The sequence below is a fragment of the Ramlibacter rhizophilus genome, from assembly GCF_004681965.1.
GTDB lineage: Bacteria > Pseudomonadota > Gammaproteobacteria > Burkholderiales > Burkholderiaceae_C > Ramlibacter > Ramlibacter rhizophilus.
This window is the reverse complement of the sequence record NZ_SMLL01000004.1, coordinates 390,163-499,504: the sequence shown is the minus strand read 5'-3', so window position 1 is coordinate 499,504 and position 109,342 is coordinate 390,163. Positions and strand designations below refer to the sequence as shown.

The 109,342-nt window shown below is 70.5% G+C and carries 109 protein-coding genes (2 of these 109 running past the window's edge); 52 read left to right on the top strand and 57 right to left on the bottom strand.

The features are described from left to right. Positions 1–425 carry the beginning of an indolepyruvate oxidoreductase subunit beta family protein gene (locus EZ242_RS12295; RefSeq protein WP_135285450.1) on the bottom strand. The gene continues 1,048 nt to the left of window position 1, outside the view, so only the first 425 of its 1,473 coding nucleotides appear in the window; its start codon is at positions 423–425; the stop codon falls past the left edge of the window. Positions 426–433: 8 nt separating this feature from the next. Further along, positions 434–2,605: a thiamine pyrophosphate-dependent enzyme gene (locus EZ242_RS12290; protein ID WP_135285449.1), complete on the bottom strand. Its 2,172-nt coding sequence runs from the start codon at positions 2,603–2,605 to the stop codon at positions 434–436. Positions 2,606–2,736: 131 nt separating this feature from the next. Here EZ242_RS12290 and EZ242_RS12285 point away from each other — a divergent pair, with 131 nt between their 5' ends. From EZ242_RS12285 to EZ242_RS12270, 4 genes are all read left to right on the top strand, one after another. After that, positions 2,737–3,642, top strand: coding sequence for a LysR family transcriptional regulator (locus tag EZ242_RS12285; RefSeq protein WP_135285448.1), 906 nt, complete (start codon positions 2,737–2,739; stop codon positions 3,640–3,642). A gap of 219 nt (positions 3,643–3,861) precedes the next feature. After that, positions 3,862–4,908, top strand: a complete 1,047-nt coding sequence (locus EZ242_RS12280; RefSeq protein ID WP_135285447.1) for a hypothetical protein — start codon at positions 3,862–3,864, stop codon at positions 4,906–4,908. Between the two features lie 121 nt (positions 4,909–5,029). Further along, entirely contained in the window at positions 5,030–6,391 is a 1,362-nt protein-coding gene (locus EZ242_RS12275) for a glutamine synthetase family protein (RefSeq protein WP_135285446.1), read from the top strand. A gap of 13 nt (positions 6,392–6,404) precedes the next feature. Beyond that, entirely contained in the window at positions 6,405–7,538 is a 1,134-nt protein-coding gene (locus tag EZ242_RS12270; protein WP_135285445.1) for an iron-containing alcohol dehydrogenase, read from the top strand. A gap of 55 nt (positions 7,539–7,593) precedes the next feature. Here EZ242_RS12270 and EZ242_RS12265 read toward each other — a convergent pair whose 3' ends face one another. Next, positions 7,594–8,571 carry an ABC transporter substrate-binding protein gene (locus tag EZ242_RS12265; protein WP_167784739.1) on the bottom strand — a complete coding sequence of 326 codons (978 nt, stop codon included), beginning with the start codon at positions 8,569–8,571 and terminating at the stop codon, positions 7,594–7,596. Between the two features lie 229 nt (positions 8,572–8,800). Between EZ242_RS12265 and EZ242_RS12260 the strand changes: the two genes are divergently transcribed. Further along, positions 8,801–9,010 (top strand): hypothetical protein, encoded by a 210-nt coding sequence (locus EZ242_RS12260; protein ID WP_135285443.1) that lies wholly within the window; start codon positions 8,801–8,803, stop codon positions 9,008–9,010. 141 nt (positions 9,011–9,151) lie between these two features. Then, complete coding sequence (locus tag EZ242_RS12255) at positions 9,152–9,787, top strand: hypothetical protein (protein ID WP_135285442.1); 636 nt, start codon at positions 9,152–9,154, stop codon at positions 9,785–9,787. Positions 9,788–9,798: 11 nt separating this feature from the next. On the opposite strand, the gene EZ242_RS12250 is transcribed toward EZ242_RS12255, so the two are convergent. After that, positions 9,799–10,530: an RNA pseudouridine synthase gene (locus EZ242_RS12250; protein ID WP_135285441.1), complete on the bottom strand. Its 732-nt coding sequence runs from the start codon at positions 10,528–10,530 to the stop codon at positions 9,799–9,801. Between the two features lie 96 nt (positions 10,531–10,626). Here EZ242_RS12250 and EZ242_RS12245 point away from each other — a divergent pair, with 96 nt between their 5' ends. Beyond that, complete coding sequence (locus EZ242_RS12245; protein WP_135285440.1) at positions 10,627–11,094, top strand: cupin domain-containing protein; 468 nt, start codon at positions 10,627–10,629, stop codon at positions 11,092–11,094. Positions 11,095–11,142: 48 nt separating this feature from the next. Here EZ242_RS12245 and EZ242_RS12240 read toward each other — a convergent pair whose 3' ends face one another. The 3 genes from EZ242_RS12240 to EZ242_RS12230 all read right to left on the bottom strand — a co-directional run bounded on the left by EZ242_RS12240 (position 11,143) and on the right by EZ242_RS12230 (position 14,315). Then, positions 11,143–12,525: a serine/threonine protein kinase gene (locus EZ242_RS12240; RefSeq protein WP_167784738.1), complete on the bottom strand. Its 1,383-nt coding sequence runs from the start codon at positions 12,523–12,525 to the stop codon at positions 11,143–11,145. A gap of 368 nt (positions 12,526–12,893) precedes the next feature. Beyond that, complete coding sequence (locus EZ242_RS12235) at positions 12,894–13,244, bottom strand: H-NS histone family protein (RefSeq protein ID WP_135285438.1); 351 nt, start codon at positions 13,242–13,244, stop codon at positions 12,894–12,896. A gap of 117 nt (positions 13,245–13,361) precedes the next feature. Continuing rightward, on the bottom strand, positions 13,362–14,315 hold the full coding sequence (locus EZ242_RS12230) for a glycosyltransferase family 2 protein (RefSeq protein WP_205960635.1): 954 nt from the start codon (positions 14,313–14,315) through the stop codon (positions 13,362–13,364). Positions 14,316–14,623: 308 nt separating this feature from the next. Between EZ242_RS12230 and EZ242_RS12225 the strand changes: the two genes are divergently transcribed. After that, positions 14,624–14,947, top strand: a complete 324-nt coding sequence (locus tag EZ242_RS12225) for a hypothetical protein (protein ID WP_135285436.1) — start codon at positions 14,624–14,626, stop codon at positions 14,945–14,947. Positions 14,948–15,079: 132 nt separating this feature from the next. Further along, positions 15,080–16,117 (top strand): Bug family tripartite tricarboxylate transporter substrate binding protein, encoded by a 1,038-nt coding sequence (locus tag EZ242_RS12220; RefSeq protein WP_167784737.1) that lies wholly within the window; start codon positions 15,080–15,082, stop codon positions 16,115–16,117. A gap of 168 nt (positions 16,118–16,285) precedes the next feature. On the opposite strand, the gene EZ242_RS12215 is transcribed toward EZ242_RS12220, so the two are convergent. Both EZ242_RS12215 and EZ242_RS12210 read right to left on the bottom strand, forming a co-directional pair. After that, positions 16,286–17,158, bottom strand: a complete 873-nt coding sequence (locus tag EZ242_RS12215; protein ID WP_135285434.1) for an IclR family transcriptional regulator — start codon at positions 17,156–17,158, stop codon at positions 16,286–16,288. A 15-nt stretch (positions 17,159–17,173) separates the two neighbouring features. Beyond that, complete coding sequence (locus EZ242_RS12210) at positions 17,174–17,797, bottom strand: flavin reductase family protein (RefSeq protein WP_135285433.1); 624 nt, start codon at positions 17,795–17,797, stop codon at positions 17,174–17,176. Positions 17,798–17,991: 194 nt separating this feature from the next. Between EZ242_RS12210 and EZ242_RS12205 the strand changes: the two genes are divergently transcribed. The 5 genes from EZ242_RS12205 to EZ242_RS12185 are packed head-to-tail and all read left to right on the top strand — an operon-like array spanning position 17,992 to position 21,722. Next, positions 17,992–18,969 carry a Bug family tripartite tricarboxylate transporter substrate binding protein gene (locus EZ242_RS12205; protein ID WP_135285432.1) on the top strand — a complete coding sequence of 326 codons (978 nt, stop codon included), beginning with the start codon at positions 17,992–17,994 and terminating at the stop codon, positions 18,967–18,969. Positions 18,970–18,979: 10 nt separating this feature from the next. Further along, positions 18,980–19,369 carry a RidA family protein gene (locus EZ242_RS12200; protein ID WP_135285431.1) on the top strand — a complete coding sequence of 130 codons (390 nt, stop codon included), beginning with the start codon at positions 18,980–18,982 and terminating at the stop codon, positions 19,367–19,369. Positions 19,370–19,384: 15 nt separating this feature from the next. After that, complete coding sequence (locus EZ242_RS12195) at positions 19,385–20,269, top strand: amidohydrolase family protein (protein WP_135285430.1); 885 nt, start codon at positions 19,385–19,387, stop codon at positions 20,267–20,269. Further along, positions 20,266–20,907, top strand: a complete 642-nt coding sequence (locus EZ242_RS12190) for a fumarylacetoacetate hydrolase family protein (protein WP_135285429.1) — start codon at positions 20,266–20,268, stop codon at positions 20,905–20,907. Before EZ242_RS12195 ends, EZ242_RS12190 begins: the two co-directional genes overlap by 4 nt. Further along, positions 20,904–21,722 carry a fumarylacetoacetate hydrolase family protein gene (locus tag EZ242_RS12185; RefSeq protein ID WP_135285428.1) on the top strand — a complete coding sequence of 273 codons (819 nt, stop codon included), beginning with the start codon at positions 20,904–20,906 and terminating at the stop codon, positions 21,720–21,722. Before EZ242_RS12190 ends, EZ242_RS12185 begins: the two co-directional genes overlap by 4 nt. Before the next feature lie 31 nt (positions 21,723–21,753). Here the strand turns inward: EZ242_RS12185 and dctP (EZ242_RS12180) are convergent, their stop codons facing one another. After that, positions 21,754–22,749, bottom strand: a complete 996-nt coding sequence (dctP, locus tag EZ242_RS12180) for a TRAP transporter substrate-binding protein DctP (protein ID WP_135285419.1) — start codon at positions 22,747–22,749, stop codon at positions 21,754–21,756. 41 nt (positions 22,750–22,790) lie between these two features. Further along, positions 22,791–23,231, bottom strand: coding sequence for a type II 3-dehydroquinate dehydratase (locus EZ242_RS12175; RefSeq protein ID WP_135285427.1), 441 nt, complete (start codon positions 23,229–23,231; stop codon positions 22,791–22,793). A 135-nt stretch (positions 23,232–23,366) separates the two neighbouring features. On the opposite strand from EZ242_RS12175, the gene EZ242_RS12170 reads away from it, so the two are divergent. Both EZ242_RS12170 and EZ242_RS12165 read left to right on the top strand, forming a co-directional pair. Next, positions 23,367–24,161, top strand: a complete 795-nt coding sequence (locus EZ242_RS12170) for an IclR family transcriptional regulator (RefSeq protein ID WP_135285426.1) — start codon at positions 23,367–23,369, stop codon at positions 24,159–24,161. A gap of 44 nt (positions 24,162–24,205) precedes the next feature. Continuing rightward, positions 24,206–24,871, top strand: a complete 666-nt coding sequence (locus tag EZ242_RS12165; protein ID WP_135285425.1) for a TetR/AcrR family transcriptional regulator — start codon at positions 24,206–24,208, stop codon at positions 24,869–24,871. Between the two features lie 121 nt (positions 24,872–24,992). On the opposite strand, the gene EZ242_RS12160 is transcribed toward EZ242_RS12165, so the two are convergent. The 13 genes from EZ242_RS12160 to EZ242_RS12100 form a co-directional block, all read right to left on the bottom strand. Further along, entirely contained in the window at positions 24,993–25,880 is an 888-nt protein-coding gene (locus EZ242_RS12160; protein WP_135285424.1) for a sugar phosphate isomerase/epimerase family protein, read from the bottom strand. Between the two features lie 7 nt (positions 25,881–25,887). Further along, complete coding sequence (locus tag EZ242_RS12155; RefSeq protein ID WP_135285423.1) at positions 25,888–26,757, bottom strand: VOC family protein; 870 nt, start codon at positions 26,755–26,757, stop codon at positions 25,888–25,890. A gap of 12 nt (positions 26,758–26,769) precedes the next feature. After that, positions 26,770–27,651: a shikimate dehydrogenase gene (locus tag EZ242_RS12150; RefSeq protein ID WP_135285422.1), complete on the bottom strand. Its 882-nt coding sequence runs from the start codon at positions 27,649–27,651 to the stop codon at positions 26,770–26,772. Next, positions 27,648–28,946 carry a TRAP transporter large permease gene (locus EZ242_RS12145; RefSeq protein ID WP_135285421.1) on the bottom strand — a complete coding sequence of 433 codons (1,299 nt, stop codon included), beginning with the start codon at positions 28,944–28,946 and terminating at the stop codon, positions 27,648–27,650. The genes EZ242_RS12150 and EZ242_RS12145 overlap by 4 nt, the downstream gene beginning before the upstream one ends. Beyond that, positions 28,943–29,440, bottom strand: a complete 498-nt coding sequence (locus EZ242_RS12140; protein WP_135285420.1) for a TRAP transporter small permease — start codon at positions 29,438–29,440, stop codon at positions 28,943–28,945. Before EZ242_RS12140 ends, EZ242_RS12145 begins: the two co-directional genes overlap by 4 nt. Positions 29,441–29,453: 13 nt before the next feature. After that, positions 29,454–30,449 (bottom strand): TRAP transporter substrate-binding protein DctP, encoded by a 996-nt coding sequence (dctP, locus tag EZ242_RS12135; protein ID WP_135285419.1) that lies wholly within the window; start codon positions 30,447–30,449, stop codon positions 29,454–29,456. A 129-nt stretch (positions 30,450–30,578) separates the two neighbouring features. Further along, complete coding sequence (locus EZ242_RS12130; protein WP_135285418.1) at positions 30,579–32,018, bottom strand: aldehyde dehydrogenase family protein; 1,440 nt, start codon at positions 32,016–32,018, stop codon at positions 30,579–30,581. Between the two features lie 11 nt (positions 32,019–32,029). Further along, the gene (gudD, locus tag EZ242_RS12125) at positions 32,030–33,355 is read right to left on the bottom strand and encodes a glucarate dehydratase (protein WP_135285417.1); all 1,326 of its coding nucleotides are present in this window, start codon (positions 33,353–33,355) and stop codon (positions 32,030–32,032) included. 23 nt (positions 33,356–33,378) lie between these two features. After that, positions 33,379–34,935: a galactarate dehydratase gene (garD, locus tag EZ242_RS12120; RefSeq protein WP_135285416.1), complete on the bottom strand. Its 1,557-nt coding sequence runs from the start codon at positions 34,933–34,935 to the stop codon at positions 33,379–33,381. 22 nt (positions 34,936–34,957) lie between these two features. Further along, positions 34,958–35,917, bottom strand: coding sequence for a Bug family tripartite tricarboxylate transporter substrate binding protein (locus tag EZ242_RS12115; RefSeq protein WP_135285415.1), 960 nt, complete (start codon positions 35,915–35,917; stop codon positions 34,958–34,960). 28 nt (positions 35,918–35,945) lie between these two features. Then, positions 35,946–36,857: a 5-dehydro-4-deoxyglucarate dehydratase gene (gene kdgD, locus EZ242_RS12110; protein ID WP_135285414.1), complete on the bottom strand. Its 912-nt coding sequence runs from the start codon at positions 36,855–36,857 to the stop codon at positions 35,946–35,948. 333 nt (positions 36,858–37,190) lie between these two features. Next, positions 37,191–37,931 (bottom strand): FadR/GntR family transcriptional regulator, encoded by a 741-nt coding sequence (locus EZ242_RS12105; protein ID WP_240787064.1) that lies wholly within the window; start codon positions 37,929–37,931, stop codon positions 37,191–37,193. 46 nt (positions 37,932–37,977) lie between these two features. Then, positions 37,978–38,754 carry an oxygen-binding di-iron domain-containing protein gene (locus tag EZ242_RS12100; protein WP_135285413.1) on the bottom strand — a complete coding sequence of 259 codons (777 nt, stop codon included), beginning with the start codon at positions 38,752–38,754 and terminating at the stop codon, positions 37,978–37,980. A gap of 103 nt (positions 38,755–38,857) precedes the next feature. Here EZ242_RS12100 and EZ242_RS12095 point away from each other — a divergent pair, with 103 nt between their 5' ends. The 5 genes from EZ242_RS12095 to EZ242_RS12075 all read left to right on the top strand — a co-directional run bounded on the left by EZ242_RS12095 (position 38,858) and on the right by EZ242_RS12075 (position 41,655). Beyond that, the gene (locus EZ242_RS12095; protein WP_167784736.1) at positions 38,858–39,439 is read left to right on the top strand and encodes an RNA polymerase sigma factor; all 582 of its coding nucleotides are present in this window, start codon (positions 38,858–38,860) and stop codon (positions 39,437–39,439) included. After that, entirely contained in the window at positions 39,436–40,005 is a 570-nt protein-coding gene (locus tag EZ242_RS12090; protein ID WP_135285411.1) for an anti-sigma factor, read from the top strand. Before EZ242_RS12095 ends, EZ242_RS12090 begins: the two co-directional genes overlap by 4 nt. Before the next feature lie 158 nt (positions 40,006–40,163). Further along, positions 40,164–40,556 (top strand): ChaB family protein, encoded by a 393-nt coding sequence (locus EZ242_RS12085; RefSeq protein ID WP_135285410.1) that lies wholly within the window; start codon positions 40,164–40,166, stop codon positions 40,554–40,556. Between the two features lie 18 nt (positions 40,557–40,574). After that, positions 40,575–41,141: a hemerythrin domain-containing protein gene (locus tag EZ242_RS12080; RefSeq protein ID WP_135285409.1), complete on the top strand. Its 567-nt coding sequence runs from the start codon at positions 40,575–40,577 to the stop codon at positions 41,139–41,141. Positions 41,142–41,184: 43 nt separating this feature from the next. Continuing rightward, complete coding sequence (locus tag EZ242_RS12075) at positions 41,185–41,655, top strand: DUF6152 family protein (protein ID WP_135285408.1); 471 nt, start codon at positions 41,185–41,187, stop codon at positions 41,653–41,655. A 7-nt stretch (positions 41,656–41,662) separates the two neighbouring features. On the opposite strand, the gene mdlC is transcribed toward EZ242_RS12075, so the two are convergent. The 3 genes from mdlC to EZ242_RS12060 all read right to left on the bottom strand — a co-directional run bounded on the left by mdlC (position 41,663) and on the right by EZ242_RS12060 (position 45,184). Further along, positions 41,663–43,255: a benzoylformate decarboxylase gene (gene mdlC / locus EZ242_RS12070; protein ID WP_135285407.1), complete on the bottom strand. Its 1,593-nt coding sequence runs from the start codon at positions 43,253–43,255 to the stop codon at positions 41,663–41,665. A gap of 17 nt (positions 43,256–43,272) precedes the next feature. Beyond that, the gene (locus tag EZ242_RS12065) at positions 43,273–44,280 is read right to left on the bottom strand and encodes a Bug family tripartite tricarboxylate transporter substrate binding protein (protein WP_135285406.1); all 1,008 of its coding nucleotides are present in this window, start codon (positions 44,278–44,280) and stop codon (positions 43,273–43,275) included. 136 nt (positions 44,281–44,416) lie between these two features. After that, on the bottom strand, positions 44,417–45,184 hold the full coding sequence (locus tag EZ242_RS12060; RefSeq protein WP_240787063.1) for an IclR family transcriptional regulator: 768 nt from the start codon (positions 45,182–45,184) through the stop codon (positions 44,417–44,419). 134 nt (positions 45,185–45,318) lie between these two features. Between EZ242_RS12060 and EZ242_RS12055 the strand changes: the two genes are divergently transcribed. Genes EZ242_RS12055 through EZ242_RS12030 form a run of 6 tightly spaced genes read left to right on the top strand, consistent with a single transcriptional unit; the run spans position 45,319 to position 50,017 of the window. Then, positions 45,319–46,305 (top strand): 2Fe-2S iron-sulfur cluster binding domain-containing protein, encoded by a 987-nt coding sequence (locus tag EZ242_RS12055; RefSeq protein ID WP_240787062.1) that lies wholly within the window; start codon positions 45,319–45,321, stop codon positions 46,303–46,305. A 26-nt stretch (positions 46,306–46,331) separates the two neighbouring features. After that, on the top strand, positions 46,332–47,699 hold the full coding sequence (locus EZ242_RS12050) for an aromatic ring-hydroxylating oxygenase subunit alpha (protein WP_135285403.1): 1,368 nt from the start codon (positions 46,332–46,334) through the stop codon (positions 47,697–47,699). A gap of 4 nt (positions 47,700–47,703) precedes the next feature. Further along, positions 47,704–48,492 (top strand): SDR family NAD(P)-dependent oxidoreductase, encoded by a 789-nt coding sequence (locus tag EZ242_RS12045; protein ID WP_135285402.1) that lies wholly within the window; start codon positions 47,704–47,706, stop codon positions 48,490–48,492. Between the two features lie 27 nt (positions 48,493–48,519). Continuing rightward, the gene (locus EZ242_RS12040) at positions 48,520–49,101 is read left to right on the top strand and encodes a 3-phenylpropionate/cinnamic acid dioxygenase subunit beta (RefSeq protein WP_135285401.1); all 582 of its coding nucleotides are present in this window, start codon (positions 48,520–48,522) and stop codon (positions 49,099–49,101) included. 12 nt (positions 49,102–49,113) lie between these two features. After that, positions 49,114–49,293, top strand: a complete 180-nt coding sequence (locus tag EZ242_RS12035; RefSeq protein ID WP_135285400.1) for a hypothetical protein — start codon at positions 49,114–49,116, stop codon at positions 49,291–49,293. A gap of 1 nt (position 49,294) precedes the next feature. After that, on the top strand, positions 49,295–50,017 hold the full coding sequence (locus EZ242_RS12030; protein WP_135285399.1) for a class II aldolase/adducin family protein: 723 nt from the start codon (positions 49,295–49,297) through the stop codon (positions 50,015–50,017). Between the two features lie 19 nt (positions 50,018–50,036). Here the strand turns inward: EZ242_RS12030 and EZ242_RS12025 are convergent, their stop codons facing one another. After that, positions 50,037–50,909: a LysR family transcriptional regulator gene (locus EZ242_RS12025; protein WP_240787061.1), complete on the bottom strand. Its 873-nt coding sequence runs from the start codon at positions 50,907–50,909 to the stop codon at positions 50,037–50,039. Between the two features lie 114 nt (positions 50,910–51,023). On the opposite strand from EZ242_RS12025, the gene EZ242_RS12020 reads away from it, so the two are divergent. Together EZ242_RS12020 and EZ242_RS12015 are read left to right on the top strand one after the other, a co-directional pair. Further along, the gene (locus EZ242_RS12020; RefSeq protein WP_135285397.1) at positions 51,024–52,673 is read left to right on the top strand and encodes an FAD-dependent oxidoreductase; all 1,650 of its coding nucleotides are present in this window, start codon (positions 51,024–51,026) and stop codon (positions 52,671–52,673) included. Between the two features lie 136 nt (positions 52,674–52,809). After that, a complete protein-coding gene (locus EZ242_RS12015; protein ID WP_135285396.1) occupies positions 52,810–54,051 on the top strand; it encodes an ABC transporter substrate-binding protein in 1,242 nt (413 codons plus the stop codon). Positions 54,052–54,073: 22 nt separating this feature from the next. Here EZ242_RS12015 and EZ242_RS12010 read toward each other — a convergent pair whose 3' ends face one another. Continuing rightward, entirely contained in the window at positions 54,074–54,943 is an 870-nt protein-coding gene (locus EZ242_RS12010; RefSeq protein ID WP_135285395.1) for a helix-turn-helix transcriptional regulator, read from the bottom strand. A 31-nt stretch (positions 54,944–54,974) separates the two neighbouring features. On the opposite strand from EZ242_RS12010, the gene EZ242_RS12005 reads away from it, so the two are divergent. The 6 genes from EZ242_RS12005 (at position 54,975) to EZ242_RS11980 (ending at position 60,308) form a co-directional block, all read left to right on the top strand. After that, positions 54,975–55,805 (top strand): phosphoenolpyruvate hydrolase family protein, encoded by an 831-nt coding sequence (locus EZ242_RS12005; RefSeq protein ID WP_135285394.1) that lies wholly within the window; start codon positions 54,975–54,977, stop codon positions 55,803–55,805. Between the two features lie 25 nt (positions 55,806–55,830). Then, a complete protein-coding gene (locus tag EZ242_RS12000) occupies positions 55,831–56,274 on the top strand; it encodes an SRPBCC family protein (RefSeq protein WP_135285393.1) in 444 nt (147 codons plus the stop codon). Further along, entirely contained in the window at positions 56,274–57,497 is a 1,224-nt protein-coding gene (locus tag EZ242_RS11995) for a Tm-1-like ATP-binding domain-containing protein (protein ID WP_135285392.1), read from the top strand. Before EZ242_RS12000 ends, EZ242_RS11995 begins: the two co-directional genes overlap by 1 nt. Before the next feature lie 126 nt (positions 57,498–57,623). Continuing rightward, positions 57,624–58,523, top strand: coding sequence for an amidohydrolase family protein (locus tag EZ242_RS11990; protein ID WP_135285391.1), 900 nt, complete (start codon positions 57,624–57,626; stop codon positions 58,521–58,523). A gap of 25 nt (positions 58,524–58,548) precedes the next feature. Further along, positions 58,549–59,538 (top strand): Bug family tripartite tricarboxylate transporter substrate binding protein, encoded by a 990-nt coding sequence (locus EZ242_RS11985; RefSeq protein WP_135285390.1) that lies wholly within the window; start codon positions 58,549–58,551, stop codon positions 59,536–59,538. Between the two features lie 5 nt (positions 59,539–59,543). Continuing rightward, positions 59,544–60,308, top strand: a complete 765-nt coding sequence (locus EZ242_RS11980; protein ID WP_135285389.1) for a transporter substrate-binding domain-containing protein — start codon at positions 59,544–59,546, stop codon at positions 60,306–60,308. A gap of 22 nt (positions 60,309–60,330) precedes the next feature. On the opposite strand, the gene EZ242_RS11975 is transcribed toward EZ242_RS11980, so the two are convergent. From EZ242_RS11975 to EZ242_RS11960, 4 genes are read right to left on the bottom strand one after another with little or no spacing between them, the layout of a single operon-like run. Continuing rightward, complete coding sequence (locus tag EZ242_RS11975) at positions 60,331–60,783, bottom strand: MarR family winged helix-turn-helix transcriptional regulator (protein WP_135285388.1); 453 nt, start codon at positions 60,781–60,783, stop codon at positions 60,331–60,333. Between the two features lie 16 nt (positions 60,784–60,799). After that, positions 60,800–61,828: a TRAP transporter substrate-binding protein DctP gene (dctP, locus tag EZ242_RS11970; protein ID WP_205960646.1), complete on the bottom strand. Its 1,029-nt coding sequence runs from the start codon at positions 61,826–61,828 to the stop codon at positions 60,800–60,802. A 31-nt stretch (positions 61,829–61,859) separates the two neighbouring features. After that, complete coding sequence (locus EZ242_RS11965) at positions 61,860–63,155, bottom strand: TRAP transporter large permease (RefSeq protein ID WP_135285386.1); 1,296 nt, start codon at positions 63,153–63,155, stop codon at positions 61,860–61,862. Next, positions 63,152–63,625 carry a TRAP transporter small permease gene (locus tag EZ242_RS11960; RefSeq protein ID WP_135285385.1) on the bottom strand — a complete coding sequence of 158 codons (474 nt, stop codon included), beginning with the start codon at positions 63,623–63,625 and terminating at the stop codon, positions 63,152–63,154. Before EZ242_RS11960 ends, EZ242_RS11965 begins: the two co-directional genes overlap by 4 nt. A gap of 255 nt (positions 63,626–63,880) precedes the next feature. Here EZ242_RS11960 and EZ242_RS11955 point away from each other — a divergent pair, with 255 nt between their 5' ends. Then, the gene (locus EZ242_RS11955; RefSeq protein WP_167784735.1) at positions 63,881–64,624 is read left to right on the top strand and encodes a cupin domain-containing protein; all 744 of its coding nucleotides are present in this window, start codon (positions 63,881–63,883) and stop codon (positions 64,622–64,624) included. A 25-nt stretch (positions 64,625–64,649) separates the two neighbouring features. Here EZ242_RS11955 and EZ242_RS11950 read toward each other — a convergent pair whose 3' ends face one another. Together EZ242_RS11950 and EZ242_RS11945 are read right to left on the bottom strand one after the other, a co-directional pair. Further along, positions 64,650–65,171, bottom strand: a complete 522-nt coding sequence (locus EZ242_RS11950) for a GlcG/HbpS family heme-binding protein (protein ID WP_135285383.1) — start codon at positions 65,169–65,171, stop codon at positions 64,650–64,652. Between the two features lie 7 nt (positions 65,172–65,178). Continuing rightward, the gene (locus EZ242_RS11945; RefSeq protein ID WP_135285382.1) at positions 65,179–66,156 is read right to left on the bottom strand and encodes a Bug family tripartite tricarboxylate transporter substrate binding protein; all 978 of its coding nucleotides are present in this window, start codon (positions 66,154–66,156) and stop codon (positions 65,179–65,181) included. Positions 66,157–66,272: 116 nt separating this feature from the next. On the opposite strand from EZ242_RS11945, the gene EZ242_RS11940 reads away from it, so the two are divergent. Then, complete coding sequence (locus EZ242_RS11940) at positions 66,273–67,238, top strand: LysR family transcriptional regulator (protein WP_135285381.1); 966 nt, start codon at positions 66,273–66,275, stop codon at positions 67,236–67,238. On the opposite strand, the gene EZ242_RS11935 is transcribed toward EZ242_RS11940, so the two are convergent. Then, a complete protein-coding gene (locus EZ242_RS11935; RefSeq protein ID WP_420821247.1) occupies positions 67,204–68,418 on the bottom strand; it encodes an NnrS family protein in 1,215 nt (404 codons plus the stop codon). The two genes, EZ242_RS11940 and EZ242_RS11935, sit on opposite strands and share 35 nt — an antisense overlap. A gap of 22 nt (positions 68,419–68,440) precedes the next feature. Then, positions 68,441–69,619 (bottom strand): NO-inducible flavohemoprotein, encoded by a 1,179-nt coding sequence (hmpA, locus tag EZ242_RS11930; RefSeq protein ID WP_135285380.1) that lies wholly within the window; start codon positions 69,617–69,619, stop codon positions 68,441–68,443. Between the two features lie 160 nt (positions 69,620–69,779). Between hmpA and norR the strand changes: the two genes are divergently transcribed. Then, the gene (gene norR, locus EZ242_RS11925; RefSeq protein ID WP_135285379.1) at positions 69,780–71,333 is read left to right on the top strand and encodes a nitric oxide reductase transcriptional regulator NorR; all 1,554 of its coding nucleotides are present in this window, start codon (positions 69,780–69,782) and stop codon (positions 71,331–71,333) included. Between the two features lie 464 nt (positions 71,334–71,797). Further along, positions 71,798–73,552, top strand: a complete 1,755-nt coding sequence (locus EZ242_RS11920) for a multicopper oxidase family protein (RefSeq protein ID WP_135285378.1) — start codon at positions 71,798–71,800, stop codon at positions 73,550–73,552. Positions 73,553–73,569: 17 nt separating this feature from the next. Here EZ242_RS11920 and EZ242_RS11915 read toward each other — a convergent pair whose 3' ends face one another. Beyond that, a complete protein-coding gene (locus tag EZ242_RS11915) occupies positions 73,570–74,571 on the bottom strand; it encodes a LysR family transcriptional regulator (RefSeq protein WP_135285377.1) in 1,002 nt (333 codons plus the stop codon). Between the two features lie 95 nt (positions 74,572–74,666). On the opposite strand from EZ242_RS11915, the gene EZ242_RS11910 reads away from it, so the two are divergent. From EZ242_RS11910 to EZ242_RS11895, 4 genes are all read left to right on the top strand, one after another. Beyond that, positions 74,667–76,496 carry a gamma-glutamyltransferase family protein gene (locus tag EZ242_RS11910; protein WP_135285376.1) on the top strand — a complete coding sequence of 610 codons (1,830 nt, stop codon included), beginning with the start codon at positions 74,667–74,669 and terminating at the stop codon, positions 76,494–76,496. 33 nt (positions 76,497–76,529) lie between these two features. Then, the gene (locus EZ242_RS11905; RefSeq protein WP_135285375.1) at positions 76,530–77,513 is read left to right on the top strand and encodes a Bug family tripartite tricarboxylate transporter substrate binding protein; all 984 of its coding nucleotides are present in this window, start codon (positions 76,530–76,532) and stop codon (positions 77,511–77,513) included. 5 nt (positions 77,514–77,518) lie between these two features. Further along, complete coding sequence (locus EZ242_RS11900) at positions 77,519–78,064, top strand: GAF domain-containing protein (RefSeq protein ID WP_167784734.1); 546 nt, start codon at positions 77,519–77,521, stop codon at positions 78,062–78,064. Positions 78,065–78,182: 118 nt separating this feature from the next. Beyond that, entirely contained in the window at positions 78,183–79,616 is a 1,434-nt protein-coding gene (locus EZ242_RS11895; protein ID WP_135285373.1) for a DHA2 family efflux MFS transporter permease subunit, read from the top strand. 46 nt (positions 79,617–79,662) lie between these two features. Here EZ242_RS11895 and EZ242_RS11890 read toward each other — a convergent pair whose 3' ends face one another. Beyond that, a complete protein-coding gene (locus EZ242_RS11890; RefSeq protein ID WP_135285372.1) occupies positions 79,663–80,952 on the bottom strand; it encodes a DUF3422 family protein in 1,290 nt (429 codons plus the stop codon). A 155-nt stretch (positions 80,953–81,107) separates the two neighbouring features. Here EZ242_RS11890 and EZ242_RS11885 point away from each other — a divergent pair, with 155 nt between their 5' ends. Beyond that, a complete protein-coding gene (locus tag EZ242_RS11885; protein WP_135285371.1) occupies positions 81,108–81,578 on the top strand; it encodes a hypothetical protein in 471 nt (156 codons plus the stop codon). 45 nt (positions 81,579–81,623) lie between these two features. Here EZ242_RS11885 and EZ242_RS11880 read toward each other — a convergent pair whose 3' ends face one another. From EZ242_RS11880 to EZ242_RS11850, 7 genes are all read right to left on the bottom strand, one after another. Continuing rightward, complete coding sequence (locus EZ242_RS11880) at positions 81,624–82,598, bottom strand: Bug family tripartite tricarboxylate transporter substrate binding protein (protein ID WP_135285370.1); 975 nt, start codon at positions 82,596–82,598, stop codon at positions 81,624–81,626. A gap of 32 nt (positions 82,599–82,630) precedes the next feature. Next, positions 82,631–84,367 (bottom strand): thiamine pyrophosphate-requiring protein, encoded by a 1,737-nt coding sequence (locus tag EZ242_RS11875; RefSeq protein WP_135285369.1) that lies wholly within the window; start codon positions 84,365–84,367, stop codon positions 82,631–82,633. Next, positions 84,364–85,845 (bottom strand): aldehyde dehydrogenase family protein, encoded by a 1,482-nt coding sequence (locus tag EZ242_RS11870; RefSeq protein WP_135285368.1) that lies wholly within the window; start codon positions 85,843–85,845, stop codon positions 84,364–84,366. The genes EZ242_RS11875 and EZ242_RS11870 overlap by 4 nt, the downstream gene beginning before the upstream one ends. Positions 85,846–86,019: 174 nt before the next feature. Next, positions 86,020–87,690, bottom strand: coding sequence for a long-chain-fatty-acid--CoA ligase (locus tag EZ242_RS11865; protein ID WP_135285367.1), 1,671 nt, complete (start codon positions 87,688–87,690; stop codon positions 86,020–86,022). A 160-nt stretch (positions 87,691–87,850) separates the two neighbouring features. After that, positions 87,851–88,843 carry a Bug family tripartite tricarboxylate transporter substrate binding protein gene (locus tag EZ242_RS11860; protein WP_135285366.1) on the bottom strand — a complete coding sequence of 331 codons (993 nt, stop codon included), beginning with the start codon at positions 88,841–88,843 and terminating at the stop codon, positions 87,851–87,853. 66 nt (positions 88,844–88,909) lie between these two features. After that, entirely contained in the window at positions 88,910–89,338 is a 429-nt protein-coding gene (locus EZ242_RS11855) for a Zn-ribbon domain-containing OB-fold protein (protein ID WP_135285365.1), read from the bottom strand. Beyond that, entirely contained in the window at positions 89,335–90,504 is a 1,170-nt protein-coding gene (locus EZ242_RS11850; protein ID WP_135285364.1) for a thiolase family protein, read from the bottom strand. Before EZ242_RS11850 ends, EZ242_RS11855 begins: the two co-directional genes overlap by 4 nt. Before the next feature lie 161 nt (positions 90,505–90,665). On the opposite strand from EZ242_RS11850, the gene EZ242_RS11845 reads away from it, so the two are divergent. Continuing rightward, positions 90,666–91,562: a LysR family transcriptional regulator gene (locus EZ242_RS11845; RefSeq protein WP_167784733.1), complete on the top strand. Its 897-nt coding sequence runs from the start codon at positions 90,666–90,668 to the stop codon at positions 91,560–91,562. A 138-nt stretch (positions 91,563–91,700) separates the two neighbouring features. Here EZ242_RS11845 and EZ242_RS11840 read toward each other — a convergent pair whose 3' ends face one another. The 4 genes from EZ242_RS11840 to EZ242_RS11825 form a co-directional block, all read right to left on the bottom strand. Beyond that, complete coding sequence (locus EZ242_RS11840; RefSeq protein WP_135285362.1) at positions 91,701–92,498, bottom strand: enoyl-CoA hydratase/isomerase family protein; 798 nt, start codon at positions 92,496–92,498, stop codon at positions 91,701–91,703. A gap of 267 nt (positions 92,499–92,765) precedes the next feature. Then, a complete protein-coding gene (locus tag EZ242_RS11835; protein WP_135285361.1) occupies positions 92,766–94,418 on the bottom strand; it encodes a thiamine pyrophosphate-dependent enzyme in 1,653 nt (550 codons plus the stop codon). Beyond that, a complete protein-coding gene (locus EZ242_RS11830; protein ID WP_135285360.1) occupies positions 94,415–94,876 on the bottom strand; it encodes an aromatic-ring-hydroxylating dioxygenase subunit beta in 462 nt (153 codons plus the stop codon). The genes EZ242_RS11835 and EZ242_RS11830 overlap by 4 nt, the downstream gene beginning before the upstream one ends. Before the next feature lie 15 nt (positions 94,877–94,891). After that, on the bottom strand, positions 94,892–96,124 hold the full coding sequence (locus tag EZ242_RS11825) for an aromatic ring-hydroxylating oxygenase subunit alpha (RefSeq protein WP_135285359.1): 1,233 nt from the start codon (positions 96,122–96,124) through the stop codon (positions 94,892–94,894). A gap of 125 nt (positions 96,125–96,249) precedes the next feature. On the opposite strand from EZ242_RS11825, the gene EZ242_RS11820 reads away from it, so the two are divergent. Both EZ242_RS11820 and EZ242_RS11815 read left to right on the top strand, forming a co-directional pair. Beyond that, positions 96,250–97,101, top strand: a complete 852-nt coding sequence (locus EZ242_RS11820; protein ID WP_135285358.1) for an IclR family transcriptional regulator — start codon at positions 96,250–96,252, stop codon at positions 97,099–97,101. A 228-nt stretch (positions 97,102–97,329) separates the two neighbouring features. Continuing rightward, positions 97,330–98,991, top strand: coding sequence for a PAS domain-containing hybrid sensor histidine kinase/response regulator (locus tag EZ242_RS11815; RefSeq protein ID WP_135285357.1), 1,662 nt, complete (start codon positions 97,330–97,332; stop codon positions 98,989–98,991). A gap of 78 nt (positions 98,992–99,069) precedes the next feature. Here EZ242_RS11815 and EZ242_RS11810 read toward each other — a convergent pair whose 3' ends face one another. Together EZ242_RS11810 and EZ242_RS11805 are read right to left on the bottom strand one after the other, a co-directional pair. Further along, positions 99,070–100,485, bottom strand: a complete 1,416-nt coding sequence (locus EZ242_RS11810) for an aspartate aminotransferase family protein (protein ID WP_135285356.1) — start codon at positions 100,483–100,485, stop codon at positions 99,070–99,072. 22 nt (positions 100,486–100,507) lie between these two features. Continuing rightward, a complete protein-coding gene (locus EZ242_RS11805; protein ID WP_135285355.1) occupies positions 100,508–101,875 on the bottom strand; it encodes a glutamine synthetase family protein in 1,368 nt (455 codons plus the stop codon). Between the two features lie 200 nt (positions 101,876–102,075). On the opposite strand from EZ242_RS11805, the gene EZ242_RS11800 reads away from it, so the two are divergent. Continuing rightward, positions 102,076–103,323, top strand: coding sequence for an MFS transporter (locus EZ242_RS11800; protein WP_240787060.1), 1,248 nt, complete (start codon positions 102,076–102,078; stop codon positions 103,321–103,323). Positions 103,324–103,337: 14 nt separating this feature from the next. On the opposite strand, the gene EZ242_RS11795 is transcribed toward EZ242_RS11800, so the two are convergent. From EZ242_RS11795 to EZ242_RS11775, 5 genes are all read right to left on the bottom strand, one after another. Then, positions 103,338–103,637 carry a hypothetical protein gene (locus EZ242_RS11795; protein ID WP_135285354.1) on the bottom strand — a complete coding sequence of 100 codons (300 nt, stop codon included), beginning with the start codon at positions 103,635–103,637 and terminating at the stop codon, positions 103,338–103,340. Positions 103,638–103,732: 95 nt separating this feature from the next. Next, positions 103,733–104,098 (bottom strand): translation initiation factor Sui1, encoded by a 366-nt coding sequence (locus EZ242_RS11790; RefSeq protein ID WP_135285353.1) that lies wholly within the window; start codon positions 104,096–104,098, stop codon positions 103,733–103,735. 31 nt (positions 104,099–104,129) lie between these two features. Further along, positions 104,130–104,456 carry a hypothetical protein gene (locus EZ242_RS11785; protein WP_135285352.1) on the bottom strand — a complete coding sequence of 109 codons (327 nt, stop codon included), beginning with the start codon at positions 104,454–104,456 and terminating at the stop codon, positions 104,130–104,132. A gap of 174 nt (positions 104,457–104,630) precedes the next feature. After that, positions 104,631–104,849, bottom strand: coding sequence for a cold-shock protein (locus tag EZ242_RS11780; protein ID WP_135285351.1), 219 nt, complete (start codon positions 104,847–104,849; stop codon positions 104,631–104,633). Positions 104,850–105,051: 202 nt separating this feature from the next. Continuing rightward, entirely contained in the window at positions 105,052–105,954 is a 903-nt protein-coding gene (locus EZ242_RS11775; protein WP_135285350.1) for a LysR family transcriptional regulator, read from the bottom strand. 86 nt (positions 105,955–106,040) lie between these two features. On the opposite strand from EZ242_RS11775, the gene EZ242_RS11770 reads away from it, so the two are divergent. The 4 genes in view from EZ242_RS11770 to EZ242_RS11755 are tightly spaced (at most 30 nt apart) and all read left to right on the top strand, a layout consistent with a single transcriptional unit that may run on beyond the window. Further along, positions 106,041–106,982, top strand: coding sequence for a hydroxymethylglutaryl-CoA lyase (locus tag EZ242_RS11770; protein WP_135285349.1), 942 nt, complete (start codon positions 106,041–106,043; stop codon positions 106,980–106,982). A gap of 18 nt (positions 106,983–107,000) precedes the next feature. After that, complete coding sequence (locus EZ242_RS11765) at positions 107,001–108,155, top strand: CaiB/BaiF CoA transferase family protein (protein WP_135285348.1); 1,155 nt, start codon at positions 107,001–107,003, stop codon at positions 108,153–108,155. Between the two features lie 30 nt (positions 108,156–108,185). Further along, positions 108,186–109,160, top strand: a complete 975-nt coding sequence (locus EZ242_RS11760) for a Bug family tripartite tricarboxylate transporter substrate binding protein (RefSeq protein WP_135285347.1) — start codon at positions 108,186–108,188, stop codon at positions 109,158–109,160. 1 nt (position 109,161) lies between these two features. Continuing rightward, positions 109,162–109,342 carry the start of a gamma carbonic anhydrase family protein gene (locus tag EZ242_RS11755; RefSeq protein WP_135285346.1) on the top strand. The gene runs 344 nt beyond the window's last position, so 181 of the gene's 525 nt are visible here — the first part of the coding sequence; its start codon is at positions 109,162–109,164; its stop codon lies off the right edge, out of view.

Here is a 109,342-nt window from a genome sequence, read left to right as displayed (position 1 = left end):
CGCGCGCCGTCCAGGAGCTTGTCCGCATCGACCCGGCCGTCGGCCATGGCGGTGCGCTCGGTCATGGAATAGACGCGGTGCGTGGACGCGATGAAGGTCGTGCGCTCGGGCGTGACCAGTCCGCGCTGCAGCGCGCGGCCGGCTTCCATCAGCTCGGAGGCGACGACCACGTCCAGTTCGCCCGGCACGGGCGCGAGGGCCAGCACGGGCGCCTGGCCGGCAGGCACCGCGTCGCGCGGGAACAGCTCCAGGTAGTACACCGTCGCGCCGGTTCGCTGCGCCACGCCGGGAACCGAGGTGGTCTGCGCGAAATAGCCGTTGTGCTCGCCCAGGTCCACGATCCAGTCGGCCAGCACGCCGCCGCCCTCGCCGCCCATGGCCAGCAGGGCGATGGTGATCGCGCGGGGTTGCAGGGTGGCGTTCATCACACCGCTCATGCCGCCAGCCCCGCGAGCCGCCGCTCGATGCGCGCCTGCAGGAAACCGATCACGCGCTCGCGCACGCGCTGCTTGAAGCGGTCCCAGCGGCTGGGGTTGTTGATGATCTCGGCGCGGTAGAACGAGGGGCACAGCACGGCCGCATGCGCCGCCTCGCCGCACAGGCCGCAGCCCACGCAGCTGTCCACCACCGCGGCCACCGGGTCGCGCCGCAGCGGGTCGGGGTTGTCGCGGATGGTGAGCGAGGGGCAGCCCGAGAGGCGGATGCAGGAGTGGTCGCCGGTGCAGGTGTCCGGGTCGACCCCGAAGCGCTCGCGCACCACGCGGCGGCCCTCGCCGATGGCCTTGCGCGTGAGCGGCTTGATGCGCCGCTGCTTGTTCAGCATGCACTCGCTGGAGGCCACGATCACCTTCGGGCCCTTGGTCTTGGTGGTGAGCGCCTCGCGCAGCGCATCGCGCATTCGCTCCAGGCTGTAGGTGTGGTCCACGGTGCGCACCCAGTCCACGCCAACGCCGCGCACGGCCTTTTCGATCGGATGTTTGGTCGAGCGAATGAGGTTGTCGGCCTTGGACGAGAGCACGTCCTGGCCGCCGGTGGCGGCCGAATAACCGTTGTCGATGACCACCAGCACGTTATCGCTCTGGTTGAACACCGCGTTGCCCACGCCGCTGGTCAGGCCGTTGTGCCAGAAGCCGCCGTCGCCCATGATGGCCAGCGTGCGCTTGTCGGTCTCGGGCGTGTTGAAGGCCGCGGCGCCGGCCCAGCCCAGGCCGTAGCCCATGGTGGTCGCGCCGAGGTTGAAGGGCGGCAGGATCGAGAACAGGTGGCAGCCGATGTCGCAGCTGATGTGGTGCGGACCGAGCTCACGCTCGATCAGCTTGATGGCGGTGAAGATGGGCCGCTCGGGGCAGCCGGTGCAGAAGGAAGGCGGGCGGCCGTGGACCTGGCTCGCGGCGTCCTGGATGGCGATGGTCTTGGGCGTGGGCGCGGGCAACTGCGGGCGGGCCGCGGCCGGCAGCTCGCGGCCTTCCAGCAGCGCCGGCGCGTGCTGCTCCACGAAGCGCGCGATGCCCTTGAGCAGCACCCCGCCCGTGTACTCGCCCGCCATGGGCAGCACGTCCTTGCCCTGCACGCGGGTCTGCACGTCGGCCTTGCGCAGCAGGGCGTTGACCGCCTGCTCGATGAAGTCGGGCTGGCCCTCCTCCACGATGAGGATGGCGCGCTTGCCCGCGCAGAAGCGCGTGAACTCCGCGTCCACCAGCGGGTAGGTCACGTTCAGCACGTAGAGCGGCACGCGCGAGTTGCCGAAGGCATCGGCCAGGCCCAGCAGTTCGAGCGCGCGCAGCACGCCGTTGTAGAGGCCGCCCTGCAGCACGATGCCGAAGTCCTGCGCGTCCTCGGCGAAGAACTCGTTGAGCCCGCGCTCCTGGATGAAGCGCAGCGCCTGCGGCCAGCGCTGCGTGACCTTCTCCTGCTCATGCAGGTAGGTGGCCGGCGGCAGCGCGATGCGCTCGGTGTCTCGGCGCGGCTGCTCGATGGCGTCCTTGAGCGTGAAGTCGGCGCGGCGGTTGTCCTTGGCGATGAAGCTGCCGTGCACGTGGCAGGCGCGGATGCGCAGCTCCAGCATCACCGGCGTGCGGCTGGCCTCGGACAGCTCGAAGCCCTTTTCCACGGCGTCCACGATGCTGGGCAGGTTGGGCCGGGGGTCGAGCAGCCACACCTGCGACTTCATGGCGAAGGCGTGCGAGCGCTCCTGCATGATGCTGGAGCCCTCGCCGTAGTCCTCGCCCACGATGATCAGCGCCCCGCCCGTGACCCCGCCCGAGGCGAGGTTGGCGATGGCGTCGGAGGCCACGTTGGTGCCCACCGTGCTCTTGAAGGTGACGGCGCCGCGCAGCGGGTAGTTCACCGAGGCCGCCAGCGTGGCCGCGGCCGTGGCCTCCGAGGCGCTGTGCTCGAAGCGCACGCCCAGCTCGCGCAGGATGTCGTTGGCGTCGGTGAGCACGTCCATCAGGTGCGAGATGGGCGCGCCCTGGTAGCCGGCCACGTACGACACGCCGGACTGCAGCAAGGCCTTGGTCACCGCGAGGATGCCCTCGCCGTGGAATTCGTCGCCGGCGCCCAGGCGCAGCTTCTGCACCTCGGCGGCAAAGGATCGTTCTGCCATGGGTTGTGGTGTCTCCGGCCGCGAATCTACCCGCGCGGGGGTCATTTGGCGAATGGGTTTTATGGATGACGTACATTGATCATGTGAATACCATCCGTTCGGGCTGAGCCTGTCGAAGCCCCTCGCCTGCCATGAACTTCCGCCATCTCGACCTCAACCTCCTGCGCGTGCTGGCCGCCATCCATCGCACCGGCTCGGTCACCGCCGCGGGCCGCGCCCTGAACCTGTCGCAGTCGGCCACCAGCAACGCCCTGGCACGGCTGCGCCAGTTCTTCGGCGACGAGCTCTTCGTGCGTTCCCCGGCCGGCCTGCAGCGCACGCGCCTGTGCGAGCAGGTGGCGCCGGCCGTGCTCGCGCACCTCGTCTCGCTGGAAGCGGTGGTCACCGGCTTCGAGGAGTTCGACCCGGCGCGCAGCGACACCACCTGGCGCCTGTCGCTGTCGGACCTCGGCGAGCGCCTGTTCCTGCCGCCGCTCACCGCCGCCCTGCGGGCGCGCGCGCCCCACACCCGCGTGGCCAACATCGCCGTGGCGGCGCCCGAAGTGGCGAGCGCGCTGGAAACACGCGAGATCGACTGCGCCGTCGGCATCCTCTCGCCCCAGCACCGGGGCGTGCACGCCGACCTGCTGTTCCGCGAGCAGTACGTCGCCATCACCGCGCCCGAGTGGCGGCCGGGCTCGGGCCGCGCCGGCCGCTCGCTCACGCGCGAGCAGCTGGCGCAGGCCTGGCTGGCGCTGGCCGCGCCCACCGCCACCTTCCACAGCAGCGTGGAGGCCATGCTGCTGGAGTTGAAGCTGGCCGAGCGCATCGTGCTGCGCGCCCGCCACTTCAGCGCCCTGCCGGAACTGGTGGCCCGCACCGACCTGCTGGCGATCGTGCCGGCCATGTACGCCGCGCAGCTCTCGGGCCTGCGCGTGTGGACGCTCGGCTTCGCCCCGCATTACGACGTGCGCCTGGTCTGGCACGCGAGCACGGCCCGGGAAGGCGGGCAGCAGTGGCTGCGCGCCTTGCTGCACGAGCTGTTCACGCGGGCGTGAAGACTCCCCCCCCCTCTGGGGGAGGGCTGGGGTGGGGGCTCGCGCGCCGACAACGCCGCTTCCCGCGCGGCCCCCATCCCGGCCTTCCCCCAGAAGGGGAAGGTGCAGCACCCCCTCTCCCTTTGGGGGGAGCGTTGGGGTGCAGGGCTCGCGCCACGCAACGCTTTGAAAAGCCCCACCTCATCGATATGATTTCCAGTCCAATCACGAGGAGAAGCAATGAGTGAATCCTGGAAGGCCGGCGATCGCCGAGCCACGGTCCTGAGCGTGGCAGCCTGCGCCCTGCTGCTGGCAGCCTGCGGCGGGGGCGGCGGCAGCGGCGGCGCCGGCAGTGGCGGGATCGGCGGTTCGTCGGCCGCGCCCCTGAAGATCACCGAGGCCAATGCCAAGCCGGTGGCGGCCAGCGCGCTGGAGAACGTCGCCAGCGAGGGCACCGGCAGCACCGCGGACCTGGTCTCGGGCCTGAAGGGACTCGGCATCGGCGGCGCCGCCTCCCCCACCCTGCAGGTGGTTCGCAGCGCCAGCACGCTGGCCGGCCTGGCGGCGAAGCGGGCGGGCCTGTCCACCACCAAGGCGGCCGTGGACGAGTCGGTCGCCTGTCCGCAAGGCGGCACCCTGCGCGTGAGCGGCAACGTTGCCGACGGCGAGACGCTCGTGGCCGGCGACCAGGTGAACCTCATCGCCACCGGCTGCCGCATGCTGGTGGACGGCGAGCTCCAAACCTTGGACGGCGGCCTGTCCCTCACCGTGCGCAGCGGCAGCTTTGCCAGCTCCTATCCCGCGCAGGCCGAGCTGGCCCTGGTCGCCACCAGCCTGCGGACCAGCACCCCCCAGTACGTCGTGGAGGCCGACGGCGACCTGCTGGCGACCTGGTCCGCCAGTGCGGCCACGCGCGAGAGCTTCGTGTTCTCCGGCACCCGCTTCACCAGCAGCCTGACCATGAGCGGGCAGACGCGTTCGATCACCTGGCGCGACTGGCGGCAGTCCGTTGCGGTCGATGGCGCGCAGACCACCCTGGCCCTCGCGGCCGCCATCGAGGCGACCGACGGGCGCCTGGGCTCCGCCCCGGTGAGCTACACCCTCACCACGCCGGTGGCGCTGGTTCAGGTCGGCAGCGGCCTGAGCGGCGAGCTGAAGGTGACGGGCGGCGGCTCCGCCCTGCTGCTGCGGCTGGTGGCCCCGGACAGCGCCACCCTGCTCGTGGACGCGAACGGCGACGGCGCGTACGAGCGCACCCTGGCCGGCACGCAGACCGAGCTGAGGTAGGCCCGCCGCCGTCCTGTAGGACGGCGCCGTGTCTGCGTCCGCGCGGCCCACGCCGGCCGCGCGGGCCGGCTACGCTGCCCGAACCCAGCCGGCCTTGTCCCCGGCGGAAGGAGGAACCGGCGTGCCCCCTGCGCAGCTTCACCCCCGGATCGCGGCACTGCGCGAGGCCGGCGAGACCCGCGTCAAGGTCGCGGCCAGCGACATCGACGGCGTGCTGCGCGGCAAATTGCTGCACATCGACAAGTTCGAGTCGGCATCCACCGGCGGCTTCGGCTTCTGCGACGTGGTGTTCGGCTGGGACAGCCAGGACGTGACCTACGACAACACGCAGGTGACCGGTTGGCAGCACGGCTTTCCGGACACCCTCGCCCGCATCGACCCCGACACCGCACGCCGAGTGCCCTGGGACGGCGACGTGCCCTTCTTCCTGGCCGAGTTCATATCACCCGACGGCAGCCCCTTCCCGCTGTGTCCGCGCCAGACGCTGCGGCGTGTCCTGGCCCGCGCCGAGAAGCTGGGCTTTGCCGTCATGACGGGCTTCGAGTTCGAGTGGTTCAACTTCCGCGAAACGCCGCACAGCTGGGCGGCCAAGCGCGGCGTGGATCCCGAGCCGATCACGCCGGGCATGTTCGGCTATTCGCTGCTGCGCATGGCGGACCACCCCGATTTCTTCCGCGCGCTGATGGACGAGATGGCGGCTTTCGGCGTGCCCATCGAGGGCCTGCACACGGAGACCGGACCCGGGGTGCTGGAGGCCGCGCTGCTGTTCTCGCCCGCGCTGGAGCAGGCCGACCGCGCCATCCTGTTCAAGACCGGCGCGCGCGAGATCGGCAAGCGCTTCGGCATCATGCCCAGCTTCATGGCCAAGTGGAGCGCGAAGTACCCCGGCTGCAGCGGCCACATCCACCAGAGCCTGTCCGACGGCCAGGACAACGTCTTCTTCGCGGCCGACCACCCGCGCCGCATGAGCCCGCTCTTCGAGAGCTACCTGGCCGGCCAGGTGCAGTGCCTCATGGAGTTCGCGCCGCTCTTCTGGCCCACCGTCAACAGCTACAAGCGCCTGGTGGACGGCTTCTGGGCGCCGGTCAAGCCGACCTGGGGCATGGACAACCGCACGGCCAGCTTCCGCGTGCTGGCCGGCTCGCCCAAGGCCACCCGGCTGGAGACGCGCTGCCCGGGCGCGGACGTGAACCCCTACCTCGCCATGGCGGCCGTGATCGCCGCCGGCCTGCACGGCGTGGAGCAGGGCCTGAAGCTCACGGCCCCGCCCATCACCGGCACCAACCAGGGCGCCGAGGGCATCGCGCGCGCACCGCGCACCCTGATCGAGACCACCCGCGTCTTCGAGCGCAGCGCCATTGCGCGCGACTGGCTGGGCGACACCTTCGTCGAGCACTTCGCGGCCACGCGCGACTGGGAGTGGCGCCAGTGGCTCGACGCGGTGACGGACTGGGAACGCCAGCGCTACTTCGAAATCATCTGAACGCCTGCGAGAGATGAGCCTGCACAGCTTCGCCTTCCCCACTGCCATCCGCTTCGGCCCCGGCGCGCGCAAGGAGGTGGCGAGCCACCTGGCGGCGCAAGGCCTGTCGCGCCCGCTCCTCGTGACCGACCGCGCGCTCGCGGCGCTGCCGGTGCTGGCCGAATTCCGCAGCCACCTGCAGGCCCTGGACGTGGCGGTGTACGACGGCGTGGCCGGCAACCCCAGCGCTTCGCAGGTCATGGCGGGCGCCGAGGCCTTCCGCACGCACGGGGCCGACTGCGTGATCGGCTTCGGGGGCGGTGCGGCGCTGGATGTCGCCAAGGTGGTGGGGCTCATGGCCACGCACGAAGGCCACATTCTGGAATACGCCTGGGACCATCCGCGCGTGCGCGCCATCGACCGCCCGCTGCCCTGGATCGTGGCGCTGCCCACGACGGCGGGCACGGGCTCCGAAGTCGGCCGCTCGGCCGTGGTGAGCGAGGACGACACGCACCTCAAGCGCATCGTCTTCAGCCCCCGCCTGCTCGCGCGTCAGGTCTTCGCCGACCCCGAACTCACCCTGGGCCTGCCGCCCGCCGTGACGGCCGCCACCGGCATGGACGCGCTCACGCACAACATCGAGAGCTATCTGTCGCCCAGCTGGCATCCGCTGTGCGACGGCATCGCGCTGGAAGGCACGCGCCTGGCGGCGCGCAGCATCGAACGCGCGGTGCACCAGGGCGCGGACCTGGGCGCCCGCGGCGAGATGATGATGGCCTCCATGATGGGCGCCATCGCCTTCCAGAAGGACCTGGGCGCGGTGCATGCCTGCGCCCATGCGCTGGGGGCCGTGGGCGGGCTGCACCATGGGCTGGCCAACGCGCTCATGATCGACACGGTGCTCGCCTGGAACCACGAGGCGGCGCCCGCGAAGTTCGACGAGCTCGCCCACGCCTGCGGGCTGGGGGACGACGGCGCTGCGCTGGTCCCCTGGCTGCGCGGCCTCAAGCGCCGCATCGGGCTGGACGGCAGCTTGTCCTCGCACGGCGTGCGCCGCGATCAGCTGCCCAGGCTGGTGGAGGTGGCGGTGGCGGACATCTGCCACCAGACGAACCCCAGGCCCTGCACGGCGGCGGACTTCGAGCGGCTGTTCCTCGAGGCGCTCTAGGAGCAGGGACTTCACCGGGGCCATCGCCACGGTGAACAAGCGCTCATGACCGCCTTCAGCGCGGCGCCTGCGTGGCCGTCTTGTACAGCAGGGGCTTGGCGTCGAAGGCGCCTTCGATCATGCCGTTCTTGCGCATCAGCTCCACCACGCGGTCCAGTGCCGCCGGATCCACGGTCTTCTCGAAAGGCGGCAGCACGAGGCCCTTGATGCGCTCGGGCGGCAGCTTGGTGTAGCCGGAGATGATGCGCAGCCACTCGTCGCTGCCCTTGTTGGCGTTGGTCCAGTCCACGCCCTTGTTGTAGGCGCGCACGAACTTCTCGATCACCTGCGGGTTCTGCTGGATGTAGCTGCGCGTGGCCACGTACTGGGCGATGGGCACGCGCTTTTGCACGTCGCTCCAGGGCCAGCCGATCACCTGCACGTCGCCCTGCTCCACGGCGGCGGACATGAAGGGGTCCATGACGAAGGCGGCGTCTGCACGGTTGCCGCGCACCGCATCGGGCATCTGCGGGAACGGCACCTCCACGTAGGTCACCTTGTCGGGGTCGCCGCCGGTGCTGCGCACCCATTCGCGCGCGTACATCCAGCCGATGTTGTTGCGCGTGTTGACGGCCAGGCGCTTGCCTTCCAGGTCCTTGCCGGTCTTGATGCCGCCGGCCTTGGTGGCAATGAGGCCGCCGAAGTCGGGCGCCTTGTCGGCCGTGCCGCTGCCGGCCGCGACGATCTCGAACCCCAGCCCCTGCTTGGCGCCCAGCAGCGTGGAGATGATGTTGCTGAAGGCGATCTGCACCTGGCCCGCGGCCAGCGCAGGCAGGCCCGCGGCGCCGCCGGCCATGGGCGTGGTGTCGATCTCCAGCCCCTCGTCCTTGAAGAAGCCCTTGGCCATCGCGACCTGCAGCGGCGCCGTGTCGATGATGGGGATGGTGCTCACGCGCAGCTTGGTGGCCTGCGCCAGGGCCGGGCCGGCGGCCACGAAGACCGCGGCGGCGACGGCGAGTCCGAGGGCACGGCGGCGAAGGGTGGTCTTCAACATGGCTGGCTCTCCTGGGTTGATGTGGACAGGGTCGGCGAGGCGGTAATCGATTTTGTTTCGCCCCATCGATAAAGATGGTCAATGTAGGCAGGAGCGGGCACGGTGTCAACGCCTGGGCCATGCAGGCGGTGGCGGCTGAGTCAAGCCCTTCGTCGTGGCGACGCCACTGTCCCATGGAGCGCGATGGAGGCAGGGCAGAATGGCTTCTGCTCAACAGCACAGCCGTCCCTTGCTCAAATTTCTTGTCGTCCTCGTCCCGCTCTCCGTGGCCGCGCTGCTGTGGCTCGCCGCGCCGGCCTGGCTCTCGCGCGAGCTGCAGGGCTGGGAGTTGCTCCTGGCCACGGCCGTCGCCTGGCTGCTGGCCGCCGCCTGGCGCCGCCGGATGCTGCGGCGCCAGCGCGAGCAGATCGAAAGCCTGCGCGACTCCGCACTGTGGTGAGCGGCCGCGGTGCCGTCGCGCACGTGACGGACGTGTCCGCCTGTGACCACGCAGAACCGCGCCAGCGCGATCTGAACCAACGTGCATGACACCGGCGCCGCTTCGCGCACGCCGGCCTCCACAACTTTGCAAGGAGCACTCATGCGCAAACACCTGATCACGTCCGCCTGCACGGCGGCGCTCATGGCCACCTCGGCCGCTGCCCTGGCCCAGGGCTCGTCCAGCACGCCGGCCGCCTCGGCCGCCAGCCCGGCCGCCACGGCGGGCGACACCAGCGGACAGGCCATGGAGAAGCTGCGCGCGGCGGCCCAGCACCTGCGCGAGTCGGTGCAGGCCATGGCCCAGAAGCAACCCGGCCCGGACCGCGACCGCGCCATCGACCAGGCCCACGACGCCCTGCTGGAAACGCAGCGCGCGATGGTCGCGCTGCCGCCCGACATGCGTGGCTCGGGCCGCATGCCCGACATCGAGGCCAGCCCGCCTTCGCAGCGGCGCGGCACCGCCAGCGTGTCCGATGCGGACTACCAGCGTTCCGTGACCCAGCTCATGCGGGCCGCGGACAGCCTGCGCCAGTCGGTGCAGCAGATGGCCCAGCAACCGGCGGGCGAGCGGCGCAATCGCGCGATGGAACAGGCGCGGCAGGCCTTGTGGGACACCCAGCAGGCCATGGTCGCGGCCTACGATCCAGGCTCGGCTTCACGCGCCATGGGGGCGCAGGGCGCCAACGCGTCCGCAGCCGCCGCGGGCGGCCAGCGCATGCGGCCGGACCGCAACTGACACGCTGGAAGCTAGAAGCGCTCGCCCGCGAGCAGGTGGCGCCACTGCCCCGGTGGCAGGGACGCCATCGGCACGCGGCCGATGCGGATGCGCTTGAGCGCCTCGAGCCGCAGGCCCACCAGCGTGCACACCGCGTCGATGCGATCGAGCACCATCCCTTTGCCGGCGATCCGCAGCCGGGTTTCGCTCTGCCAGCTCACGCGGGCCGGCGGCAATGATCGCCCCGCCGCCACCAGGCCCTGGCCCAGGCGCGCGAGGCCGCCCTCGTCGGTGTGGCCCGCCACCTGAGCGACAAGCTCCTGTTCGAGCAGTTCGGCGTCCTGGGTGAGCTTGCGCACGATGCCCGCATGCTGGCTGAACACCGCCAGCCCGCTGGCCTCTCGCGGCAGCGGCAGCAGGGGGGCGAGCCTGGCCAGATGGGCCCGCACCGGACGCACGTCCGAGGCATCGCCGCTCCAGCGACCGCCGGGCGCGAGCATCGCCAGCGCGTCCGCCTCGCTCGCGCCCGCGGGCTTGTGCAGCAGGAAGGTGACCGCCACGTCGTCCTGCAGCCGCGCCTTCGGATCGACCTCCACGCGCTGACCCAGCACGCGGAACTGCGGCTCCTCGACCACCACGCCATCCACGCGGACCCAGCCTTGCGCGATGTACTGCTCGGCTTCACGCCGCGAGCAGGGCAGCTGCGCCGCGACGACCTTGGACAGGCGCTGCGGGTCGGTTGCAGCCGTGGGCTCGTGATTCATGCGCGGATTGTCGTCGCGTCCGACGCTTTGCCGCCGGCCGAGCCCGTATGCTGCCGCGTTCATACGCCATCCAATGCAAGCAAAGGAGTCCCCCGCATGCCCATTGAAGACATCGGCCCGAAGCCGCAATCGTTCGATCTGGAAAACGAGACGCTGGCCAACACCAATTACCGCAGCGTCGCCTGGAGCGGGCGTTACCTGCAGCTGACCCTCATGTCCATTCCGCCCGGCGAGGACGTGGGCCTGGAGATGCACGCGGAGACCGACCAGTTCCTGCGCCTGGACGGCGGCCGCGGACGGGTGCAGATGGGTCCGGCCAAGGACAAGCTCACCTTCGAGAAGGAGGTCGAGGACGGCTGGTGCATCATGGTGCCGGCCGGCACCTGGCACAACGTGACCAACATCGGCGAAGAACCCATGCAGCTGTACGCCATCTACGCGCCGGCGCACCACAAGCCGGGCAAGGTGCACAAGACGCAGGCGGAAGACGAGTCCGACCAGGACGACGATCCGGCGGAGTGGTCCGTGCAGCCGGTGGCGCCGAAGCCGGACCAGCACGCCTGAACGGCGGCAGGCGACGGGGCCCCGCAGGGCCCTGTCCTTGCACCCGGCTCAGGGGCCTCCCACGGTGATGGCCGCGCGGTCGCGCGCGCGCTGCTGCTGGGTATGCATGGTCACGCAGACGCGGTGGTGACGGTACTCGCGCGTCGCGCAGAGAAAGACCGTGCAGAGCTCGTGGCCGAACCCGGTGTCCGGCCCGCAGGCGGCCTGCGGTGACGGACCGGGCACCGGGCGCTTGCCGCGCTGCGATGTCGGCTCCGGGCGTGACCGGCTGGCCGAAGCGCGCCTGGCCACATGCTCGACCCGCACCGTCTCCGGCTCGCGCGCCTTCACCGGACGCGGCTTGGGCGGCTCCGCGTCGAGCGGGCGGGCGGCCGGCAGGGGCTGCGCCTGTGGTTGCGGTTGCAGTTGCAGTTGCAGTTGCGGTTCCGGTGGCGGTTGCGACACGGGATTCTGCGCTGGCGGCGGGGATGCAATCGGCGGTTCGGCTGCGAAGGCCGGGGTCGGCTGCGATGCCGCGGGCAGCCGCAGGACCGGCGCCTCCAGCACGCCCTCCCAGCGCCGCCCGGGCGAGCTGTCCACGCGGACCGACCCGCGCTCGACCAGCTGACGCGCCGGCTCGATCGGCGCCACGCCGGTGAAGGCGCTCGCTATCCAGCCGAGCGTGATCAGGCAGGCAGCGGCCAGGCAAAACTCCACGCGCTGCACGCGCGCACCCAGGGCGTCGATGCGGGCGTTCGCCAGCCCCGCGGGTGGCCGAAGCGGTTCGGGCCGCGGCGCCACGGGCGGCGGCGGCGTCGGCCCGGGGCCCAGTCCCAGGGACGGGGCCAGGACGGCCTGCAGTGCTGTCGAGAACGCACCGGCGTCCTGGAAGCGCGCGTGCGGCTCCTTGGCCAGAGCGCGGGCGAAGACGGCGTCCAGGCTGGCCGGCAGCTCGCTGCGCAGCGCGTGCAGGCCGCCGGCGCCCACGCCACCGGCCGGCGGCATCGCGCCAGCCAGCAGCAGGTGCGCCAGAACGGCTGCCGAGTAGACATCGGAGCGGGCGTCGCCCGGCTGGCCGCGCTGCTGCTCCGGCGCGCGGTACGGACCCCTTGCCGTGACCGGCGTCCCGTCCTCCAGGCCACCCACCTTGAGCTGCCCGGTGCGCCCGAGTCGCAGGCAGTCAGGCCCGAGTTCTCCATGCGCGTGGCCCTGCGCATGCAGCGCCGCGAGGCCGGACAGAAGCTGCAGGACCAGCGCCAGTGCCTGGCGCACAGGCAGCCGGGGGACGCGTGCGAGGTACTGCGCCAGGGTTTCGCCGTCGGCCGGCTCGGGAACGAGGCGCACGCGCTCGCCATCGCCGCGACCCGGGAGCACCGCCGCGAGGTTGGGATGGCTCTGCCCGTGAAGGAGATCGCCGGGGCTGCGCTCGCCAGGGGCCGCTTGCTTGTGCATGGGCACCCATGGTCGAGATTCGGGTTGATGCCCGCTGTAGGACGGAGCAGCATCCGCGCGTGCGGTTTGCGGGTGCTGCGCTGCCCTGTGCCGGGTACCGCTGCTTGCGGGGCGCGCGAGTCTCAGCCGGCGTCGGTCAGGGGGCTCGCCCGCAGCGCGCCGCATTGCGGGGTGTCCCGCCTCGGGACGGACCACCTGAGAAGGAATTCGCCGACGGGCGGACGGCGCAATCCCGGTGATTCGATCGCCTTTTCAGGCACATCGACAAAGACCCGGAACCTGTCCGCCGGCCGCCTTCGATGGAGAGAACCGGAAGCCGGTGAATGAAGCATTCCCCGGCCTTGAATCGGCATGGTCGCCGATGCGAATCAGGCCAGGAAATCCTCCAGCGTCTTTCCCGAGGCGAGCGCATCGCGAAGCCATTGGGGCCGCGGTCCGCGTCCGCCCCATACATTGCCCTGCGCGTCCCGGTATTTGGCCGCCGCGCCCTTGCGGCCGCCGCGCTTGCCGGCACGCGGGGCGGCGGCAGCGCGCCGCCCACGCGGGGCGACACCATTGGAGGCAGGAAAGTTCAGGTCGCTCGCGCGCAACCCGTACACCTCGATGGCCTTGTTGATCTTCTCGATGACTTCGGCCAGTTCGGCCTCGCGCGCTTCTTCGGCTTCGCGTTGCAGGCGGACGATTTCATCTTGAATTTCAGCGTAGGTCTTGCGGGGCATTTCATGGACTCCGGTGAATTGGAAACGCGAGTGTATCCAATTGCGGATTGCAGCCGACGCCAATTAATAACCGTTCTACAAATCAGATCCTGATTGCAGATGGAACTCGCCGCCGATTCACTGCGCGGCGCCGGAGGCCACGCCACCCGCGGCATCCACTCGCATCGCCCGACGCAACCAGGCCAGCCTGGGCGGACGGGGAGCAATCAGCATGGACAGCGTTCGCCACCAGCGCAGCCCCGTGGCGCCATGCCGCGCCCGGGCCAGCCATCGCCACGCCAGGGCACGCTGTCCTTGCGCGAGGGCCATCCGGGCCAGGTCGACGTCGATGTGCGCGGCGAACGCGAGCGCCGACCGGCGCTGCGCAGGGGTGAGCACGCCCGATTCGGCCCGCTCGCGCAGGCGGACGACAAAAGGCGGCTCGAAGCCCAGGTGAAGGCGCGTGAGGCTGCCCTCGACGTCCATCCGATGCCCCACCAGCGGCGCATGCAGGAGCGCCACCGGCTCGCGCTCGGCCAGCCGGAGCCACAGGTCCAGGTCCTCGCCGCAGGACTCGCCCGGCGCGAAGCAGGGCTGCATGTCCTTGAGCAGGCCGGCACGGATCGCGATCGAGCCGGTGAAGAACGCCGGGCCTTGCCGCCATCGCCTGGGCAGGTCGGCGATGACTTCCAGGGGCGCGGACTCGCTCGGCTCCAGCGTGGGCCGCGCCGCCGTGAAGTCGGCGTAGCGCGTTGCCACCACCGAGGCGCCCGGCAGGCGGGCCTGGGCGGCCGCCAGCCGGGCGAGGAACTCCGGGTGCTGCCAGTCGTCGGCATCCAGGAAGACGATCCACTCGCCACGCGCGAGCGCAATGCCGCGATTGCGTGCGACGGAGACGCCTGCGTTGGCCTGCCGCACCACGACCAGCCGCGGGTCCCCGATGTCGGCCAGCCGCTCCACACCGCCATCGGTGGAGCCGTCGTCCACGACCACCACCTCCAGGTCTCCCAGCCGCTGGGCCAGCACCGACTCGACGGCCGCGCGCACATACGGGGCTTTGTTGTAGAGCGCAATCACCACGGAGAACCGCACCTTGGCGTCCGGTACTGCTGGGAACGTATCGGAGCGGGTGGCGTGGCCGCTCTTCGGAAGGGCCAGAGGTGCGAAATGATTCATACGGAACGTCGGCTCACGGTCAGCAGTCGTGAATGTGAGTAACGATTCCAAAAAATCTCAAGCTCGGCTATAGCTCTTTCGGGGGGTGGCTGCGGCGCGGCCTGCGTGCCGTGGGGCCGCAGGACGATGCGCCCAGCCCTGGAGGACGTTCCTCCCCTGTGCAGATCCGCGGCAGCGGCGCCCAATGGGTCGGCTTGCAAGATCGCCCTCCGCAGGAGCCTTCCATGCCTGCCGCTCACTGCCCGCCCCTCCTCGCGGCTGCCGCGCTGGCGCTGGGTGCGTCGGCCCAGTCCGTGCGGCCCACGCTCGAAGCCACTCCTGTCGCGCAACTTCGAGTCATCTACCTGGAATGTGCGCGGCAGAGCGAGGTCGAGCGCCTGCCGATCGAGGTGCTGGCGTACTGCTCGGAGGCCGCCGATGTGCTGCGCGAACGCGAGTTCGGCGGCAGCCTGGATGCCCAGGTGGCCTGGTGGCGCAGCGAGAAAGCGCGCCACCAGCCCACACCTGCGGCCCTTCCGCGTCGCCCGTCCGAGATCCTGCGCCGCTGACCGGCCGGCGCACGGGTTGTCCGCAGCGCGCTGCAGCGCTCGGTGAAAACCTGGATGGCGGCCCGCAGGGTCCTGCCCACAATCGCCGCTGCCGGCCGCACGGCGCATCCGGCCCACGTTTCAGGAGACTCCATGCCCCCCATCCATCCCCTGCGCCGTCGGCTCGGCCGCGGGCTCATCGCAGGCCTGCTCGCGAGCGCGGCCATGCTGCTGGGCGCGGCACCCGCATGGGCCACCGACGCGGCGGCCTTCCCGAGCAAGCCCATCACCCTCGTGGTGCCCTTCCCGGCCGGGGGCAGCCTGGACGTGACGGCGCGGATCATTGCCGAGCACCTGAAGGAAACGCTGGGCCAGCCGGTGGTCATCGCCAACCGGCCGGGCGCCGGCACGGCCGTGGGCGCCCGCTCGGTCGCCAGCGCGCCGCCCGATGGGCACACCCTGCTCATCACCTCGGGATCGGCCTACGGCTACCTGCACCTGCTGGTGCCCAATTTCGAGTTCAAGCTCGCCGACTTCGAGCCCATCGCCGCCGTGGCCGTCAATTCGTCCGTGATTGCCGCCAGCGGCAACTTCGCGCCGAAGTCGCTGACCGAGCTGGTGGAGTACGCCCGCAGCAAGCCCGGCGCGGTCAGCTTCTGCACCACCGGCGTGGGCGGCCTCAACCACCTGCAGCTGGAGATGCTCAAGGGCTTCGTGAAGGCCAAGACGGGTTCGGACTTCAACGTCACGCACGTGCCCTACAACGGACTGGCCCCGGCGCTGGTCGGTCTGCGCGGCAACAACGTGGAGGTCTGCACCCTGCCCTACGCTTCCCTGGTGAAGAACCTGCACGGCAAGGAGCTGCGCATCCTGGCCGTGCAGCGGCCCAAGCGCCTGCCCTCGATCCCGGACGTGGGCACGACCGGCGAGCAGGGCTACCCGCAGATGGATGCGAACGACGCCTTCGTCAACATCGCCGCGCCCAAAGGCACGCCCCAGCCGGTGCTGGCCAAGCTCGAAGCCGCGGTGCTCAAGGCCATGCGCGATCCGGCGGTGCGCAAGAAGATCGAGGACCTGGACATCGAGGTCCTCGACATGAACAGCCGCGACACCCGGGCCTGGCTGGAGCAGGACGTCAAGCGCCTGAGCGAGGTGATTCACAACGCCGGCCTCGCGCAGAAGCCGCGTTGACTAATTCACGCTTTCCCGATGTGCGTGAGCGCCACGCCTTGAATTGAGGTCCTTCGGCTGCGTAGACATGACAGGTTGGTGATGACGTGGGGGCCTGGCGCCACCCATACTCGCCCACAGAGCTGCACGCACGGCAGGTGACCAAGGTCCTGTTGCCGCTCTATTTTTTCAGGCCCGCTTCGGCGGGCCTGCTTTTTTCAGGGCCTCTTCGCCGATCCTGCCTTTTTTCGCCGGGTGCGCCCCGGCCCGCGATCGGTCGATATCCATCAGGCGTGCCGTGATGCGGTCCACATGCGACTGCATGGCCGCCACCACCGTGCGGAGCCGATCGCGCCCGAGCCGCTCGGCCAGGGTCGCGATGCTGATCGCGCCCACCACCCTGCCCCCCGCGTCCCGGATGGGAACCGCCACCGCGCTGGTGCCCGGCATCACGCCGACCGGCGCGTAGGCATGGCCCAGGCGCTGCGCGGCGGCCACCGCCGACAGGACCTGCCGCACGCTGCGGCCGAGCACCTGCAGGCGCACGGCATTGCCCTGCGTCACGGCCGCAGCCTCGGCCGCCTCGACGCCGGTCAGCAGCGCCACGCCGGACACGCTGGCGCCGAGCGGCCTGCGCGCGCCGACGTCGATGGACAGCACCTGGATGGTGTGCGAGCCGAGGAAGCGCCCGATGCAGACCGAGTCGGACCCGTGCCGCACACTCAGGAACACCGTGTCGCCGACCTCGGCCGCGAGCGCCGTGAGCGCGGGCTCGGCCACCGTGCGAAGCGCCAGGCCGGCCGGCCTGGCCAGCCCGAGCAGCGTGATCTCGTGGCCGATGCGATAGCGGCGCGTGGACGCATCCTGCTCGACGGCGGTCTCCTCCATGAGCACCTTCAGGAGGCGGTGCACCGTCGGCAAGGGCAGCCCGCACATCCGCGCCACGTCGGTGAGCCGCACGCCCCGGTCCTGGCCGGTGGCCACCAGGCGCAGGACCGCCAGGGCGCGGCGCACGCTTTGCGCGCCGTCGGCGCTGTCCGGCGGTAATCCAGGGCGGGCCATGCCGGGCACGTCGGATCAACCGTCGATAACGGTCTTCACCGTCTGCCCGACCGCGCGCAGGGTCACGATGCGGCCCAGCGTGGCGTAGTTCGGGCCGCCCAGGCGGCAGATCGGGTTGAGCGCCAGCGTGTCGATCTTGTAGTTGCTGGCCAGGCCGTCGCGGATGTGGAAGGCCAGCACCTCGCCCACGATGAATTCCGAGCCAGTCACGCCGAAGGCGATCGACTGGTGCAGGCGGCACTCCATGGCCACGGGCGGCGCGACCAGCCGCGGCACCGAGATGAAATCGCTGGCGGTGCACTGCAGCCCGAGCACCTCCACCTCGCTCACCTCCGGCGGATGCTCCTCGGCGCTCTCGTGCACCGCGTTCAGCAGCGACTCGTCGGCGATGTGCACCACGTACTCGCCGCGCTCGCGGATGTTGTTGCCGGTGTCCTTCATCACGCCGGCCTTGCGCCCCACGTTCACGCCCACCATCGGCGGCTTGTTGGACACGAAGGTGAACGCACTGAAGGGCGCCACGTTGAGCACGCCCTCGGGCGACTGGGTCGCGACCCAGGCGATGGGGCGCGGGACGATGATGCCGGTCAGCAGCTTGTAGGTCTGCTGCGGATCCAGGTCGGCGGCATTGATGCGCATGGCGTCTGTCCAAGCAATGGAAGTTCGGGTGCTCGACCCACCAGGCAGACGATCGTAATCGCCGCCACCGCCGGTGCCGAGACCATTTCCCCGCAACTTCCATCCCGTGGAAGCAATCGCCGAATCGGCGTTGATGGCCGTGGCGGGCCTGCCTAGAGTGGTGCGGCGACACGAACCACGACAGGAGACACCCCATGCGCAAGTTGATCGCCCCTTTGTCGGCCGCCCTCGCGGCCTTTGCGGTGGCCGCCGCTCCCTCCGTCCAGGCACAGGAATGGCCCAGCAAGCCGGTCCGCCTGGTCGTCCCCTATCCCCCGGGAGGCAACGTCGACGGGGCGGCCCGCATCATCTCCGGCGAGCTGCAGAAGCTGCTGGGCCAGCCCATCGTGGTCGAGAACAAGGCCGGCGCCGGCGGCATGCTGGCCGGGGAGCACGTCGCCCGTGCCGACCCGGACGGCTACACGCTCTTCATGGCGGCCAACGGGCCCCTGCTGTACTCGCCCACCATCTACGGCCGTCCGCTCTACCACTGGCAGAAGGACTTCGCGCCCATCTCGACCGTCTCGCTCACGCCGCTGCTGGTGCAGGTGCATCCCTCGGTGCCGGCGAAGACGGTGCCCGAGCTGGTCGCGCTCGCCAAGGCCAAGCCCGACAGCGTGACCATGGCCTCGCCCGGTGCCGGCACCACCAACCACCTCCTGAGCGAGATGCTGCAGAAGCAGACCGGCGCGAAGTGGGTCACGGCGCACTACAAGGGCAACGCGCCGGCCACCAACGACCTGCTGGGTGGACAGGTGCAGTTCAACATCGACCAGGTGTCGGTGGCGCAGCCTTTCATCAAGGACGGGCGCACCCGCCCGCTGGCGGTCATCGCGCCCAAGCGCGTGCCCTGGCTGCCGGACGTGCCCACCCTGCAGGAACAAGGCATCACGGGCGTGGAGGGCCAGACCTTCACCGGCGTGCTCGCCCCGGCCGGCACGCCCCCGGCCGTCATCGACAAGCTCAGCACCGCGCTGCGCACCGTGCTGGCCAACCCGGACGTGAAGGCGCGCTTCTACCAGGCCGGTGCCGACACCCAGTTCATGACGCCGAAGGAGTTCAGCGCCTACCTGGCGAAGGAGGAGTCCACGTGGCTTCCGATCATCCGTGCGGCCAACATCAAGGCCAACTGAGCGGGGGCCCATGGAGAGCCGACGCCAGACCCTCCACGTGGAGGGCTTCAGCCACGCCAACCCCATACCGGCCGCGGCGAAGGTCGGGCCGCTTCTCATGAGCGGCCTGATCAACGGCACCGATCCCGCGACCGGCCAGCTCGCCGGCACGCTGGAGGCGCAGTGCGCCCACATGTTCCAGCACGTGCGCAATGTCCTGGCCGCCGCGGGCGGCGGTCCGCAGCACCTGGTGAGGCTCACCGTCTGGCTGAAGGACCGCAGCCAGCGCGGACCGCTGAACGAAGAGTGGCTGGCCATGTTTCCGGACCCGCAGGACCGCCCCGCCCGGCTGTCGCTGCAGGCCACCGACCTGAGCGGCGGCATCCTGGTGCAGTGCGAGCTGACCGCCTACATCGACTGAACTCGAACGCCACGCATGTCCGACTACTTCCCCTTCCACCCCGAGCCGCGCGCACCCAGCCGGCCCGCGCTTGCGGGCGCCATCGACAGCCAGTTCCACATCTTGGGCCCGCGCGAGAAGTACCCGGTGCGGCCGGGCGCCGCCTACGAAATGCCCACGGCCACGCCGGAGGCACTCCAGCGCGTGCACCAGGCCCTGGGCATCCGGCGCGGCATCATCGTGCAGACCACCACCTACGGCGAAGACCATCGCGTCGTGCTGGATGCGCTGGCCGCACTCGGCCCCGGCTACAAGGCCTGCGCCAATGCGCTGGTCTTCGAGTCCGCGAGCGACGCCGAGCTGCAGCGCCTGCACGATGCCGGCGTGCGCGGTGCGCGCTTCTCCTTCCGCCAGGCCCTGGGCGCCGTGCTCACCCGCCCCGCCTTCGATCGCGCGGTGGGCAAGCTGCGCGAGCTGGGCTGGTACATGAAGGTGCAGCCGGAGCAGACCGGCATCGTCGAAAGCGTGTCCTGGTTCGAGGACCTGGACCTTCCCGTCCTCATCGACCACATGGGGCGCCCGGACGCCACGCTGGGCCCCGATCGCGACCCGAACATCGCCAAGCTGCGCCAGCTGCTGGCTCGGGGCAACTTCTGGGTCATGCTCTCGCTGGGCGAGAAGATCTCGCGCACGGGCGCGCCGTATGACGACGTGGTTCCGCTCGCGCGGGTGCTCATCGATGCCGCACCCGCGCGCTGCGTCTGGGGCTCCGACTGGCCACATCCGGTCTCGAAGAAGCCGCCGCCCAATGACGCCGACCTGCTGGAGCTGCTGTACCGCTATGTGCGCAGCGAGGACGAACTCCGGCGCATCCTGGTGGACAACCCTGCCGAGCTGTTCGGCTACGAGGCGCTCGCATGAAAACCGTCGTCGGTTGCCTCCTGAACTTCCGCAGCGCCTGGGAGGCCGCGGAGCCCGCCATGCACCTCGCGCCTCACTTCAAGCCGCCGAGGAATCCGGTGCTGTACCTCAAGCCGGCCAACACCTGGCGTTCCAGCGGCGAGGACATCGTGCTGCCCGCAGGCGTGGACGAGGTGGAGGTCGGCGCCACGCTCGGCGTGGTGCTGGGCCGCTCCTGCGCCCGCGTGCGCGAGGCCGACGCCCTGGCGTTCATCGCCGGCTTTCGGACCGTCAACGACGTGACCGTGCCGCACGCCACGATCCTGCGCCCGCCCATCAAGCAGAAATGCCGCGACTCCTTCTGCCCCATGGGACCGGTGGTGCCGACTTCGCAGGTGGGATCGCCGGACCGGCTCGCGCTGCGTGCCTACTTGAACGGCGAGCTGAGGCTGAGCGAGGACACGGGCAACCTGATCCGGCCGGTGGCCCGGCTGCTGGCCGAGGTCACCGACTTCATGACGCTGGAAGCCGGCGACGTGCTCCTGGTCGGCGTGCCCGCCGGGCTGCCCCGCGCGCGGGCCGGCGACCGCGTGGCGGTGGAGATCGACGGCGTGGGCCGCGTCGAGAACACGATTCGCAGTGAAGGAGGCACGCCATGAGACAGGGACGCGTGGTGCATGGAGGCGCGGTGCACGGCTGCACGCCGTGGCCGGCGCAGGACGGCGCGTCCGAGGAGCGCGTGCGGCTGGCCGATGGCCGCGTGCTCGGCGCGCACGAGGTTCAGTGGCTCGCCCCCTTCGAGCCGCGCACGATCTTCACGCTGGCGCTGAACTACGCCGACCATGCCAGCGAGCTGGCGGCCAAGTCCTCGGCGGACCAGGCGAGTTTCCTCACCGCCCAGAAGGCCGAGCCCATCGTGTTCCTGAAGGCCGCCAACGCCATCGTCGGCCACCGGGGCTTCACGCGCAGGCCGCAGGACGCGGACTTCATGCACTACGAGTGCGAACTGGCGGTGGTGATCGGCCGCGAAGGACGCCGTATCCCTCGCGAGCAGGCCCTGGACCACGTCCTGGGCTACACGGTGGCCAACGACTACGCCATCCGCAACTTCCTCGAACCGTACTACCGGCCCAACCTGCGGGTGAAGAACCGCGACGCGGCCACCGCGCTGGGTCCCTGGCTGGTGCCGAAGGCGCTGGTGCCAGACCCCATGGCGCTGCGCCTGACGACGCACGTGGACGGACAGCTGGTGCAGGAGGGAACGACCGCCGACATGATCCACGACATCCCGTCGCTGATCGCCTACCTCAGCGACATCATGACCCTCTCGCCCGGTGACGTGATCCTCACCGGCACCCCGAAGGGCTCCGTGGACGTGAGGCCCGGCCAGGAGGTGGTCTGCGAAGTGGAATCGGTCGGCCGGCTGGTCAACACGCTGGTGGAGGACTGGGAGCCCGCGGACCTGCGCGGCTGAAGCCGCGCGCCGGTCCGCGGGGCGGACTCCCTCAGGACTTCATCGCGTTGATCTTCTCCAGCATGCCGGCGGGCCAGGCCTTGGCGTCGTCGGAGGCGAGGTAGACCTTCTGCGCGTGGGCGCGGAAGGCGTCGATGTTGGGCGTGTACACCTCCAGGCCGCCGGCCTTGAACTGCTCGGCCAGCTCGGCCTCGCGCTTCTGGTGCTCCGCGGTGCTCCAGGCCACCGCCTTGTCCACGGCCTGCTGGAAGGCGCGCTGGCGGCCCGCGTCCATCTTCTGCCACACCTTCTGGTTCAGCGTCAGCACGTCGAAGCCCACCAGGTGCGAGGTCAGCACGATCTGCGACATCACCTCGTTGAACTTCATGTTCTGCACGTTCGGCAGCGGGTTGTCCTGCCCGTCGATCGCCCCGGTCTGCAGGCCCGTGTAGGTCTCCGCATAGGCCATGGGCGTGGGGTTGGCCCCCAGCGAACGCCCCAGCAGCTGCCAGGCATCGCCCGGGGGCATGCGCAGCTTGATGCCCGCCAGGTCCGCCGGCACGCTGATCTTCTTCTTGGGCTTCAGGCCCACGTGGCGCGTGCCGAAGAACACCGGCGCGAGGATCTTCACCTTCAGCTGGTCCTCGGCCATCTTCTTCATCTGCGCGCCCAGGTCGCTGGCGAAGAACTGGTTCAGGTGCCCCGCATCACGGAACAGGTAGGCCGAGGTCAACAGCGTCCAGGCCGGCACCTGCTTGGAGATGTCCTGCGGCGAGATGTTGCCCATCTCCAGGTTGTCCCGCTGCAGCGCCACCAGCTCGGTGCCCTGGCGGAACAGCGTCGAGTTCAGGTGCGGCTCGATCTTGAAGTCGCCCTCGATGTCCTTGGCCAGCCGCCGGATCATCTCGGCGCGGATGTCCTTGTCCGAGAACACCGCCGCAAAGCGCAGCGTCTGCGGCGCCCCCTGCGCCCACGCCCCGGCGCCCGAAGCCGCCGCCAGCGCCGCCATCGCGCGCAGCACCGCGCGCCGGTCGAGTTGATGTCTCATCGCATGTCTCCTCAGTGGGTTGGAAAAACGGAAAGCGCGGGTCACTTCGCCAGGCGCCGGGCCACGGCGCGCAGCGCCATCTCGTAGCCGAAGGGACCGAAGCCGCAGATGACGCCGGTGGCCGCCAGGGACACCAGCGAGGTCTGGTAGAGCGCATCGCGGCGGTGGATGTTGGTCAGGTGGACCTCGGCGATGGGCTGGTCCAGCGTCTTGAGCGCGTCCAGCAGCGGAATGGAGCGGAAGGACAGGCCGGCCGGGTTGATCACCAGGGCGGCGGCCTTCTCGCGCGCCTCCTGCACCCAGTCCACCATCACGCCCTCGTGGTTGGTCTGCCGGAACTCGCAGGCAAAGCCCAGGGACTGCGCGACCTCCAGGCACTGCGCCTCGATCTCGCGCAGCGTGGTGCTGCCGTACAGATGCGGCTCCCGCACCCCGAGGAGGTTGAGGTTGGGTCCGTTCAGGACGTAGAAGGTGTCGCTCATGCGAAGGCTCACTGCGGTTGGGTCGTCGTGCGGCCCGCAGGGCGCGTGACGCGCTCCGCGGCTTGCGAGCGCCATGTTCTGGCCGGCGCGTGAATCACTTTCTAAAATGGAAACTCTTTTCGCTTTACGAAAACCATGAGCGTCGCACTCGACCGGGGCCTGTCCATCATCGAGCACCTGGCCCGGTACCCGGAGGGGCTGCCGATCTCGCTGATCGCGTCGGAGCTGTCCATCCCGCTCGGGGCCTGCCACCGCCTGCTGGCCGAGCTGCAGCGGCGCGACTACGTGCGCCAGGCGCGCCGGCAAGGCGACTACGTGCTGACCACCAAGGTGGTGTCGCTCGGCCTGGGTTTCCTCAGCAGCGCCGGTATCGTGGATATCGCAGCGCCGGTGCTGGACCGGCTGGCCGAGCAGACCAGCGAACTGGTCCGCCTGTCCATCGTGGACGAGGACCGCCTCACCTGGGTCGCCAAGTCCCAGGGCATGCGGCAGGCGGGCCTGCGCTACGACCCGGACATGGGCATGGACGCGCGCCTGTCCTGCACCGCCTCGGGCCACGCCTGGCTCATGACCCTGAGCGATGAACGCGCGCTGGCGCTGGTCTCGCGCCAGGGCTTCGGCCGGCCGGCGGACTACGGCCCGAAGGCACCGACCACGATCAAGGCGCTGCTGGGGCACCTGCATGCCGCACGGGTGCGCGGCTACGCGCTGATCGACGAAGTCTTCGCGCCCGGCATGAGCGCGATCGCCGCACCGGTGACGCGGCGCGGCAAGACCCTGGGCGTCATCAGCGTGGCCGGGCCGCGCGTGCGCCTGACGCCCGAGCGCCTGCATGCGCTCGCGCCGGCACTGCTGGCCGCCGCGGCCGAACTCGGCCCCATGAGCAGCACCTCCAGCCTGTTCGGCCGGCCGCCGCTCGGAAAGGGCTGATGCGGCGGCGGTGGCACCGGCGGGCCTTCTCCTAAACTCACCCCATGAACCAATCCGTACCGTCCGACGCGCCGCTTGCGGCCGGCGCGCCGAGCCGCAGCAACGACCCGGAGCGGACCAAGGCGGACATCATCGAAGTGGCCATGCGCGAGTTCTCCGAGAAGGGACTCGCGGGCGCGCGCATCGACCTCATCGCCGAGTCCATGCGCACCAGCAAGCGCATGATCTACTACTACTTCGGCAGCAAGGAAGGCCTGTACATCGCGGTGCTGGAGGAGGCCTACCGCCGCATGCGCGCCATCGAGGCGCAGCTTCACCTGGAGGACCTGCCCCCGGTGGAGGCCCTGCGCAAGCTGGTGGGCTTCACCGTGGACTACCAGCTCGCGCACCCCGAGTTCATCCGGCTGGTGATGACCGAGAACATCCACCGGGGCGAGTACCTGGCGCAAAGCCCCAGCATCCAGCAGTTGAACGTGCCGGCCATCGTGGGGCTGCGCGAGGTGCTCGAACGCGGCCAGCGCGAGGGCGTGTTCCGCCAGGGCATCGACGCCATCGACCTGCACATGTCCATCAGCGCGCTGAGCGTCTTCAACGTGGCCAACCGCCACACCTTCGCGCTGATCTTCAAGCGCGACATGGACTCGCCCGAGGCGGTCGCGCGCCGCCGCGAGAGCATCGTGGAGATGGTGGTGCGCTTCGCGAGCGTGTAGGCGGGGAGGGAGCCGACTCCTTCCCCCTCTGGGGGAAGGCAGGGATGGGGGCTCGCGTGGGCGCAATGCCGTCGGCGCTCGTGGCCCCCACCCCAACCCTCCCCCAGAGGGGGAGGGGGGCTCAGGGCCTCGCGGCCCGCACCCACCCAGGCAGCGGCCGCGGCACCCGCAGCACCGTCTCGGCCAGCCAGAGCGCACTGCGGTGGGCTCGCCCGGCGACCATGTCCAGCGGCAGCTGCTGGTAGTCGTCGTTGAAGACCTCGAAGCTGTAGTCGCCGGCGTAGCCCAGCGCATCCAGGCGCAGCACGAGGTCGGCGAGCGCCTCGCTGTGCACGCCTTCGCCCGGGAACACGCGGAAGGTGCGGGCGGTGGTGATGCGTTCCTCGAAGGTGGGCGTCTCGTTCCACATGAAGTCCGAGAGCTGCACGAGGAACACGCGCGCAGGGTCCAGCAGCTCGATGCCGTCCAGGGGCGTTCCGGCCGCGAAGATGTGGAAGGAGTCCAGCGCCAGCCCGAGGCTGGGATGGTCGGCCGCGCTCACCACGTCCCAGGCGGTGGTGTATTCGTTGATGGTGCGGCCCCAGGAGAGCCCCTCGTAGGCGACGCGCACGCCCAGGGGCACCGCCAGCGTGGCGAGCTTGCGCAGGTCGCGCGCGATGTCCTGCGGGTCCTGCGAGGCATGGCGCGAGGTGGACGAGCACGCCAGCAGCACGCGCGAGCCCAGCTCGGCGCACATGCGCAGCATGCCCTTGGCGATATCGACCTTGTAGCCGTGCAGGTGCCCCGACAGGCCCTCGAAGTCGCGCAGCACCTGGAAGCCGGTCGCGCGCAGGCCACTCGCGCGCACGGCCTCGACGGCCGCCTTGACACCCCCGGGATGCCCCACGACGTCGCGCGCGCTGAGCATGACCTGCTCGAACCCGGCCTCGCGCATGGCGGCGAGCTTGGCCTCCAGCGGCCCGGCCAGGGTGATGGTGTCCATGCCGAAACCGGCGATGCGGCGGTCCATGGCGGGCCTAGGTCGTGATGTGCACCAGCTCGAAGGCCACCGAGCCGAGCTGCGTGACGGTGAGCGCCCCGCGGTCGTCCGGATGCAGCTGGGTGGAGTCCACGAACTGCACGCCGCGCCCGCGCAGCTGTGCCACGGCGGCGGGCACGTCGGCCGCGCCGATGCCCACGCGCTGCAGGCTCTCGCGTCCGTCGTCCGCGTCGGGACTGGCCGGCTCGATCAGCTGCCACATGAAGCTGCCGCAGGGGCTTCGCATCAGCTTGCCGGCGGGCATGACGCCGAAGCGCTGGTCGTCGGGGATGTCGCCGAAGCCGAACAGCTGCTCGTAGAACGCCATCCACTCGGCGCTGCGGCCGCTGGCGATGTACTGGACCACGCCGAACCAGCGCTCGCCCGCGATGGCCGGCGGGTGCGGGTCCACCGTGGGAATGGGCGTGAAGTCGATGTCGTAGATGGAGAAGTCGCGCCAGCGGTCCACGAAGAAGAAGTGCGAGGCCCCCGGCCCCTGGATGCCGGGGATGTTCAGCTCCATGGCCTGCGCGTGCCCGGGCGTGTCCCAGGCCCCCAGGTCCAGGCAGCGCGCATGCGCCAGCCGCGCGTCGCGCACGCGAAAGGCCACGGCCGAAAGGACCGGATGGCCGCCCTCCGTGGCACTGGCCCGCGCGTCGTCGGGATGCGCGTTGACCACCAGGTTCAGGCCGCCCTGGCGGTAGAGCGTCACCTCGCGCGATCGGTGCCGGGCGACGGGTCGAAAGCCCATCATCTCCAGCACCTGGCCGAGCGCTTGCGGGCGCAGGGTGGCGTATTCGATGAACTCGATGCCCTCCAGGCCCAGGGGGTTGGGCAGCTCGGGGACGGCTTCGCGGTTGCTCGTCATCGCAGCACCTCTCTACTCGCCGAGGCCGGCGCCGACCAGGCGCCGGAAGTGGCGCTCCATGCGCTCGGGATCCGGCACCCGGCCGGTGAAATGTTCGAAGGCGCCGACGGCCTGGCCCACGGCCATGGCGCCGCCGTCCACCGTGCGGCAGCCCAGGTCGCGGGCCGCGCGCAGCAGCGGCGTCTCCAGCGGAAAGTAGACGATCTCCGAGACCCACAGGGAAGACCGCAGCAGGCCGGCATCCAAGGGCATGCCGGGAAGCTTGGCCATGCCCGTCGGCGTCGCGTGGACCAGGCCCGTGGCACCGTCAAGCGCCGACGCGGCATCGGCGCTGGCCTGCACGCGCGCCGCCCCGGCCCGTGCGTAGCGGGCGTTCAGGGCGTCCGCCAGGGCCGCGGCACGCGCGCCCTCGCTGTCCACGATGCGCAGCTGCTCGGTGCCCCACCGCAGCAGCGCATGCGCGATGGCCGAACCCGCCCCACCGGCCCCGAGCAGCACCACGCAGCCCAGGTCCGCGTCCGGCAGCGCCCGCCGCAGGCCCCAGGCCCAGCCCGAACCGTCGGTGTTGTGGCCGACGAGCCGGCCACCGCGGTTGACCACCGTGTTCACGGCGCCCATGGCGGAAGCCTCTTCGCTCAGTTCGTCCAGCAGGGGAATGACGGTCTGCTTGCAGGGATAGGTGATGTTCAGCCCGGCGAAGCCCATGATCCGTGCCGCCGCGATCAGCACGGGCAGCGGCTCGGGCACGGAGGCGGCGCGGTCCAGGTCGATCAGCTGGTAGTGCAGGCGCAGGCCGTGGTGGCGCGCCTCCTCCTCCTGCATGGCTGGCGTGAGCGAGCGCTGGATGCCGGCGCCGATCAGGCCGACCAGCAGCTTGGGCTGCACGTCGCTCATCCCGTGTACCCGATGAGGCGCGGCAGGAACAGCACGAGGTCCGGCCACAGGGTCACCAGCGCCAGCGCCGCGAGCATGACGCCGAGGAAGGGAAAGACATCGCGCAGGAGTTCGGCCATCGAGATGTCGGCGATCCTGGTCATCATGAACAGCAGCAGCCCGTAGGGCGGCGTCACCAGGCCGATCATGATGTTCAGCACCGCCACCACGCCGAAGTGCACGGGGTCGATCCCCAGCGACACGGCCGTGGGCAGCAGCACCGGCAGGATGATGAGGATGATGGTGGAGCCTTCCAGGAAGGCTCCCAGCACCAGCAGGATCAGGTTCACCAGCAGCAGGAAGGCCAGCGGCGACAGCTGGGTGCCCTGCAGCATGGCGCTGAGGGTGGCCGGGATGTTCTCGGAGGTGATGACGTAGTTGAAGACCAGCGCCCCGGCGATCAGCATGCCGATGGAGATGCTGGTGCGCGCGCTGGAGATCAGCGCCTCGTACACCTCGCCCCAGCGCATGCCGTACAGCGCCGCGGAGATCAGCAGCGCGTAGGCGGCCGCGAGGCCCGCGGCCTCGGTCGGGGTGGTGATGCCGCTGTACAGGCACCCGAGCAGGACGACGGGAAGCATCAGCGCGGGAAAGGCCTCGCGCGTGATGCGCGGCATCTCGCGCAGGGGCACCGGCGCCTCGACCGGGAAGTTGCGCCGCCGCGCCAGCACGTAGATGAGGGCCATCTGCACGGCCCCGAGGAGCAGTCCGGGAATGACGCCCGCCACGAAGAGATAGCCGATGGAGGTGCCCGAGACCAGCGCGTACAGCACCAGTGGAATGGACGGCGGCAGCACCGGCCCGATCACCGACGAGACCGCCGACAGCGCCGCCGCGAAGCCGCGCGTGTACTTGCCATCGCGCGTCATCATGGCCTGCATCATCTTGCCCGAGCCCGCCGCGTCGGCCAGGGCCGATCCCGACATGCTCGCGAAGACGATGCTTTGCAGCACGTTGACCTGCGCCAGGCCGCCGGGAAAGCGCCCCACGATCGCATTGCAGAAGCGCGTGAGCCGGTCCAGGATGCTGCCCGAGCTCATGATCGAGGCGGCCAGGATGAACAGGGGAATGGCCAGCAGCAGGAAGCTGCTGTAGGTGCCGTTCAGGAGCTGCTCGGCCGCCGCGCCCATGTCCATGCCCTTGAGGTACAGGTACAGGACCGAGCCGCCGATCATGGCGTGGCCGATGGGCACGCCCAGCAGGCTGAGCGCGAGGATGGCCCCGAGGGCCAGTGAGAAGGGGCTGGTGAAGTTCACGGGGCAGGTGGGGCGATCGACGCCTCGGGCTTGGCGGGCGCGTCGCCGCGCAGGAGGTGCGCGAGCGTGCGCAGGTTGCGGGCGATGACGGCGACCACGAAGAGCAGGTAGATCGAATACAGGACGTCCATGCGGATGTTCATGTACGAGCTCTTCTCCACCTTCATGAAGGTGACGTAGGACCAGCTCGCCGGCAGCGACATCGCGAACAGCACGATCACGCTCAGGGCCGCGACGATGCCGATGGCGCGCCGCGGGCCGCGGCCCACCGCGCGCGTGAGCATGTCGAGGCGGATCTCCTCATCGTCGCGCAGCACGAAGGCGGCGCCCCAGAGCACCAGCCACAGCCAGGCGATGAGCGACAGCTCGGTGGTCCAGCCGACCGGCCAGTTGAAGACGTAGCGCATCACGATCTGCGCGATGAAGGCCACGAAGATCACGGCCAGCAGCAGGGCTGCCAGCCACTCGGCGATTCGGTGCAGCCGGGCGAGCATGCTCAGAAGCTTCTCAGGACTTCATCGCGTTGATCTTCTCCAGCATGCCGGCGGGCCAGGCCTTGGCGTCGTCGGAGGCGAGGTAGACCTTCTGCGCGTGGGCGCGGAAGGCGTCGATGTTGGGCGTGTACACCTCCAGGCCGCCGGCCTTGAACTGCTCGGCCAGCTCGGCCTCGCGCTTCTGGTGCTCCGCGGTGCTCCAGGCCACCGCCTTGTCCACGGCCTGCTGGAAGGCGCGCTGGCGGCCCGCGTCCATCTTCTGCCACACCTTCTGGTTCAGCGTCAGCACGTCGAAGCCCACCAGGTGCGAGGTCAGCACGATCTGCGACATCACCTCGTTGAACTTCATGTTCTGCACGTTCGGCAGCGGGTTGTCCTGCCCGTCGATCGCCCCGGTCTGCAGGCCCGTGTAGGTCTCCGCATAGGCCATGGGCGTGGGGTTGGCCCCCAGCGAACGCCCCAGCAGCTGCCAGGCATCGCCCGGGGGCATGCGCAGCTTGATGCCCGCCAGGTCCGCCGGCACGCTGATCTTCTTCTTGGGCTTCAGGCCCACGTGGCGCGTGCCGAAGAACACCGGCGCGAGGATCTTCACCTTCAGCTGGTCCTCGGCCATCTTCTTCATCTGCGCGCCCAGGTCGCTGGCGAAGAACTGGTTCAGGTGCCCCGCATCACGGAACAGGTAGGCCGAGGTCAACAGCGTCCAGGCCGGCACCTGCTTGGAGATGTCCTGCGGCGAGATGTTGCCCATCTCCAGGTTGTCCCGCTGCAGCGCCACCAGCTCGGTGCCCTGGCGGAACAGCGTCGAGTTCAGGTGCGGCTCGATCTTGAAGTCGCCCTCGATGTCCTTGGCCAGCCGCCGGATCATCTCGGCGCGGATGTCCTTGTCCGAGAACACCGCCGCAAAGCGCAGCGTCTGCGGCGCCCCCTGCGCCCACGCCCCGGCGCCCGAAGCCGCCGCCAGCGCCGCCATCGCGCGCAGCACCGCGCGCCGGTCGAGTTGATGTCTCATCGCATGTCTCCTGGTTGCCGGCGGGTGGTCACCCGGCCCGTGGACAGGAATGTACGAAACCGTTAGTTCTTAAAAAATCAGGGATTACCCTGCGCCGATGACCTGGGCTCGCCGAACGCGCCGGCGCCCTCAGGCCTGGGTGTAGGCCGTCTTCACCGTGGTGTAGAACTGCGCCGCGTGCCGCCCCTGCTCGCGCGGGCCGTAGCTGGACGCCTTGCGACCGCCGAAGGGCACGTGGTAGTCCACGCCGGCCGTGGGCAGGTTCACCATGACCATGCCGGCCTGCGCATGGCGCTTGAAATGCGTGGCGTGCTTGAGCGACGTGGTGGCGATGCCGGCGGCCAGGCCGAAGGGCGTGTCGTTGGCCAGGGCGAGTGCTTCCTCGTAGTCCTTCGCGCGCAGCACGCTCACCACCGGGCCGAAGATCTCCTCGCGGTTGATGCGCATGGACGCCGTGGTGTCGGCGAACAGCGCCGGGCGCAGGTAGTGGCCGGGGGCGCCGTCGGCGTTGCGCTCCAGGGCCTCGCCGCCGGCCACCAGGCGCGCGCCCTCGGACTGTCCGAGCGCGATGTATTCCAGGTCCTGGGCGAGCTGGCGCTCGTCCACCACGGGCCCGATGTCGGTGCCGGGCTTGCGCGCGTCATCGACCTTCAGCGTGGCCATGCGGCGGGCCATGGCCTCGACGAAGCGGTCGTGGATGCCCTCGGTGACGATCAGCCGCGACGAGGCCGTGCAGCGCTGCCCCGTGGAGAAGAAGCCGCTGTTGACGGCGGCCGACACGGCCACCTCCAGGTCGGCGTCGTCCAGCACCACCATGGGGTTCTTGCCGCCCATCTCCAGCTGGAACTTCGCCATGCGCGCCACGCAGGCCGCAGCGATGCGCTGGCCGGTGGGCACCGAGCCGGTGAAGCTGATGGCGTCCACGCGCGCATCGTCCAGGAGGACCTGGCCCACCTCGGACCCGCGCCCCATGACCAGGTTGAACACGCCGCCCGGCAGGCCCGCGCGCTGCAGGATGTCCGCCAGCGCCCAGGCGCTGCCCGGCACCAGCTCCGCGGGCTTGAGGACCACCGCATTGCCGAAGGCCAGGGCCGGCGCGATCTTCCACGCGGGGATGGCGATGGGGAAGTTCCAGGGCGTGATCAGGCCCACCACGCCCACCGGCTCGCGCGTGACCTCGACGCCCACGCCGGGGCGCACCGAGGGCACCAGCTCGCCGTCGCCACGCAGCGCCTCGCCGGCGAAGAACTTGAAGATGTTGCCGGCGCGGACCACCTCGCCCACGGCCTCGGGCAGGGTCTTGCCCTCCTCCCGCGCGAGCAGGTCGCCCAGCTCGGCGCGCCGCGCCAGGATCTCGGCGCCGGCGGCGTCCAGCACGTCGAAGCGCTGCTGCGGCGTGGACTGGCCCCAGGCCCGCTGCGCCTGCGCAGCCGCCGCGACGGCGTCGCGCGCCTGCGCGGCATCGGCCTGCGCGTACTCGCCGATGACATCGCGGGTGTCGGAGGGATTGATGTTGCGCGTGCTGCGAGGGCCATCGACCCACTCGCCGCCGATGAGGTTCTTGAACATGGACACCTCGCCTACCGGACCAGCGCCGGCTTCTTGGGGTCGAAGGTCCAGCCCGGGACCAGGAACTGCATGGCGATGGCATCGTCGCGGGCGCCCAGGCCGTGCTCCAGGTACAGGCGGTGGGCCTTCTCCAGTTCCGCCTCGTCGATCACGATGCCCAGGCCCGGCTTCTTCGGCACCTGCACGTAGCCGCCTTCGATCTTCAGCGGCTCGCGCGTGAGGCGCTGGCCGTCCTGCCAGATCCAGTGCGTGTCGATGGCCGTGACCTTGCCCGGTGCGGCCGCGCCCACGTGGGTGAACATGGCCAGCGAGATGTCGAAATGGTTGTTGGAGTGCGAGCCCCAGGTCAGGCCCCAGTCGCGGCAGGTCTGCGCCACGCGCACGGACCCCGCCATGGTCCAGAAGTGCGGGTCGGCCAGCGGGATGTCCACCGATTGCAGCGCGAGCGAGTGCGCCATCTGCCGCCAGTCGGTGGCCACCATGTTGGTGGCCGTGGGCAGGCCGGTGGCGCGGCGGAACTCCGCCATCACCTCGCGGCCGGAGAAGCCCTCCTCGGCACCGCAAGGGTCTTCGGCATAGGCGACGACGCCCTGCATCCGGCGGCCCAGGCGGATGGCGTCCTTGAGCAGCCAGCCGCCGTTGGGGTCCAGCGTCACGCGGGCTTCGGGGAAGCGCTCGTGCAGCGCCGTGACGGCATCGACTTCCTCGTCGCCGCGCAGCACGCCGCCCTTGAGCTTGAAGTCCTGGAAACCATAGCGCTGGTGCGCAGCCTCGGCCAGGCGCACCACGGCCTCGGGCGTGAGCGCTTCCTCGTGGCGCAGGCGGAGCCACTCGTCCTGCGCCTCGGGCTCCGAGGCATAGGGCAGGTTCGTCTTGCGGCGGTCGCCGACGAAGAACAGGTAGCCGAGCATCTGCACCGCATCGCGCTGCTGCCCCTCGCCCAGCAGCGCCGCCACCGGCACGCCCAGGTGCTGGCCCATGAGGTCCAGCAGGGCCGATTCCACGGCGGTGACCGCATGGATGGTGGTGCGCAGGTCGAAGGTCTGCAGCCCACGGCCGCCGGCGTCGCGGTCGGCGAAGGTCGTGCGCATGGCGTTCAGGATCGCCTGGAGATTGCCGATGGCCTGGCCCTCCACCAGCGGGCGCGCGTCCTCCAGGGTCTGGCGGATCTTCTCGCCGCCGGGCACCTCGCCCAGGCCGGTGTGGCCGGCATCGTCGGTGACGATGACGATGTTGCGCGTGAAGAAGGGCGCGTGCGCCCCCGAGAGATTGAGCAGCATGCCGTCGCGGCCCGCGACGGGGACGACGCGCATGCGCCGGACGATGGGAGAGGTCATGGACAGAGGTGAAGGCAGGGAGGTCAGGTGACCGGCGCCGGGTTGAACAGCACCAGGGCGTTGTGCAGCTTCCAGTGCTCGGCGTGCGTGCGCCGGCGTCCGCTGGCCACGTCGAGCATCAGGCGGAACAGCTCCCAGCCGAGGTCCTGGACGCTGGCCTCGCCGTCGGCGACGCGGCCGGCATTGAGGTCGATGAGGTCGTGCCAGCGCGCGGCCAGCTCGGTGCGCGTGCCCACCTTGATGACCGGCACTTCGGCCAGGCCATACGGCGTGCCGCGGCCGGTGGTGAACACATGCAGGTTCATGCCCGCCGCGAGCTGCAGCGTGCCGCAGATGAAGTCGCTCGCGGGCGTGGCGGCATAGAACAGGCCGCGCTGGCCGGCCGGCAGCTTCTCGCCGGGCGAGAGCACGCCCGAAATCGGCACGCTGCCCGACTTGATGATGGAGCCCATCGCCTTCTCGACGATGTTGGACAGACCCCCCAGCTTGTTGCCGGGCGTGGTGTTGGCGCTGCGGTCGGCGCTGCCGCGCTGCAGGTAGGCGTCGTACCAGGCCATCTCGCGCTTGATCGCCTCGGCCACCTCGGGCGTGGCCGCGCGGGCGGTGAGCTGGTCCACCGCGTCGCGCACTTCGGTGGTCTCGGAGAACATGACCGTGGCGCCGGCGCGCACCAGCAGGTCGGTGCAGAAGCCCACGGCGGGGTTCGCCGTGACGCCGGAGAAGGCGTCACTGCCGCCGCACTGCACGCCCACCACCAGCTCGCTGGCGGGGACCGTGACGCGCTGGCGGGCGTTCAGGCGCTCCAGGTGCGGGATGGCCTGGCGCACCACCGACTCCACCATGGATTGGAAGCCGACGTGGCGCTCGTCCTGCAGCCGCACGATGTCCAGGTCGGAGGGCGGCTCGTCGGCCACGATGGGAATGATGCCGGGCGGCATCAGCCGCTCGGGTTGCAGCTTCTCGCAGCCCAGGCTGACCAGCAGCACCTCGCCGCCGAAGTTGGGGTTGAGGCTGATGTTGCGCAGCGTGCGGATGGGAATCACCGCATCGGGCGCGTCGATGGCGACGCCGCAGCCGTAGGCGTGCTCCAGGGCCACGACACCGTCCACGTTGGGAAAGCGCGGCAGCAGCTCGGCGCGGATGCGGTCGGCCGCGATGCGCGAGACGCCGGCCACGCACTGCACGGTCTGCGTGATCGCCAGCAGGTTGCGCGTGCCGACCGAGCCGTCGGCATTGCGGTAGCCCTCGAAGGTGAAGTTCTCGAGCGGTTCCACGGCGGCCGGCGCGCGCGGTGCCGGCAGCTCGGAAAGATCGGCGGCAGCGGGCATGGCGAGCAATCGCTCGTGCACCCAGCTGCCCCGGGGAATGTCCTTGAGCGCGCGCCCGATCACCACGTCGTAGCGCCGCACCTCGGCGCCGGCCGGCAGGTCCACCAGGGCCACCTTGTGGCCCTGGGGCACCCGCTCGCGCAGCGTGAGGCCGTCCGCGAAGACGGTGCCCGCCTCCAGTCCGCCGTCATTGGCCACGATGGCCACGTTGTCGGCCTCGTGCATGCGGATGGTGCGGGGCGTGGCGTTCATGCGCGCGGTCTTCCAGGAAGGGTCAGTCGGCGCTGATCTTGCGCGTTTCGATCAGCTGCTTCCACTTGCCGAACTCGGCCTGCTGGAAGGCGCCGAACTGCTCGGGCGTGTTGAGCACCATCTCGAAGCCCTGGGCCTGCAGCTTCTCCTTCACCGCCGGCTCGTTCATGGCGGACACGATGGCGGCGTGCAGCTTGGACTTGACCTCCGCGGGCGTGCCCTTGGGCGCGGCGACGGCCTGCCAGGACTGCACTTCCGCACCCTTGATGCCCTGCTCCGCCAGGGTCGGCACTTCGGGCAGCAGCGGGTTGCGCTTTTCCGAGGAGATGCCCAGCGGGCGCACCTTGCCGGCCTTGATGTGCTGGATGATGCTGTTGATGTTCACGAAGGCCGCGTCCACCTGGTTGCCCAGCAGGTCGTTGATGGCGGGGCCGCCGCCCTTGTAAGGCACGTGCACGCCCTGCGTGCCGGTCTGCTGCCAGAACAGTTCGGCCGAGAGGTGGTCGGAGGAGCCGTTACCCGAGGACGCGAAGCTGACCTTGTTCGGCGTCTTCTTGAGGCCGGCCAGCAGCTCGTTCACGTTCTTGTAGGGCGAAGCAGTCGGCACGACCAGCACGTTGGGCGCCTGCACCAGCACGGTGATGGGGTCGAAGTCCTTCAGCGCGTCGTACTGCACGGCCTTGATCAGGTGCGGCGCGATGACGAAGGGGCCGAGCGAGGACACGAACAGCGTGTAGCCGTCCGGGTTGGCGCGCTTGACGTGCGCCGCGCCGATGGTGCCCGTGGCGCCCGGCTTGTTGTCGATGACCCAGGTGCCGCCCAGCTTCTCGGGCAGCTTCTGCGCCAGCACGCGTGCGATGGCGTCGGTCGAGCCGCCCGGCGGGAAGGGCACGACCAGCGTGACGGGCTTGTTGTCGGGGTAGGCGTGCGCGCTGACGGTGGCGGCCAGGGCCAGCGTGAGGCCCAGCAGGGTCTTCTTCATGGGAGCGTCTCCTTGTGGTGAAACCGGGTTATTGGGGACCGAGCTTGCGGATCAGCGCGGCCAGTTCTTCGACTTCCGAAGGCTTGAGGTCCGACAGCGGCGGACGCACCGGTCCGGCCGTCTTGCCGACGACGGTGGCTCCGGCCTTGACGATGGACACGGCATAGCCCTCGCCCTTGTTGCGGATGGCGAGGTAGGGCAGGAAGAAGTCGTCGATCAGGCGGTTCACCGTCGCCTGGTCGCCGCTGGCGTAGGCGTTGTAGAACTCGATGGCCGTGCGCGGGATGAAGTTGAACACCGCCGACGAGTAGGTGGGCACGCCCAGCGCCTTGTACGCGTTGGCATAGACCTCGTGCGTGGGCATGCCGCCGATGTAGACGAAGCGCTCGCCCAGCTGCCGGCGGATGGAGACGATCCGCTCCACATCGCCCAGGCCGTCCTTGAAGCCGATGAGGTTGGGGCAGCGCTCGGCCAGGACCTTGAGCGACTGCGCGGTGAGCTTCGTGGCGCCGCGGTTGTAGACGATCACGCCGATCTTTACGCTGCGGCACACCGCCTCCACGTGCTGCACCAGGCCTTCCTGCGTGGCCTCGGTCAGGTAGTGCGGCAGCAGCAGCACACCCTGGGCGCCGTTGCGCTCGGCTTCCTGCGCGTACTTGATGGCCAGCGTGGTGCCGCCGCCGGCGCCGCCGACGATGGGCACCTGGCCGTGGCACACCTCGGCCGCGGTCTTGATGACGGCGGCGTACTCCTGCGGCTCCAGCGAGAAGAACTCGCCGGTGCCGCCGGCGGCGAACAGCACCGTGGCGCCATAGGGCATGAGCCACTCCAGGCGGTTGGCGTACCCCTTGGGATCGAAGCGAAGCTCGCTGTCGAAGTCGGTGAGGGGGAAGGAGAGCAGGCCGTGCGAAAGGGCCTGTTTGAGGTCGGCGGGCGTCATGCGGCGGATTCTAGGTTGTTGTTAGACATCGTACAACCTCGAGTGCAAAAAACTTTCTGCTCCGCCGCCCAAGCCCTGTTCGGGCTCAGCGTTTATTCACTGCGCCGGGGCCGCGTTGAACGGCATTGCCAATCAAACACATCCGTTCGCCTGAGCCTGTCGAAGGGCTCGCGGGGTGAGTCTCGCGCGATGGGCTTCGCCAGGCTCAGCCCGAGCGGTTGGCCCGACGAGGTCCGTCGGTTCGACGCTTGTTGAGAGCCTGTCCTGAACCTGACGAAGGGCTCAGGGCGAACGGATGTGTTTGATCGGGTGCCCAGGACGAACACCGGGCGACTACCGCTTGGCCGCGAGCTGGCGCCGCCGCTCGCGGCTGTTGATCAGGTGGGTGCGCATGGCCGCGCGGGCGGCCTCCGCATCCTGGCGGGCGATGGCCTCGACGATGGTCTCGTGCTCCCCGTGCACCCGGCGCAGGTAGGCCGCGCGCTCGGGCGTGAGCGGGCTGGCGGGCTCCAGCCGCGCCCGCGGAATCATCATTCCGCCCAGCGTACCCATGAGGTCCACGAAATGCTGGTTCTGCGTGGCGCGTGCGATCTCCAGGTGCAGCTGGAAGTCCGGCCCGACCGCGTCGCGGCCCTGCTCCACCGCCTCGGTGAAGGCCTGCATGGCCTGGCGCAGCGCCTTGAGGTTGGCCTCCGTGCGGCGCTGGGCGGCGAGCACCGCGCTCTCGGTTTCCACCGCGATGCGCAGCTCCAGCACCGCGATCACGTCCTGCAGCGTTCCGAGCTGCTCGGGCGAGATGCGAAAGGCCGTCCCGTCGCCCAGGCCGATGACGAAGGTGCCCACGCCGTGGCGCGTCTCCACCAGGCCGGTGGTCTGCAGCCGCGAGATGGCTTCGCGCACCACCGTCCGGCTCACGCCGAACTCCTCCATGATCTCGGCCTCGGTCGGCAGCTTCTCGCCGGCCGCGAGCGCGCCCTCCCGGATGCGACCGCTCAAGGCATCGACCACCCCCAGGGCGAGGCTGCGGGGGCGGCGGCGGGTGAGTTCGGTCATGGGCGGGGAAACAGCAGTCATCGGACAAGTTATACCTTGTCCGCGCAGCCCCGCGACGCCAAGACCGCTACGCCGCCAGTTCGGGCACCCGCTGCATGGCAGCGGCCTGGACCGCGCCCGCACCGTCCAGCGCCGCAGCCAGCTCCCTCAGCAAGCGCCCGCCATCGCCCCGCCAGGCGCTGCCGTGCATGCAGGCCAGCGTCCGCGGCGCCAGGCGGGCCAGGCGCTCCAGCGTGGCCCGGGTCTGGGGGGCATGGGCGAAGGAGTCCATGGGCTGGCGGAAGGCTTCGCTCGGGCCCAGGATGTCGCCGTCGGTCAGGGGCTCGTCCCCGTGCCCCGGCTGGGTGAACAGGTCGCCGCAGAAGAAGGTGCCGGTGGTGTGGTCCATCAGCAGCCCGCAGTCCCAGCCGTGCGGCACCTGGGGCGTGTCCAGCCACTGCAGCGTGTGCCGGCCCACCGACAGGCGCTCGCCGTCGGCCATCGCGCGTGGTGCGCGGTCGGCCGTGTCGGCCACCGACACCATGGCCGCCACCTGGCTGCACAGGGGCACCGCCGCCGGCGCCAGGGCCAGCCACGAGTTCATGGAGCCGCACTCGTCGGCCTCGAAGTGCGACAGGCCGATGTACCGCAGGGACTGGACCGGCATCACCGCGGCGACGGCTTCGCGCACGCGCTCGAAGAGCTGGCGCGGGCCGGTGTGGAACAGCAGCGGCTGGTCGTCCACGAGCAGGTACTGGTTGAAGCTGAAGCCATTGCCGTCGGGGAAGTCGATGGGCGTGTTGATGCGGTAGATGCCCTCGGCGATCTCGTGCACGTTGGTGCCGCTGTGCAGGTTCGTGATCATGGCTGCTCCTCGTCGATGAAGGTGGGTGGGAACAGGTTGTGGTGCGAGGCGCGCCTGCGTTACAGGTTTTTTTTCGGTGGCGATCTGCGTATGCTCTTTCGCCGTGGACGCCTCCCTCACCTCCCCTGTCGACACCCCCGAAGCGCGACTGGCCTGCCTCATCGCGCAGTCGGCGCCCGGCGAAGCCGGCGAGGCCGAGGCGCAGCTCTACCGCCTGCTCGCACCCCGCGTGCGGCGCTACGGCCTTCGCCACCTGCGCGATGGGCATGCGGCCTCGGACCTCATGCAGCAGGTGATGACCTTCACCCTGGAGCAGCTGCGCGGCCGCAAGCTGCGCGAGCCCGAGCGCGTGCTGTCCTTCGTGCTGGGCACCTGCCGCATGACGGTGATGGACCAGCGGCGCACCCAGGCGCGCCGGGACGAGCTGCTCCAGCGCCATGCCGACTCGCTGGTGGACGCCGAGGCCCACCTCGCGCCGCGCCTGGACCACGAGCGCGTGGCCGACTGCCTGGAGCGACTGTCCGAGCGGGAGCGCTCGGTCGTCGTGCTCAGCTTCTACGACGAGCAGCCCTCGGACGCGGTCGGCGCGCAGCTGGGACTGTCGGCCGCGAACGTGCGCGTGGTGCGCCACCGCAGCATCGACAAGCTGCGCCGCTGCGTGCATGCGCACCGGGGGCTGCGATGAGCGCCGCCACGGAGCACCTGTCGCTTTCGCTGCTGCTCCAGGACTGGCTGGGCGAGACCGACTCCGCCACCCGCGAAGCGATCGACGCGCACCTCATGGCCTGCGACGACTGCGGCGCGCTGTTCGACGACATGCTGGTGCTGCAGCAGGGTGTGCGCACGGCGCTGCGCGATGGGCGCCTGCACATGGCGGCCAGCGCGCGCCTGGTGGACCGCCTCGTCGAGCAGGGCCTGCGCGTTCGCGAGTACCACGTGCCGGCTGGCGGCAGCGTCAACTGCACGCTGGCGCCGCAGGACGAGGTGCTGGTGAGCCGGCTGCAGGCGCCACTTGCGGGTGTCGAGGGCCTGGACCTGGTCGAGGAAAGTTCGCTCGCCCCCGGCGAGCGGCTGCTGGCACAGGACCTGCCCTTCGACCCGCGGGCCGGCGAGCTGGTGTACCTCGTCCAGGCCAGCCTTCTGCGCCCGCAGCCCGCGCACACGGTCCAGCTGACGCTGCTCGCCCGCGAGGAAGGCGGCAGCCGCGAGATCGGCCGCTACGTCTTCCACCACAGCCCCTGGCCTGGCTGAGTGCGCGGGCTTGCGAGCCCGCCAGGTGGCCTGCAATCGTCGCCGCTGTCCGACGCGATCCCCGCCCGGGGCTGACACGCCCGCGCCAGCGGCCGCGCCACAGTGAGAGCTTGAACGGGTGGGCGCACGCCCGCCCTGGACGAGGAAAGGAGCAGCCCATGAGCAAGAAGCAGGGGGTGGACATGCCCGGCACCCTGGAGCGCTCGCCCGCCAAGGCGCAGCGCACCTACGCCAAGACCCTCAGGAGCGCCGAGTCGGAATACGGCAAGGGCGAGCGGGCCAGCCGCACCGCCTACGCGTCCCTCAAGCACGGCTTCGAGAAGGTGGGCGACCACTGGGAGGCCAAGGATCACCCGGGTCCCTCCGACTCGCGCTCGACGAAATCGACCAAGGAAAAGCGCGAAGGCAAGGGCGAGACCTACGGCGGCGTGGACGTCAAGGGCCACACGCACAAGGAGCTCTACGAGCGGGCGAAGAAGCTGGACATCGAGGGCCGCTCGAAGATGGACAAGCAGGACCTCGCCCGGGCCATTTCGAAGAAGCAGGGTTGAAGCCAGGAAGGACCACGCATGATCGAACGACTCCCCACCCGCAGGCAGTGGCTGATCGCCTCCGCCGCCTCCGGCGCCATGCTGAACCTCAGCCATGTCGCTGCGCAGACCGCTGCCGCAGGTGGCGACTGGCTGGCCATGATCGAGCAGCACCACCGCCTCATCCAGCGCAGCTTCGAGGAGCTGCTGTCCCGGACCGATGCGCCCTGGGACCAGTTGGACCTGCAGTTGCTGAACCTGCACCACGTCCTCAAGGCGCACCAGATCGGCGAGGAGCACGTGATCTATCCGGCAGCGGTGCGCGCCGGACTGCAGACCGCGGCCGAGCGCCTGTACCAGCAGGAGGCGGAAGCCAAGGTGATCTCGGCGCAGCTGCGCCTGATCGTGCTCGTGCGTGACCGCAACGCCGGCTGGACGGAAAGCGCGCAGCGCCTGCAGAAGCTCGTGCTGCAGCACGCGCTGGAGGAAGAGGAGCAGCAGGTCTATCCGAAGCTGCGCCAGCAGCTTTCGCCGGCGCAGAACCAGCTGCTCTCGCAGCTTTACCCGCTCGAGTTCAGTTCGGTGGTGCCGACCCGGCGGCGCTGAGGACGAGCGAACACACACACACAGCACCGGGAGCACCATTCGCATGCATCGCCGATCCCTTCTTGCCCTGGCCGGGGCCGCCTGCGCCGCGCCCCGCGCGTTCGCCAACCACGGCTGGTCCATTTACGACACGGCCCGGCCCCTCTACATCGAAGGCCCCGTGACCACGATCCTGTGGGCGGATCCGCATCCGCACCTGGAGTTGTTGCATCGACCTGGCTACGCACTGCCTGCCGACCTGGCCCACCGCCGCATGCCTGCGCAGCGCGAGGCGGCGGACCTCGAAGGAATGCTCCGGGCCGCGACCGTGCCGCTCACGCCGGAAGGGCACTGGCGCGTGGAGCTGCCGGAGCTGAACCGGCTCGTGGCGTGGGACGTGAAGCGTCCGCGCATCGACACGCGCCTGGGCGTGCTGGGCTACCCCGGTCCGCCGGTCACGGGCACGCCCACGCTGCGCGCCGAGGTGCTCTTCATCGGCGACCGGGCGTACCCGCTGCGGTCGTCGCCGCCGTGATGCCCGGCTAGCCGACCTCGACTTCCACCAGGCTCGGCCCGGTGCTGCGCAGTGCCGCCTCCAGCCTGGCGGCAAGCGCCTCGGCTTCGGTGACCCGGAACGCGGCGCAGCCCTGCGCGGTCGCGAGCTGGTCGAAGCGGATGCCTGGCACGTCGATGCCCACGATCTTCTCGCCCGCTTCGAACCCGAGCAGCCCCGCGTGCCGCTTCATCGCCGCATAGCCCCCGTTGTTGAGGACGATGAAGGTGATGGGCAGCCCGTGCTGCGCGGCGGTCCACAGGCTCTGGATGCTGTACATGCTGGAGCCGTCGCCGATCACCGCGATCACGCGGCGGTCGCGGTGCGCATAGGCGATGCCCACGGCCGCCGGCATGCCGAAGCCCAGGCCGCCGCTGGCCATGGTGTAGAAGCTCGCCGGCTGCGTCATGGGCAGGACCTGCTGCATCCAGGGCCGGGCGCTCGGCGCTTCCTCCACCACGATGTCCGTGGGGCCGCGCAAGGCGGCCAGGGTCTGCAGCACGTAGGCCGTTGACAGCGGCGTGCCGGGCGACGCGGGTGCAGGCCGGCCCCGAGGCGGTGGCGGCGTGCGATGCCGCGCGGGCAGGTCCTTCAGCAGTTCGTCGAGGCCGAGCCGGATGCCGCCCAGCACGCTCAAGCCCTCCGGCACCATGGCCGCGACCTCCGGGTCGTCGGTGAGCACCGCGAGCCGGGCGCCCTGCGGCAGGTGCGAGGCCGCCTCGCCCCGCGGCACGTGGTAGGTGAAAGCCGGCGCCCCGACCACCAGCACCAGGTCGCTGCCGGCGAGGCGCTCGTGGATCTGCGCGCCCGCGCCGGGCAGGAAGCCCTGGAACAGCGGATGGTCCTCGGGGAAACCGGCGCGCGCCGACAGCGGCGCCGCGAAGACGCGCGCCTGGCAGGCCTGCGCGAGTTGCACGACCTGGTCCCAGGCGCCGTCGCGATCGACGGCCGCGCCCACGACCAGCGCGATCCGTTCGCTCTGGCCGATGGCGCGCCGCAGCGCCTCGATGCCGGCCGGATCGGGCCGCAGGGCCTGGAACGCGGCCTGCGGTGGCAGCGGTGCGCAGGGCCGCTCCCAGTCGTCGGCGGGCACCGACACCATGGCCGGGCCGCGGGGATGCTGCATGGCGGTCTGCCAGGCCCGGGCGATGGCCAGCGGCACGTCCTCGGCCCGCGCGGGTTCGATGCAGGACTTGACGTAGGGCCGCGGCAGGTCCGTGACCTGGCGCGAGAACAGATAGGGGTCGAAGGGCTGCAGCGCGCGGTACTGCTGCCCCGCCACAATGACCATCGGCGTCTGGTTCTTGAACGCGGTGTAGATCGCGCCCATGGCGTTGCCCACGCCGGCGGCCGAATGCAGGTTCACGAAGGCGGCGCGGCCCGTGGCCTGCGCGTAGCCGTCGGCCATGCCGACCACGCAGGCCTCCTGCAGGCCCAGCACGTAGTCCATGTCCGCGGGGAAGCCGCGGAACATCGGCAGCTCGGTGGAGCCGGGGTTGCCGAAGATCACGCGGCTGCCGCGCTCACGCATGAGCGCGTAGAAGGCCTCGCGCACCGTCGCGCAGCGCGAGGGGGCGCGCATCGCCGTGGGTCCCGGCGTCACTGCGGCTGGATGTTGGCCTGCTTGGCCACGCGCTTCCAGCGGGCGATGTCGTCGGAGATGCGCTTGGCCAGTGCGGCCGAGTCGGTGTCGCCCGGCTCCAGGCCCAGCTTGTGCATCTTCGCGACCGTGTCCTTGTCGTCCAGGATGTCGCGCACGGCGGTGCGCAGCTTGGTCAGCACCGGCTCGGGCGTGCCCTTGGGCGCCATGAGCGCCGTCCAGATCGGGATGTCGTAGCCCGCATAGCCGGCCTCGGCCACGGTCGGCACATCGGGCAGCGCGGACGAACGCTTGGCGGTGGTCACCGCCAGCGCCTTGAGCTTGCCGGCCTGGATCTGCGGGATGACGGCGGGGCTGTCCAGCACGGCCACCTGCGTCTCCCCGCCCAGCAGGCCCATCACCGTGGGACCGGAGCCCTTGTACTGCACGTGGTTGAAGCGCACGCCGGCCGCTTCGGTGAGGGTCTCGGCCACCAGCACGAAGGAGGTGGTGGGCGTGCCGTGGTCCAGGCGGCCGTCCTTGTGGGTCTTGGAGAACTGCACCAGCTCCTTGAAATTCTTGACGGGCAGCGAGGCCGGCACCGTCACCACCAGCGGGAAGGTGGCCAGCAGGGCGATGGGCTCGAAGTCCTTCTCCGGGTTGTAGGGCAGGTTCTTCATCAGCACCGGGTTGGTGGTCAGGCCGCCGCTGGAGGACACCAGCAGGGTGTAGCCGTCCGGCTGTGCCTTGGCGACCAGGTCATTGCCGATGGCGGAGGCCGCCCCGGGCTTGTTCTCCACCACGAAGGCCTGCCCCAGCTTGGCCTGCAGCTGCTCGGCCATCAGCCGGGCCAGGATGTCGTTGGTACCGCCGGGCGGGAAGCCCACGACGATCTTCACCGGCTTCTCGGGGTAGGCCTGCGCGGCGGCCTGGGGCGCGTGCAGCGCCACCGCGCCGAGCGCGAGGGCAGCCACGGCCGGCAGCGAGCGCAGCAGCACGCGACGCGCGAAACGGGGTTGACGGGTCATGGAGGTCTCCTGGGATGACGTGTTCGAAGGGGCGCACCCGCTGTGTCCATACAGCGGATAACGAGTCCATTTTTTACCCCCGCCGTGTTCCTGTCAACGCACGGAAACCCGCGTCCGCTCTGCGGACACCGTAGGGCTACTTCAGCCGGTCCGTGCCGAAGCCCATGGCTTCGGACAGGCGGGCGGCCTCCTGCACGAGGAGATGGGCGACCTCCTTCTGGCGCGCCGCGTCCATCCGCACTTCCGGCCCGAAGACCCCGATCGAGCCCGCCACCTGCGAGTGCCGGTCGAAGAACGGCGCCGCGACGGCGACGGCACCGGCGATCAGCTCGTTGCGGCTCACCGCCCAGCCACGCTTGCGGGTCATGGCCAGTTCGGCCTCCAATTCCTTCAGGTCCACCTGCGTGCCCTGCAGGTACTCGCGCAGCTGCGCGGCGTCCGGCTCCAGCCAGGCCAGGATCGCGCGGCCCGTCGCGCCCAGCACCAGGCGCTCGGTGTAGCCCACGCCCCGCTTGAAGTTCAGCGGCTGCGGGCTGGGCAGCTCGGCCACGCACAGGCGCATGTGCCCCTGCGGCACCACCAGGGCCACGGTCTCGCGCGTCTCCTCCCAGATGCGGCGCAGCACCGGCTCGGCCAGGGTGCTGAGGTCCAGCGTGGACTTCCAGACATGCGCCAGGCGCGCCACCGACGGCCCGAGCCGGAAGCGCTGCGGCTCCCCCACCGAGACCAGGAAGCCGTGCTCCTGCAGGGTGTACAGCAGGCGGTACAGCGTGGGCCGGGACAGGTCCACGCGCTTGAGAAGCTCGCCGGCGGACAGCTCCGGGTCGTCCTCGGTGAAGGCGGTCAGGATCTCCAGCGCCCGGCCCACGGCGCGGACGTTCTCGCTCTTTTCGACGGTGTTCACGACAATCCCCTTCCTCGGATGCGGGCGATTATGTCCGCCCTGCGGACACGTTGACTCGAATTCCTGGATGTCCATAGAATGAGACCCATTGTCCGATGTACGGACTCCATCGGAGGTTCAGAGTGAGTCATCCCGTGATCCCCGTCACCCTGCTGTTCGCCGACGGCGTATCCCGGCGCATCGCCGTGCCCCAGGGCGGCAAGCTGATCGAAGCCGCCATCGAGAGCGGCCTCAACCTGCTGACCGATTGTTCCAACGGCCAGTGCGGCACCTGCACGGCGCAGCTCGTCTCGGGCAGCGTGGACCTGGACGACTACGACCCCGCCGTGCTGCCGGACGAAGACCGCGCCGACGGCACCGTGCTGCCCTGCGTGTGCCGCGTGAGCAGTGCCTGCGCCATCGAGCTGCCCTACGACTCCAGCGAGGCGCTGGACGAGGAGCCGGAACCGATCCCGGCCGAGGTCACGGCCATCGATGCCATTGCCAGCGAAACCTGGCGCCTGGAGGTGCAGGTCGCGCAGCCGGTGGTGTTCGAGCCCGGCCAGTACGTGCGCATCACGCCGGCCGGGGCCGACTTTCACCGCTCCTATTCCATGGCCAACGTGCCGGGCACCGAGCGCCTGCAGTTCTTCATCCGCCAGGTGCCGGGGGGTGCGTTCTCCGAGTGGCTGGCCGGCGCGAAGCCCGGCGACCGGCTCACGCTCAGCGCACCGCACGGCACCTTCTTCCTGCGCGACGAGGACCGCCCCCGCCTCTTCGTGGCCGGTGGCACGGGCGTGGCGCCCTTCCTGTCCATGCTGCGCTCCATGGTCGGCCACCCTCCCCCGCAGCCGACCACGCTGGTGTTCGGCGCGCGCACGCCCGGCCACCTCTTCGCACTCGACGAGATCGAGCAGCTGCGCGGGCAGCTCCAGGGCGTGGACCTGCGCATCGCGGTCGAGCACGATGCGCAGGCGGGTTGCCACAGCGGCTACCCGACCGACCTGATCCCCACCCTCGGCCTGGACCCCAGCACCCGCGTGTACCTGTGCGGCCCGCCGCCCATGGTCGAGGCCGGACGCCATGCCGCCGAGGCCGCCGGCATCCGCCGCGCGGACGTCCTGTGCGAACGCTTCGCCTGAACCCCACCAACCCCAGCGAGACACGCATGATCCCGATCACCCACGAATCACGCTACAACGCCCTGGTCAAGCTGCGCGAAGGCAAGATCAGCCGCGAGATCTTTTCCGACAAGGACATCTTCCAGGAGGAGCTGGAGCAGGTCTTCACCCGGGCCTGGCTCTTCGTCGGCCACGAGAGCCAGGTGCCCAACCCGGGCGACTTCTTCACCTCGCGCATGGGCGCCGAGTCGGTGATCCTCGCGCGCGACAAGAAGCGCAAGGTGCACGTGTTCCTGAATTCCTGCCGCCACCGCGGCATGAAGGTCTGCCAGTACGACCATGGCAACACCCAGCTGTTCACCTGCCCGTACCACAGCTGGAGCTACACCACCGACGGCAAGCTCTTCGGCGTGCCGCAGTTCAAGCAGCTCTATGAAGGCTGCATGGACAAGGAGGAGTGGTCGCTGATCGAGCCCCCCAAGGTGGAGGTGTACAAGGGCACGGTGTGGGCCAGCTGGGACAAGGACGCGCCGGACCTGCTCACCTACCTGGGCGACGCCAGGCTCCACCTGGACCTGGCCCTGGACTGCCGCGACGGGCGCGAGGGCGGCTCCGAGGTGCTGGTCGGCGTGCACAAGTGGATCATCCCGTGCAACTGGAAGTTCGCCGCCGAGAACTTCCTGGGCGACACCTATCACAACGTGAGCCATCGCTCGGTGGACCTGATCGGCATCGGCCCCAGCGCCGAGGCGGGCGTCAAGGGGCGCCGCGACAACGAGATGGACAAGGCGCAGCACGTCTGGGCCAACTTCCCGGCGGGCCACGGCGTGCACAGCGCCATCATGCCGCCCGACTGGGAGTTCCTGAACACCTACCAGGGCAACCCGGTGGTGGCCGAGTACTTCCGCGAGGCCCACGCCAAGCGCAAGGAGCGCCTGGGCGCCGAGCGCCACCGGCTCATTCCCTTCGTGGGCACCATCTTCCCCAACGTGTCCTTCCACGGCAACCAGCCGCGCAACCTGTGCGTGTGGCACCCGCACGGGCCCGAGTCCACGGAGGCCTGGCGCTTCTTCCTCGTGGACGCGGACGCACCGCAGGAGGTCAAGGACTTCCTGCGCATCTACTACATGCGCTACTCCGGTCCGGCCGGCATGACCGAGCAGGACGACATGGAGAACTGGAACTACGCCACCGCCGGCAGCCGCGGGGTGATCGCGCGGCGCTACCCCTTCAACTACCAGCAGTCGCTGGGCAAGGTGGCCACCGACGCGCCGGTACCCGGCCACGTGAGCCTGCAGGTGAGCGAGGAAAACCCGCGCCAGTTCTATCGCCGCTGGCGCGACTACATGAACGGCGCCGACTGGGACACGCTCCTGGGCCGCAAGGACAAGGAGCCGGCGAGCTTCGCCGAGTAAGCGCATGGCCGTCGTCATCGTCACCGGCGGAACCTTCGGGCTCGGCCAGTCCATCACCGTCGAACTCGCGCGGCGCGGCCACCAGGTGGTGGCCTTCGGCCTCGCGCAGCCGCAGGTCTCCAGCACGGCCGAGGGCCTGGAGGGCGTCCGCGAGGAACTGGAGCAGGCCGGCCTGCGCGCCGACATCCTGGAGGCCGACGTCTCCAGCGCCGCCGACGTGCAGCGCGTGGTGGACCACGCCACCGCCCGCTACGGCGCCGTCCATGGCCTGGTGAACAACGCCGCCATCGGTCCCCTGGGCACCGTGCTCACGACCGAGGAGCCGGTGTTCGAGAAGATCCTGGACGTGAACGTCAAGGGCACGTACCTCATGAGCCGCGCCGTGCTGCCGCACATGATCCGCGCCGGCGGCGGCGCCATCGTCAACATCGGCTCGGGCGCCGGCTACGGCAAGCCCAACATGGCGGCCTACGCGGCCAGCAAGGGCGCCATCGTGGCCCTGAGCATGGCCATGGCCTACGACCACTTCCACGACCGCGTGCGCGTCAACGTGGCCATCCCGGGCGGCGGGGGCATCGTCTCGGGCATGAGCGTGGGCCGCTTCGGCGGCGACGTGGGCGCCTTCACGCGCAAGCCCGCGCCGGGCACCGCCGCCGGCCGCCCCGCCACCGGGCGCGACCTCGCCCACGCGGTCGCCTTCCTGCTGTCCGACGAGGCGGCCACGATCTCGGGCACCGTGATCGACGTGGGCTGCTTCGCGCACCAGGGCGGCCCCGTGCCGCCCAAGCCCTGAGAAGCCGAGTCCCCAGGAGAACACGAGATGCAAGACACCATCGAGACCCCCCAGGCCGCCGCGCCGCGCCTGGCGCGCGACGCGCACTACTACGAGGTCAAGTGCGAGATCGAGGAATTCCTCTACGACGAAGCCAACCTGCTGGACGAGCGCCGCTTCCAGGAGTGGCTGCAGACCCTCGCCGAGGACCTGCGCTACTTCATGCCCATGGAATACAACGTGAAGTACGGCGAGCACGCCGCCCGCGAGCTCACGCGCCGCGACCAGCACATGAGCTGGTTCAACGAAGGCAAGTGGTCCCTGGGCAAGCGCGTCGAGCAGATCCTCACCGGCGTGCACTGGGCCGAGGAGCCGCTGTCGCGCGTGTGCCGCATGGTGAGCAACGTGCAGCTCAAGGCCATGGAGACCAACGCCGCAGGCGAGCTGGAAGTCGATGTGACCAGCCGGTTCCTGATCTACCAGAACCGCTGCGAGTACGAGGAGTACTTCTTCGTCGGCGACCGATTCGACCGCATCCGCCGCACGGCCGGAGGCTGGAAGCTCGCGCAGCGCGAGATCCGCATCCACCAGAACGTGCTGCTGGCCAAGAACCTCACGATCTTTTTCTAGAAGGAGAAGGCGATGCTCAACCTGCTTGCGATCGAGCCCGGACAGGTCGTCCGGCTGAAGAACGGCACCACGGCCGAGGTGATCCAGAACATCGGCGACGGCATCTGGCTGAACGCCCGCTTTGCCGACGGCAGCGAGGATTTGGTCTTCTGCGAGGACATCGCCGGCCTGGCCGAAACCGAGCCGTCCTGACATGCAGAGCGAATCGCAGCTGCGGGCCGACCTGGCGGCCTGCTATCGCCTCTTCGACTGGCTCGGCTGGACCGAGCTGATCTTCAACCACATCACCGTGCGCGTGCCGCCCGCCGACACCGCCCGCCCCGAGTACCTGATCAACCGCTTCGGCCTGCACTACGCCGAAACCACGCCCGACAACCTGGTGCGCATCGCCATCGACGGCGAGGTCACCGACGGCTCGGCGGCGCCCGTCAACCGCGCCGGCTTCGTGATCCACAGCGCCATCCACGGCGCGCGCGAGGACGCGCACTGCATCATGCACATCCACTCCACGGCGGGATGCGCGGTCGCGTGCAAGGAAGAGGGCCTGCGCCACGACAACTTCTACAGCGCCATGCTGTATGGCGACGTGGCCTATCACGACTACGAGGGCGTCACCACCAGCGAGGACGAGCAACCGCGGCTGGTGGCCTCGCTCGGCACGAAGAACCACCTGGTCCTGCGCAACCACGGCCTGCTGGCCGTCGGGCCCGACATCCCCACCGCCTTCAACCGCCTGTGGGTGATGCAGCGTGCCTGCGAGATCCAGCTCGCGTCCGACGCCGGCCAGGGTCCCAACCGTCCGATCGCCCGCGAGATCCTGGAGCGCGTGCCGGCCTCGCGCGTGGCCGGCAAGGGCGAGGTGCACCGCGTGATCTTCGAGGCGATGCTGCGGCGGGCGGGGATCAAGCGCAGCTAGTGTCCTGTCCCGCTACTTCCTAGGCTCCCGCTGCCACCGTATCCGCCAGCGCCTGCGCCGCCGGCGACAGGGAGCGCCCGCGCCGCGTGACGATGGCCATGGGCCGCTCCACTGCGGGGCGCACCAGCCGGCACGTGACCAGCCCCGCGCCTGCCTGGTGCCGCGCGAGCGAGGCCGGCACCAGGGCCGCGCCCAGCCCGGCCTGCGCCATCGCGAGAGCCGTGGTGAGCAGCGACACCTCGTGCTCGATGGGCAGGCTCACGCCGGCCGCGGCGGCGGCCTCGTCGATGCGGCGGCGCACGCCATAGCCCGGCTTCACGGCGATGAGCGGAAAGCGCGCGAGGCGCCGCCAGCCGAGCGAGCCGCCCACGGGAAGGCCGATGGCGGGCTGCGCCGCGGCCACCAGCGGGTCGCGCAGGAACACGGCTTCCTCCAGCCCGGGCGCGGCCGCCTCCAGCGTGCCCACGCCGAAGTCCACGCGCTCGGCCAGCAGGGCCTCCACGAAGGCGTCGGGCGCAACCTCCTCCACCTGCACCTTCACCTGCGGATGCCGCTGCAGGAACGCGCGCAGTGCGGCAGGCAGAACTGTCTGCGCCACGGTGGCCGTGGCCGCGACGCGCACCCGGCCGCGTCCGCCCTGCGCGAGTTCGCCCATGCGGGTGGCCATGGATTCGAGCTCCCCGAGGGCACGCTGCGCATGGACCACGGCCTCGGCAGCGGCGTCGGTGCGGCGCAGCGCCCGCGTGCTGCGGTCGAACAGCTTCAGCCCCAGCCGGTCTTCCAGCTCACGCAGCAGCACCGTCACCGCCGGCTGCGTCAGGGCCAGTTGCTCGGCCGCGGCGGAGACGCTGCCCGTCTCGTACACGGCGGTGAAGGCCCGCAGCTGTCGCACCGAAGGCAGGGCAGATAAAGGTTTCTTATGAATTGCCATGGAGAATTCATTGTCCCATCGGCGCCTGACGGCCTCTAATGCGTGGTGCGCGAACTTCCTGGACCCCGAGACAACATGCCCTCCTCCCCCCTTCACACACAGGTCCTCATCGTCGGCGCCGGACCGGTCGGCCTCACCCTGGCCATGGACCTGGCCTGGCGCGGCATCGACGTGGTCGTGGCCGAAACGCGCGAGCGCGGCGAGCCGCCGAGCGTCAAGTGCAACCACGTCTCCGCGCGCACCATGGAGATCTTCCGCCGCCTGGGCGTGGCGGGCGCGCTGCGCGATGCGGGCCTGCCCGCCGACCACGCGAACGATGTCGCCTACCGCACCACCTTCACCGGCGAGGAGCTTTCCCGCATCCACATTCCCGCGCGCCGCGACCGCTACACCGACAAGAGCGGCCCGGACGGCTGGTGGCCCACGCCGGAGCCGCCGCACCGCATCAACCAGATCTACCTGGAACCCGTCCTCTTCGCGCATGCCGAAGCCCAGCCCCGCGTGCGCATCCTGAGCCGCACGCGCATCGACGCGTTCGAACAGGACGAGGCCGGCGTGAGCGCCACCGGGACCGACCTGGAGACCGGCGCCCCCCTGGCGCTGCGCTGCGCGTTTCTCATCGGCTGCGACGGCGGCCGCTCCGGCGTCCGCAAGGCCATCGGTGCGAAGCTGCACGGCGACGAGGTGGTGGGGCGCGTGCAGTCCACCTACTTCCGGGCGCCGGACCTGCTCTCGCGCCTGCGGGTTGCGCCGGCCTGGGCCACCTTCTCGCTCAACCCGCGCCGCAGCGGCAATGTGTATGCGATCGACGGACGCGAGACCTTCCTGCTGCACAACTACCTGCGCGCGGGCGAGACCGACTTCGAATCCATCGACCGCGACTGGGCCATCCGCACCATCCTCGGCGTGGGCCCGGACTTCCGCTACGAGATCATCAGCAAGGAGGACTGGGTCGGCCGCCGGCTCGTGGCCGACCGCTTCCGCGACCGGCGCGTCTTCATCTGCGGCGACGCCGCGCACCTGTGGATCCCCATGGCCGGCTACGGCATGAACGCGGGCATCGCCGACGCCATGGACCTGTCCTGGTTGCTGGCCGGGCACCTGAACGGCTGGGCCACGAAAGCCGCGCTGGCGGCCTACGAACAGGAGCGCCTGCCCATCACCGAGCAGGTCTCGCGCTTCGCGATGAACCACGCCCTGGCCCTGCAGAAGGAGCGCGAGGGCGTGCCGCCCGGCATCGAGGAGCCGGGCCCCGAAGGCGAGGCTGCGCGGGCGCGCGCCGGAAAGGCGCTCTATGACCTGAACGTGAAGCAGTACTGCTGCGCGGGCCTGAACTTCGGCTACTTCTACGAGGGCTCGCCCCTCATCGCCTACGACGGCGAAGCCGCGCCCGCCTACAGCATGGACCACTTCACGCCCTCTACCGTCCCGGGCTGCCGCACGCCGCACCTGTGGCTGGCCGACGGCCGCTCGCTCTACGACGCCATGGGCCCGGAGTTCACGCTGCTGCGCCGCGACCCCGGGCTGGACGTGGCGCCCCTGCTCGAGGCCGCCGCCCGGCGTGGCGTGCCGATGGCGGTGCTCGACGTCGATGGCCCCGAGGCGGCGGCGCTGTACGACCGCGCCCTGGTGCTGTCGCGGCCCGACCAGCACGTGGCCTGGCGCGGCGATGCCCTGCCCCAGGACCCGCTCGCGCTGGTCGATCGCATCCGCGGCGCCGGCTGAGGTGCGACGCGACAGGGGCGCCATGTGGATTTCGAGTAGATCGTCGTGGTTTCCCGTCATGGGCGCGCCTGGTCTCGCGTCCTAGCATGGCCGCAGCCTTGGGCACCACCGCCGGGGCGCCACCAACGAGGAGACTATGAGCAACTACCTGCAACGCATTGGCGCGGCGTCCTTCGCCGTCGCACTCGGCATGGGTTCGGCCGTCGCGCAGAACACCCCTCAGGCCACGGGCCGGCTGTCCAACGACGTGCTGCGCATCGGCGTGCTGACCGACATCTCGGGCGTCTATGCCGACATCTCGGGCAAGGGCGCCATCGAGGCGGTGAAGATGGCCGTGGAGGACTTCGGGGGCACCATGTTCGGCAAGCCCATCGACGTGGTTTCCGCCGACCACCAGAACAAGGCCGACATCGGCGCGGCCAAGGCCCGCGAATGGTACGACGTGGGCGGCGTGGACATGATCAACGACCTGGCCAACTCCGGCGTGGCGCTGGCCGTGGCCGGCATCGCCAAGGAGAAGAAGCGCCACGCCATCGTCAACAACGCCTCCAACGTGGGAATCACGAATGCGCAGTGCTCGCCCTATACGGTCCACTACGCCTACGACGCCTATTCGCTGGCCAACGGCACCGGCCGTGCCGTGGTGGAGAACGGCGGCGACAGCTGGTTCTTCCTCACGGTCGATTTCGCCTTCGGCCATGGCCTGGAGCAGCAGGTCTCCGAGGTGGTGAAGAAGGCCAACGGCAAGGTGCTGGGCGCCGCCCGCCACCCACTGGGCACCAGCGACTTCGCCTCCTACATGCTGCAGGCGCAGTCGTCCAAGGCCAAGATCGTCGGCCTCGCCTCCACCGGGCAGGACACCATCAACGCCATCAAGGCGGCGCACGAGTTCGGGCTCACGAAGAACCAGAAGCTGGCGGCGTTGCTGCTGTGGATCAACGACGTGCACTCCCTGGGCCTGCCGGTGGCGCAGGGCCTGCAGCTGACCAACGCCTGGTACTGGGACATGAACGAGGAGTCGCGCAAGTTCGCGCGCCGCTTCCAGGAGCGCGTGGGCTACATGCCCAACATGGCGCACGCGGGCGACTACTCCTCCACGCTGCACTACCTCAAGGCCGTGCAGGCCGCCGGCAGCGACGACGCGGACGCGGTATCGGCCAAGATGCGCAGCATGCCCATCAAGGACATGTTCACCCAGAACGGCACCATCCGCGCCGACGGCCGCATGGTCCACGACATGTACCTGTGGGAGGTCAAGAAGCCGTCGGAGTCCAAGCACCCCTGGGACTACCTCAAGCTCGTGAAGACCATCCCCGCGGCGCAGGCCTTCATGCCGCTGGAACAGAGCACCTGCCCGCTGGTCAAGAAGAGCAGCTGAGCGCCGAGCCGGAGAACGACTTTCAGTGAAGCTCGGACTGCACCTTCGCGCTGGCGGGCCGGCTGCGGTAGTCGGACGGACGGAACCCCGTCAGGCGCTTGAACGTGTTGGAGAAGGCGAAGGGGTTCACGTAGCCCACCGCCTGCGCGACGGCCTCGATCTTCAGCGTGGTCGTCGCCAGCAGGTGGGCCGCGCGGGCCATGCGCATGGTGGCCAGCTGGCGCCCCGGGCTGCGGCCCAGGCTCTGCTGGCAGAGCCGCCGCAGGTGCTCCTCGCTGGTGTTGGCCAGGCGTGCCATCTCCGCCAGGCTCCAGGCGCGCGCCAGGTCGGCCTCCACCAGGTTCCACAGCGCCACCAGGCGCGGCTGGCGCTGCAGCGGCTCGAGCAGCAGCGTGGTGTAGCGCTCGATCACGTCCACCCACACCGCGCAGTTGCCCGGGTCGTCGGCGCCGGCCGTCTCGGCGGCCAGGCCCAGGATGGCGTGCGCGAGCACCTCGCCGTCGAAGGCCATCATGCTGGGCGCCATGGCGCCGTGCACGGAGCGCGGGGAGCTCGGCATGAAGCGCACCCAGGCCACGCGCCAGCGCTTGCGCGGCGCGCAGTGGAAGGCATGCAACACGTGCGCGGGCGAGAAGCTGGCCATGCCCGGCGTGTGCGGGTACCAGGCGCCGTCCAGCAGGGTCTTGCCCTCGCCGGCCAGGCAGACCTGGAAGAACGCGCCCGACAGGTGCGTGCGCACCACCGCGTAGGGCGCGGCCGCATCCACCACGGCCACGTGCGCGATGTGGCGCGCGGCGAGTGCCTCGCAGTGCTCCGCGCGCACGACCGTGCTGCGGGTCGAGGGACTCACCACGTGGGTTTCGACGGAAAGATCCAGAGGCGCTGTTGCCATGGCGCCGGACATCATAAGGAGCAATGAAGCCATGCCATTTTTTGAACGTCGGCCCCTGATGGAGAAATTCCAGGACATGGTCCGGCGCCGCGTGCCCATCATCGGCGGTGGTGCCGGCACGGGCATCTCCGCCAAGTGCGAGGAGGCGGCCGGAATCGACCTCATCGTGGTCTACAACTCGGGGCGCTACCGCATGGCCGGCCGGGCGTCCTCCGCCGGCCTGCTGGCCTACGGCAATGCCAACGAGATCGTGCTGGAGATGGCCGGGGAGATCCTGCCGGTGGCCCGGAACACGCCCGTGATCGCGGGTGTGAACGGCACCGACCCGTTCATCGTCATGCCGGTCTTCCTGCGCCGGCTCAAGGAACTGGGGTTTTCCGGAGTGCAGAACTTCCCGACCGTCGGGATCATCGACGGCCGCTTCCGGCAAAGCCTGGAGGAGACCGGCATCTGCTTTGCCACCGAGGTGGACATGATCCGCCAGGCGCATGAACTGGACCTGCTCACCACCCCCTACGTGTTCTCGGCCGACGAGGCCGTGGCCATGACCGAGGCCGGTGCCGACTTCATCGTGCCGCACATGGGCGTGACCGTCGGCGGCACCATCGGCGCCACCAGCGCGCCGGACCTGGCCGAGTCCGTGCGCCTGATCGACGAATGGGCCGAGGCCGCGCGCCGGGTGCGCAAGGACGTGATCGTGATCGCGCACGGCGGCAGCATCGCCACGCCCGAGGACGTGGCCTACGTGCTGGCGCACAGCGAGCACTGCAACGGCTTCTACGGCGCCAGCAGCATGGAGCGGCTGCCCACGGAGGTGGCGCTCACGGCGCACGTGAAGCGCTACAAGAGCCTGAAACATTGAAGCAGCGAAGGACAAGGAGAAGACGATGGCACGCGTGTACGTGAGCGCCGTGATGAACGCGAGCCTGCAGGAGGCCTGGGCCTTCCTGCGGGACTTCGGGGCGCTGGGCAACTACCACCCGTTCTTTTGCAACTCCTTCATCGAGGACGGCAAGCCGGCCGACCAGGTCGGCTGCGTGCGCCGCTTCGAGGTGCGCGAGGACGGAGGCTACCTGCGCGAACAGTTGCTGGCGCTGTCGGATGACGAGCACCGCTGCCGCTACCGCATCCTGCACATCGATGCGCCCTGGCGGAACTACGTGGCCGAGATGCACCTGCTGCCGGTGACCGAGGGCAACCGCTGCTTCGGGGAGTGGTGGGCCACCTTCGAGGTGCCGCCCGAGGAGGAAGCCGCCGCCGTGGAGCGCGTGGCGGCCACCTTCCGCACCTTCTTCGCCTGCGTCGACGAGGCGCAGGCCGCGGGGCGCTAGTGTCGCCGGTCTGGGTCGTCGGCACCTGGGACACCAAGGCCGAGGAGTTGGCCTACCTGGCCGGTCTGCTGCGGGCGCGCGGCGTGGCGGTCACGACGGTGGACGTGGGCACGCGCAGTCGTTTCGCGGAGGTGGACCTGCGCGCCGAAGCGGTCGCCGGCCATCACCCGCACGGGCCCGCCGCCGTCTCCGGCGCCACGGACCGCGGCGTGGCGGTGAGCGCCATGAGCGAGGCGCTGTGCCACCTCGTGCGCGCGGCGCTGGCCAAGGGCGACATCGCCGGCATGATCGCGGCCGGCGGCTCGGGCGGCACCGCGCTGGTGGCGCCGGCGATGCGCCTGCTGCCCATCGGCGTGCCCAAGCTGCTGGTGTCCACCATGGCCGCCGGCGACGTGAGCGCCTTCGTCGGCGTGTCCGACATGACGCTCATGTTTCCCGTCACCGACATCGCCGGCCTGAACCGCCTGTCGCGCCGGGTCCTGGGCAACGCCGCCCATGCCATGGCCGGGATGGTGCTCGCGCCGCCACCGGCCGGCGGCGGGGACGACGCCCGGCCCGCGCTGGGCTGCACCATGTTCGGCGTCACCACCGCCTGCGTGCAGGGCGTCCGCGCGGGGCTCTCGGCCGGCTTCGACGTGCAGGTGTTCCATGCCAACGGCTCCGGCGGGCGCGCCATGGAAGCGCTCGCGGCCTCGGGCATGCTCGACGGCATCCTCGACATCACCACCACCGAAGTGGGCCAGCACCTCGTGGGCGGCATCTGCGACGCCGGCCCTGGCCGGCTCATGGCCGCGGCGGAACAGGGCCTGCCCTGGGTCGGCTCCGTGGGCGCCCTGGACATGGTGAACTGGTTCGCGCCACCGACCATTCCGGAGCGTTTCCGCGGCCGCCTCTTCCACGCCCACAACGCCAACATCACGCTCATGCGGACCACCGCCGCCGAACTGCGCGCGGCCGGGCGCGAGATCGCCCAGCGCCTCAACCGCTCGGCCGGGCCGGTGCGCCTGCTGCTGCCGCTGCACGGCCTCTCGGCCCTCGACGCGCCCGGCCAGCCCTTCCATGACCCTTCTGCGGACGCGGCTCTGTTCGAATCCATCGAGGCGCACTTCCTGCCCAGCGATACGCACCGGCTCGTCCCCGTGGCGGCGCACATCAACGACCCGGAGTTCATCGACGCCGTGCTCACCCAGGCTCGCGAGGTGTTCGCGACCGTGCAGGCCTGAAGCACAGCGGGCGCCGGCACGGGCGCGGTTCGGTATCCGCACTCGCCCGCTCAGCCGTTTGACGCCAGGGCTGCGGCCCGCGATGCTTGTCGGTTCGCCCGCCAAAGCGACCGGACAAGAACACTGATGGACGACAGCCTCACCGCGCCCACGCCCGCCGCCCCGGCCTGCGCCGGCCCCGACCGGGCACTGCGCGCACCGCGCCTGAAACTGCCCGCCGGCACCGTGGATTGCCACGCGCATGTCTTCGGCCCGCGCGAGCGCTTTCCTTTCTCGCCCGAGCGCAGCTACACGCCCGAGGACTGCACGGTGGACGACTACCGCGCGCTGCTGGACACGCTGGGCATCGAGCGCTGCGTGATCGTGCATGGCGGCGCGCACGGCACCGACAACGCCGTGACGCTCGCGGCCCTGCGCGAACTCGGCCCGCGCGCACGCGGCGTGGCGGTGATCCGCCCGGGCCTGGGCGACGCCGCGCTCGACGCACTGCACGAAGGCGGCATGCGCGGCCTGCGCATCTCCAGCGTGGTGCGCGGCGGCGCCAGCTTCGAGCACCTGGAGGCACTCTCCCAGGAGACCCGGCGCCTGGGCTGGCACATGCTCATGCACCTGCACCGCTCGGCGGAACTGGTCCAGCTCGCGCCGCGCCTGCGCGCGCTGCCCAACGACATCGTGCTCGACCACCTGGGCTACGTGCGCGGCGAGGAAGGCACGGGCGCGCCTGGCTTCGCGGCGCTGATGTCGCTGCTGGAGACCGGCCGCACCTGGGTCAAGCTCGCGAGCCTGTACCGCTCCTCCTCGCAGCCCTACCCGCACGAGGACATGCTGCCCATGATCCACGCGGTGGTCGCCGCGCGGCCCGACCGCATCATCTGGGGCACCAACTGGCCCCACCCCATCTACCGCGGCCCCATGCCCAACGACGCGGACCTGGTGGACCTGCTGCCGCTGTGGATCCCCGACGAGGCGACGCGCCACCGCGTGCTGGTGGACAACCCGGCGCGCCTGTACGGCTTCGACACCTGACCCACTTCAACCACTGGAGGCAACCATGACCGCCCGAACTTTCCTGCTGCGCCGCCACGTCGTCGCCGCCGCTGCCGGCGTCGCCCTCGGGCTCGCCAGCCTCGGCGCCTCGGCCCAGGCCTTTCCCGACAAGCCGGTGACCCTGGTCGTGCCCTTCCCGCCCGGCGGCACCACGGACATCATCGCCCGGGGCGTGGCCGAGGGCATGGCGCGCGAACTCAAGCAGAGCGTGGTGGTGGAGAACCGCGCCGGCGCCGGTGGCAACGTGGGTGCGGAGAGCGTCGTGCGGGCCAAGCCGGACGGCTACACCCTCTTCGTCTCGACGGCCGGTCCCCTGGCCATCAACCACCACCTCTACACCAAGCAGAACTACGACCCGATGCGCGACTTCTCCCCGGTCGCGCTCCTGGGCATGGTGCCCATCATGCTGGTGACCGGTCCGCAGCAGCCCTTCAAGTCGGTCGCCGACCTCATCACCTTCGCCAAGGCCAATCCCGGCAAGCTCTCCTACGGCTCGCAGGGCAACGGCACCACCAGCCACCTCACCATGGAGCTGCTGAAGTCGCAGGCCGGCATCGACATGGTCCACGTGCCCTACCGGGGCAGCGCTCCCGCCGCTACCGACCTCATGGGCGGCCAGGTGCAGGTCATGTTCGACAACTCGCCCTCCACCCTGCCCTTCGTCAAGGGCGACAAGATGCGCGCCCTGGGCGTGGCCAGCGCCGAGCGCGTGCCGGCCATGAAGGACATCCCGGCCATCTCGGAGACCATCAAGGGCTTCGAGTCCACCGCCTGGTTCGCCCTGGTGGCACCGGCCAACACGCCGCCGGACGTGGTGCGCACGCTCAACGCCGCCGTCAACGCCACGCTCAAGCGTCCCGAGGTGCGCGAGAAGTTCGCCGCCTCCGGTGCGGAGCTGGCCGGTGGCACGCCGGACGACCTGGCGAAGTTCATGCGGCAGGAAAGCGCCAAGTGGCAGGACGTGGTGCGCGCGGCCAAGGTCAAGCTGGATTGAGGGCCATGGCAGCAAGCTCATTCAGCCTGGACGACCAGGCCGGCCGCGAGCAGGCCCTCTCCGTCCTCGCGCCGCAGGGGCGCCTGCGCGCCGCCATCAACTTCGGCAACGCCGCGCTGGCCCAGCGCGGCGCCGCCGGCGAGGTGAGCGGCGTGTCCGTGGACCTGGCCGGGGCCCTGGCCCGCGAGCTGGGCGTGCCCTGCGAGTACGTGGGCTACGAGGCCGCGGGCAAGGTGTCCGAAGGCATGGGCCAGTGGGACGTGGCCTTCCTGGCCATCGACCCCGTGCGCGCCGAACGCCTGGCCTTCACGTCGCCCTACGTGCTGATCTCGGCCTGCTACATGGTGCGCACCGATTCACCACTGCAGACCCCCGCCGAGGTCGATGCGCCGGGCCACCGCGTCGGCGTCGGCCGCAACGCCGCCTACGACCTGCACCTCACGCGCACCCTGCGCCACGCGCAGCTCGTGCGCTGCGACACCGCCCCCGAGGCCTTCGCCCTGCTGGAGTCCGGCCGCGTGGACGCGGCCGCCGGCGTGCGCCGCGTGGTCCAGCAGTACGCCGCCGAGCGCCGGCACCTGCGCGTCATGGCCGAGGACTTCATGGGCATCGAGCAGGCGGTGTGCGTGCCGCGCGACGCCCTGGCGCGCGCACCGCAGGCCCTGGCCTGGCTCACGCGCTGGGTCGAGGCGGCCAAGCGCAGCGGCTTCGTGGCCGAGAGCCTCGCGCGCAGCGGGCAGGTGGAAGCGAGCGTGGCGCCTGCGGCCTGAGGAACGCAGGCGCGGACGTCCTTCAGGCCTTCGGCGCGGCCGATCCCAGCCCGGCCAGCAGCTTGTCCAGCGTGGCGCCGAGCATGTCCAGCTCCCGCGCGGACACGCCCGCGAACAACTGCGCCTCGCGCTGCTTGGCCGTGGCGCCGATGCGCCGGAACAGGCGCATGCCCTGCGCATTGAGCTTGAGCAGGTTGCGCCGCTGGTCCCGCGGGTCGGTCTCGCGCTGGAGGCGGCCGTGCTTTTCCAGCGCGGCGACGGCGCGGCTCACCGACATCTTGTCCAGCCCGGTGCACTCGGCCACGTCCGTCGCGGTGACGCCGGGGTGGGAGGCCAGGACCACCATGGTGCGCCACTCGTTCAGGCTCAGGTCGTGCTGCTTGCCGACGCTCTCGTGGAAGGGGCGGGCCGTGAGGTTCACCACCCGCACGAGCTTGAAGAAAAGGGACGAGTCGACGGGTAGCTGGTCTTCCATGGTGCGGGAGTGTCGTTCAGGCCTTGCGGGTGGACGCCACCACCTCTTCGATCTTGCTCACGAAGGTGGGCTGGAACTGCGCCTTCCATCGCGCATAAGGACGGCGCGTTTCGGTCTGCCAGGTCTTCATTTCCCCTGGCGTGGGCACATGCACCTCCACGCCGAGGGCGGCGACGCGCTGCGCATCCTCGTCGAACAGCTTGCGCACCAGCTGCACCTGCTGGCGGGCCGCGTCCTGCGCGGCCTCGCGCACGATCTTCTGGTCCGCCGGGGTCCAGCTGGTCCAGATCTGGTTCGGCACGGCGAACAGCAGGATGTCGTTGCTGTAGTTCCACTTGGTGACGTACTTCTGCCCCAGGGTGTGAATCTTGGCGGCCAGGAACACCTCCAGGGGATTCTCCTGGGCGTCCACGGCACCGGAGGCGAGCGCCGGCTGCGCGTCGGCCCAGCTCATGAAGGTGGGGTTGGCGCCCATGGCGCTCATGATGTCGCCGTACATGGGGCTGCCGACCACCCGCACCTTCAGGCCCTTCATGTCTTCGGGCCTTGTGATCGGCCGCTTGCTGTTGCTGATCTGCCGGTAGCCGGTCTCGCCCACCGCCAGTGGTTCGGCCCCGGCCTTGCGCACCATGTCGAAGTACTCGTTCATCAGGGCGCTGTTGTTCATCACCGCGTCCCAGGCCTTGTGGTCCGGCATGAGGAAGGGCAGCGTGAACACGGCCAGCTCGCGCGCGGTGCCGCTCCAGTTGATGGGCGCGCCGCACAGCACGTCGATCACGCCCTGCCGCGCCGCGGTCAGCTCACGCGTCTGGTCCCCCTGCACGAGCGAGGCGCCCGGGTACTGCTTGATGTTGATCCGCCCGCCGGTGCGCTCGCGCACCAGGTTCGCGAAGATCTCTCCACCCTTGCCCCACGCGAACGCCGGTGGCACCACGGTGCTCATCTTGTATTCGGACTTGTAGGCCCCCTGCGCGAAGGCGTAGCGCGGCAGCGCGACCGCCGCGGCAAGCGGGCCCGCAAGGCGGATGAGGGAACGACGCTTGATCATGGGGAACTCCTTCGGCTGCTCCGGGACGTCAAAAGCCGAGGACGCGCGGCAGCCAAAGCGCGACCTGCGGCTGGAAGAACACGATCACGATCACCAGCAGGAAACTCACCAGGAACCACAGCACCCAGGGCACCGTGCTCTCGATGCTGACCCCGGCCATGCGGCAACTGACCATGAGGTTGACCGCGAACGGCGGCGAGAACTGGCCCTGCGCCACCACCAGCGTGAGCAGCACCCCGAGCCAGACCAGGTCCCACTGGAAGGCCAGCGCCAGGGGGTAGAGCAGCGGCACGAAGATCATGAAGATCGCGACCCCATCGATGACCGTTCCCACCAGCAGCAGGACCACCATGATGGCCGCCAGCGTGCCCAGGCTGCCCAGCCCCGCCCCCTGCACCCAGCGGGCGAACGGATCGGCGATGCCGAGCGTGTTGATGGCGTAGCTGAAGAGCCCCGCTGCGCCGAGGATGACCATGATCACCGCCGATATCTCCGCGGCGTCGCGGAACACCGGCCACAGGTCCCGCACGGTGATGCTGCGGTGGACCACCATGCCGACGAAGAGGCCGTAGGCCACGGCGACCGCCGCGGCCTCGGTGGGCGTGAACCATCCCAGCCGCATGCCGCCCAGGATCAGCACCGGCGCCGCCAGGCCCCAGGACGCGTCCCGCAGCGATGGCCAGAACGGAGGCCGGGCGTGCGACTCGGCCGTACCGAAGCGGTGCCGCCGCGACAGGAGGATGGCCGGCACCACCAGCGCCAGGCCGGCCAGCAGCCCGGGCAGCATGCCGGCCGCAAACAGCGCCGGCACGGAGGCGCCGGGCACCATGACGCTGTACACCACCAGGGCGATGCTGGGTGGAATGAGGATGTCCGTGGCGGCCGCCGCCCCCACCACCGTCGCCGAGAACGGTGCCGGGTAGCCGGCCCGGGCCATGGCCGCGATCATGACGCCGCCCACGGCCGCCGCGTTGGCGGGGCCGGAGCCGCTGATGCCCCCCAGCACCATGGCCACCACGATCGCGACCGTGGGCAGCATGCCCGGGCCACGGCCCAGGCAGGCCATGGCGAAAGTCACCATCCGCTGGGCCACGCCGGAGCGGTCGAAGATGGAGCCGACCAGCACGAACATCGGCAGCGCGAGCAGCGGGTACTTGGCGATGGCCGAGTAGAAGTTCTGCGGCGCGGCCATGAGCCCGAAGAGCTGCGCTTCGGTATTGGCGGCGGCGATGGCGACCATGGCGCTGAGCGCAAGGCTCGCGACGATGGGAACGCCCGCCAGCAGCAGCCCCGCGAAGCCGAGCAGCAGCAGGGCCGCGATCATCCGTCCTGCTCCGGCGCGGCCGGTGAGCGGCGCGTCCAGCCACGCCAGAACACCATGAACGCGCGCGCCGACAGCAACAGCGACAGCGGCGGCACGAAGACTCCGTACCACCACAGCGGCACGCCGAGGCCCATGGAGGTTTCCGAGTACCGCACCTGGTCCGCCACCCAGCGGGCGAACAGGCCGGCGAGCACGGCGAAGGTCAGGCTGGTGGCCAGCGCGCCGAACAGGCGCAGGCGCTCGCGCCGGCGCAGCATCAGCTCGATGCGGATGTGCCGGTCGCCCCGCGCCACGACACTGCCGCCGGCGAGCGCGAGAACGACCATGAGGAAAACGGAAATCTCCTCGGTCCAGGCGAAGGATTCGTCGGTCAGGTAGCGGGTCACCACGTTGAGCAGGGTGATGGCCACCAGCGCGGCCAGGCTCGCGACGGCGAGCTTCTCCTCCCAGGCCGTGCCGGGCGCCTTCATGCCCGCACCTGCGCAGCCTGTACGAGCCGGTCGGCCACGCCGGCGGGGGTTGGAGCACTGTGAACCGAGCGGCGCATGGCTTTCATCCCGTTGGTCACGATCGTGACGATCGACGGTATAGTAACGACGGTTACCGCCAGGGAGCGCGGGGAAAACCCGGACCCGGCCCGCCGACTGTTCAACCCCAGCCAGAGGTCTCGCATGAACTCAGCCAGTGTCCTGACCGCGTCCGTCGCAAAGCGACCCGCTCCCGGCGTGTCCACCTATTCGCTCGAAGCCCTGCCCTGGCGGGACATGCCGCGCGGCACCGCGCGCGAGAAGTGCGTGCGGCGCGACGACGAGGCCGGCCGTTACCTGGGCTTGATCGCCTTCGATCCGCTGTCGCGCTCGGGCGTGCACCAGCACCTGGGAACGGCCACCAGCTACATCCTGTCCGGCTCGCTCACCGACCACCAGCTGACGGCCCGCGAAGGGCAGGTGGGTATCAACCTGGCCGGCGCCACGCACGACGCGGTGAGCTACCCGGGCTGCCTGCTGGTGTCGCGCCTGGAGGGGCCGGTGGTCATTCCCGACGGCGGGCTGGCGATTCACCCGCACGCCTCGGCCGCGCCGCTGCAGGCAGCCTCGCCGGAGATGCCGCCGGACATCATGGTGGACCTGGCCGCCGCGCTGCCCATCCCCACGCGCTTCGGCGGCGTCTCGCGCCGCAACCTCTTCGATTACGCCGGCACGGGTGACGACCGCCGGATGGTGTCGCTCACGCTCTGGCCGCGCGCGCCGGGCCTGCGGGTGCACCACAGCGACATCACGGACCTGTTCGTCATGGCCGGCGACCTGCGGGTGGACGGCGAGGCCGTCAGCGGCCCGGCCTTCGTTCTGATCGAGCCCGACCGCGAAGTGACGCTCTCCAGCGAGTGGGGCTGCTGCCTGCTGGCCTGGGCCGAGGGGCCCGCCCGCTGCGTGGAAACGGGCGCGGAGCTGTACGGCTTCGGTGCCTGAGCGGCGCGAGGCCACCGCAAACGCGTCAAACCCTCCGGTCCAGCCCCACCTGCGCGTAGATCGCGTTGATGTGGTCCTTGGCGTCCTGCGGCAGCACGTCGGTGGCCGCCGCATGCGCCCAGCCCACCTGGGCGCGGGCGTACTCGCCGATCTCCTCGTCCTGCCCCGAGGTGGCGCCGCTGATGCCGTAGCAGCCGACCATCTCGTCGCCCACGAAGACGGGCGCGCAGCCGCCCGAGGCCACGATCTGGCCGTTGGTGAACACCGACGCATTGGCCAGCATCTGCGGGTTGCGTTCCTTGAACCACTGCTGGATCACCAGCCCGTCCGAAAAGCGCGGGCTCATGGAGCGGAAGGCGGCCATGGTGTAGGCCTTGGCGCGGGCGGTGTCGGGCGTGATGAAGCCGGCGTCGTCCATGCGCTCCAGCGCGATGAGGTGGCCCTCGGGGCCGACGATGGCCACCGACACGGGAACGCCCATGTCGCGGGCCTTGTGAAAGGCCGCGTCCATGAAGCGGCGGCATTCGGCGAGCGTCAGGCGTGGCATGCGTTCCTCACTCCGGCTTCACGTTCGCAAGCTTGATGACGCGCGCCCACTTGTCGGTCTCCTGCTGGATGCGCTCGCCGTACTCCTTGGGTCCGGCCTTGACCAGCTCGATGCCCTGGGCCTTGAGCTGCGACTGCACCTGCGCATCGTCCTGCGCCGCGTGGACCAGCGTGCGCAGGCGCTCGACCACCTGCGGCGGCGTGCCCAGGGGCGCATTGAGGCCGAACCACACCGAGGTCTCGAAGCCCTTGAGGCCGAGTTCCTCCACCGTCGGCAGCTCGGGCGCGAAGTCGGAACGCTTCGGCCCGGTGGACGCCAGGGCCTTGAGCTTGCCCGCGCGGATGTGCGGCAGCGCCGTCGAGGCCGGCGCGAACATGGTGTTCACCTGCCCGGCCAGCAGGTCCACCACGGCGGGCGAACTGCCCTTGTACGGAACGTGCAGCATGCGCACGCCCGCCATGTGCGAGAACAACTCGCCCGACAGGTGCGGCGAGGTGCCGTTGCCCGAGGAGGCGTAGGTGATGCGGTTCGGCTCGGCCTTGGCCTTGTCGATCAGCTGCTGCACCGTCTCCACGCCGAGTGAGGGATGCGCCACCAGCACGTTGGGGACGCTCCCCACCATGGCCACCGGCATGAACTCGCGAGAGATGTCCACCGAGTTGTTCGGCAGCAGGCTGGCATTGATGGTGTTGGCGATGGTGCCCATGAAGAGCGTGTAGCCGTCCGCGGGCGCGCTGGCCACCGTGCGCGCGGCGATGTTGCTGCTGGCGCCCGGCTTGTTCTCCACCACGAACTGCTGGCCGCTCGCCTCGCCCAGCCGCTGGGCGAGCACGCGCGCGGCCACGTCGGTGGAGCTGCCGGCCGGGAAGCCCACCACGATGCGCACCGGCCGGGAGGGGAAAGCCTCCTGGGCCGGCGCCAGGACGGGTGCGGCGAAGGCCGCGGTGGCAAGAAGCTGCAGCAGGCGTCGCTTGTTGATGTGCATGGTGTCTCCTGGTTCGGAAAGGATGGCTGCGCCAGCGTCGGGCGCGCCACCTCATTACAGGCGCCGGCCATTTATGATGCAAACGAATCTTCTTAATAGGTTGATGAGGTCTCCTCATGAATGTCACCCTGCGCCAGTTGCAGGCCTTCGGGCTCGTCGCACGCCACGGCAGCTTCACGCAGGCCGCGCAGGCCATGCACCTGACCCAGTCGGCGCTGAGCCTGCTGCTGCGTGAGCTGGAAGCGGCGCTGGACACGCGCCTGGTGAACCGCACCACGCGCAGCGTGACGCTCACGGACGTCGGCGCGGAGTTCCTGGAGATGACGCAGCGCGTGCTGGGCGACCTGGAGCATGCCGTCACGCACGTGGGCGAGCTCATCGCCAAGCAGCGCGGGCGCGTGGTGATCGCCGCGCCACTGGTGCTGGCCGGCACCTTCCTGCCGCCGCTGCTGGCGAGCTTTCGCGCCCGCTTCCCCGGCATCGAGCTGGTGCTGAAGGACTCGTTGCCCGACGAGGTGCTGCCGCATGTGCGCTCGGGCGCGGCCGACCTGGGCATCGGCACCTTCCCCCGCGTGCAGGACGGGCTGGAGCAGGTGCTGCTGTTCCGCGAATCGCTCGTGGCCGTCTTCCCTCGCACGCATGCACTCGCGCGCACGCGGGGGACAGCGACGGTGAAGTGGCGCCAGCTTGCGGGCGAGCCGGTCCTCACGCTGCCGCGCGGCAGCGTCTTCCGCGACCTCGCCGAAGCCGGCTTCGCCGCCGCGGGCCTGCCGCTCGCGCCGGCGCTGGAGGCCACCTACGTCGGCACCCTCATCGGGTTGGTGAAGGCAGGCCTGGGGGTGGCCGTCGTGCCCGGCTACGCCACCGCCCTGGCCGACCCGCAGGTCGTGGCCTGGCGGCGGCTCTCAGGTCCGGACATCCAGCGCGAGGTGGTGATGGTGCACCGGCGCGACCGGACGCTGTCGCCGGCGGCGCAGGCGCTGCATGGGTTCCTGCTCGAGTCCAACGCTGGCGGGGACGGCAAGCCACGCAAGTCCCACCCACGGCTCAACCGGGCTGGCCATCCAGCCGGGGTCGCGTGAGCACCGGCCAGTAGCAGACCGCGTACAGCGCGAAGCCCATGGACCACAGCAGTGCCGACGCGGCAACGGCCTGCGCCCACCAGGCCGGTGCCGCCAGTGGCACCAGCACACGCACCACGGCCGCGCCCGCCACCAGCAGGTACATGGCCACGTCGGCCCGGTCGGCGCGCAGGGGCCGCGCGGTGTGGCCCCGCGCGGTGCGGGTCATCATCCCGATCACCAGCCCGCCCACCGCACCGACGGCGAGGGCGTGCACGGCCGGCGAGGCGGCGACCCCGCCCGCAGCCGCCAGGGCTCGCAGGCCGAGGTGGACCGGCACCCACGCGTAGGCCAGGTGCAGCACCCACACCATCGGGTTGGCGAGCACCTTCCACGGCCGCCACAAGGCCCATCGCACCAGATGCGCGAGCGCCGCCACGGCGGCGACGCCCGCGACCACGACGGCCGGCAGGCCCAGCACGTCCACCACGAGCAGCGCGAGCACGGAACCCAGCGCCAGCCTGTCCCAGGCCGCGTGCCGCGTCGCCCCGGCGCCGGGAACGCCGTTGTTGGTGAACATCGGGATCACGCGCCCGCCCATCACGACGATGATGAACAGCAGGAGGTCCAGGCCCACCTGGATACCGCTCCACGCGGGCAGCTGGACGAGCCCCAGGTGGTCCAGGTGGACCGCCGCCGACGCAGAACCCAGCAGGCCGAGCAGGCCCACGAAGAAATAGTTGCGGCGGTTGCGCGCGCGCCAGAACGGAATGGCCAGCGCCACGGCGGCGGCGAGCGGAAAGGCCACGTTCGCCACGGCGGCGGCCACGCTCAAGGGCGTGAGCACCAGCACCCGCCCGGCCAGCCAGAGCAGCGCCAGGGCGGCCAGCCAGCCGCCGGTGGGCGTGGGCTGGCCGCTCCAGTTGCGCCCGGCGGTGAAGAGAAAGCCCACCACCACCGCCAAGGCGAAGCCGAACAGCATCTCGTGCGCGTGCCAGAGCGGACCGGACAGGTAGGGCGACGGCAGCATGCCCGCGATCTGCAGGCCCCACAGACCGATCGACAGCGCCGCGAACACGCTGGCCAGCAGGTAGAAGGGACGGAAGCCCAGCGCCCACAGCGCGAAGCCGTTGCGCGGCGTGCGGGCGGAAGGCTCCTCGATCTTGATGAAGGGCATCGGAGTCGCGGTGGGACGGTTCATGCTCGCGTCGCCTCCATGTTCGCTAATTCAGCGCCGCCGCGGGTCCGAAGAATTCGTAGCGCATCTGTCCTTCGGGCACTCCCAGGCTGCGCAGGCTGCGCTTGACCAGGGCCATGAAGGGCTTGGGCCCGAGGAAGTAGGCATCGACGTCGCGCTGCGCGGGAAGCCACGCGGCCAGGCGCTCGGCGTCCAGCAGGCCCACCGCGTCGACCTCATCGTCCGGGGCGGCCTGGTCGTAGCAGTAGAAGCGGCGAAGCTGCGGATGGCTTGCGCTCAGCGCCTCGACGGTGTCGCGGAAGGCGTGCACCGCGCGGTTGCGCGCGCAGTGGATGAAGTGCACGGGCCGCTGCGTCTGCAAGGCGGCCTGCAGCATGGCCAGCGTCGGGGTGATGCCGACGCCGCCGCTGATCAGGACCAGGGGCCGGTCGCCCGGCTCCAGGACGAATCCGCCCGCTGGGGGAAACACGTCGAGGATGTCGCCCTCGCCGATGCAGTCGTGCAGGTGGCGCGAGACCCGCCCGTCCGCTTCGCGCTTGACGCTGATGCGCAGCTCGCGGCCGTCCGGCTTCTGGGACAGCGAATAGTTGCGGCGCTGCTCCTGGCCATCGAGGGTCATGCGCAGGCCGATGTACTGGCCCGGCGCATGCGCCACGACCGGGCCGCCATCCACCGGCCGCAGGTAGAACGAGGTGCTCTCGCTGCTCTCCGGCACCTTGCGCGCCACGCGGAAGGCCCGCGCGCCGCGCCAGCCGCCCTCGGCCTTCTCGGTGGCTGCGTAGGCGCTCTCCTCGGCGGCGATGAGGAGGTCGGCGAGCTGCTGGTAGGCGGCGCCCCAGGCGGCGATGACCTCGTCCGTCGCCACCTCCGCACCGAGCACCTCGCGGATCGCCCGCAGCAGGCAGGCGCCGACGATGGGGTAGTGCTGGGGCAGCACCTGGAGCGACACGTGCTTGGCGACGATCTGCGCCGGAAGCCCGCCAAGCGCCTCGAGCCGGTCGATGTGGCGGGCGTACATGAGCACGCTGTTCGCGAGCGCGCGGGGCTGGTCGCCGCTGGCCTGGTGGGCCTGGTTGAACAGGGGCCGCACCTCGGGGTACTCCGCCAGCATGATCTTGTAGAAGTGGGTGGTCAGCGCTTCGCCGCCGGTCTCGAGCAAGGGAACGGTGGCTTTGACAATGGCGCGCTGGGCGTCGGTGAGCATGAAAAGTCCTCGTCTGATGTGATGTCGAAAAGGCCGAAGCCTTTCCTGTCTTCGCAAGGCCCGTGCCCAGCCGCGCGGCCCGCAGCGCCGCGGATACCAGACGCAGTGAGTCGAATAGACTCACTGAAACCTGAGTCCAAATGACATCCGAAGCGTCCCAATGACTACGACAGAATGGCTGCGCGCCCTGGTCCCGCTGGTGGCCGACCTGCCGCAGGACCTCGAGGAAGCCGAGCGGTACCGGCGCCTGCTGCAGGCGCTGCGAAGCCTCTTCCCCTGTGACGCGGTGGCATTGCTCAAGCTGGACGGGGACACCCTGGTGCCGCTGGCGGTGGACGGCTTGTCGCGCGACGTGCTCGGCCGCCGGTTCCGCGTCGCCGAGCACCCGCGCCTGGCCGTCCTGCTGCAGGGCGAGGCGCCCCAGCGCTTCGAGCCGGGCAGCCCGCTGCCGGACCCCTACGACGGTCTCCTGGAGAGCCCCGCGCCCGAAGCGCTCGATGTCCACGACTGCATGGGCTGTGCCCTGGTGGTGGAAGGACAGCCCTGGGGCGTGCTGACGCTGGACGCGCTCCAGGCCGGGTGCTTCGATGAGCGGCACCTGGAGATGCTCGACGCCTTCGGCAAGATGGCGGCCGCGACCGTGGCCGCGGCGACCCGCATGAACCGCCTGGCCCTGCAGGCGCGGTGGGAGCACACGCGGGCCGAGAGCTACCGCCGCGCCTGGGGGCAGCCCGAGCGCAAACTGCTCGGCCACAGCGCCGCGGCCCGCGCCCTGCAGCGCGACATCGACCTCGTCGCGGCCAGCGACCTGACAGTGTTGATCACGGGCGAGACCGGCGTGGGCAAGGAGCTGGTCGCGCAGGCGCTGCATGCGCGGTCGGCACGCGCCGACCGGCCCCTGGTCAGCCTCAACTGCGCGGCCCTGCCGGACACCCTGGTGGAAAGCGAGCTCTTCGGCCACGTGCGCGGGGCCTTCACCGGCGCGGTGTCCGAGCGGCAGGGCAAGTTCGAGCTGGCCGATGGCGGCACCTTGTTCCTGGACGAAGTGGCCGAGATGCCCCTGCCCGTGCAGGCCAAGCTGCTGCGCGTGCTGCAAAGCGGGCAGCTCCAGCGCCTGGGGTCCGACCGCGAGCACCGCGTGGACGTGCGCCTGATCGCCGCGACCAATCGGGACCTGGCGGCCGAGGTCCGGGCCGGCCGCCTGCGGGCCGACATCTACCACCGCCTGAGTGCCTTTCCCCTGCGGGTGCCGCCCTTGCGCGAACGCGGGCGCGACGTGCTGGTGCTGGCCGGTCATTTCCTGGAGGAGAACCGCTCGCGCCTCGGCCTGGGCGGGCTGCGGCTGGATCCGGGCGCCCAGGCAGCGCTCCTGCACCATGACTGGCCGGGCAACGTGCGGGAACTGGAGCACCTCATCGGTCGCAGCGTGCTGCGCGCGCTCGGTCGAAACGAGCCGCGCCCGCGCATCCTGACCCTCGCGGCGGCGGACCTGCAGCTGCCGCCGGCGGAGCCCGCCGGACAAGCAGCGCAGCCGGCCCCCGCGCCTGAGGCGTCACCGGGGCAGGGCCTGCGCGAGAGCGTCGAGGACCTCCAGCGCCGCATGGTCCAGGACGCGCTGGCGCGGCACGGCGGCAACTGGGCTGCGGCGGCGCGCTCGCTGCAACTGGACCGCGCCAACCTGGCCAGGCTGGCGCGCCGGCTGGGCTTGCCCTGACCTGCCCGGGTTCGCGCCGGAAGCGCGCCGCGGGACGGGTGCGCGCGCTCCAGAACGGGTCGTGCAGCGGCGGTGTCTGCACCGTGATCCAACGCAGCTCGGTGAACTCGGCGAGGCCCGCGCGGCCGCCGAAGCGGCCCATGCCCGCGCCCTTGACGCCGCCGAAGGGCATCCAGTGCGCCACTCGCTCCGATCCGTTCACACCTTCCGAGACGTCCCCCCCGTGTGGCTCGGCATGTCCTGCCGTGCGGCCAGTGCAGCGGATTTCTTGATCCGACGCAAGGGGTCGCCACGCGTGGACGCGAATACTGCCTCCCCACCTGTCATTCCGAACGCGTCACGCCTGGCCCGCCGGGCGCGGCGACGCGGCCCCTGCCCTTCAACCCCATTTCTCTCGGGAGGCACAGACCATGGCGAACGGTGAACGCATTGCATGGACCCGCCGCAGGGTCCTGAGGGCCGGGATGGCTGCGGGAGCCGCGGCCTCGCTGGGCAGTTTCTCCAGGCTCGGCCGTGGCAGCGACGTTGCCGCCGTCCTCCCCGGCGTGACACTGGATCCGGCCAGCATTGCGCAGTTCGTCAACGCCCTGCCGAACCCCCTCGCGCCCGCCTTCCGGTTCGAGCTGTCGGGCACGCCGACCGTGTCGATGGCGCAGACCCGCTGGCAGGTCCTCCCCAACGGACCCGAGACGACGGTCTGGGGCTTCGGCGGAGACGCGCAGGAGTCCGGGCTTCCGTCGATCACGTCTCCCGGCCGCACCTTCGAAGTACAGGCGGGCCAGGCGCTGCAGGTGCAGTGGCGCAACGACCTGCCCGCCTCACCAAGCCACCTGCTGCCCGTGGACACGACCGTGCACCTGGCCGACCTCTCGGACGGACCGCCGGTCGTGCCACACCTGCACGGCGGCAACACGGAATCCGACAGCGACGGCCTGCCCGAGTACTGGTGGGCGCCGGGCGAGTTGGAGAAAGGCCCGCGCTTCGTCAAGAGCCTCTACACCTACTCCAACGCGCAGGAAGCGGCGACGATCTGGTACCACGACCACGCGCTGGGCATCACGCGCCTGAACGTGTATGCGGGGCTGGCGGGCTTCTATATCGTCCGCGATGCTTACGACACGGGCTTGCCGGACAACCCGCTGCGCCTGCCGGCGCCGCCCTATGACATCCCGCTGGCCATCCAGGACCGCATGTTCGACCTGGACAACCAGCTCTTCTATCCCTCGAGCCCCGCACTGGCCGCCCAGCTGTTCGGCCCCGCGGACTACCCCGACCCGACGATCTTTGCCGAGTTCTTCGGCGACGTGATCATCGTCAACGGCAAGGCCTGGCCGAAGCTGAGGGTGGAGCCGCGCAAGTACCGGTTCCGGCTGCTCAATGGTTCGGACACACGCTTCTACAACCTCTTCATGGACCTGGGCGTGCCCTGGATGTCGCTGGGGTTCGTGCAGGTCGGCACCGACCAGGGCCTGCTGAACGCGCCGGTGGCGACGCCCAAGCTGTCGCTCGCGCCGGGCGAGCGCCTCGACGTGGTGGTGGACTTCTCCGGGCTGGCCGGCCAGACCATCATTCTTCGCAACAACGCGCCCGGCACCTTCAAACGTCCCCTCGTCCTCGACCCGCGCACCACCGGCCGCATCATGGCCTTCGAGGTCTCGCAGCCGCTGGACCGCAGCGTGCCCGACCTGCCCCTGCCCGCCACGCTGCGGGGCGGCCCGGGCCAGCCCCCTGCGGTCTCACTTCCCGCGGAGCTGGCCAAGGTCTCGCACACGCGCCAGGTCTTCCTCTACGAGGGCATGGACCCGCGCGGCCGGCTCAAGCCGGCGCTGGGGACGACCGCCGGGCCGCTGGACTTCCACATCGCCTCCACCGAGACCCCGTCCCGCGGCAGCACCGAGGTGTGGGAGATCTTCAACACCACCCCCGACACGCACCCCATCCACCTGCACCTCGTGAGATTCCTCGTGGTGAACCGGCAGCGCTTCGACGTGCGGCGCTTCCAGCCCGGGCCCACCGGCGCGCAGAGCATCCGGTTCCAGGGGCAGCCCCGGCCGGCCGCCGCGGGCGAGGCGGGCTGGAAGGACACCGTGCAGGTGCCGCCAGGCGAAGTGGTCCGGATCGTGGCCACCTTCGATCGCCCGGGCCGCTACGTCTGGCACTGCCACATCCTTTCGCACGAGGACCACGAGATGATGCGGCCGTTCGATGTGCAGCCCTGAATGGCCGGCGGCCCCTCTCAGGCGTGGGCCGGTGCGGCCCGCGCATCGCGCTGCCCCGGCATCCGGGCCACCGCGGCACTGAGTGCCTGAACGGCCTGTGGCGACAGCCGCGCGCCGGAGGCCCCCGCCAGCGACAGCAGGCTGATGGGCGGCAGGTCCCATTGCAGCGCGCAGGGCAGCAAGGCGGCCGCGCCCCGGGCGGCCAGGTCCGCGCCCACGTCGTGCGCGAGCAGCGCGATGGCGCGCGGCTGGCGCGCGAGCACGGCCTCGATGCTCTTGAGCGAATACGTCTCCAGCAGGGGCGAGGGCGGCGCGATGCCGGCGCGCGCGAACATCGCGTTGACGCTGCGCCGGATCGGCGTGCGCGGCGGCGGCAGGATCCAGTCCAGGTCCGCCAGCTGCCGCAGGTCCGCGGCCGCGCGGGCCAGGCGGGCGCGGCTGGCGGCCGGCACCAGCAGGCTGGGGCGCTGCTCGTACAGCGGCTCGACCTGGATGTCCGCGTCGCCGCTGTCGTAGAACGGCCGGCCGATGGCCCAGTCCAGCTCGCCGGCGCGCAAGGCCGTCACCAGCTCGTCGCTGGTGCCTTCGCGCAGCATGACCGCATTGCGCGGGCTGGCCGCGAGCAGGGCCTGCAGCATCGCGTCGAGCAGGCCCATGGGCAGGTGCGGGATGACGCCCACGCGCAGGCGCGCATGCCGGCCCGCTTCCAGCGCAGCCAGTTCGCGCGCGGTCGCTTCCAGGCCGGCCAGCGCCGTGCGGGCATGGGCGAGGGCCACCTCGCCGGCCGGCGTGGGGGCCAGGCCCCGGCTGCCGCGGGCGAACAGCGGCGTGCCGAAGAGGGTCTCGATCTCGCGCAGCGCCTGCGTGATGGCCGGCTGGCTCAGGCGCATGGCCTGCGCGACGCGGCTGAGGCTGCCTTGCTGCGCCAGCTTCTGCAGCAGGGCCAGCTGCCGCAGCTTGAGCCGCGCGACCAGCGTGTCGTTGAGCGTGTCGGCGGCGTCCTTGTGGGCCTGCACCATGGGGGGCTCCTCCTGGCGCGACTATAAGCAACACCTTATGGCATGCCCCGAAACACGGTGCGCCATCCTTATGCGCCGTGGCTAGACTGGCGCGTATGTTCACCACCCGCCCGGAAATCGTCGGCACCTTCGGCGTCGCGGCCTCCACGCACTGGCTGGCCACGCAGACCGCCATGGGCGTGCTGGAGCGCGGTGGCAACGCCTTCGACGCCGCGGCCGCCAGCGGCTTCGTGCTGCAGGTGGTGGAGCCGCACCTGAACGGCCCGGGGGGCGAGGTGCCCATCCTCCTGTGGAGCGAGCGCGAGGGCCGCATCGAGTCGGTCTGCGGGCAGGGCCCCGCGCCGGCCGAGGCGAGCCCGGCGCGCTTTCGCGCCCTGGGCCTGGACCTGGTGCCCGGCATCGGGCTGCTGCCGGCCGCCGTCCCCGGCGCCTTCGGCGCCTGGCTGCGCATGCTGCGTGACCACGGCACCTGGCCACTGGAAGACGTGCTGGCGCCGGCCATCGGCTACGCCGAGCACGGCTGCCCGCTGGTGCCGCGCGTGGTGCAGGCCATCGTGGCGGTGCAACCGCTCTTTCGCGACCAGTGGCAGTCCTCGGCGCAGCTGTGGCTGCCCGGCGGCCGGGTGCCCCGGCCCGGTGCCCTCTTCTGCAACCCCACGCTCGCAGCGACGTACAAGCGCATCGTGGCCGAGGCACGCGCGGCCGGCACCGACCGCCTGCGCCAGATCGACGCCGCGCACGAGAGCTGGTACCGCGGCTTCGTCGCGCGCGAGATCGATGCCTTCTGCCGCGAGACCCAGGTCTTCGACAGCACCGGCGAGCGCCATGCGGGCCTGTTGCGGCGCGAGGACCTCGCGCGCTGGCGGGCCACCGTGGAGGCGCCTGTCACGCAGGACTTCGGCCGCTTCACCGTCGCCAAGTGTGGACCCTGGAGCCAGGGCCTGACCTTCCTGCAGCAGATCGGCATGCTGCAGCACCGGGGCCTGGCCAACATGCCGGTGGACTCCGCGGCCTTCGTGCACACCGTGGCCGAAGCGGCGAAGCTGGCCCTGGCGGACCGCCTGGCCTGGCTCGGAGATCCGGAGTTGGTGGACGTGCCGGTGGACGCCCTGCTCTCGCCCGAGTACCTGCGCGCTCGCGCCGCCCTCATCGGCGCGCAAGCCTCCACCGAACTGCGGCCCGGCGCACCCGGCGGCGCGGCAGCCCGCCTGCCCGACCTGCAGGCCGCCGAGCGCACGCTGGCGGTGTCGGACACGCGCTTCGGCGTGGGCGAGCCCACCTTCGCGCAGCTGCCGCCCGTGACGGACTGGGCCGCGCATGAACTCTTCGTCGGCGACACCTGCCACATCGACGTGATCGACCGCCACGGCAACATGGTCTCGGCCACGCCCTCGGGCGGCTGGCTGTCCTCCAGCCCCACGATCCCCGCGCTGGGCTTCGCGCTCAACACCCGGCTGCAGACCAGCTGGCTGGACCCGGACCTGCCCAACACCCTCGCGCCGGGCAAGCGGCCCTGCACCACGCTGTCGCCCTCCCTCGCGCTGCGCGACGGCCAGCCCTACATGGTCTTCGGCACCCCGGGCGGCGACCAGCAGGACCAGTGGTCGCCCGCCTTCTTCCTGCGCCACGCGGTGCATGGCATGAACCTGCAGGAAGCCATCGACGCGCCGGCCTGGCACGTGGACCACTTCCCCTCCTCCTTCTGGCCGCGCCAGACGGTGCTGAACCGGCTGACGCTGGAAGGCCGCTTCGCGCCCGAGGTGGTCGAGCAGCTGGCGCGGCAGGGCCATGCGGTGAAGGTGGGCGAGCCCTGGTCGGAGGGGCGCCTGTCGGCCTGCACCCGGGAACACGATGCGCAGGGCCGCCTGCTCCTGCGCGCGGCCGCCAATCCGCGCGGCATGCAGGGCTACGCAGTGGGTCGGTAATTGTCAACACGCTTTTCGATCGGAGAAACGCTCATGAAACGCAGATTCCTTCTTCAGCACGCGGTCGCCGGTGCCGCCATGGCAGCGGCGGTGTTCGCATCGCCCGCAGCCTGGTCGCAGCAGTGGCCTGAGCGGCCCATCACCATCGTCGTGCCCTGGGCGGCCGGCGGCTCCACCGACATCCTGGCGCGCACCGTGTCCGAGCAGATGACGCGCTCGCTCGGCCAGCCCGTGGTGGTGGAGAACAAGGCCGGCGCCTCGGGCAACATCGGCTCGCTGGCGGTGGTGCGCGCCAAGCCGGACGGCTACACCATCCTCTTCGGCTCCATGAGCACGCACGCGATGAACCCCGCGCTCATGCCGTCCATGCCTTTCCACGGCGTCAACGACTTCGCGCCCATCGGGCTGCTGGCCTTCGTCACGAACACGATGGTGGTGCACCCCTCGGTGCCCGCCAGCAACGTGAAGGAGTTCATCGCCTACGCAAAGCAGAACCCCGACAAGATCGCCTACGCCAGCGCCGGCGCGGGCTCGACCAACCACCTGAGCGCGGTGCTGTTCGAGCGCGCCGCCGGCATCAAGATGCTGCACGTGCCCTACAAGGGCGGCGCGCCGGCCGTGGCCGACACCGTGGGCGGACAGACGCAGTTGCTGTTCACGGCCGGCACGCAGTCGCTGCCGCACGTGAAGGCCGGCAAGCTCAAGCTCCTGGGCGTGACCGAGGCCAAGCGCTCCGAGCTGATGCCGGACGTGCCCACCGTCGCCGAGGCCCTACCCGGCTACGAGCTGGCCGTGTGGTACGGCGCCTTCGCGCCCGTGGGCACGCCGCCGGAGATCGTCGCGCGCCTGAACGCGGAGATCAATAAGGCCCTGACCCAGCCCGCGGTGAAGGCCAAGATGAGCGCCATGGGCGTGGACGTCGCCCCCAGCACGCCGCAGCAGTTCGGCGCCCTGCTCAAGGCCGACGAGCAGAAGTACGGCAAGCTCATTCGCGAACTCGGCATCAAGGGCGAGTGACCGCCTTGCGAAGCGAAGCGCTGGTCGAGCCCCTGGGCCCCTGGGTGGACCTGCTCGACGGCCTGCAGGCGCAGGGCGGCCTGGCCGAACACCTCGCGCGCATCGACCAGGCCCGCATCGCGCTGCTCGGGCCTGGCCTGCTGACGGTGAGCGTGTACGACGCGCAGGCTGCGACGCTGCAGCGCGTCTGGACCTCGAATGCCGAGGCCTACCCGGTGGGCGGCCGCAAGCACAAACCCGACACACCCTGGAGCCGCCAGGTGCTCCAGCGCTGCGAGATCCATGTGTGCGAGGGCGACGCGGCGATCCGTGACGCCTTCGACGACCATGCCCGCATCGCCTCCCTGGGCCTGCACGGGGCGATCAACGTGCCGCTGGCCACGGCCGGGCGCTGCATCGCGACCTTCAACCTGCTGCGCCCCCAGCCCCGCTGGACCGCGCCGGAGCGGTTGGTGGCGCGGCTGCTGGCGGCGCTCGCCTGGCCGGCGGTGCTGCGGGCGGTCGAGCCACGGGTGACGAGCTCGCCGGAGAACCAGGCGTCCCGGGGCTGACTCCCCGCGCTGCGCGGCAGCACAATGCCGCGCGCGATGTCGAAATCCGGGCCGTCGTTCGTCGAACGGGGCATGCCGGCGTCCGCGCCGCCCGTCCCCTTCCAGGAGAACCGACCCGATGTCCGATCCGACCGACCGCAAGCGCTGGTGGGCGCTCTACGTGCTGTGCCTGGGCGTGCTGATGATCGTGCTGGACACGACCATCGTGAACGTCGCCCTGCCCTCCATCCGCACCGACCTCGCGTTCACCGAGACCGGCCTGGTCTGGGTAGTGAACGCCTACATGCTCACCTTCGGCGGATTCCTGCTCCTGGGCGGGCGGCTGGGCGACCTCTTCGGCCACCGGCGCGTGTTCCTGGCGGGCCTGGGCCTGTTCACGCTCGCCTCGCTGGCCTGCGGCCTGGCGCCCACCCAAGCGGTGCTGGTGGTCGCGCGCGCCATCCAGGGCCTGGGCGGCGCCGTGGTCTCGGCCGTGGCGCTGTCGCTGATCATGAACCTCTTCACCGAGCCCGGCGACCGTGCGAAGGCCATGGGCGTGTACGGCTTCGTCTGCGCGGGCGGCGGCAGCGTGGGCGTGCTGCTGGGCGGCGTGCTGACCAGCCTCCTGAGCTGGCACTGGATCTTCCTGGTGAACCTGCCGATCGGCGTGGCCGTGGCCTGGCTGTGCATGGCGCTCATCGCGCCGGGCGAGCGGCGGGCCTACCACGCCCTGGACTGGAGCGGCGCCGCCAGCATCACCGTGGCCCTGCTGATCGCCGTCTATGCCGTGGTCAACGGCAACGAAGCCGGCTGGCTGTCGCGGCAGACGCTGGGCTTGCTGGCCGCCTCGGGGGTGCTGCTGGCCGCCTTCCTCGCCATCGAGTCGCGGGTGCGCGAGCCGCTGGTGCCGCTCGCGCTGTTCCGCCACCGCAACCTGGCCACGGCCAACGTGGCCGGCGTGCTGTGGGCCGCGGCCATGTTCGCCTGGTTCTTCATGTCGGCCCTCTACATGCAGCTGGTGCTGGGCTACACGCCGCTGCAGGTGGGCCTGTCCTTCCTGCCGGGCAACCTGATCATGGCCTTCATGTCCCTGGGCGCCTCGGCGCGCATCGTGATGCGCTGGGGCATCCGCGGTCCCCTGGCGCTGGGCCTGTGCATCGCCGCCACGGGCCTGGCCCTCTTCGCCCGGGCGCCCGTGGGCGGGCAGTTCCTGGTGGACGTGCTGCCGGCCATGGTGCTCCTGGGCATCGGCGCGGGCATCGCCTTCAACCCCATGCTGCTGGCCGCGATGAACGACGTGCAGCCGCAGGACTCGGGCCTGGCCTCGGGCGTGGTGAACACGTCCTTCATGATGGGCGGCGCGCTGGGACTGGCGGTGCTGGCCAGCGTGGCGGCGGCGCGGACTGCGGGCGTGCAGGCGACGGGCGGCGGCGAGGCGGCGGCGTTGAACGCGGGCTACCAGCTCGCCTTCGCGCTGGGCGCGGGCATCGCGGCGGCTGCAGGCCTGCTGGGCTGGTTCGTCCTGCGGGACCGCGCCGATGCGCGCGGTCAGATGGCGGTCGGCTCGCATTGACGCGGCCGTGGCACGCGGCGCCGTGCAGGCCCTGCGGCCTCGGGCGTCAAATGTCCTTCACGCTTTCGTGCAGGCGCCGCAGCGAGGCCCACACCGCCAGCGCGACGAGCGGGATCGCGAGCGCCGCCGTCACGTCGGGGGTGAGGGGCCAGCCCAGCCCCTGCGCGCCCTTGGCCAGGTAGCCGACCAGGCCCACGATGTAGTAGGTGATGGCCGCCACCGACAGACCCTCCACCGTGGACTGCAGCTTCAGCTGCAGGGCCTGGCGGCGGTTCATGGCCGCGAGCAGTTGCTGGTTGCTCTCCTGCTGCTCGATCTCCACGCGGGTGCGCAGCAGGTTGCTCGCGCGGGAGATGCGCTGCGACAGCGCGTCCTGCCGGCGCGCTGCCCACTCGCAGGTGCTGCGTGCCGGCGAAAGGCGCCGCTGCATGAACTCCCCCAGCGTCTGCAGGCCGTCCAGCCGCGTCTCGCCGATGTCGGCCACGCGCCGGTCCACCAGCTGGAAGTAGGCGCTGCTCGCGGAGAAGCGCGAGTGCGTGGCGGCGTACTGGCTTTCGACGTCCCCGGCCAGCAGGGTCAGGCGGTCCAGCAACTGCGGTTCGTCGTGCCGCGCCGCATGGCGGATCGCACCGGCCAGCGCCGCCAGCTCGCCCTCGGCCTGCCCCAGCGCCGCGAAGGCCTGGCGCGCCACGGGCAGCGCGAGCAGGGCCATCATGCGGTAGCTGTCGATCTCGATCACCTGCTGCACCAGCCAGCCCAGTCGGCGCGGCGGCAGGTCACCGGCCAGCAGCACCATGCGCGTGAAGCCGTCGGCATGCAGCGCGAAGTCCGCATAGACCTGGGCCCGGCCCTCGTCCACCGCCGAGGCGACCATGGAGTCCTCGCGCAGCACTTCGCGCAGCGGCGGCGGGGTGGCGCCTTCGTGCAGCACCCAGAGGTTCAGGCCGGCGAGCAAGCGCCCCGGAAGGCCCGCGAGCCAGGCCTGCGGCAGGCGCGCGAGCACGGTCCCGGGCTCGCGCTGGCCGAAGCCCTGGGGATCGAAGCTGGCGGAGAAGGTCCAGCTCACGAACTCGGTGTGCAGCTCCCAGCGCAGATGAAAGCCCGCCACGTCCACCCGCAGGTGGGTGCAGTCGGCGTCGGGCACCGGAAGATGGTGCTCGCGCAGCAGCGTGGCCAGGTGCGCGCGGCTGGCCTGGCGCTCGTTCGCGTCGCACAGCAGCACCATGTGGCCGATGGCCAGCGGCGCCGTCATGGCCTCCGGCGGGCGGGCGTGGATCTCGTTGTGCAGGACGGCGCGCTGCGGATGCAGGGCCGGCAGGGGGGTCGGCAGGCTCATCGGGACTCCTGCCGGCATTGTCACCCGACCGGGATCGCGACAAAACCTAGCACGGTTGATTCGTCATCCCGGTCGGGTGAAGCACCGAGAGGAAATCTCCTTGAGCCCTCCTAGGATTCGCCCGCCGCGTTGGCGGTGATTAGGAGGAAAGTTTGATGACGACAAGAACGCTGGCCGCCTGCGCGGCCGTTTTGTTCGCGACGGGCTGCGCGTCCATCGTGAACGACACCAACCAGGCCATGAAGATCGAGACCCTCGGCGCCGACGGCAAGGCCGTGGCGGGCGCTGACTGCACCCTGAGCAACGACTACGGCTCCACGACCATGCGCTCGGGCTCGACCACGCAGGTGCGCCGCTCCAGCAAGGACCTGGACATCAGCTGCAAGGACCCCGGAAAACCCGAAGCCGTCGCGCGCGCGATCTCCCGTGCGAACGCTGGCCTGGCGGGCAACATCATCTTCGGCGGCGGGATCGGCGCCATCATCGACCACAACAAGGGCACGGCTTACACCTACCCCACCTGGGTGCAGCTGGAGTTCGGCAAGACGCTGGTGTTCGACCGCCAGCACGAGAAGGAAGGCATGCCGGTGATCAGCGCGTCGCCGACGAACTCGGCGGCTCGGTAGGGAGGCCCGGAGGGCGCGCGCTGGACACGGCTCCCCTGCCCCCCCTCAATCCAGCTTCACGTTCGCCGAGTCGATCACCTTCTTCCAGCGGGCACGCTCGGCCTCCAGGAAGCTGGTCATCTCCGCCGGCGAGCCGCCCACCACTTCGGCGCCTTGCGCCGCGAAGCGCTCGCGCACCTCGGGCATCCGGAGCACCTCGTTGATCGCGGCATTGAGCTTCTGCACCACGGGCGCGGGCGTTCCGGGCGGGGCGACCATGCCGAACCAGGCCGAGGCGACGAAGTCGGGCAGGCCGAACTCGGTGCCCGCCGGCACGTCCGGCACCATGGAACTGCGCTTGGCCGCGGCCACGCCCAGCAGCTTGACCTGCTTGCTCTCCATGTACTTCATGACCGAGGCGGTGTTGCCGAAGAACAGGTCGATGCGGCCGCCGAGCAGTTCCGTCAAGGCCGGGCCCTCGCCACGGAACGGCACGTGCACCATCTGCACGCCGGCCATGGTGGCGAACATCTGCGCCGTGAGGTGCGAGGTGGAGCCGTTGCCCTGCGAGCCGTAGGTGACCTTGCCGGGATTGCTGCGCGCGTACTCGATCAGCTCGCGCACGTTGTTGGCCGGCAGCCCCGGGCGCGCGGTGATCACGTTGGGCATGCTGGAGAGCATGCCGACCGGCACCAGGCGCAGGGGATCGAAAGGCATCTCCCGGTACAGGAACTGGTTGATGGTCAGCGGCCCGGGCGGCGAGGACAGCAGGGTGTAGCCGTCCGGCGCCGCGGTGGCGACGGCCTGCGCGCCGATGTTGCCGCCCGCGCCGGTGCGGTTTTCCACCAGCACCGGCTGGCCGAACTTTTCGGACAGCTTCTGCCCCACGGTGCGCGTGATCACGTCCAGCGAGCCGCCGGGCGGGAAGTTCACGACGATGCGGATCGGCTTGTTGGGGAACGAGGCTGCGTCCTGCGCGAACGCGGGAAGGCTTGCGGCGCACGCCAGTGCGGCGGCGGCGAGCAGGGTTCTACGGTCCATGGCTTGTCTCCTTGTGAGTGTTTGCGGGGGGATCAATCGCCCGCCGCGCCCAGGACCTGCCCTGAGATCGGCGGCATCATGACTTCGACGACGGCACTGCGGCCCGCGCGCACCGTCTCCAGCGCCTGGGCCAGCGCGGCATCCAGCTCCGAGGCGCGTTCGACGCGCAGGGCGAGCGCCCCGCCCGCGGCGGCCGCGATGTCGGCCAGCCGCTGTCCGCGCGTGCTGGTGATCCAGTAGCGATCCCGCTGCTGCGCCGTCCCTTTGGGATGCACCAGCAGCGAGGACACCTTGGGTGCGTGCCAGCCGCGGTTGTTCAGGACCACCGTGAGCTGCGGCGCGCCGTAGGTGTCGCCCACCCAGTAGGCACTGCCCGGCACGCCGAAGAGGTAGCTGCCATCGCCCACGAGCGTGATCACCTCAGCCTGCGGGTCCGCGAGCTTCAGGCCGATGGCGGCATTGATGCTCCACCCCAGGCCGCTGCCGCCGTTGGCGTAGTAGCTGCCGGGCCGGCGCATGCGCAGCGCATGCAGCACGTGCTCCGTGGCCGTGGGCGCCTCGTAGGCGATCACCGTGCGCTCGTTCACAAGCCGTGCGACGGCCTGCGCCAGCTGCCGCGGGTTGATGCCGTCGTCGGGCGCGGGCGGCAGCGGCGGCAATTCGCAGCGCTGGCGCGCATCGGCGATCCACCGCTGCCGCTCGGCCAGCGCCTGCGCGTCCACCGCGTCGGTTGCGGCCAGCAACTGTTTCAGCGCCTGCAGGCTGTCCACTTCCCAGCGCGCTTCGGCGGGAAAGTGCCAGAAACCCATGCTGCGCTTGAGCACGTCGCAGTCGATGTGGAAGAGCCGGGCGCCGGCCTGCGGCGCCGTGCGCGCCACGATCCAGGGCACGTCCACGTCCAGCAGCAGGATCAGGTCGGCCTCATCCACCAGCGTGTTGCGCCGGTAGCCCACGTGGTGCGGGTGATCCCCGGGGAAGTTCAGGTACTGCGGGTTGACCTCGCACACCGCGAAGCCCTGGCGGGTGGAGAGTTCGGCCAGCAGCGTCGCCGCCACGGGCTGGCGCCCGAGGTAGGTCGTGATGACCAGGGGCTTGCGTGCCTGCCGGAGGGCCTGCGCGAGCTGCTGCACGCCCTCCGCCGGCAAGCCGGCGGGACAAGGCGGCTGCCAGTGCGCAAGCGCCTGCTGCGGCGCGCCGGCGGGCTCCTCCCACACCTCGCGCGCGCCGGTGAGGTACACCGGGCCCTGCGGGCCTTCGCTGGCGATCTGCACGGCGCGCAGCAGCACCTGGTCAGTCATCTCGGCCGCGCGCAGCTCGTAGAACCACTTCATGTACTGCGCGACGATCTCGTGCTGGCGGGTGGAGTCCTGCGTGTAGTGGATGAACTCGGTGCGCGCGCCGGTGCGCTCGCCGCTCACGCTCACTGGCGACAGGCCGGCGACGATGACGGCGGGCACGCGCCCGCGCGCGGCGTTGTGGATGCTGCTGCCCAGGTTCTGCGTGCCCACGTCCACGTGCACCAGCACCATCTGGGGCCGGCGCGTGCGCATGGCATAGCCGTGCGCGGCGCTCAGGGCGGTCATCTCGTGCGGGCAGATGACGATGCGCGGCATGTCCCCGCCGGCCGCGTCGATGTCGGCGAAGGCTTCGATGAAGGCGGGGTGGTCGCTGCCCAGGTTGGTGAAGATGTGGTCGATCCCCAGGCGTGCGGCTTCTTCGAGGAGGCGGCGGGCGGCGGTGGGAGGCTTGGAGGCGTTCATGTCGTTCATGCAGCGGGCGGCAGGACCATGGTGATGGCTTCCATGTAGCCCTTGAGCCCCGTGAGGCCGTACTGGCGGCCGACGCCCGACTGCTTCGCGCCGCCGAAGGGCGCGAGCGGATCGGCACCCACGTGGCGGTTGACCCAGACCGTGCCGGCGTGCAGGCGGGAGGCGACCTCGCAGGCGCGCGCCACGTCCGTGCCCCAGACCGACGCGCCCAGGCCGTGCGGGCCGGCGTTGGCGCGGGCCACGGCGTCGTCGACGTCGGTGTAGCGGATGATCGGCAGCACCGGGCCGAAGGGCTCCTCGTCCACCATGCGCGCGCCTTCGGCGATGTCGGCCACCACCGTGGGCTCGATGAAGTAGCCGGGCCCGGACAGGGCCTTGCCGCCGGTGAGGATGCGGGCGCCCGCACGCGCGCGGGTGTCCTCCAGGACGGCCTGGACGATGTCGAACTGGGCCCGGTTCTGCACCGGCCCGAGCTGGGTGGCGGGGTCGAAGGGGTCCCCCACGCGCGCCTCGCGGGCGATGCCGGCCAGCGCCTCGCACGCCTTTTCGTACAGCGCATCGGGCACGTAGAGCCGCTTGATGGCCATGCAGACCTGGCCACAGTTGACGAAGACGGCGTCGTACAGGCGTTGCGCGATGGCGTCGATGTCCGCGTCGGGCAGCACGATGGCCGGATCGTTCCCCCCCAGTTCCAGCGTCAGCCGCTTGAGCGTGCCGGCGGCCGAGCCCATGACGCGCCGGCCGGTGGGGATGGAGCCGGTGAAGGAGATCTTGGCGATGCCCGGGTGCTCGCTCATCCACTGCCCGAAGGCATTGCCGCCGGCCAGCACGTTCAGCACGCCGGGCGGAAACAGCTTGCGCGCGAGCTCCGCGAGGCGCAGCGTGGCCAGCGGCGCATAGGGGCTGGGCTTGACGACGAGGGTGTTGCCAGCCAGCAGCGCGTGCGCGATCTTGGGAACGCTCAGCACCAGCGGCATGTTCCACGGCGTGATGGCACCCACCACGCCCAGGGGACGGTAGTGCACCTCGATGCGCTCGGTGGCGTTCGAGCGCAGCACCTCGGGCTCCACGCGCAGGGTGACGAACTGCTCGATCAGCATGGCCGAGCGCCCCACTTCGCCGCGCGCCGCCGCGAGGGGCTTGCCCTGCTCCAGGGTGATGAGCGCGGCGAGTTCGTCCTGGTGCTCGCGCAGCACCGCCGCGAGCTGCAGCAGGGCTTCGCGGCGGTCTTCCCAGCGAAGCGCGGCCCAGGCGGGCTGGGCCTCACGCGCTCGGGCCACGGCTTCGTCCAGCTGCTCGCGCGTGGCTTCGGGGGCGCGGGCGCAGGGCTGGCCTGTCGTGGGGTTGATGACCTCGAAGTGCGCGTCGCTGTCGGCCAGCGCGCCGCCGATCAGGTGGCGCACGGGGCGGCGGTCGAGTTCGGCGATCGTGGCGGTCGCCGTGGTGAAGCGATCGCTGGGGGTGGGCTGGCTGGTCATGGTGGGGTAACGGTATTCATGTGCCGCATGGGTGTGCGCTGATTGCAGGGAGCGTGCTCTCGCTGGGCTTCGACAGGCTCAGCCCGAACGGTGTGGGGCCCCAGCGAGTCCCGGACCGGACGAACCCACCGTCCGTTCGCCCTGAGCCTGTCGAAGGGCATCGCCCAGGTCTGGTCATCGCGCCGCCTTGCCCGTCGCCTCGTTCTCCGCGTCCTGCAGCTCCCGCCAGAGAATCTTGCCCACCGGCGACTTGGGGAGTTCCTCGACGAACTCCACGATGCGCGGCACCTTGTAGGCCGCCATGCGTTCACGCGACCAGTCGATCAGTTCCTGCGGCCCCATGCGGCCCTGCGACGAGGCATGCAGCACCACCAGGGCCTTCACGGTCTCGCCCCGGTAGGCGTCATGCGTGCCGATGACGCAGGCCTCGCGCACGGCCGGGTGCTGGTACAGCACCGACTCCACCTCCGCCGGCCAGACCTTGAAGCCCGAGGCGTTGACCATGCGCTTGGCCCGGTCGGTCATGAAGAAGTAGCCCTCTTCGTCGGCATGCCCGATGTCGCCGGTGCGCAGGAAGCGCGTGCCCTCGATGTCAACGAAGGCGGCGGCCGTGTCCTCCGGGCGGTTCCAGTAGCCCTGGAACAGCTGCGGGCCGGCGACGAGGATCTCGCCTTCCTCGCCGGGCGCCACCGGCCGCAGCGTGGCCGGGTCCACCACCAGCGAACGCGTGTCGAAGAAGGGCACGCCCAGGCACTGGCGCTTGGGCCGCTCGATGGGGTTGTTGTGCGTGGTGGCCGCGGTCTCGGTCATGCCGTAGCCCTCGATGAAGTCCAGCCCCAGGCGCTCGCGCAGCTGCTTACACACCTCCAGCGGCATGCTCGCGCCGCCGGCCGTGACACGGCGCAGGGCACCGAGGTCGAAACGCTCCAGCGCCGGATGCGCCAGCAGGTCGATGATGGCGGTGGGCGGGATGGCCGCATGCCCCACGCGCGTGCGGGCCATGAGCCGCAAGGCCAGTTCGCGGTCCCAGCGTGGAAGGATCACCAGCGTGCCGCCCACGTAGATGGGCAGGTGCAGCGAGTGCGAGAGGCCGGCCACGTGGTACATGGGCGCCACGCACAGGAAGGCGGTGGCCGGCGCGGTCCAGTGCCACAGCGCCATGCCGGCCGTGTTGTGCATGAAGCTGCGGTGCGTGTGCATGCAGGCGCGCGGCACGCCCGTGGAGCCGGAGGTGTAGGGCAGCCCGCAAAGGTCGTCGGGCCGGGCCTGCGGCGGGCCAGGCCGTTCGCCAGCGGCCATCACGTCCGCCCAGGCCACATGGCCTGGCGCGGCGCGGCGCGGCTCACGCAGCCAGGCAGGCAGCGGGTCCTCGCAGGCGGGGTCGATGTAGTCCGCATAGGTGGCGACGATCACCTGGCGCAGCGCGCTGCCTTCGGCGGCGGCCTCCACCTGCGACAGCAGGTCCTGCGCACAGACGGCGACGCAGGCGCCGCTGTCCTTCAGGTAGTGCGCGACCTCGGGGGCGCGGTTCATGGGGTTGACGGGCACCACCACCGCGTCGGCCCGCAGGATGCCGTGGTAGGCGATGACGAACTGCGCGCTGTTCTGCAGGTACAGCAGCACGCGGTCGCCCCGCTGCACGCCTGCGCGGCGCACCAGCCAGCCGGCGAAGCGCTCCACGTCCTCCAGCAGTTCGCGGTAGCTCAGCTCATGGCCGAAGGAGTGGATGGCGGCGCGGTGGCCGTGGCGCTGTGCCGAGATGCGCAGGTTGTCGAAGAGCGTGCAGTCCGGCGCTTCCAGGTGCCGCGGCAGATGCCGCGGCCAATAGCCAATGAACTCCTTCATGTCACTTGCTCCATTGCACCTGAGGTGCGCGAACGGCAGGTCCCCATTCGGGGGCCACCGCGGAACCGGCTTTGCCGGGCCGCTGGTGGCGCCCCCTTGAGGGGGAGAGGGCGCCAAGCCCGAGGGGGCCCGCCGAAGGCGCTTCGGGGGGGAGCCAGTTTTAGCGTTGCAGGGAGATGCCGGCATCCTTGATCAGCTTGGAGGTCATGGCGATCTCGCGGTCGATGCGCTGGCGCATCGCGGCCGGCGTGCTGGGCGCGGGGTCGCTGCCGGCTTCGACCAGCTGCTTGCGAACGGCCGGGTCGCGCAGCACGGCGTCCAGCGCGGTGTGCACCTTGTCCAGGATGGGCTTGGGCGTGCCGGCCGGCATCACCAGCCCGAACCAGGAGTTGAACTCGTAGCCCGGAACGCCCGCCTCGGCGATGGTGGGAACGTCCGGCACGACCGAGGAGCGCTCGCTGCCGGTCTGCCCCAGCGCCGTGAGCCGGCCCGACTGGATGTGCGGCTTGGCCGTGGTGTAGTCGATCATCGCGGCCTTCAGGTGGCCGCCCAGCAGGTCCGTGGCGGCGGGGCTGCTGCCCTTGTAGGCCACGTGGTCCATGCGGATGCCCGTCTGCTCCTTGAGCAGCTCGCCGGCCAGGTTCATGGCCGTGCCCGGGCCGGGCGTTCCGTAGTTGAAGGGCGTGGGCGAGGCCTTGGCCGCGGCGATGAAGCTTTTCATGTCCTTGATGCCGCTGGCCGTGGGCACGACCAGCACCAGCGGGTTCATCACCACGGTGGACACGGGCTCGATGTCCTTGCGCGGGTCATAGGGCAACTTGGGGTTGAGCGTGACGCTGGAGGTCAGCGCGCCCGAGACGCCGAAGCCCATGGTGTAGCCGTCCGGCGGTGACTTGGCCACGGCGTCCACCCCGATCGCGCCGCCGGCGCCGGAGCGGTTGTCCACCACCACGGGCTGGCCGAGGCGGTCGCCCAGCGGCTGCGCCACGATGCGCGCGACGATGTCGGCCACGCCGCCGGGCGGAAAGCCCGCGTAGAACTTGATGGGGCGGCTCGGGTAGTCACCCGCGCCTTGCGCCAGCGCGGGATGGCCCGCCGCGAGGGCGGCGGCCACGAGGGCCGACGAAAGAAGGATGTGGCGTCGTGTTCCCATGCTTGTCTCCTGTTGTGATCTGTCCGTGGGCGATGCGCGAGGGGGACGGCCGCAGCCGCGGGCCCGCTACATCGCTGTGAATGCCGGGTAGCGTGCGTCGCCCCCCAGCTCGTCCCAGGTGAGGCGCACGCGCTGGCCGATGCCGATCTCGCCCGGCGCCGTGCCGGGAAGGTTGGCCAGGATGCGCACGCCCTCGTCGAGTTCGACCAGCGCGAGCACGCAGGGCAGGCGGCCGTCGGCGCCCAGGCCCGGGGTGCGCAGCACCGTGTGGGCATAGACCGTCCCGAAGCCGCTCACCTCCTTCCAGCCCAGCGTGCGCCGCCCGGTGTAGAGGCTCAGGGGCCGCGGGTAGTGCTGGAAGCGCTGCGTCTCGGTGCAGTACTGCAGCATCAGCCTGCCCTCGCGCGTGCCTTGCCAGAAGGGCGCCGTGTCGGTGAAGCCGCTCTCGGGCGGCAGGCGCCGCGCGGGGGCGGTGGATGGGCTCTTCTCGCTCATGCCGGCTCCAGGATCATGGCCGCGCTGGTGGACCAGTTGCGGCCGTAGGGAATGACGCCGATGCCGGTGACCAGCGCGTTGCGCGCATCGGGCACCTGCCGCGCCCCGCCTTCGCCGAACAGCTGGCGCACGCCTTCCACGAGGTTGAGCGCGCCGCCCGCCAGGCCCGGCTGGCCCGCCGAGATCTGCCCGCCACCGGTGTTCAGCGGCAGCGTTCCCCTGAAGCCGAGATCGGTGTCCAGGATGAAGCGCGCGCCCGCGCCGCGCTCGCAGAAGCCCAGCTGCTCCAGCTGCATCTGCACGGCGATGGTGAAGTCGTCGTAGGGCTGGAACATGGCGATGTCGGAAGGCTTCAGCTTCGCGCGGGAGAACAGACGCGGCGCGATGTGCGCGAAGCCGGTCTCCGTGATGTCGGCCAGCGGGTCACGCCCGTTGACGTTGGTGACTTCGGCATAGGCCACCGGCACCACGAACTTGTCCCAGCCGCGCCGGCGGGCCTCCTCGCGCGAGCAGACCACGAGGGCGTTGGCGCCGTCGCAGAACATCACGCTGTCCAGCAGGCGCAGCGGATCGGCGATGACGCGCGAGCCCAGGTAATCGTCCAGGCTCAGCGGCGAGCGCAGCTTGGGCAGGGCGTTGTCGTTGAGGACGGCGTGCTCGCGCTGGACCTGCGCGATGCGGCCCAGTGCGGCCGGATCGATGCCCCACTGGTGCGCGTAGCGGTTCATCAGCAGGCCGAAGGCGGCGGGCGGGCGGGCGGCGGCCTGCGGCTCCTGGAACTCGGGTCGCTGGGCGCCGAAGTCGGCCCGGTAGGCGGTACTGGGCGCGTCGGCCGAGAGCACCACGGCGATGCGGCATTCGCCCTCGCGCACGGCGGAGACGGCGCGCATGAGTCCGCTGAGCGCCGAGCAGCCGCCCAGGCCCGAGAGGTGCAACCAGGTGGGCGTGAGCCCCAGGGCCTCGCACAGGTAGGCGGCGTAGAAGGGGTTGGTGCCTTCGCTGAGGGCCGCGGTGACCGAGAGGCCGTCGATGTCCTCCAGCGCCAGGCCGGTGCGCTCCAGCAACTGGGCCACCACCTCGCCGGCGAGGTCGTAGGCGCTGCGGCCGGTCTTGAAGCGATTGGGAAGCTCGGCAATCGCGGCGACGCCGATGTCGCGGCCGCTCATGGACGCCGCGCTCCGCGCGGAAGGTTCGTGCGCATGTGTCTCCTGGTCCTGGCCTTGGGAAGCTTCAGGTCATGATAGTCCGCCGCCCCTTCTGGGGCCAGTCGCGAAAGTGGGAAACTTCGTCCCATTTCCTGGACGTCGCCAGAGGAGGCAAGGCAAGCATGGACCTGAACGCACTGCTCATGTTCCACGAGGTGGTGAAGGCCGGCAGCATGACCGCCGCCTGCGAACGCCTGCGCGTGCCGCGCTCCACGCTCAGCCGCAGGCTGCTGCAGCTGGAAAAGGACATGGGCGTGCTGCTGCTGAAGAAAAGCACGCGCAAGCTCGCGCCCACCGACCTGGGCCTGGTGATCCAGGAGCATTGCGCGCGCCTCGCGGCCGAGGCCGAGGCGATCCAGCAGAAGGCCTCGCGGATCGCCGGCGGCCTGCAGGGCACGCTGCGCGTGGCCATGCCCATCGAGTTCGGCACCGGATGGCTCGGCAAGGCCATCTCGGACTTTTCCGTGCAGTACCCGGAGATGGCGGTGGAGGTGGACGTGAGCGGGCGCGTGGTGGACCTCATCGACGAGTCGGTGGACATCGCCATCACCTACGGGCAGCCCAAGCCTTCGCGAATGACGCTGCGCCGCCTGGGCAGCCTCACCTCGGGGATCTATGCCAGCCCCGCCTACGTGGAACGGCGCTCCCTTCCGCAATCGCTCGACGAGGTGGCCCGGCACGACTGCGTGGTGACGGAAATCCAGATGCGCGAAGGCGTGTGGCGCTTCCGGGGCGCGCGCGGCAAGCGCGACGTGCGTATCCAGGGGCGGCTGCGGGTCAACAGCATTCGCCTGGCACGCGAGCTGGTGGTCAGCGGCGCGGGGCTGGGGCTGCTGCCGCACTCCATGTGCACCGGCTACGTGGCCTCGGGCGCGCTGCTGCCGGTGCTGCCGTCCTGGAACAGCCCGCCCCTGCCGGTGGTGGCGCTCATGCTGTCACGCACCCGCGTGCCGAAGAAGACGCGGGTGTTCCTGGACTTCGTGATCGAGCATTTGGCGGCGTCGCAGCCGGCCACGTGAGCCTTCGCGCTGAGGCACCTTCCCCCTTTGGGGGAAGGCTGGGATGGGGGCTCGCGAAAAGCAGCGTGGTCGACGTGCGTGGCCCCCACCCCTGCCCTCCCCCAGAGGGGGAGGGAGTGGCCTCGACCGCCTCGACCCTCAAGCGCCCTTGAACCGCGCTGGACGCTTCTCCCGGAAGGCTTCGAGGCCCTCGCGCCGGTCTTCGCTGAAGTACAGCATGAAGACGGCGTCCGACTCCATGGCCATGGCGTCGGCCAGCGGCAGGTCGAAGCCGCGCTCGATCACCGCCTTGCTCTGCATCACTGCCAGCGGCGCGTTGCGGCCGATAGCCGTGGCGATCTCGCGCGCCTTGTCCAGCGCCTGCCCGGCCTCCACGACGTGGTTGACCATGCGCATGCCCAGCGCCTCCTGCGCATCGAGCCGGCGACCGGTCCAGATCAGCTCCTTGGCCAGCGCCTTGCCCACCAGGCGCGGCAGGGTCTGCGTGCCGCCCGCGCCCGGCATGATGCCGATGCCCGTTTCGGGGAAGCCGAAGCGTGCCTTGCTGCCGGCCACCACGATGTCGGCCACCAGCGCCAGCTCCAGTCCCCCACCGAGCGCCACGCCCTCGACGGCGCAGATCACCGGCTTGGTGTACTGAGGCAGGTCGCGGAACAGGCGCGCGAAGCGCTTGCTGCGCTTGCGCTTGCGGTAGAAGTCGAAGTACTTGCCCTCGGGTACCTGGAACTCCACGGTGTCGATGCCCGAGCAGAAGGCCTTCTCGTTGCCGGCCAGCAGCACGCCGACGATGCCATCGTCGGACTCCGCCTCGGCCATGGCGTCCATGATCTCGGCAGCGGTCTGCTCGCGCAGCGCGTTGAATTTCTCGGGACGGCGGATCTCGATCTCGATCCACTGCGCGCCGCGCGTGACGGCGATGTCGGTGTAGTTGGTCATGGCAGCGGGTTGCGGCGGAGGGACACGCCGCATCGTAGCCAGCGAGGCGGGCGCCGCACAGGTGCGGGAATGGGAAACAGATGTCCGGATGCGGTCAGAAGCTGTGAATGAGTTCGGCGCGTCCGAAGCGGCTGCCAGAAAGTGGTCCATCAAGGCGCAAAGCGCAGCCATAGCTCGGGCTATGGCGAGCATTTGCAACGCGGAGGGGCCGCGTTCTGGCGGCCGAGGCGGGCGTGGCGGATTCGTTCACAGCTTCTCAGCCCAAGCTCATGCGCCGCGCACCCGCGTCATGTTCAGCAGCTTCCACGGGTCGGGCATCTCGCCCACGGGCACGTGGATGAGCGTGGGCCCGTCATGCGCCAATGCCTCGTCCAGGCAGCGGCGCAAGGCCTGCGGGTCCTCGGCGCGCCAGGCGGGCAGGCCGAAGGACTGGGCAAGCCGCACGAAGTCCGGGTTCACCAGCGTGTCGGCGATGTTGCGGCCGGGGAACTGCACCTGCTGCAGTCGCCGCACATTGCCGAAGGCACCGTCGTCGAAGACCAGGGCCACCACGCCGATGCGATGCTGCACGGCGGTGGCGAGTTCCTGCACGTTGAATAGGAAGCCGCCGTCGCCACTCACGCTGACCACGGCCGCTTCCGGCCGCGCCACCTTGGCACCCAGGGCCGTGGCGTAGCCCCAGCCGAGCGTGCCCTGGTAGCCGGTGGAGAGATAGGTGCGCGGCCGGTACACGGGGTACGCGAAGCGGGCCGTGTAGCCCATCTGCGTCATGTCCTCCACGAAGATGCCGTCCTCGGGCAGTGCGGCGCGCATGGCGCGCAGGTAGTCCCGCTGCGGCTGAAGCTGGGCGATCTGGCCGTCCAGCCAGCGCCGGTGCGCCGCGATCTGCTCGTGCAGGGCGATTCGCTCCGGCGGGTCCGCGGCAAGCGCACGCACGCGCGCCAGCAGCGCCGGAACCGCATCGGCGGCGCGCGCGCACAGCGCCAGCTCGGGCGGTGCGTGGCGCTCGATCTCCTCGGGGTCGATGTCGATGCGGATCACCCGCACGCCGGCGTCCATGCCCCAGACCATGTGCTGCGTCTGCAGCCGCGTGCCGATCGCGAGCACGAGGTCCACCTGCGGCCACAGGCGGTGGCCGATGGGCGGCGTGATGGCCAGCGGATGGCGCGCATCGAGGACGCCCCGCCCCATGCGTGCGGACATCACCGGCGCGCCGAGCGCCTCGGCCAGCGGGCCCACCCAGGGCGCGGCTTCCTGCGCGCCGCCGCCCACGATGATGAGCGGGCAGCGCGCCTCCAGGAGGCGCTGCGCCGCCTTGTCCAGCACGGCGGGATCGAGCGCGGGCGAGGTGAGTTCGAGCGGTGGCGCCGGTGGCGCCTCGCCGCGGCGGCCCCACACGTCGATGGCGCATTCCAGGGCGACCGGGCGTGGGCGGTTCGAACGCAGGTGGCGGAAAGCCTCCTGCACCATGGGCCCGGCCTCGTGCGGCGCGCGGATGCGATCGGCCCATTGCGTGAGCGACCGCAGCAGGCCCAGCTGGTCGGGCAGCTCGTGCAGCATGCCGTAGCCCCGGCCGATGTGGCGCTGCGGAATCTGCCCCGTGAGCGCCAGCACGGGCGCGTTCAGCGCATAGGCGGTGGACAGGGCGGCCGTGGTGTTCAGCACGCCCGGCCCCGGCACCACGCAGTAGGCGGCGGGCTGCCCCGTGGCCATGGCCGCGCCCAGGGCCATGTAGGCCGCGCCCTGCTCGTGGCGGGTGTGGATGATGCGCATCCGGTCCTGCACGTCGTAGAGCGCGTCGAACAGGTGGTCGTTCTGCACGCCGGGCACGCAGTACAGGGTGTCGATGCCGTGCGCGAGCAGCGCATCGACCAGGTGGCGCGCGCAGCTGGGCGCGTGGGACGCGGGCGCCGCCGTCACAGCGGGATCGCCAGCAGGGTGTCGATGCGCGAGCTGTCGCAGACCACGTCGCGGCGGCGCAGGCGCAGCTCGCCGCCGGGCGCCGGGACCACCTCGTCGAGGTAGCGGCCGCTCGCGAAGATGTCGGTGGCGCCGCCGCGCACGATGCGCAGCACGGCGAAGCCGGTCTCCACGCGGGCGCCCTCCTCCTGCCGTTCGCGGATGCGCGGCAGGCTCAGGAGGTGGCGATAGCCCTGGGCCTCGAAGACATTGGCCTTGCGCAGCGAGAGCACGCGGTCCTGCAGCATCTGCCGCGAGTCCGCGTAGATCAGGCCGGCTTCGAGTCCGCGGGCGTGGTTCTGGGCGGTGGTGACGCGGTAGAACGCGTCCTCGGTGAAGAAGCCGGGCCAGTCCTCGAGGCGGTCCTCGTCGAGGGCGGCGGCGTAGTCGGCGTTGAACTGGATGAGTGCGTCGAGCATGGGCAGCGCCTTGCGTCAGAGGGCCATGTGCGTGCGCCAGGCGCGCCAGAAGCCGCGCACGGACGATTCCGTGGCGCGGAAGTCCTGGGTGCGGGTGTCGTGCCCGCCCAGTTCGACGACCGAGCACTCGCCGCCGGCGGCCTCGATGCCGCGCTGCACGAAGCCGCCCACCGCGCCGTCCTCCATGGACACGAAGCCGGCCGGCCCCACCAGGTTGGACTGCTTCAGGCGCATGCGGCGAAGCTCGGGCGTGTCGTCCGCGTAGCCCAGGTAGGTCCAGACGAGGTCGGTGGACTCGACCCCGGTCGGCAGGATCTGGCGCACCGCGATGCAGTTGTGGATCTGCTGCAGCACGAAGCCCGGGAACACGCTGAGCATCTGCAGCACGATGCCGTCGCCGATCTCGTCGGTGCTCTGGAGCATGGACAGGTCGCCGATGGCGAGCTCGGCGTTCTGCGAGCGGATGGCCTGCTGCGTGTAGGCGCCTTCGCCGCCTTCCACCACGCGGCTGTACGAGGCGCTGGCATGATGGCCGCCGCACTCGCTGATGTACACGCCGCCCTCCTGCGTGAGGCGGGTGATGCCGAAGGTGGTGAAGAAGGTGTGCAAGAGGCTCGCGTGGTAGGTGTCGCGCACGTTTTCCGCGTACAGCTTCCAGTTGTTCGGCAGCGCCTGCGTGAAGCGGCCGATGACCTCCACCGGCCGCCCCAGCACGCGCGCCAGGCGCTGCGTGATCTCCTCGCCCAGGTACTCCTCGATGGGCGGCACCTCGTCGCCCAGGCTGGCGAAGATCAGGCCGCACAGCACCGTGACGCGCAGCTGGCGCGGGGCGTGGGCGCGCTTGTCGAAGCCGGCGGGCATGCCGCCCTTGCCGCGCACGCCCTGCTCGAAGGCCACGCCCTGGAGGTTGCCCGCCAGGTCGTAGCGCCAGGCGTGGTAGACGCAGCTGTGCTCCTTGGCGTTGCCGAAGTCCTGCAGCGCGATCAGCGCGCCGCGGTGGGCGCAGCGGTTCTCGAACACGTAGATCTCGCCGTCGGCATCGCGGGTCACCACCACGGGCATGCGGCCGACGAAGGTGGTCTTGAAGTCGTTGGCGTTCGCCAGCTCGGCCTCCAGGCCGACGAAGTTCCAGACCGCGCCCTCGAACACGCGCTGCTGCTCGGCGGCGAAGACGTCGGCCTGCTGGAAGACGGCATAGGGAACGCGGCTGACGGTGCCGGGCGGCCAGGAGATGGAAGGGTGGCTCATGCGCGCTGAGGGGGAGGCTTGCTGACAATGGCGTCTCGCATTGCGATACGACCGTGTCGCTCTGCGTTCAATGATAGGATGCGCCGCGAACGACTGTCAAACGCGGCGCCCAGCGCCCCGCCGCCATGCGCCGCCCTCTTCCGGAACCGTCCACCGCTTCACCCGCCGACGATGCCGCGCGTACCGGCACGCCCTCCGTGCAGTCCGTCGGCATGGCCTTCGAGGTACTGGAGGTCCTGGCCGAAGCCAGCGAAGCGCTGGGCACGAGCGAGCTGGCGCGCCGCCTGGACCAGACCAAGGCGCGCGTGCATCGCCACCTGTCCACCCTGCGCGAACTCGGCTTCGTGGAGCAGGACGCCTCGGCGGCCTATCGCCTGGGCTGGCGGGCATTCCGGCTCGGCCTGTCGGTGGGCGAGAACTTCGGCCTGCGCAAGCTCGCGCAGCCGCACCTGCGCGAGCTGCAGCAGGCGAGCGGTCACACCGTCGCGCTGGCCACGCCGGCCGGCGCCGACATCACGGTGGTGGACACCATCCAGAGCAGCGGCGCGGTGGCCATCACCGTGCGCCCGGGCTCGCTGATTCCCGCCAGCTCCTCGGCCCTGGGGCGGGCCCTGCTCGCCTTCCAGCCTGAAGAAGCCTCGAGAGCCGCCCTGGACTCACCGCGGCAGCCGGCCAGCGCAAGCCGCGAGCCGCGCCGCCTCAAGCGCCTGCTGGAGGCTGTGCGCGAACAGTGGTGGTCCGTCGCCGTGAGCGAGCGCCTGCCGGGCGTTGCGGCGCTCGCGGCCCCGGTCTTCGACCGGCAGGGGCGCGTGCTCGCCTCGGTGGGCCTCATCGGCTCGCAGGCGCAGATCACGGACCCGCCGACGCCCGCACTGGTGCGGCTGGTGCAGCAGGCGGCCGCGGCGATTTCCAGGGAGCTGCATTCGAGCGCCTGGGAAGAACGCCTGGGGTCGGTCCGGCGCAGAAGGGCGCCGTGAGGCATTCGGATGCGCAGCGTCCGCACAGCGGTCGGCATGCCGGTCCACGACGAAGGGGCTTCGCGGCCTCTTCACGGGCAGCATGCGCCGTGCATGTCGTGGGCACACGACATGCACGCACGCGCCAGGACCAAAAATTCATGTTGTGACCCAATCCGGGCGTGCACGAATTGACAGAGGCGCCCCCCTGGATGAGCCTGTCCGGCCACAACAAGGACAGGCCTTCTGATGAATTTCAATGAACAGGATGCCGCGACAGGGAGCGGTGGTTTGCGCGGCTTCACGCCACCGGGCAACCAGGGCGCCAGCCACATCGGCGCCGCAATTGTGGAAAGCAGTCCTGACTGCGTGAAGGTGATGGACCTCCAGGGCAGGCTGCTGCGCATGAACCGCAGCGGCCAGTGCCTGCTGGAGATCGAGGACTACGGCAGCCTCGTGGGCGCCGCCTGGCAGAGCCTGTGGCCCGCCGCGTCGCGCAACCGCATTGCCGCGGCCCTGGCCGACGCCAGGCGCGGCGAGACGTCGCGCTTCGAAGCCGCTTGCCCGACGGCCAAGGGAATGCAGAAGTGGTGGGACGTCACGGTCAGCCCGATCCGCCGCGACGGCACCATCACGCACGTGCTGGCCGTGTCGCGCGACGTCACGGAACTGGTCCAGATGCGCGGCGAGATCGAACACTCGCGCCGCATCCTCGAAGTCGCGAACCAGACCAAGGCCGCCTTTGCCGCGAGCATCAGCCACGAGATCCGCACGCCCATGAACGCGATGCTCGGCTACACGCAGACCCTCCACGCTGCGGAAGCCGACCCCAGGAAGCGCCGGATCCTGGAGAAGATCCAGTCAGCGGGCATGCGGCTCGTCGGCGTGGTGGACGATCTCCTGGACATTTCGGTGGCCGATGCGGGGCAGCTGGTGCTCGCCGAGCGCGACTTCCGCCTCAACGATGTCCTCGAGCGGGTCAAGAAGAGCGCCGAAGACGCGGTCGCGCATGGCGCCGTGCGGGTGAGCCTCGAGGATCACGCCCAGATCGCGACCCATCTTTCGGGCGACCCGGCCCGGCTCTTCCAGGTCCTCGTCAACGGCACCCACAGCGCCATGCGGCTGGCGCGGCGCGAAGTGTCCATTGCCGTGCGCACGGAGGACCGCGGGGCGGAGACGGTGCAGCTTCGCTTCGAGATCACGCGCGACGGCCCTGCCCTGTCGCAGCAGGAGATCGATCGGCTCCTCGGCGATTTCGCCGATGCCCACACGGCATCGGCGAGCCGTGGGGGAACGGGCCTGGGCATTGCCATCAGCACGCGCCTGGTCCGGCTCATGGGCGGCGACATCGGCTTTCGCAACGACGACGCCGCCGGCAGCACGTTCTGGTTCACGGTCCGACTGCGCTCCCGGCCCGCTGACGGCACGGCCATGGCCGCCTTCAGCGAGCCACCGTCCGTGCTTGCGGGCAAGCGGGTGCTGCTGGTGGACGACGATGCGCTCAATCGCGAAGTCGCCCAGACCTTGCTGGAGATGGCCGGCGTGCGGGTGGTCACCGCGCAGAACGGCCGGGAGGCGGTCGAGACCGTGGAGGGCGGCGGCACCTTCGATGCCGTGCTGATGGACATGCTCATGCCCGTCATGAACGGCCTCGACGCCACCCGCGCGCTGCGGGGCATGCCCGGCGCCAGCCAAGTGCCGGTGATCGCCATGACGGCGAATGTCCGGGACGCGGACCGCGCCGCGTTCACCGCGGCCGGCGCGAATGATTTCATCGGCAAGCCCATCGACACGGGCAAGCTGTGGAGCGTGGTCGCCCATTGGACCGGGCAGGCTGCCGGTACCACTGCCACGGCTCGGGCCGGGCACGAGGATGCCTTCTTCCAGCCCACCATGCCGGCAAGCCTGTAGAGCGAGACGCGCGGCCACGCGTGGCCGCGACGGTGGTGGCAGGCCGGGCGCGCACGCGCCGCGCGCGCCGCGCGCCCCTCACACCCAGCCAGCCGCCCGCGCCTCTTCCAGCGTGCGGTCCAGGGCCTGTCGCACGAGCCCCACCATCTCGTCGATCTCCGCCCGCGTGATCACCAGCGGCGGGGCGACGATCATGCGGTCTCCCACGGCGCGCATGACCAGGCCGCCGTCGAAGCAGTGACGCCGGCAGGCCATGCCGACGGCGTGCGCAGGATCGAAGGCCGCGCCGGTGCGCGGCTCGCGCGCCAGTTGCACCGCCGCCATGAGCCCGCAGCTCTGGACGTCCCCCACCAGCGGGTGGTCCCGCAGCGTCGCCAGCCGCTCGGCCAGCCAGGGGCCGGTGTCCTCGCGCACTCGCCGCACCAGGTCCAGCTCCTCGATCAGGGCCAGGTTCGCCAGGGCCACGGCGCAGGCGACGGGATGGCCCGAGTAGGTGAAGCCGTGCTCGAACTCGCCGCCGCGCTCGATCAGCACGCGCGCCACCCGCTCGCCCACCATCACGCCGCCCAGCGGCACGTAGCCGCTGGTCACGCCCTTGGCGAAGGTCATGAGATCGGGCCGGCTGCCCACGGTTTCGCAGCCCCACCACCGGCCCGTGCGGCCGAAACCGCAGATCACCTCGTCGCTGATCAGGAGGATGTCGTAGCGATCGCAGATGCGCTGGACTTCGGGCCAGTAGCTGGCCGGCGGCACGATGACGCCGCCCGCCCCCTGCACCGGCTCGGCGATGAAGGCGGCCACGGTCTTCGGCCCGAGCGCGAGGATCTTGTCTTCCAGCCACTGCGCGGCGAGGCGGCCGAAGGCATCGGCGTCGAGGCCCCGCGCCGCGCCATCGCGATGCGCCCATTGGTGCGGCTGGCCCACGTGGACGATGCCGGGGATCGGCAGGCCGCCCTGGGCGTGCATGTCCGGCATGCCGCCCAGGGAGGCGGCGGCCAGCGTGGAGCCGTGGTAGGCGTTCTCGCGCGAGATGACCACCCGCCGCTCGGGTTGCCCCAGCAGGTCCCAGTAGCGCCGCACCAGGCGGAGGTTGGTGTCGTTGGCCTCCGAGCCGGAGTTGGTGAAGAAGACGTGCTGGAAGCCCTCGGGGGCGAGCGCAGCCAGCTTCTCGGCCAGGGCCACGGCCACGGGCGTGGTGGTCTGGAAGAAAGCGTTGTAGTAGGGCAGCTGCGTCATCTGCCGCGCGGCGGCCTCCACCAGGGCCGGCTGGCCGTAGCCCACGTTGACGCACCACAGCCCCGACATGGCGTCGAGGATGCGATGGCCCTCGCTGTCCCAGACGTAGATGCCCTCGCCGCGCGTGATGACCCGCACGCCACGCGATGCGAGCGCCTGGTGGTCGGTGAAGGGATGCAGGAAGTGGGCCGCATCGGCGGCCTGCCACTCGCGCGTGGTCCTGCGCGGCGCGGGGAGGTCGGGCTCGGGGTGTCGCATGGGGGTGGGCGTCGGCAGCTTCTCAGACGTGCAGCAGCAGGTGCTCGCGCTCCCAGGGCGAGATCACGCGCATGAACTCCTCGTGCTCCAGGTCCTTGATCTCGGTGTACACGGTGAGGAACTCCTTGCCCAGCACGTCGGCCAGCTCGGTCTCGGCGCGCAGCAGCGTGAGCGCCTCGGCCAGGCCGCGGGGGAGCGCAAAGGCGCTCTGGTAGGCGTCGCCGGTGCATTCGCGGGTGGGCTCGATCCGGTGCTCGATGCCCAGCAGGCCGCAGGCCAGCGTGGCCGCGAGCGCGACGTAGGGGTTGGCGTCGGCGCCGATGACACGGTTCTCGATCCGCCGCGCCTGCGGCGTGGACACCGGCGAGCGGATACCCACCGTGCGGTTGTCCACGCCCCACTGGATGTTGATGGGTGCGGCCGTGAAGCGCGCGAGGCGGCGATAGCTGTTCACGTAGGGCGCGAAGAGCGCCATGCACGCGGGGATGTACTTCTGCAGCCCGCCGATGTACCAGAAGAATTCCTTGCTCGGCGAGCCGTCCTCGTTGCTGAACAGGTTGCGTCCGGTCTCCTTGCTCACGAGGCTCTGGTGCACGTGCATGGCGCTGCCCGGCTCACCCGCGATCGGCTTGGCCATGAAGGTGGCGTACATGTCGTGCCGCAGGGCCGCCTCGCGCACGATGCGCTTGAACAGGAACACCTCGTCCGCGAGGTCCAGCGGGGCGGAGTGGAAGAAGTTGATCTCCATCTGCCCGGCGCCGACCTCGTGGATCAGCGTGTCCACGTTCAGCTCCATCTTCTCGCAGTAGTCGTACACGTCCTCGAACAGCGGGTCGAACTCGTTGACCGCATCGATGGAGTAGGCCTGGCGCGAGGTCTCGGCGCGGCCGCTGCGGCCGATGGGCGCCTTCAGCGGCAGGTCCGGGTCGGTGTTGCGCGCGACCAGGTAGAACTCCAGCTCGGGCGCGACCACCGGCACCAGGCCCCGGCGGTCGAACAGCTCGCACACGCGGCGCAGGACCGAGCGCGGCGCGTAGGGCACGAGCTGGCCATGCCGGTCATAACAGTCGTGGATCACCTGCGCGGTGGGATCGACCGCCCAGGGCACGATGCACACGGTGCTGGGATCGGCGGCCAGGTGCAGGTCGGCGTCGTGCCGGCTGACCACGTCGAAGTACGGTCCCTCGCGCGGGTACTCGCCGGTCACGCTCATCGCCACCACCACCTCGGGCAGGCGCATGCCGCGGTCTTCGGTGAACTTTTCGCGCGGCAGGATCTTGCCGCGCGCGACACCGGTGAGGTCCGGCACCAGGCACTCGATCTCCGTGACGCGGTTCTGGTTGAGCCAGTGCTCCAGTTCCGCGAACTGGAACTGACGACGGTCTTTCATACGGAGCCCATCGTATCGGCGCACGCCGCCTTGGGGAGCGAACCCTGGGGCTTGTACCAAGGCCTGTTCAGACTATTGGCGCGCGGGGCGCGGCCAACGAGAATTGAAGCTTCGGGGGACGTGGGCAGACTCCCCTCCAGACGCGCCGCGTCCAAGCGCTGCTCCTGATCACGGGCCCGGGCCCGGTTGGGACACTTGCCTTGGACAGCCCACCCTTCATCCGTCTCGACGTCGTGCGCCGGCTGCTGGCGGCCAAGGCCCTGCGCGGCTTCGGCGACGGCTTCGTGAGCCTGCTGCTGCCGGCCTACCTGCTGGAACTCGGCTGGACCGCTTTCGAGGTCGGGCTCGTGGCGACCACCACGCTGCTGGGCTCCGGCCTCCTCACGCTGGCGGCGGGCCACCTGGCGCAGCGCTGGGGGCACCGGCGGCTCCTGCTCGCCGCCACGGGCCTGATGGTGGCCACCGGCCTGGGCGTGGCGTGCGTGTCCAGCTTCTGGCCCCTGCTGGTGGTGGCCTTCGCCGGGACGCTCAACCCGTCCGGCGGCGACACCAGCGTCTTCATGCCGGTGGAGCATGCCTTGCTGGCGCAGTCTGCGCAGGACCGCAAGCGCACGCCGGCCTTCGCGCGCTACAGCCTGGTCGGCACACTGGCGGCAGCCGCCGGGGCGCTGGCGGCCGCCCTCCCCTCGTTCGCCGGCGAGCGCCTGGGGCTTGCGCCGCTTGCGGCCATGCAGGGCATGTTCGTGCTGTACGCCCTGCTCGGGCTGGCCACTGTCCCGCTGTATCGCGGCCTGCCGGGCCATGAGCTCCCGCCCGAGGGCGAGCGCGCCCCCCAATTGGGCCCATCGCGAAGGCGGGTCTACCTGCTCGCCGCCTTGTTCAGCCTGGACGCCTTCGGCGGCGGCTTCGTCGTGCAGTCGCTGCTGGCGCTGTGGCTGTACCAGCGCTTCGGCCTCGCGCTGGACACGGCCGCCGGCATCTTCTTCTGGACGGGCGTGCTGACGGCGGCCTCCTATGTCGTGGCCGCACGCCTGGCCGAACGGATCGGCCTGGTCCGCACGATGGTCTACACGCACCTGCCGTCCAGCCTGTGCCTGATCGCCATGCCGTTCTGCAGCGAACTCGTGGCCGCCATCGGCCTGCTGCTGGTACGCAGCGCGCTGTCCCAGATGGACGTGCCGACGCGCAGCTCCTACGTGATGGCCATCGTCACGCCCGCCGAACGCCCAGCCGCCGCGAGCCTCACGTCCGTGCCGCGAAGCCTGGCCGCGGCGTGCGGTCCCGCGCTGGCGGGCTGGCTGCTGGCGGTGTCGCCCTTCGGCTGGCCCCTGGTCGTCGGCGGCGTCCTGAAGATCGTCTATGACCTGCTGCTGCTCGGCATGTTCCAGCGGGTTCGGCCGCCGGAAGAAGTGGAGGCGGCGCCCGGTCGGTCCCGCGGGGCCGGATAGATCAGCGACGACGCTCAGGACTGCCAGAGCTGGTCGTTGGTCCTGCCGCCATCCACCAGCGGCCCCATCTCGCCGAGCATCTTGTGGAACTCGGGATCGGTGGCGATCTTGGATTGAACGCGCTGCCACTCGTCCAGCGAGTCCAGCTGCGCCACGAAGCGCACGCACACGGGCGAGCCCGACAGCGCCCTTTGGATCTGGATGTCGACGCCGCCGACCTCCTTGTAGTGCTTGACCATCCGCTGGGCCACGGGCAGGCCGCGCATCATGTCGGCCATGGTCTTGAAGCTTACTTCGCGGATGAAGGTGTACATGGCGGCCTCCGAGGGTGGCGCTGACAAGGGACTGGAAGCTTGAGCGCGCATCGCCGAAAAGGCGATGGGAGGATCGTCCCGGGAACCGGGAGGTGCTATCCGCCGGCCCGCTTGACCTTGAAACCCTTGGCCACGAGCAGGGCCGAGACCTTCTCGCAGTGGTCGCCCTGCACTTCCACCACGCCGTCCTTCACGGTCCCGCCCGAGCCGCACGCGGCCTTGAGCTGCTTGCCCAGGGTGTCGAGGGTGGCGGCATCCAGCGCCAGACCGCGGACCACGGTCACCGCCTTCCCGCCACGGCCCTTGGTTTCGCGCGAGATGCGGACGATGCCGTCGGACGGGGGCGCGGTGCGCGCGAGCTTCGAGCAGGCGCATTGCGCGACCGGCTTGCGGCATGCGGGACACATGCGACCTGCGTCCGTGGAGTAGACCAGGCCGCCGACGGACAGGCGGGGCTTCATGAAGCGTGGACTGTCATGCGAACAACGCGGCTCAGGAACCCTTCAGCAGCGCCGACAAGGTCTGCAGGCGTTCGAGCAGTTCCGAGTTGTCCGAGGCGTGCTGCGTCTGGGGCATGTGGCGCCCACTGACGACCGGCGATGCCTGACCGGCCGAAGCAGAAAGCTTGTCCACGTAGTCCTGCCGCTGAGCCGTCTCGCCTGGCGTCTCCATCTCACCGGACCTGAGCATCGTCTGGCCGTGCAGCTGGGCGATGTCATCCTGGAGTTGGTGCAGCAAGCGCTGCAGCACTTGCGCCGTCCGCGCGGGGATCAAGAGGTCGCCATTGGGCTGCCAAATAGCGGGTTGAAGCGTGTCCATCGCGCAAGTGTCCAAAAAAAAGCCCCGGCAGGGTAGACGGGCCATGAGGGCGCGGCCCTGCTCGAGCTGCAGCCGGCCCGCCCGCGTGGGCGGCGGCTGCCGGACCTCTGTCGCAGGGGTCGCCGCGCAGGGTCCGCTTCGCGCCGTGTACGGGCGACCTGGGCCAGGCCTGGATCAGGCGATCGGCCGGATGTTGGCGGCCTGCGGCCCCTTCGCACCCTCGGTCACGTCGAATTGCACGCGCGCGTTCTCCGCCAGCGTGCGGTAACCGTCAGTGCTCTGGATCTCGCGGAAGTGCGCAAAGAGGTCCTTGCTGCCGTTGTCCGGGGCGATGAAGCCGTAGCCCTTGGCTTCGTTGAACCACTTCACGGTTCCGGTAAGGCTGGTCGTCATGTCGATCTTTCATGGAGAGTTTCCGCGCAGCACGGCGCCACGCGGTGCGAACGCCAAGAAACCATCGGAGGGAGATTCGACTACGACTCGCCGCGAGCGCGGGAGCAGGGGAAGAGAAACCTAGAGATGCAGACTCTTGAAACACGTCAGCCCGCGCATGGTACCGCAATCGAGCCGCATCGTGGGCATGGATCCCAGGCCGCTAGGCCCGCGCCACGCGCGACAGGTAGTCCAGCAGCATCGCCGCGGCCCGGGTCAGCTTGTCCCGGTCGCGAAAGCAGATGACGAAGCGGCGCTTCGCCCAGGCGTCGGTGAGCGGCAGCACCTTCAGGCCCAGGCGCTCCGCGTTCGCGCCGGCCACTTCCTTCGGAATGATGGAGATGCCCAGGTTGGCCTGCACCACGCGAAGGGCCGCCTCGAAGTTCGAGACCGTGGACCGATAGGCCATCCGCTTGCCCGCCACGGCGGCCGCGCGCTCCAGCATCCGGTTCACGGCGCTGGAGGCCTGGAGCCCCACGTGCTGGTGATCCAGCGTGTCCTCGAAGCGGCAGCGACGACGCGATGCGAGCGGATGGTGGGGGTGCACGACCACGGCGAGATGGTCGGCGCGATAAGGGGCGCTTTGCAATCCGTCCAGCTTGGACGCATCCCAGAGGACCCCCAGCGACGCGCTGCCCTCGCGGATGCGCCGGACGATGTCGCGGCTCAATTCCTCTTCGATGTCGACCTGGATTTCATGGTGCTCGGGCATCTGCATGAAACCCGCGACGTCGTCCGGCAATGACTCGGCGATGGCGGACACGGTGCCAAGCAGGCGCACCTGGCCGCGCAAGCCGGCGCCGAAGCTGGCCATGTCCTGCGCGATGCGGTTGGCGCTGGACAGGATGGCGCGCGAGTGCTCCAGCAAGGACTCGCCGGCGGGGGTCGGGACCACGCCGCGTCGCTGCCGAACGAAGAGCGGCACCTGCAGGTCGTCTTCCAGGTGCGCCAGCCGCTTGCTGATGGCCGAGGGCACGACGTGCTCCTGCTGCGCCGCCCGGCTGATGTTGCCCGTCTCGCAGACCGCCACGAAATAGCGCAGGGAGGTCAGGTCGAGGTCCTTCACCGGGCCATTATGGCGTGACCGTATGGAACAACTAGCGTTCCCAAATACCACTTTGCGCAAATACGGGAAAACCTAGACTGCGTGGCATGGCTTCCCCCCCTCTCCCCCGCCGGGCCGTCGTCCGCGAAGTCGGCTTGCGCGATGGCCTGCAGAGCATCCAGAAGGTGCTGCCCACGGCGCGCAAGATCGAATGGGTCCGCCTCGCCTACGAAGCGGGCCAGCGCGAGATCGAGGTCGGCTCCTTCGTGCCGCCGCGCCTGCTGCCCCAGCTGGCCGACACGGCGCAGGTGCTGGCGTACGCGAAGACGCTGCCCGGCCTTGCCGCCTCGGTCCTCGTGCCGAACCTGCAGGGCGCGCAGCGGGCGATCGAGCACGGTGCCGCCCTGATGATCCTGCCCCTGTCGGCCAGCCACGCGCACAGCCTGGCCAACCTGCGCAAGACCCCCGATGAAGTGGTCGCGGAGATGGGCCGGATTCGCGCGGCCCGCGACGCCGCCGGCAGCAGGACGCTCATCGAAGGCGGCGTGGGGACCGCCTTCGGATGCACCCTCCAGGGCGAAGTTGCCGAGTCCGAGGTGCTGCGCCTGCTGCAAGCCCTGCTCGATGCGGGCGCCGACCGCGTCAGCCTGGCCGATACCGTGGGCTACGCCAACCCGTCGGCCGTGAGCCGCCTGTTCGAGAAGGCCCTGCGCGTCGCGGGCGACCGATTCTGCTGCGGCCACTTCCACGACACGCGCGGGCTCGCGCTTGCCAACATCTATGCCTCGCTGCAGCTGGGCGTGGCGCGCTTCGATGCCTCGCTGGCGGGGATCGGCGGTTGCCCGCACGCGCCCGGGGCCAGCGGCAACGCGTCCACCGAGGACGCGGCCTTCATGCTTGCCGCCATGGACGTCCAGACCGGCATCGCCCTCGACAAGCTCCTGGCCCTGCGCGCCGAGGTGGTCGGATGGCTGGAAGGCGAACCGACCCACGGCAGCGTCTGGCGCGCCGGGCTTCCGAAAACGTTCGCACAGCCCCTGGCTGCCTGACTCACTGGAGACACACGAATGGACCGCACCGGCCTGCCCCTGGAAGGCATCCGCGTCATCGAATTCACGCACATGGTGATGGGCCCCACCTGCGGCATGATCCTGGCCGACCTGGGCGCGGAGGTGATCAAGATCGAGCCCCCCGGCGGCGACAAGACACGCAAGCTGCCCGGGCTCGGCATCGGCTTCTTCCGCAGCTTCAACCGCAACAAGAAGAGCGTGGTGCTGGATATCCAGTCGCCCGAAGGGCATGCCGCGGCCGTGGAACTGATCGGCCAGAGCGACGTGGTCCTGGAGAACTTCCGCCCGGGGCTGATGAAAAAGCTGGGCCTGGACTACGGCACGCTCTCGCGCGACTGCCCGCACCTGATCTACGCCTCGCACAAGGGCTTTCTGCCCGGACCGTACGAGAACCGCCTGGCCCTGGACGAAGTCGTGCAGAACATGGCCGGCCTGACCTACATGACCGGACCCCGCGGCCGCCCGCTGCGCGCCGGCTCGTCGGTCAACGACATCATGGGTGGCATGTTCGGCGCCATCGGCGTGCTGGCCGCCTTGCAGGAGCGCCACCGGACCGGCCGCGGCCAGGAGATCCAGAGCGCGCTGTTCGAGAACTGCGCGCTGCTCGCCTCCCAGCACATGCAGCAGTTTTTGATGACCGGCGAGGCACCGCCACCGCTGCCCTCGCGCGTGTCGGCCTGGAGCGTGTACGACGTGTTCACGCTCGCCGATGACGAGCAGCTGTTCATCGGGGCCGTGAGCGACAAGCAGTTCCAGACCCTTTGCCAGGTGCTGGAGCGGCCGGACCTCGCGGGCGATGCGGCGCTGGCCACCAATGCGCAGCGGGTCGCGGTGCGGCCGGCCCTGCTGGAGAAGCTGGGCGAGACCCTGCGCAGCCACCGCATCGAGGAACTGCAGCCACGCCTGGAGGCCGCAGGCATCCCCTACGCGCCCATCGTGCGGCCGGACCAACTGGTGCAGGACCGGCACCTGCTCGAGTCCGGCGGCCTCGTCCCCATGCAGACCGAGGACGGCGAGATCACCCAGGCCGTGCTGCTGCCACTGCTGATGGGTGGCCGTCGTCCCGGCGTGCGCCGGCCCCTGCCGAAGGTCGGCGAGCACACCGCCGAAATCATGGCGCGGCTGCACCAGCAGCGGCCGGCCCTGTCCTGATTTTTCCCAACCACTCCAGGAGACAAGACCATGATCCGCTCTACCCGCCGCCTCGCACTTGCCACCGTCGCCTCGGCCCTGGCCTTCGCGCTGCTGCCTGCCACCGCCCAGTCGGGCGATCCGCTGCGGGTCATCCTGCCGGTGGGCGCCGGCTCCGGCGTGGACACCATCGTGCGCGCGGCCCAGAACGCGCTCGGGAAGGAACTGAACCGGCCGGTCGTCATCGAGAACCTGCCGGGCGCCGGCGGTATCACCGGCACCAGCCAGATCGTCAAGGCCGCGCCCGATGGGCGCACCATCGGCATCGTGTCGAACAACCACGCCGTCAACCCGAGTGTGTTCAAGAACATGCCATACGACAGCCTCGCGGACATCACGCCCATCACCGTCATCGGCCAGACGCCGTTCGTGCTGGTGGTGAACCCGCAGAAGCTGCCGGTGAACAACGCGAAGGAACTGCAGGCGGCGCTCAAGGCGAAGCCGGGCCACTACAACTTCGCCTCGTCGGGCAACGGCACCATCCTGCACCTGGCGGCCGAGATGTACAACGACGCGGCGAACGTGCAGGCACGCCATATCCCGTACAAGGGCGTGGGCCCGATGATCAATGACCTGCTGTCCGGGCAGGTCGACTACGCCGTGCTGGCGGTGCCGGCCGTGCAGGGCCACCTGAAGGCGGGCACCCTGCGCGCCGTCGGCATCACCGGCGACCAGCGCGTGCCGTCCATGCCGGAACTGCCCACCGTCCAGGAGCAGGGCTTCCCGACGGTGGACGTCGGCGGCTGGTTCGCCGCGGTCGGTCCCAAGGGCATGGCGCCGGCCGAGGTCCAGCGCCTGCAAGCCGCCATTGCCCGTGCCTGGGCGACCCCGGAGGTGCAGCAGGCCATGGCCAAGCAGACGAACATCATCAACCCCAGCACGCCGCAGGCCGCCGCCGAGTTCATGCGCGCCGAGCAGGCGCGCTACGCCAAGCTCGTGGCGTCTGCGGGCGTGAAGCTGGACTGAGATGCCGAAGTACCGCATCGGCGCCAAGTCGCCCCAGGTGGCTGCGTCCGCCTTCGTGGCCCACGAGGCCACGCTGGTGGGCGACGTCCACGTCGCCGAAGGCGCGAGCGTCTGGTTCGGCGCGGTGCTGCGCGGCGACAACGAGCCGATCCGGGTGGGTGCCGGCAGCAACGTGCAGGAAG

Bases quoted from the DNA above. Each gene is read 5' to 3' on its own strand.
- dctP (WP_135285419.1), bottom strand. From the start codon at position 30,449: ATGAGACATCAACTCGACCGGCGCGCGGTGCTGCGCGCGATGGCGGCG.
- EZ242_RS11780 (WP_135285351.1), bottom strand. From the start codon at position 104,849: ATGACGACCAGCCTTACCGGAACCGTGAAGTGGTTCAACGAAGCCAAG.
- EZ242_RS12065 (WP_135285406.1), bottom strand. From the start codon at position 44,280: ATGACCCGTCAACCCCGTTTCGCGCGTCGCGTGCTGCTGCGCTCGCTG.
- EZ242_RS12100 (WP_135285413.1), bottom strand. From the start codon at position 38,754: ATGATCACGAACCTGCACAGCGGCACCAACGTGCACGAGATCGCCGAG.
- EZ242_RS11890 (WP_135285372.1), bottom strand. From the start codon at position 80,952: ATGAGCCTGCCGACCCCCCTGCCGGCCCTGCATCCGCAGCGCGCCGTC.
- EZ242_RS11810 (WP_135285356.1), bottom strand. From the start codon at position 100,485: ATGCGACACCCCGAGCCCGACCTCCCCGCGCCGCGCAGGACCACGCGC.
- garD (WP_135285416.1), bottom strand. From the start codon at position 34,935: ATGAACGCCACGCCCCGCACCATCCGCATGCACGAGGCCGACAACGTG.
- EZ242_RS12170 (WP_135285426.1), top strand. From the start codon at position 23,367: ATGAGCGTCGCACTCGACCGGGGCCTGTCCATCATCGAGCACCTGGCC.
- EZ242_RS12080 (WP_135285409.1), top strand. From the start codon at position 40,575: ATGATCGAACGACTCCCCACCCGCAGGCAGTGGCTGATCGCCTCCGCC.
- EZ242_RS11825 (WP_135285359.1), bottom strand. From the start codon at position 96,124: ATGAGCCACCCTTCCATCTCCTGGCCGCCCGGCACCGTCAGCCGCGTT.
- EZ242_RS12215 (WP_135285434.1), bottom strand. From the start codon at position 17,158: ATGGCCCGCCCTGGATTACCGCCGGACAGCGCCGACGGCGCGCAAAGC.
- EZ242_RS11760 (WP_135285347.1), top strand. From the start codon at position 108,186: ATGATCCGCTCTACCCGCCGCCTCGCACTTGCCACCGTCGCCTCGGCC.
- EZ242_RS11935 (WP_420821247.1), bottom strand. From the start codon at position 68,418: ATGAACCGTCCCACCGCGACTCCGATGCCCTTCATCAAGATCGAGGAG.
- EZ242_RS11915 (WP_135285377.1), bottom strand. From the start codon at position 74,571: ATGGTGCAGGCCCACAAGGACGCCGCCGACACGCTCAACGACACGCTG.
- EZ242_RS11820 (WP_135285358.1), top strand. From the start codon at position 96,250: ATGCGCCGCCCTCTTCCGGAACCGTCCACCGCTTCACCCGCCGACGAT.
- EZ242_RS12285 (WP_135285448.1), top strand. From the start codon at position 2,737: ATGAACTTCCGCCATCTCGACCTCAACCTCCTGCGCGTGCTGGCCGCC.
- EZ242_RS11805 (WP_135285355.1), bottom strand. From the start codon at position 101,875: ATGAAAGACCGTCGTCAGTTCCAGTTCGCGGAACTGGAGCACTGGCTC.
- EZ242_RS12225 (WP_135285436.1), top strand. From the start codon at position 14,624: ATGCCTGCCGCTCACTGCCCGCCCCTCCTCGCGGCTGCCGCGCTGGCG.
- EZ242_RS11920 (WP_135285378.1), top strand. From the start codon at position 71,798: ATGGCTGCGGGAGCCGCGGCCTCGCTGGGCAGTTTCTCCAGGCTCGGC.
- kdgD (WP_135285414.1), bottom strand. From the start codon at position 36,857: ATGACGCCCGCCGACCTCAAACAGGCCCTTTCGCACGGCCTGCTCTCC.
- hmpA (WP_135285380.1), bottom strand. From the start codon at position 69,619: ATGCTCACCGACGCCCAGCGCGCCATTGTCAAAGCCACCGTTCCCTTG.
- EZ242_RS11940 (WP_135285381.1), top strand. From the start codon at position 66,273: ATGAATGTCACCCTGCGCCAGTTGCAGGCCTTCGGGCTCGTCGCACGC.
- EZ242_RS12035 (WP_135285400.1), top strand. From the start codon at position 49,114: ATGCTCAACCTGCTTGCGATCGAGCCCGGACAGGTCGTCCGGCTGAAG.
- EZ242_RS12270 (WP_135285445.1), top strand. From the start codon at position 6,405: ATGAGCCTGCACAGCTTCGCCTTCCCCACTGCCATCCGCTTCGGCCCC.
- EZ242_RS12185 (WP_135285428.1), top strand. From the start codon at position 20,904: ATGAGACAGGGACGCGTGGTGCATGGAGGCGCGGTGCACGGCTGCACG.
- EZ242_RS12235 (WP_135285438.1), bottom strand. From the start codon at position 13,244: ATGCCCCGCAAGACCTACGCTGAAATTCAAGATGAAATCGTCCGCCTG.
- EZ242_RS11985 (WP_135285390.1), top strand. From the start codon at position 58,549: ATGACCGCCCGAACTTTCCTGCTGCGCCGCCACGTCGTCGCCGCCGCT.
- EZ242_RS11860 (WP_135285366.1), bottom strand. From the start codon at position 88,843: ATGGGAACACGACGCCACATCCTTCTTTCGTCGGCCCTCGTGGCCGCC.
- EZ242_RS12195 (WP_135285430.1), top strand. From the start codon at position 19,385: ATGTCCGACTACTTCCCCTTCCACCCCGAGCCGCGCGCACCCAGCCGG.
- EZ242_RS11845 (WP_167784733.1), top strand. From the start codon at position 90,666: ATGGACCTGAACGCACTGCTCATGTTCCACGAGGTGGTGAAGGCCGGC.
- norR (WP_135285379.1), top strand. From the start codon at position 69,780: ATGACTACGACAGAATGGCTGCGCGCCCTGGTCCCGCTGGTGGCCGAC.
- EZ242_RS11980 (WP_135285389.1), top strand. From the start codon at position 59,544: ATGGCAGCAAGCTCATTCAGCCTGGACGACCAGGCCGGCCGCGAGCAG.
- EZ242_RS12175 (WP_135285427.1), bottom strand. From the start codon at position 23,231: ATGAGCGACACCTTCTACGTCCTGAACGGACCCAACCTCAACCTCCTC.
- EZ242_RS12020 (WP_135285397.1), top strand. From the start codon at position 51,024: ATGCCCTCCTCCCCCCTTCACACACAGGTCCTCATCGTCGGCGCCGGA.
- EZ242_RS11990 (WP_135285391.1), top strand. From the start codon at position 57,624: ATGGACGACAGCCTCACCGCGCCCACGCCCGCCGCCCCGGCCTGCGCC.
- EZ242_RS12000 (WP_135285393.1), top strand. From the start codon at position 55,831: ATGGCACGCGTGTACGTGAGCGCCGTGATGAACGCGAGCCTGCAGGAG.
- EZ242_RS11960 (WP_135285385.1), bottom strand. From the start codon at position 63,625: ATGAAGGCGCCCGGCACGGCCTGGGAGGAGAAGCTCGCCGTCGCGAGC.
- EZ242_RS11975 (WP_135285388.1), bottom strand. From the start codon at position 60,783: ATGGAAGACCAGCTACCCGTCGACTCGTCCCTTTTCTTCAAGCTCGTG.
- EZ242_RS12010 (WP_135285395.1), bottom strand. From the start codon at position 54,943: ATGGCAACAGCGCCTCTGGATCTTTCCGTCGAAACCCACGTGGTGAGT.
- EZ242_RS12130 (WP_135285418.1), bottom strand. From the start codon at position 32,018: ATGTTCAAGAACCTCATCGGCGGCGAGTGGGTCGATGGCCCTCGCAGC.
- EZ242_RS12165 (WP_135285425.1), top strand. From the start codon at position 24,206: ATGAACCAATCCGTACCGTCCGACGCGCCGCTTGCGGCCGGCGCGCCG.
- EZ242_RS12155 (WP_135285423.1), bottom strand. From the start codon at position 26,757: ATGACGAGCAACCGCGAAGCCGTCCCCGAGCTGCCCAACCCCCTGGGC.
- EZ242_RS12075 (WP_135285408.1), top strand. From the start codon at position 41,185: ATGCATCGCCGATCCCTTCTTGCCCTGGCCGGGGCCGCCTGCGCCGCG.
- EZ242_RS12290 (WP_135285449.1), bottom strand. From the start codon at position 2,605: ATGGCAGAACGATCCTTTGCCGCCGAGGTGCAGAAGCTGCGCCTGGGC.
- EZ242_RS11770 (WP_135285349.1), top strand. From the start codon at position 106,041: ATGGCTTCCCCCCCTCTCCCCCGCCGGGCCGTCGTCCGCGAAGTCGGC.
- EZ242_RS12205 (WP_135285432.1), top strand. From the start codon at position 17,992: ATGCGCAAGTTGATCGCCCCTTTGTCGGCCGCCCTCGCGGCCTTTGCG.
- mdlC (WP_135285407.1), bottom strand. From the start codon at position 43,255: ATGCGCGCCCCCTCGCGCTGCGCGACGGTGCGCGAGGCCTTCTACGCG.
- EZ242_RS12250 (WP_135285441.1), bottom strand. From the start codon at position 10,530: ATGAATCACGAGCCCACGGCTGCAACCGACCCGCAGCGCCTGTCCAAG.
- EZ242_RS12085 (WP_135285410.1), top strand. From the start codon at position 40,164: ATGAGCAAGAAGCAGGGGGTGGACATGCCCGGCACCCTGGAGCGCTCG.
- EZ242_RS12140 (WP_135285420.1), bottom strand. From the start codon at position 29,440: ATGCTCGCCCGGCTGCACCGAATCGCCGAGTGGCTGGCAGCCCTGCTG.
- dctP (WP_135285419.1), bottom strand. From the start codon at position 22,749: ATGAGACATCAACTCGACCGGCGCGCGGTGCTGCGCGCGATGGCGGCG.
- EZ242_RS12050 (WP_135285403.1), top strand. From the start codon at position 46,332: ATGATCCCGATCACCCACGAATCACGCTACAACGCCCTGGTCAAGCTG.
- EZ242_RS12280 (WP_135285447.1), top strand. From the start codon at position 3,862: ATGAGTGAATCCTGGAAGGCCGGCGATCGCCGAGCCACGGTCCTGAGC.
- EZ242_RS12150 (WP_135285422.1), bottom strand. From the start codon at position 27,651: ATGAGCGACGTGCAGCCCAAGCTGCTGGTCGGCCTGATCGGCGCCGGC.
- EZ242_RS11855 (WP_135285365.1), bottom strand. From the start codon at position 89,338: ATGAGCGAGAAGAGCCCATCCACCGCCCCCGCGCGGCGCCTGCCGCCC.
- EZ242_RS12090 (WP_135285411.1), top strand. From the start codon at position 39,436: ATGAGCGCCGCCACGGAGCACCTGTCGCTTTCGCTGCTGCTCCAGGAC.
- EZ242_RS12220 (WP_167784737.1), top strand. From the start codon at position 15,080: ATGCCCCCCATCCATCCCCTGCGCCGTCGGCTCGGCCGCGGGCTCATC.
- EZ242_RS11830 (WP_135285360.1), bottom strand. From the start codon at position 94,876: ATGCTCGACGCACTCATCCAGTTCAACGCCGACTACGCCGCCGCCCTC.
- EZ242_RS12115 (WP_135285415.1), bottom strand. From the start codon at position 35,917: ATGAAGAAGACCCTGCTGGGCCTCACGCTGGCCCTGGCCGCCACCGTC.
- EZ242_RS11950 (WP_135285383.1), bottom strand. From the start codon at position 65,171: ATGCCACGCCTGACGCTCGCCGAATGCCGCCGCTTCATGGACGCGGCC.
- EZ242_RS12015 (WP_135285396.1), top strand. From the start codon at position 52,810: ATGAGCAACTACCTGCAACGCATTGGCGCGGCGTCCTTCGCCGTCGCA.
- EZ242_RS12160 (WP_135285424.1), bottom strand. From the start codon at position 25,880: ATGGACCGCCGCATCGCCGGTTTCGGCATGGACACCATCACCCTGGCC.
- EZ242_RS11790 (WP_135285353.1), bottom strand. From the start codon at position 104,098: ATGAAGCCCCGCCTGTCCGTCGGCGGCCTGGTCTACTCCACGGACGCA.
- EZ242_RS11795 (WP_135285354.1), bottom strand. From the start codon at position 103,637: ATGTACACCTTCATCCGCGAAGTAAGCTTCAAGACCATGGCCGACATG.
- EZ242_RS11905 (WP_135285375.1), top strand. From the start codon at position 76,530: ATGAAACGCAGATTCCTTCTTCAGCACGCGGTCGCCGGTGCCGCCATG.
- EZ242_RS12105 (WP_240787064.1), bottom strand. From the start codon at position 37,931: ATGACTGCTGTTTCCCCGCCCATGACCGAACTCACCCGCCGCCGCCCC.
- EZ242_RS12030 (WP_135285399.1), top strand. From the start codon at position 49,295: ATGCAGAGCGAATCGCAGCTGCGGGCCGACCTGGCGGCCTGCTATCGC.
- EZ242_RS11880 (WP_135285370.1), bottom strand. From the start codon at position 82,598: ATGGACCGTAGAACCCTGCTCGCCGCCGCCGCACTGGCGTGCGCCGCA.
- EZ242_RS11965 (WP_135285386.1), bottom strand. From the start codon at position 63,155: ATGATCGCGGCCCTGCTGCTGCTCGGCTTCGCGGGGCTGCTGCTGGCG.
- EZ242_RS12200 (WP_135285431.1), top strand. From the start codon at position 18,980: ATGGAGAGCCGACGCCAGACCCTCCACGTGGAGGGCTTCAGCCACGCC.
- EZ242_RS11765 (WP_135285348.1), top strand. From the start codon at position 107,001: ATGGACCGCACCGGCCTGCCCCTGGAAGGCATCCGCGTCATCGAATTC.
- gudD (WP_135285417.1), bottom strand. From the start codon at position 33,355: ATGACCTCTCCCATCGTCCGGCGCATGCGCGTCGTCCCCGTCGCGGGC.
- EZ242_RS11875 (WP_135285369.1), bottom strand. From the start codon at position 84,367: ATGAACGACATGAACGCCTCCAAGCCTCCCACCGCCGCCCGCCGCCTC.
- EZ242_RS12040 (WP_135285401.1), top strand. From the start codon at position 48,520: ATGCAAGACACCATCGAGACCCCCCAGGCCGCCGCGCCGCGCCTGGCG.
- EZ242_RS11910 (WP_135285376.1), top strand. From the start codon at position 74,667: ATGTTCACCACCCGCCCGGAAATCGTCGGCACCTTCGGCGTCGCGGCC.
- EZ242_RS12045 (WP_135285402.1), top strand. From the start codon at position 47,704: ATGGCCGTCGTCATCGTCACCGGCGGAACCTTCGGGCTCGGCCAGTCC.
- EZ242_RS11840 (WP_135285362.1), bottom strand. From the start codon at position 92,498: ATGACCAACTACACCGACATCGCCGTCACGCGCGGCGCGCAGTGGATC.
- EZ242_RS12005 (WP_135285394.1), top strand. From the start codon at position 54,975: ATGCCATTTTTTGAACGTCGGCCCCTGATGGAGAAATTCCAGGACATG.
- EZ242_RS11895 (WP_135285373.1), top strand. From the start codon at position 78,183: ATGTCCGATCCGACCGACCGCAAGCGCTGGTGGGCGCTCTACGTGCTG.
- EZ242_RS11945 (WP_135285382.1), bottom strand. From the start codon at position 66,156: ATGCACATCAACAAGCGACGCCTGCTGCAGCTTCTTGCCACCGCGGCC.
- EZ242_RS11785 (WP_135285352.1), bottom strand. From the start codon at position 104,456: ATGGACACGCTTCAACCCGCTATTTGGCAGCCCAATGGCGACCTCTTG.
- EZ242_RS12190 (WP_135285429.1), top strand. From the start codon at position 20,266: ATGAAAACCGTCGTCGGTTGCCTCCTGAACTTCCGCAGCGCCTGGGAG.
- EZ242_RS12255 (WP_135285442.1), top strand. From the start codon at position 9,152: ATGCGCAAACACCTGATCACGTCCGCCTGCACGGCGGCGCTCATGGCC.
- EZ242_RS12210 (WP_135285433.1), bottom strand. From the start codon at position 17,797: ATGCGCATCAATGCCGCCGACCTGGATCCGCAGCAGACCTACAAGCTG.
- EZ242_RS11870 (WP_135285368.1), bottom strand. From the start codon at position 85,845: ATGACCAGCCAGCCCACCCCCAGCGATCGCTTCACCACGGCGACCGCC.
- EZ242_RS11865 (WP_135285367.1), bottom strand. From the start codon at position 87,690: ATGAAGGAGTTCATTGGCTATTGGCCGCGGCATCTGCCGCGGCACCTG.
- EZ242_RS11885 (WP_135285371.1), top strand. From the start codon at position 81,108: ATGACGACAAGAACGCTGGCCGCCTGCGCGGCCGTTTTGTTCGCGACG.
- EZ242_RS12240 (WP_167784738.1), bottom strand. From the start codon at position 12,525: ATGCACAAGCAAGCGGCCCCTGGCGAGCGCAGCCCCGGCGATCTCCTT.
- EZ242_RS12245 (WP_135285440.1), top strand. From the start codon at position 10,627: ATGCCCATTGAAGACATCGGCCCGAAGCCGCAATCGTTCGATCTGGAA.
- EZ242_RS11850 (WP_135285364.1), bottom strand. From the start codon at position 90,504: ATGAGCGGCCGCGACATCGGCGTCGCCGCGATTGCCGAGCTTCCCAAT.
- EZ242_RS12265 (WP_167784739.1), bottom strand. From the start codon at position 8,571: ATGTTGAAGACCACCCTTCGCCGCCGTGCCCTCGGACTCGCCGTCGCC.
- EZ242_RS11815 (WP_135285357.1), top strand. From the start codon at position 97,330: ATGAATTTCAATGAACAGGATGCCGCGACAGGGAGCGGTGGTTTGCGC.